The sequence below is a fragment of the Hyphomonas sp. genome (assembly GCF_046313735.1).
Taxonomy (GTDB): Bacteria; Pseudomonadota; Alphaproteobacteria; order Caulobacterales; family Hyphomonadaceae; genus Hyphomonas.
In genome coordinates, this window is sequence record NZ_JBKBXW010000005.1 from 1 (window position 1) to 112271 (window position 112271).

General features: G+C 63.9%; 107 protein-coding genes and 1 tRNA gene (1 of these 108 running past the window's edge). 64 read left to right on the plus strand and 44 right to left on the minus strand.

Annotated elements, in window-relative coordinates; translation table 11 throughout:
* Positions 1 to 293: 293 nt before the first annotated feature.
* Positions 294 to 1718 (plus strand): pyruvate kinase, encoded by a 1425-nt coding sequence (gene pyk, locus ACK4SV_RS03730; protein WP_409916458.1) that lies wholly within the window; start codon positions 294 to 296, stop codon positions 1716 to 1718.
* Here the strand turns inward: pyk and ACK4SV_RS03735 are convergent.
* On the minus strand, positions 1705 to 2253 hold the full coding sequence (locus ACK4SV_RS03735) for a TIGR02281 family clan AA aspartic protease (protein WP_409916459.1): 549 nt from the start codon (positions 2251 to 2253) through the stop codon (positions 1705 to 1707). The genes pyk and ACK4SV_RS03735 overlap by 14 nt on opposite strands.
* A gap of 9 nt (positions 2254 to 2262) precedes the next feature.
* The gene (locus ACK4SV_RS03740; RefSeq protein ID WP_409916460.1) at positions 2263 to 2460 is read right to left on the minus strand and encodes a DUF1289 domain-containing protein; all 198 of its coding nucleotides are present in this window, start codon (positions 2458 to 2460) and stop codon (positions 2263 to 2265) included.
* A 134-nt stretch (positions 2461 to 2594) separates the two neighbouring features.
* Here ACK4SV_RS03740 and ACK4SV_RS03745 point away from each other — a divergent pair, with 134 nt between their 5' ends.
* The 3 genes from ACK4SV_RS03745 to ACK4SV_RS03755 all read left to right on the plus strand — a co-directional run bounded on the left by ACK4SV_RS03745 (position 2595) and on the right by ACK4SV_RS03755 (position 6106).
* Positions 2595 to 3593: a nicotinate-nucleotide--dimethylbenzimidazole phosphoribosyltransferase gene (locus ACK4SV_RS03745; RefSeq protein ID WP_409916461.1), complete on the plus strand. Its 999-nt coding sequence runs from the start codon at positions 2595 to 2597 to the stop codon at positions 3591 to 3593.
* Between the two features lie 135 nt (positions 3594 to 3728).
* Positions 3729 to 4922, plus strand: a complete 1194-nt coding sequence (locus ACK4SV_RS03750; RefSeq protein WP_409916462.1) for an acyl-CoA dehydrogenase family protein — start codon at positions 3729 to 3731, stop codon at positions 4920 to 4922.
* Between the two features lie 29 nt (positions 4923 to 4951).
* Positions 4952 to 6106, plus strand: a complete 1155-nt coding sequence (locus ACK4SV_RS03755) for an acyl-CoA dehydrogenase family protein (RefSeq protein ID WP_409916463.1) — start codon at positions 4952 to 4954, stop codon at positions 6104 to 6106.
* A gap of 66 nt (positions 6107 to 6172) precedes the next feature.
* Here ACK4SV_RS03755 and ACK4SV_RS03760 read toward each other — a convergent pair whose 3' ends face one another.
* The 3 genes from ACK4SV_RS03760 to ACK4SV_RS03770 form a co-directional block, all read right to left on the minus strand.
* The gene (locus ACK4SV_RS03760) at positions 6173 to 7432 is read right to left on the minus strand and encodes a glycosyltransferase (RefSeq protein ID WP_409916464.1); all 1260 of its coding nucleotides are present in this window, start codon (positions 7430 to 7432) and stop codon (positions 6173 to 6175) included.
* 84 nt (positions 7433 to 7516) lie between these two features.
* Entirely contained in the window at positions 7517 to 8305 is a 789-nt protein-coding gene (rlmJ, locus tag ACK4SV_RS03765) for a 23S rRNA (adenine(2030)-N(6))-methyltransferase RlmJ (protein WP_409916465.1), read from the minus strand.
* Between the two features lie 41 nt (positions 8306 to 8346).
* On the minus strand, positions 8347 to 10086 hold the full coding sequence (locus ACK4SV_RS03770) for a M28 family metallopeptidase (RefSeq protein ID WP_409916466.1): 1740 nt from the start codon (positions 10084 to 10086) through the stop codon (positions 8347 to 8349).
* 165 nt (positions 10087 to 10251) lie between these two features.
* Here ACK4SV_RS03770 and ACK4SV_RS03775 point away from each other — a divergent pair, with 165 nt between their 5' ends.
* From ACK4SV_RS03775 to clpX, 4 genes are all read left to right on the plus strand, one after another.
* Positions 10252 to 11289, plus strand: a complete 1038-nt coding sequence (locus ACK4SV_RS03775) for an alpha/beta fold hydrolase (RefSeq protein WP_409916467.1) — start codon at positions 10252 to 10254, stop codon at positions 11287 to 11289.
* Positions 11274 to 12287, plus strand: a complete 1014-nt coding sequence (locus tag ACK4SV_RS03780; protein ID WP_409916468.1) for an alpha/beta fold hydrolase — start codon at positions 11274 to 11276, stop codon at positions 12285 to 12287. The genes ACK4SV_RS03775 and ACK4SV_RS03780 overlap by 16 nt, the downstream gene beginning before the upstream one ends.
* A gap of 111 nt (positions 12288 to 12398) precedes the next feature.
* Positions 12399 to 13022, plus strand: coding sequence for an ATP-dependent Clp protease proteolytic subunit (locus tag ACK4SV_RS03785; RefSeq protein ID WP_409916469.1), 624 nt, complete (start codon positions 12399 to 12401; stop codon positions 13020 to 13022).
* 126 nt (positions 13023 to 13148) lie between these two features.
* Positions 13149 to 14411 (plus strand): ATP-dependent Clp protease ATP-binding subunit ClpX, encoded by a 1263-nt coding sequence (gene clpX, locus ACK4SV_RS03790; protein ID WP_409916470.1) that lies wholly within the window; start codon positions 13149 to 13151, stop codon positions 14409 to 14411.
* Between the two features lie 130 nt (positions 14412 to 14541).
* Here the strand turns inward: clpX and glnA are convergent, their stop codons facing one another.
* Together glnA and ACK4SV_RS03800 are read right to left on the minus strand one after the other, a co-directional pair.
* The gene (glnA, locus tag ACK4SV_RS03795; protein ID WP_409916471.1) at positions 14542 to 15945 is read right to left on the minus strand and encodes a type I glutamate--ammonia ligase; all 1404 of its coding nucleotides are present in this window, start codon (positions 15943 to 15945) and stop codon (positions 14542 to 14544) included.
* Positions 15946 to 16034: 89 nt separating this feature from the next.
* Positions 16035 to 16373 carry a P-II family nitrogen regulator gene (locus ACK4SV_RS03800; RefSeq protein ID WP_291044186.1) on the minus strand — a complete coding sequence of 113 codons (339 nt, stop codon included), beginning with the start codon at positions 16371 to 16373 and terminating at the stop codon, positions 16035 to 16037.
* A 248-nt stretch (positions 16374 to 16621) separates the two neighbouring features.
* On the opposite strand from ACK4SV_RS03800, the gene ACK4SV_RS03805 reads away from it, so the two are divergent.
* Genes ACK4SV_RS03805 through ACK4SV_RS03815 form a run of 3 tightly spaced genes read left to right on the plus strand, consistent with a single transcriptional unit; the run spans position 16622 to position 19414 of the window.
* A complete protein-coding gene (locus ACK4SV_RS03805) occupies positions 16622 to 17431 on the plus strand; it encodes a Coq4 family protein (protein WP_409916472.1) in 810 nt (269 codons plus the stop codon).
* Positions 17428 to 17967: a histidine phosphatase family protein gene (locus ACK4SV_RS03810; protein ID WP_409916473.1), complete on the plus strand. Its 540-nt coding sequence runs from the start codon at positions 17428 to 17430 to the stop codon at positions 17965 to 17967. The genes ACK4SV_RS03805 and ACK4SV_RS03810 overlap by 4 nt, the downstream gene beginning before the upstream one ends.
* Before the next feature lie 7 nt (positions 17968 to 17974).
* The gene (locus tag ACK4SV_RS03815) at positions 17975 to 19414 is read left to right on the plus strand and encodes an NAD(P)H-hydrate dehydratase (protein ID WP_409916474.1); all 1440 of its coding nucleotides are present in this window, start codon (positions 17975 to 17977) and stop codon (positions 19412 to 19414) included.
* Between the two features lie 31 nt (positions 19415 to 19445).
* Here the strand turns inward: ACK4SV_RS03815 and ACK4SV_RS03820 are convergent, their stop codons facing one another.
* Positions 19446 to 21176 carry a hypothetical protein gene (locus ACK4SV_RS03820; protein ID WP_409916475.1) on the minus strand — a complete coding sequence of 577 codons (1731 nt, stop codon included), beginning with the start codon at positions 21174 to 21176 and terminating at the stop codon, positions 19446 to 19448.
* 278 nt (positions 21177 to 21454) lie between these two features.
* Between ACK4SV_RS03820 and ACK4SV_RS03825 the strand changes: the two genes are divergently transcribed.
* Together ACK4SV_RS03825 and ACK4SV_RS03830 are read left to right on the plus strand one after the other, a co-directional pair.
* A complete protein-coding gene (locus tag ACK4SV_RS03825; protein ID WP_409916476.1) occupies positions 21455 to 22828 on the plus strand; it encodes a glycosyltransferase family 87 protein in 1374 nt (457 codons plus the stop codon).
* Between the two features lie 87 nt (positions 22829 to 22915).
* Complete coding sequence (locus ACK4SV_RS03830) at positions 22916 to 24208, plus strand: glycosyltransferase family 87 protein (RefSeq protein ID WP_409916477.1); 1293 nt, start codon at positions 22916 to 22918, stop codon at positions 24206 to 24208.
* 7 nt (positions 24209 to 24215) lie between these two features.
* Here the strand turns inward: ACK4SV_RS03830 and ACK4SV_RS03835 are convergent, their stop codons facing one another.
* A complete protein-coding gene (locus tag ACK4SV_RS03835) occupies positions 24216 to 25196 on the minus strand; it encodes an aldo/keto reductase (RefSeq protein WP_409916478.1) in 981 nt (326 codons plus the stop codon).
* 111 nt (positions 25197 to 25307) lie between these two features.
* On the opposite strand from ACK4SV_RS03835, the gene ACK4SV_RS03840 reads away from it, so the two are divergent.
* Positions 25308 to 26846, plus strand: coding sequence for a GMC oxidoreductase (locus ACK4SV_RS03840; protein WP_409916479.1), 1539 nt, complete (start codon positions 25308 to 25310; stop codon positions 26844 to 26846).
* A 36-nt stretch (positions 26847 to 26882) separates the two neighbouring features.
* On the opposite strand, the gene ACK4SV_RS03845 is transcribed toward ACK4SV_RS03840, so the two are convergent.
* From ACK4SV_RS03845 to ACK4SV_RS03875, 7 genes are all read right to left on the minus strand, one after another.
* Positions 26883 to 27647, minus strand: a complete 765-nt coding sequence (locus ACK4SV_RS03845) for an SDR family NAD(P)-dependent oxidoreductase (protein WP_409916480.1) — start codon at positions 27645 to 27647, stop codon at positions 26883 to 26885.
* A 5-nt stretch (positions 27648 to 27652) separates the two neighbouring features.
* Positions 27653 to 28951, minus strand: coding sequence for a class I adenylate-forming enzyme family protein (locus ACK4SV_RS03850; RefSeq protein ID WP_409916481.1), 1299 nt, complete (start codon positions 28949 to 28951; stop codon positions 27653 to 27655).
* Positions 28948 to 29193, minus strand: a complete 246-nt coding sequence (locus tag ACK4SV_RS03855; protein ID WP_409916482.1) for an acyl carrier protein — start codon at positions 29191 to 29193, stop codon at positions 28948 to 28950. Before ACK4SV_RS03855 ends, ACK4SV_RS03850 begins: the two co-directional genes overlap by 4 nt.
* Positions 29190 to 30281, minus strand: coding sequence for a hypothetical protein (locus ACK4SV_RS03860; protein WP_409916483.1), 1092 nt, complete (start codon positions 30279 to 30281; stop codon positions 29190 to 29192). Before ACK4SV_RS03860 ends, ACK4SV_RS03855 begins: the two co-directional genes overlap by 4 nt.
* A gap of 1 nt (position 30282) precedes the next feature.
* Positions 30283 to 31752 (minus strand): MBOAT family O-acyltransferase, encoded by a 1470-nt coding sequence (locus tag ACK4SV_RS03865; protein ID WP_409916484.1) that lies wholly within the window; start codon positions 31750 to 31752, stop codon positions 30283 to 30285.
* Between the two features lie 120 nt (positions 31753 to 31872).
* Positions 31873 to 32271, minus strand: coding sequence for a GtrA family protein (locus ACK4SV_RS03870; protein ID WP_409916485.1), 399 nt, complete (start codon positions 32269 to 32271; stop codon positions 31873 to 31875).
* Positions 32268 to 33749, minus strand: a complete 1482-nt coding sequence (locus ACK4SV_RS03875) for a UbiA family prenyltransferase (RefSeq protein WP_409916486.1) — start codon at positions 33747 to 33749, stop codon at positions 32268 to 32270. The genes ACK4SV_RS03870 and ACK4SV_RS03875 overlap by 4 nt, the downstream gene beginning before the upstream one ends.
* A 399-nt stretch (positions 33750 to 34148) precedes the next feature.
* On the opposite strand from ACK4SV_RS03875, the gene ACK4SV_RS03880 reads away from it, so the two are divergent.
* The 3 genes from ACK4SV_RS03880 to ACK4SV_RS03890 all read left to right on the plus strand — a co-directional run bounded on the left by ACK4SV_RS03880 (position 34149) and on the right by ACK4SV_RS03890 (position 37058).
* Positions 34149 to 34233, plus strand: a tRNA-Leu gene (locus tag ACK4SV_RS03880).
* 174 nt (positions 34234 to 34407) lie between these two features.
* Positions 34408 to 35745: a trigger factor gene (gene tig, locus ACK4SV_RS03885; RefSeq protein WP_409916487.1), complete on the plus strand. Its 1338-nt coding sequence runs from the start codon at positions 34408 to 34410 to the stop codon at positions 35743 to 35745.
* A gap of 155 nt (positions 35746 to 35900) precedes the next feature.
* Positions 35901 to 37058, plus strand: a complete 1158-nt coding sequence (locus ACK4SV_RS03890; protein WP_409916488.1) for a DUF2336 domain-containing protein — start codon at positions 35901 to 35903, stop codon at positions 37056 to 37058.
* Between the two features lie 2 nt (positions 37059 to 37060).
* On the opposite strand, the gene ACK4SV_RS03895 is transcribed toward ACK4SV_RS03890, so the two are convergent.
* Positions 37061 to 37738 (minus strand): EAL domain-containing protein, encoded by a 678-nt coding sequence (locus ACK4SV_RS03895; RefSeq protein WP_409916489.1) that lies wholly within the window; start codon positions 37736 to 37738, stop codon positions 37061 to 37063.
* Between the two features lie 113 nt (positions 37739 to 37851).
* Here ACK4SV_RS03895 and ACK4SV_RS03900 point away from each other — a divergent pair, with 113 nt between their 5' ends.
* Positions 37852 to 38658, plus strand: a complete 807-nt coding sequence (locus tag ACK4SV_RS03900; protein ID WP_409916490.1) for an NUDIX hydrolase — start codon at positions 37852 to 37854, stop codon at positions 38656 to 38658.
* Positions 38659 to 38664: 6 nt separating this feature from the next.
* Here the strand turns inward: ACK4SV_RS03900 and ACK4SV_RS03905 are convergent, their stop codons facing one another.
* A complete protein-coding gene (locus ACK4SV_RS03905) occupies positions 38665 to 39303 on the minus strand; it encodes an Hpt domain-containing protein (protein ID WP_409916491.1) in 639 nt (212 codons plus the stop codon).
* Positions 39304 to 39380: 77 nt separating this feature from the next.
* Positions 39381 to 40148, minus strand: coding sequence for an NAD kinase (locus ACK4SV_RS03910; RefSeq protein WP_409916492.1), 768 nt, complete (start codon positions 40146 to 40148; stop codon positions 39381 to 39383).
* Positions 40149 to 40323: 175 nt separating this feature from the next.
* Between ACK4SV_RS03910 and ACK4SV_RS03915 the strand changes: the two genes are divergently transcribed.
* Both ACK4SV_RS03915 and hemA read left to right on the plus strand, forming a co-directional pair.
* Positions 40324 to 41100 (plus strand): class II aldolase/adducin family protein, encoded by a 777-nt coding sequence (locus ACK4SV_RS03915; RefSeq protein WP_409916493.1) that lies wholly within the window; start codon positions 40324 to 40326, stop codon positions 41098 to 41100.
* A gap of 93 nt (positions 41101 to 41193) precedes the next feature.
* On the plus strand, positions 41194 to 42411 hold the full coding sequence (hemA, locus tag ACK4SV_RS03920) for a 5-aminolevulinate synthase (RefSeq protein ID WP_409916494.1): 1218 nt from the start codon (positions 41194 to 41196) through the stop codon (positions 42409 to 42411).
* Between the two features lie 123 nt (positions 42412 to 42534).
* On the opposite strand, the gene ACK4SV_RS03925 is transcribed toward hemA, so the two are convergent.
* Positions 42535 to 42933, minus strand: a complete 399-nt coding sequence (locus ACK4SV_RS03925) for a MucR family transcriptional regulator (protein WP_409916495.1) — start codon at positions 42931 to 42933, stop codon at positions 42535 to 42537.
* A 218-nt stretch (positions 42934 to 43151) separates the two neighbouring features.
* Between ACK4SV_RS03925 and glyA the strand changes: the two genes are divergently transcribed.
* Genes glyA through nusB form a run of 7 tightly spaced genes read left to right on the plus strand, consistent with a single transcriptional unit; the run spans position 43152 to position 48260 of the window.
* On the plus strand, positions 43152 to 44459 hold the full coding sequence (gene glyA / locus ACK4SV_RS03930; protein ID WP_409916496.1) for a serine hydroxymethyltransferase: 1308 nt from the start codon (positions 43152 to 43154) through the stop codon (positions 44457 to 44459).
* Positions 44460 to 44465: 6 nt separating this feature from the next.
* Positions 44466 to 44942 (plus strand): transcriptional regulator NrdR, encoded by a 477-nt coding sequence (nrdR, locus tag ACK4SV_RS03935; protein WP_409916497.1) that lies wholly within the window; start codon positions 44466 to 44468, stop codon positions 44940 to 44942.
* Entirely contained in the window at positions 44939 to 45595 is a 657-nt protein-coding gene (locus ACK4SV_RS03940; RefSeq protein WP_409916498.1) for a RibD family protein, read from the plus strand. Before nrdR ends, ACK4SV_RS03940 begins: the two co-directional genes overlap by 4 nt.
* 22 nt (positions 45596 to 45617) lie before the next feature.
* The gene (locus ACK4SV_RS03945; protein WP_409916499.1) at positions 45618 to 46247 is read left to right on the plus strand and encodes a riboflavin synthase; all 630 of its coding nucleotides are present in this window, start codon (positions 45618 to 45620) and stop codon (positions 46245 to 46247) included.
* Positions 46244 to 47368, plus strand: coding sequence for a 3,4-dihydroxy-2-butanone-4-phosphate synthase (ribB, locus tag ACK4SV_RS03950; protein ID WP_409916500.1), 1125 nt, complete (start codon positions 46244 to 46246; stop codon positions 47366 to 47368). The genes ACK4SV_RS03945 and ribB overlap by 4 nt, the downstream gene beginning before the upstream one ends.
* Positions 47368 to 47796: a 6,7-dimethyl-8-ribityllumazine synthase gene (gene ribH, locus ACK4SV_RS03955; protein WP_409916501.1), complete on the plus strand. Its 429-nt coding sequence runs from the start codon at positions 47368 to 47370 to the stop codon at positions 47794 to 47796. Before ribB ends, ribH begins: the two co-directional genes overlap by 1 nt.
* Positions 47796 to 48260: a transcription antitermination factor NusB gene (nusB, locus tag ACK4SV_RS03960; protein ID WP_409916502.1), complete on the plus strand. Its 465-nt coding sequence runs from the start codon at positions 47796 to 47798 to the stop codon at positions 48258 to 48260. The genes ribH and nusB overlap by 1 nt, the downstream gene beginning before the upstream one ends.
* A gap of 7 nt (positions 48261 to 48267) precedes the next feature.
* Here nusB and ACK4SV_RS03965 read toward each other — a convergent pair whose 3' ends face one another.
* Together ACK4SV_RS03965 and erpA are read right to left on the minus strand one after the other, a co-directional pair.
* Positions 48268 to 49437 (minus strand): epoxide hydrolase family protein, encoded by a 1170-nt coding sequence (locus ACK4SV_RS03965; protein ID WP_409916503.1) that lies wholly within the window; start codon positions 49435 to 49437, stop codon positions 48268 to 48270.
* A 452-nt stretch (positions 49438 to 49889) separates the two neighbouring features.
* Positions 49890 to 50231 carry an iron-sulfur cluster insertion protein ErpA gene (gene erpA / locus ACK4SV_RS03970; RefSeq protein ID WP_409916504.1) on the minus strand — a complete coding sequence of 114 codons (342 nt, stop codon included), beginning with the start codon at positions 50229 to 50231 and terminating at the stop codon, positions 49890 to 49892.
* Between the two features lie 27 nt (positions 50232 to 50258).
* Between erpA and ACK4SV_RS03975 the strand changes: the two genes are divergently transcribed.
* The 5 genes from ACK4SV_RS03975 to scpB all read left to right on the plus strand — a co-directional run bounded on the left by ACK4SV_RS03975 (position 50259) and on the right by scpB (position 55234).
* Positions 50259 to 51431: a deoxyguanosinetriphosphate triphosphohydrolase gene (locus ACK4SV_RS03975; protein ID WP_409916505.1), complete on the plus strand. Its 1173-nt coding sequence runs from the start codon at positions 50259 to 50261 to the stop codon at positions 51429 to 51431.
* A 102-nt stretch (positions 51432 to 51533) separates the two neighbouring features.
* Positions 51534 to 52361: an SPOR domain-containing protein gene (locus tag ACK4SV_RS03980; RefSeq protein ID WP_409916506.1), complete on the plus strand. Its 828-nt coding sequence runs from the start codon at positions 51534 to 51536 to the stop codon at positions 52359 to 52361.
* Between the two features lie 2 nt (positions 52362 to 52363).
* Entirely contained in the window at positions 52364 to 53398 is a 1035-nt protein-coding gene (gene nagZ / locus ACK4SV_RS03985) for a beta-N-acetylhexosaminidase (RefSeq protein WP_409916507.1), read from the plus strand.
* Positions 53395 to 54228: a segregation and condensation protein A gene (locus tag ACK4SV_RS03990; RefSeq protein WP_409916508.1), complete on the plus strand. Its 834-nt coding sequence runs from the start codon at positions 53395 to 53397 to the stop codon at positions 54226 to 54228. The genes nagZ and ACK4SV_RS03990 overlap by 4 nt, the downstream gene beginning before the upstream one ends.
* 10 nt (positions 54229 to 54238) lie before the next feature.
* Entirely contained in the window at positions 54239 to 55234 is a 996-nt protein-coding gene (gene scpB / locus ACK4SV_RS03995) for an SMC-Scp complex subunit ScpB (RefSeq protein ID WP_409916509.1), read from the plus strand.
* An 8-nt stretch (positions 55235 to 55242) separates the two neighbouring features.
* Here scpB and ACK4SV_RS04000 read toward each other — a convergent pair whose 3' ends face one another.
* Positions 55243 to 55854: a DUF1287 domain-containing protein gene (locus tag ACK4SV_RS04000; protein ID WP_409916510.1), complete on the minus strand. Its 612-nt coding sequence runs from the start codon at positions 55852 to 55854 to the stop codon at positions 55243 to 55245.
* 44 nt (positions 55855 to 55898) lie between these two features.
* Entirely contained in the window at positions 55899 to 56570 is a 672-nt protein-coding gene (locus tag ACK4SV_RS04005) for a nitroreductase (protein WP_409916511.1), read from the minus strand.
* A 215-nt stretch (positions 56571 to 56785) separates the two neighbouring features.
* On the opposite strand from ACK4SV_RS04005, the gene ACK4SV_RS04010 reads away from it, so the two are divergent.
* Both ACK4SV_RS04010 and ACK4SV_RS04015 read left to right on the plus strand, forming a co-directional pair.
* Positions 56786 to 57769: a hypothetical protein gene (locus ACK4SV_RS04010; protein ID WP_409916512.1), complete on the plus strand. Its 984-nt coding sequence runs from the start codon at positions 56786 to 56788 to the stop codon at positions 57767 to 57769.
* A 6-nt stretch (positions 57770 to 57775) separates the two neighbouring features.
* Positions 57776 to 59326, plus strand: coding sequence for an MBOAT family O-acyltransferase (locus ACK4SV_RS04015; RefSeq protein WP_409916513.1), 1551 nt, complete (start codon positions 57776 to 57778; stop codon positions 59324 to 59326).
* A 73-nt stretch (positions 59327 to 59399) separates the two neighbouring features.
* On the opposite strand, the gene ACK4SV_RS04020 is transcribed toward ACK4SV_RS04015, so the two are convergent.
* Both ACK4SV_RS04020 and ACK4SV_RS04025 read right to left on the minus strand, forming a co-directional pair.
* Positions 59400 to 60731, minus strand: a complete 1332-nt coding sequence (locus ACK4SV_RS04020) for a cytochrome P450 (RefSeq protein ID WP_409916514.1) — start codon at positions 60729 to 60731, stop codon at positions 59400 to 59402.
* A gap of 129 nt (positions 60732 to 60860) precedes the next feature.
* Positions 60861 to 61349, minus strand: a complete 489-nt coding sequence (locus tag ACK4SV_RS04025) for a DUF2244 domain-containing protein (RefSeq protein ID WP_409916515.1) — start codon at positions 61347 to 61349, stop codon at positions 60861 to 60863.
* An 81-nt stretch (positions 61350 to 61430) separates the two neighbouring features.
* Here ACK4SV_RS04025 and nth point away from each other — a divergent pair, with 81 nt between their 5' ends.
* The 3 genes from nth (at position 61431) to ACK4SV_RS04040 (ending at position 64280) form a co-directional block, all read left to right on the plus strand.
* Positions 61431 to 62192 carry an endonuclease III gene (nth, locus tag ACK4SV_RS04030; RefSeq protein ID WP_409916516.1) on the plus strand — a complete coding sequence of 254 codons (762 nt, stop codon included), beginning with the start codon at positions 61431 to 61433 and terminating at the stop codon, positions 62190 to 62192.
* A 242-nt stretch (positions 62193 to 62434) separates the two neighbouring features.
* Positions 62435 to 63916, plus strand: a complete 1482-nt coding sequence (locus tag ACK4SV_RS04035) for a S41 family peptidase (RefSeq protein WP_409916517.1) — start codon at positions 62435 to 62437, stop codon at positions 63914 to 63916.
* Between the two features lie 13 nt (positions 63917 to 63929).
* A complete protein-coding gene (locus ACK4SV_RS04040) occupies positions 63930 to 64280 on the plus strand; it encodes a hypothetical protein (RefSeq protein ID WP_409916518.1) in 351 nt (116 codons plus the stop codon).
* Between the two features lie 3 nt (positions 64281 to 64283).
* Here ACK4SV_RS04040 and ACK4SV_RS04045 read toward each other — a convergent pair whose 3' ends face one another.
* Entirely contained in the window at positions 64284 to 65159 is an 876-nt protein-coding gene (locus tag ACK4SV_RS04045; protein WP_409916519.1) for a RimK family alpha-L-glutamate ligase, read from the minus strand.
* Between the two features lie 132 nt (positions 65160 to 65291).
* On the opposite strand from ACK4SV_RS04045, the gene ACK4SV_RS04050 reads away from it, so the two are divergent.
* A complete protein-coding gene (locus ACK4SV_RS04050) occupies positions 65292 to 66290 on the plus strand; it encodes an adenosine kinase (RefSeq protein ID WP_409916520.1) in 999 nt (332 codons plus the stop codon).
* A 58-nt stretch (positions 66291 to 66348) separates the two neighbouring features.
* Positions 66349 to 66693, plus strand: a complete 345-nt coding sequence (locus ACK4SV_RS04055; RefSeq protein ID WP_409916521.1) for a winged helix-turn-helix transcriptional regulator — start codon at positions 66349 to 66351, stop codon at positions 66691 to 66693.
* Here ACK4SV_RS04055 and ACK4SV_RS04060 read toward each other — a convergent pair.
* The 3 genes from ACK4SV_RS04060 to hslV all read right to left on the minus strand — a co-directional run bounded on the left by ACK4SV_RS04060 (position 66681) and on the right by hslV (position 69804).
* Positions 66681 to 67799 carry a hypothetical protein gene (locus ACK4SV_RS04060; protein WP_409916522.1) on the minus strand — a complete coding sequence of 373 codons (1119 nt, stop codon included), beginning with the start codon at positions 67797 to 67799 and terminating at the stop codon, positions 66681 to 66683. The two genes, ACK4SV_RS04055 and ACK4SV_RS04060, sit on opposite strands and share 13 nt — an antisense overlap.
* Positions 67800 to 67894: 95 nt before the next feature.
* On the minus strand, positions 67895 to 69199 hold the full coding sequence (gene hslU, locus ACK4SV_RS04065) for an ATP-dependent protease ATPase subunit HslU (RefSeq protein WP_409916523.1): 1305 nt from the start codon (positions 69197 to 69199) through the stop codon (positions 67895 to 67897).
* Positions 69200 to 69246: 47 nt separating this feature from the next.
* Positions 69247 to 69804, minus strand: coding sequence for an ATP-dependent protease subunit HslV (hslV, locus tag ACK4SV_RS04070; RefSeq protein WP_409916524.1), 558 nt, complete (start codon positions 69802 to 69804; stop codon positions 69247 to 69249).
* 128 nt (positions 69805 to 69932) lie between these two features.
* Here hslV and pstC point away from each other — a divergent pair, with 128 nt between their 5' ends.
* From pstC to phoB, 5 genes are read left to right on the plus strand one after another with little or no spacing between them, the layout of a single operon-like run.
* Complete coding sequence (gene pstC, locus ACK4SV_RS04075; RefSeq protein ID WP_409916525.1) at positions 69933 to 71345, plus strand: phosphate ABC transporter permease subunit PstC; 1413 nt, start codon at positions 69933 to 69935, stop codon at positions 71343 to 71345.
* The gene (gene pstA, locus ACK4SV_RS04080; protein WP_409916526.1) at positions 71338 to 72918 is read left to right on the plus strand and encodes a phosphate ABC transporter permease PstA; all 1581 of its coding nucleotides are present in this window, start codon (positions 71338 to 71340) and stop codon (positions 72916 to 72918) included. Before pstC ends, pstA begins: the two co-directional genes overlap by 8 nt.
* Positions 72918 to 73730 carry a phosphate ABC transporter ATP-binding protein PstB gene (gene pstB, locus ACK4SV_RS04085; protein WP_409916527.1) on the plus strand — a complete coding sequence of 271 codons (813 nt, stop codon included), beginning with the start codon at positions 72918 to 72920 and terminating at the stop codon, positions 73728 to 73730. The genes pstA and pstB overlap by 1 nt, the downstream gene beginning before the upstream one ends.
* An 11-nt stretch (positions 73731 to 73741) precedes the next feature.
* Positions 73742 to 74428: a phosphate signaling complex protein PhoU gene (phoU, locus tag ACK4SV_RS04090; protein ID WP_409916528.1), complete on the plus strand. Its 687-nt coding sequence runs from the start codon at positions 73742 to 73744 to the stop codon at positions 74426 to 74428.
* A 36-nt stretch (positions 74429 to 74464) separates the two neighbouring features.
* Positions 74465 to 75151, plus strand: coding sequence for a phosphate regulon transcriptional regulator PhoB (gene phoB / locus ACK4SV_RS04095; protein ID WP_409916529.1), 687 nt, complete (start codon positions 74465 to 74467; stop codon positions 75149 to 75151).
* Positions 75152 to 75293: 142 nt separating this feature from the next.
* Here the strand turns inward: phoB and ACK4SV_RS04100 are convergent, their stop codons facing one another.
* Positions 75294 to 75995 carry a dienelactone hydrolase family protein gene (locus ACK4SV_RS04100; RefSeq protein ID WP_409916530.1) on the minus strand — a complete coding sequence of 234 codons (702 nt, stop codon included), beginning with the start codon at positions 75993 to 75995 and terminating at the stop codon, positions 75294 to 75296.
* Between the two features lie 141 nt (positions 75996 to 76136).
* Between ACK4SV_RS04100 and ACK4SV_RS04105 the strand changes: the two genes are divergently transcribed.
* A complete protein-coding gene (locus ACK4SV_RS04105; protein WP_409916531.1) occupies positions 76137 to 76952 on the plus strand; it encodes a phasin family protein in 816 nt (271 codons plus the stop codon).
* 54 nt (positions 76953 to 77006) lie between these two features.
* Here ACK4SV_RS04105 and ACK4SV_RS04110 read toward each other — a convergent pair whose 3' ends face one another.
* Positions 77007 to 77639, minus strand: coding sequence for a TetR/AcrR family transcriptional regulator (locus ACK4SV_RS04110; protein ID WP_409916532.1), 633 nt, complete (start codon positions 77637 to 77639; stop codon positions 77007 to 77009).
* 159 nt (positions 77640 to 77798) lie between these two features.
* Between ACK4SV_RS04110 and ACK4SV_RS04115 the strand changes: the two genes are divergently transcribed.
* A complete protein-coding gene (locus ACK4SV_RS04115; protein WP_409916533.1) occupies positions 77799 to 79487 on the plus strand; it encodes an alpha/beta fold hydrolase in 1689 nt (562 codons plus the stop codon).
* A 25-nt stretch (positions 79488 to 79512) separates the two neighbouring features.
* The gene (locus tag ACK4SV_RS04120; protein ID WP_409916534.1) at positions 79513 to 80352 is read left to right on the plus strand and encodes an alpha/beta fold hydrolase; all 840 of its coding nucleotides are present in this window, start codon (positions 79513 to 79515) and stop codon (positions 80350 to 80352) included.
* A 173-nt stretch (positions 80353 to 80525) separates the two neighbouring features.
* Here the strand turns inward: ACK4SV_RS04120 and ACK4SV_RS04125 are convergent, their stop codons facing one another.
* Positions 80526 to 82112: an AMP-binding protein gene (locus ACK4SV_RS04125; protein ID WP_409916535.1), complete on the minus strand. Its 1587-nt coding sequence runs from the start codon at positions 82110 to 82112 to the stop codon at positions 80526 to 80528.
* A 176-nt stretch (positions 82113 to 82288) separates the two neighbouring features.
* Here ACK4SV_RS04125 and lipA point away from each other — a divergent pair, with 176 nt between their 5' ends.
* Together lipA and ACK4SV_RS04135 are read left to right on the plus strand one after the other, a co-directional pair.
* A complete protein-coding gene (gene lipA / locus ACK4SV_RS04130; protein WP_409916536.1) occupies positions 82289 to 83260 on the plus strand; it encodes a lipoyl synthase in 972 nt (323 codons plus the stop codon).
* Positions 83261 to 83263: 3 nt separating this feature from the next.
* Entirely contained in the window at positions 83264 to 83722 is a 459-nt protein-coding gene (locus ACK4SV_RS04135) for a type II toxin-antitoxin system RatA family toxin (protein WP_409916537.1), read from the plus strand.
* Between the two features lie 22 nt (positions 83723 to 83744).
* Here ACK4SV_RS04135 and pelA read toward each other — a convergent pair whose 3' ends face one another.
* Positions 83745 to 84785 carry a pectate lyase gene (pelA, locus tag ACK4SV_RS04140; RefSeq protein ID WP_409916538.1) on the minus strand — a complete coding sequence of 347 codons (1041 nt, stop codon included), beginning with the start codon at positions 84783 to 84785 and terminating at the stop codon, positions 83745 to 83747.
* A 408-nt stretch (positions 84786 to 85193) separates the two neighbouring features.
* Here pelA and ACK4SV_RS04145 point away from each other — a divergent pair, with 408 nt between their 5' ends.
* The gene (locus ACK4SV_RS04145) at positions 85194 to 85532 is read left to right on the plus strand and encodes a hypothetical protein (RefSeq protein ID WP_409916539.1); all 339 of its coding nucleotides are present in this window, start codon (positions 85194 to 85196) and stop codon (positions 85530 to 85532) included.
* A gap of 135 nt (positions 85533 to 85667) precedes the next feature.
* Here the strand turns inward: ACK4SV_RS04145 and ACK4SV_RS04150 are convergent, their stop codons facing one another.
* Complete coding sequence (locus ACK4SV_RS04150; protein WP_409916540.1) at positions 85668 to 86432, minus strand: crotonase/enoyl-CoA hydratase family protein; 765 nt, start codon at positions 86430 to 86432, stop codon at positions 85668 to 85670.
* 109 nt (positions 86433 to 86541) lie between these two features.
* On the opposite strand from ACK4SV_RS04150, the gene ACK4SV_RS04155 reads away from it, so the two are divergent.
* The 12 genes from ACK4SV_RS04155 (at position 86542) to ACK4SV_RS04210 (ending at position 100090) form a co-directional block, all read left to right on the plus strand.
* Positions 86542 to 87735, plus strand: a complete 1194-nt coding sequence (locus tag ACK4SV_RS04155; protein ID WP_409916541.1) for an acyl-CoA dehydrogenase family protein — start codon at positions 86542 to 86544, stop codon at positions 87733 to 87735.
* Positions 87736 to 87740: 5 nt separating this feature from the next.
* Positions 87741 to 88787 carry an acyl-CoA dehydrogenase family protein gene (locus tag ACK4SV_RS04160; protein ID WP_409916542.1) on the plus strand — a complete coding sequence of 349 codons (1047 nt, stop codon included), beginning with the start codon at positions 87741 to 87743 and terminating at the stop codon, positions 88785 to 88787.
* A gap of 106 nt (positions 88788 to 88893) precedes the next feature.
* On the plus strand, positions 88894 to 89466 hold the full coding sequence (locus tag ACK4SV_RS04165) for a hypothetical protein (RefSeq protein ID WP_409916543.1): 573 nt from the start codon (positions 88894 to 88896) through the stop codon (positions 89464 to 89466).
* Complete coding sequence (locus ACK4SV_RS04170) at positions 89463 to 90092, plus strand: GNAT family N-acetyltransferase (protein WP_409916544.1); 630 nt, start codon at positions 89463 to 89465, stop codon at positions 90090 to 90092. The genes ACK4SV_RS04165 and ACK4SV_RS04170 overlap by 4 nt, the downstream gene beginning before the upstream one ends.
* Positions 90093 to 90274: 182 nt before the next feature.
* Positions 90275 to 90910, plus strand: a complete 636-nt coding sequence (eda, locus tag ACK4SV_RS04175) for a bifunctional 4-hydroxy-2-oxoglutarate aldolase/2-dehydro-3-deoxy-phosphogluconate aldolase (protein ID WP_409916545.1) — start codon at positions 90275 to 90277, stop codon at positions 90908 to 90910.
* Positions 90911 to 91244: 334 nt separating this feature from the next.
* On the plus strand, positions 91245 to 92531 hold the full coding sequence (locus tag ACK4SV_RS04180; protein ID WP_409916546.1) for an outer membrane beta-barrel protein: 1287 nt from the start codon (positions 91245 to 91247) through the stop codon (positions 92529 to 92531).
* A gap of 72 nt (positions 92532 to 92603) precedes the next feature.
* Positions 92604 to 95009 carry a GumC family protein gene (locus tag ACK4SV_RS04185; RefSeq protein ID WP_409916547.1) on the plus strand — a complete coding sequence of 802 codons (2406 nt, stop codon included), beginning with the start codon at positions 92604 to 92606 and terminating at the stop codon, positions 95007 to 95009.
* Between the two features lie 47 nt (positions 95010 to 95056).
* Entirely contained in the window at positions 95057 to 96220 is a 1164-nt protein-coding gene (locus ACK4SV_RS04190; RefSeq protein ID WP_409916548.1) for a glycosyl transferase, read from the plus strand.
* Positions 96217 to 97491, plus strand: a complete 1275-nt coding sequence (locus ACK4SV_RS04195; protein ID WP_409916549.1) for an O-antigen ligase family protein — start codon at positions 96217 to 96219, stop codon at positions 97489 to 97491. The genes ACK4SV_RS04190 and ACK4SV_RS04195 overlap by 4 nt, the downstream gene beginning before the upstream one ends.
* 203 nt (positions 97492 to 97694) lie before the next feature.
* Entirely contained in the window at positions 97695 to 97877 is a 183-nt protein-coding gene (locus ACK4SV_RS04200; protein ID WP_409916550.1) for a hypothetical protein, read from the plus strand.
* A 97-nt stretch (positions 97878 to 97974) separates the two neighbouring features.
* Positions 97975 to 99078 carry a glycosyltransferase family 2 protein gene (locus ACK4SV_RS04205; protein WP_409916551.1) on the plus strand — a complete coding sequence of 368 codons (1104 nt, stop codon included), beginning with the start codon at positions 97975 to 97977 and terminating at the stop codon, positions 99076 to 99078.
* Between the two features lie 13 nt (positions 99079 to 99091).
* Positions 99092 to 100090 (plus strand): glycosyltransferase family 2 protein, encoded by a 999-nt coding sequence (locus tag ACK4SV_RS04210; protein ID WP_409916552.1) that lies wholly within the window; start codon positions 99092 to 99094, stop codon positions 100088 to 100090.
* Here ACK4SV_RS04210 and ACK4SV_RS04215 read toward each other — a convergent pair.
* From ACK4SV_RS04215 to ACK4SV_RS04245, 7 genes are all read right to left on the minus strand, one after another.
* A complete protein-coding gene (locus ACK4SV_RS04215; protein WP_409916553.1) occupies positions 100083 to 101030 on the minus strand; it encodes an RDD family protein in 948 nt (315 codons plus the stop codon). The genes ACK4SV_RS04210 and ACK4SV_RS04215 overlap by 8 nt on opposite strands.
* A complete protein-coding gene (locus ACK4SV_RS04220) occupies positions 101027 to 102025 on the minus strand; it encodes a stage II sporulation protein M (RefSeq protein ID WP_409916554.1) in 999 nt (332 codons plus the stop codon). The genes ACK4SV_RS04215 and ACK4SV_RS04220 overlap by 4 nt, the downstream gene beginning before the upstream one ends.
* A complete protein-coding gene (locus ACK4SV_RS04225; RefSeq protein WP_409916555.1) occupies positions 102022 to 103335 on the minus strand; it encodes a DUF58 domain-containing protein in 1314 nt (437 codons plus the stop codon). Before ACK4SV_RS04225 ends, ACK4SV_RS04220 begins: the two co-directional genes overlap by 4 nt.
* The gene (locus ACK4SV_RS04230; protein ID WP_409916556.1) at positions 103332 to 104288 is read right to left on the minus strand and encodes an AAA family ATPase; all 957 of its coding nucleotides are present in this window, start codon (positions 104286 to 104288) and stop codon (positions 103332 to 103334) included. The genes ACK4SV_RS04225 and ACK4SV_RS04230 overlap by 4 nt, the downstream gene beginning before the upstream one ends.
* Positions 104275 to 105501 carry a DUF4350 domain-containing protein gene (locus tag ACK4SV_RS04235; RefSeq protein ID WP_409916557.1) on the minus strand — a complete coding sequence of 409 codons (1227 nt, stop codon included), beginning with the start codon at positions 105499 to 105501 and terminating at the stop codon, positions 104275 to 104277. The genes ACK4SV_RS04230 and ACK4SV_RS04235 overlap by 14 nt, the downstream gene beginning before the upstream one ends.
* A complete protein-coding gene (locus ACK4SV_RS04240) occupies positions 105498 to 106214 on the minus strand; it encodes a DUF4129 domain-containing protein (protein ID WP_409916558.1) in 717 nt (238 codons plus the stop codon). The genes ACK4SV_RS04235 and ACK4SV_RS04240 overlap by 4 nt, the downstream gene beginning before the upstream one ends.
* A gap of 108 nt (positions 106215 to 106322) precedes the next feature.
* Positions 106323 to 107927: a lipopolysaccharide biosynthesis protein gene (locus ACK4SV_RS04245; protein WP_409916559.1), complete on the minus strand. Its 1605-nt coding sequence runs from the start codon at positions 107925 to 107927 to the stop codon at positions 106323 to 106325.
* A 211-nt stretch (positions 107928 to 108138) separates the two neighbouring features.
* Between ACK4SV_RS04245 and ACK4SV_RS04250 the strand changes: the two genes are divergently transcribed.
* Positions 108139 to 108606 (plus strand): GAF domain-containing protein, encoded by a 468-nt coding sequence (locus ACK4SV_RS04250; RefSeq protein ID WP_409916560.1) that lies wholly within the window; start codon positions 108139 to 108141, stop codon positions 108604 to 108606.
* Here ACK4SV_RS04250 and ACK4SV_RS04255 read toward each other — a convergent pair.
* Positions 108592 to 110520: a carboxylesterase/lipase family protein gene (locus tag ACK4SV_RS04255; RefSeq protein WP_409916561.1), complete on the minus strand. Its 1929-nt coding sequence runs from the start codon at positions 110518 to 110520 to the stop codon at positions 108592 to 108594. The two genes, ACK4SV_RS04250 and ACK4SV_RS04255, sit on opposite strands and share 15 nt — an antisense overlap.
* A gap of 74 nt (positions 110521 to 110594) precedes the next feature.
* A complete protein-coding gene (locus tag ACK4SV_RS04260; protein WP_409916562.1) occupies positions 110595 to 111710 on the minus strand; it encodes a cystathionine gamma-lyase in 1116 nt (371 codons plus the stop codon).
* A gap of 204 nt (positions 111711 to 111914) precedes the next feature.
* On the opposite strand from ACK4SV_RS04260, the gene ACK4SV_RS04265 reads away from it, so the two are divergent.
* A protein-coding gene (locus ACK4SV_RS04265; RefSeq protein ID WP_409916563.1) for an AbgT family transporter crosses the window boundary here: on the plus strand, positions 111915 to 112271 show its 5' end (the start). The gene runs 1245 nt beyond the window's last position; 357 of the gene's 1602 nt are visible here — the first part of the coding sequence; the start codon lies at positions 111915 to 111917; the stop codon falls past the right edge of the window.

The window sequence follows — 112271 nt, forward strand, 5'->3', positions numbered from 1 at the left end:
TATTTCGCCGTCGGCCGCATCGGGCGGGACCAGGTGGAGGATTATGCCGCGCGCAAGGGCTGGGACCTTCGCACGGCAGAGCGCTGGCTGGCGCCGATCCTCTCCTATGATCCGTTCGCGGTGGCCGAGGCGGTCGCCTGACCTGTGCAGTATGGTGCACGCCGGGCGGGCTCGGACAGGCTGGCGATATGGGAATTCTCGTGCTGGAATAACTGGCAGCAAGGCGCCGAGTCGCTATAAGTCGGGCCTGTGACATCCTTGTCATTACGACTGGTCATTCCGGGGAGCATACCATGTCCACCACCCGTCTTCGCGGCGAGAACGCCAAGATCGTCGCCACGCTCGGGCCGGGCAGCCGCTCCCCCAAGGAAGTGCGCGCGCTGGCGCAGGCCGGTGTCGATGTCTTCCGGCTGAATTTCAGCCATGGGGAACATGCCGCCCACAGGGAGGCGCTGGAGGCTGTGCGCGCGGCAGAGGTGGCCGTCGGCTGGCCGCTCGCGACACTGGCCGACCTGCAGGGCCCAAAAGTGCGCGTCGGCAAGTTTGAGGGCGGTTCGATGCGCCTTGGCTTCCGGAAGGAATACCGCATCGTTGCTGGCGAGACCGCGCCGGATGACGACACGATCCCTGTGCCGCATGCAGAGATCGTGGCGATCCTGGAAGAGGGCGATACGATCCTCGCCGATGACGGCAAGCTGATCTTCACGGTGCTCAACGGCGGGCCAGAGCCACGCGTACGCGCCGATGTGCCGGGCAAGTTGGGCGACAAGAAAGGCTTTACGGTGCGCGGCAAGGCCTTGCCGGTGCGCGCGCTGACGGAGAAAGACCGGGCTGACCTCCTCTTCGCGCTCGAGATCGGCGTGGATATTGTCGCGCTCTCCTTCGTCCAGACGGTGGAGGACATCAACGAAGTCAAGGAGATCATCGCCGGGCGCGCGCCGCTGGTGGCGAAACTCGAAAAGCCCGCGGCGATCACAAATCTGGATCAGATTGTCGATGCGGCGGATGCGGTCATGGTCGCGCGCGGCGACCTCGGGGTCGAGTTTGCGCCTGAGGAGGTTCCTGTCATCCAGCGGCAAATCATCCGCTCGGCCCGGGCTCGTGGCCGGCCGGTGATCGTGGCGACCCAGATGCTGGAGTCCATGATCGAGAATTCCGCGCCGACACGCGCGGAAGCCTCTGATGTCGCTTCGGCGATCTATCAGGGCGCAGACGCCGTGATGCTGTCTGCAGAGACCGCCGTGGGACGCCATCCGGCGACGGCAGTGGCGATCATGGCGCGGATTATCCGGGCCGCAGAGGCAGCCGAGGACTACCGCGCGTCGGTTGCGCACTTCGCCGGCGACCAGCAGCCGATCGGCGCCATTGATGTGGTCGCCGAAACAGCGCAGTCGATGGCCGAAGCAGAAGGCGCGGTCGCACTTGCCTTGCGGACGGGGGCGTTCGAGCGGCTTGCCCGGTTTGCGCGGGTGCGCGGGCCGGTGCCGATTCTCTATGGGTCGCTGGATGACCAGCGCCTGCGCCAGGCGTGCCTGCTCTGGGGCGTGCATCCGCAGCGGCTGAATGCCGGGGTGGAGAACTGGTACAGGGACCTGATGAAGGCGGCGGGGCTCGACGGGCGGGTCGCCTATGCCCGCTGGGCGGGCGATGACGCGCGCTTTGCCTGGGAGATTGGCGTGGGCAAGGGCCTCGATGGCAAGCCGATTACTGGCGTATGATCAGCTGGCCCCGGCGGAACTCATAGGAGTTGAGCTCCCCCAGGAAGCTCATGCCAAGAAGCGACTGGTCGAGATTGGAGCGAAGGACAACCGCCGCGACGTTCTCGACCTGCACCCGGCCGACCCGGATGCTGCGCAGGGTCAGCGGCGCGCCATAAGTAATGCCGCCGGCCGTCCGGATCTCGGAATCATAGACCATGTCTTCAGGTTTGAGGCCGAGCCGCTGGGCATCCCGGAAGGTGAGGGCGACGATGCTCGCCCCGGTATCGATCATGAATTTGACTTCCGTGCCCTGCACATCGGCGCGCGTCCAGTAATGTCCATCGGGTTCGCGCTCGATGAAGGCGATCCGCGAGCCACTGCCGGGCGCCTCGCCGGAGGCCGCGAGATTGACGGTCCGCTCACGCTCGAGTTGCTGGTTACGGAGCGCTTGCTGATACTCCGCCTCGCGCAGCTGGGGCGCCACATAGAGCATGATGACGAGGGCAATCGACACGGCGGTCAGTATCAGGGCGAGGAGTTTTCCGGCGCTCATGGGGTCACCTTACCGCTTTCCGAGTGCAACAAGTTGGCTGATCCGCTCCGGCAGCCGGTCGATGACCTCATCCCGCCCCTCGGGCGTCAGACGGGTCCACTGCCCGATCTCGGGCAGGGTCCGTCCACAGCCAAGGCAATAGCCCGTCTCCCCATCGACGGCACACACCTTGATACACGGGCTCTTTATCGAGTCGGTCACGTTCATTATACGATCAGCAATAACGGCGGCGGGCAGAGGGGCAAGTCTACAGTCAAGGATGAAATAATTCCTTGCCGAAGCACCGTTATGTTAAAACCCAATGGTAAATGCGCCTGTGTGCGCGTGCAGGAGACAAGCGCTTGAACGAGACAGCCCGCAGCCCCTCGCCGCTGGACGATGTGCGCGACCTTGTCCTGAAGCCTGCTTCGCCGGATGCAGACGCATCGCGCGCGGTGCATGAAGCGCTGCTCGGCATGGGCCGGGAGGGCGATTTCGGGCGCCTCGGTGAGGCAGCAGAGTGGCTTGCCGGCTGGCAGCGGCGCTTTCCGCCGCGGATAGAGAAGCCGACGCTGGCCGTCTTCGCGGGCGCCCACGGGCTGGTCGGGCAGGGCGTGTCACTGTCGAGTGATGCGGATACCCGCGCGCATATCGAAGCGCTGAAGCAGGGGCGTGCGCCGCTTTCAGCGATTTCAGCTCAGGTCGGCGCCAATGTCAGGGTCTTTGAACTGGCCCTCGAAGCGCCAACCCCGAACATCGCCGAGACGGCGGCGATGAGCGAGCGGGAATGCGCCGCGACCATCGCCTTTGGTTTCGAGGCTGTAGAAGACAATCCGGACCTGCTGGCGATCGCAGTTTCCGGGGCCGGCGTCGGCACTGTGGCGGCTGCCGTTGCGTGCGCGCTCTATGGTGGCTCGCCGGAATACTGGGTGCGTCCGAGCGCGCAGACGCCGCCGACGCTCTCCAAACGCCGGGTGGAACTGGTCAGCGCCGCGCTGAAAGTGCATAGGGGCCACCTGTCCGACCCGCTGGAAGCGCTGCGTTGCCTCGGCGGCCGGGAGCTCGCCGCAAGCGTCGGGGCCATCATCGCCGCGCGCCATCAGGGTATTCCGGTGCTGCTGGACGGTTTTGCGACGACAATCGCGGCTGGCGTTGTTCATGCGATTGCACCCGGCGCGGTCAGCCATTGCCTCGCCTCCCACATCACCCAGCGCCCGGCGCATGAGGCCGCGCTGGAGCGGATTGGCCTCAAGCCGCTCGTCCAGCTGGAGTTCCAGACCGGCAGCGGGCTCGGCTCGGCAACGGCGATTGGCCTGCTGAAGACCGCCTGCGCCCCCTTCATCGCCAAGCCGGCCGGCTGAAGCGGTCCTTTCCCCAAAGGAACGTGCGTCATTGTTTACGTTGACGTTCGCGTCACCTTGCCAGCAAAGCGGAATGGCTGACATACAGAAACGAATGGCCGGGCCATAACCGGCAACCTGCAGGAGCGAACGTCCATGAACCTCGAATTCTCCCCCGAAGAGATCGCCTTCCGCGAGGAAGTCCGCGCCTTCATCCGCGAAAACTATCCGAAGGAGCTGGTCGGCCTCGGCAACCGGGAGGACCTGACGCGCGAGCAATTCCTCGCCTGGCACAAGATCCTCGGCAAGAAAGGCTGGTCTGCCCCGGCCTGGCCAAAGAAGTATGGCGGCACGGGCTGGACCTCCACCCAGCGCTATATCTGGTCAGAAGAGAATGCCCGCGTCGACGCGCTTATGCCGCTGCCCTTCGGCATCTCGATGGTTGGCCCGGTGATCTACACCTTCGGCAATGAAGAGCAGAAGGCGAAGCACCTGCCTGGCATCCTCGCGGGCGATGTATGGTGGGCGCAAGGCTATTCGGAGCCCGGCGCCGGTTCTGACCTCGCCAGCCTGAAGACGACCGCCGTTCGCGACGGCGACCATTACGTGATCAATGGCCAGAAGACCTGGACGACGCTGGCCCAGCATGCAGACTGGGGTTTCTTCCTCTGCCGCACCGATCCCTCGGCCAAGGCGCAGGAAGGCATCTCCTTCATCCTCGTCGACATGAAGACGCCCGGTATCGAAGTGCGCCCGATCAAGCTGATCGACGGCACGCATGAAGTGAACGAGACCTGGCTTACGGATGTTCGCGTGCCGGTCGAGAACCTCGTCGGCAAGGAAAATGAGGGCTGGACCTATGCGAAATTCCTGCTGGCGCATGAGCGCTCCGGCATCGCCGGCGTCGCCCGTTCAAAGCGCGGGATCGAGCGTCTGCGCTCCATCGCGTCGCAGGAAACGCTTGATGGCACGCCGCTGATCCGGACCGATGATTTTGCCCGCAAGATCAGCCAGCTGGAGATCGACCTGACGGCGCTGGAGTTCACAGAACTGCGCACCCTTGCCTCCGAAGCCGCGGGCCATGGCCCGGGCCCGGAAAGCTCGATCCTCAAGATCAAGGGCACCGAAATCCAGCAACGTCTGACCGAACTGACGCTCGAAGCCGTCGGCAATTACGGCGCGCCCTATGCGCGCGGGATGACCCCGAACGGATCCAACGAATTCGGCGTCGGCCCCGACTATTCGAACCATGTCGCGGACGCCTATTTCAACATGCGCAAGACCTCGATCTATGGCGGATCGAACGAGATCCAGCGCAACATCATCAGCAAAATGATCCTGGGCCTCTGAGGCGACGGGGCAGGGAGGAGTAACTACCCATGGATTTCAATTTCACCGAAGAACAGACGATGATCCGCGACAGCCTCGCGAGGCTGATCAAGGACCAGTATGATTTCGACACGCGCCGCAAGGTCGTCGCCTCTAAAGAGGGCTGGCGCCCCGAAATGTGGGCGCAGTTCGCCGAGCTTGGCCTTCTGGCCGCGCCGTTCAGCGAAGAAGATGGCGGCCTCGGCGGCGGCCCTATTGATGCGATGGTCGTGATGGAGGAATTCGGCAAGGGCCTCGTGGTCGAGCCGTTCCTGCAGACGGTTGTCCTCGGCGGCGGCTTCCTGAAAGCCGGCAGCACGGCGCAGAAGGAAGACCATCTCGCCGCGATCATTTCCGGCGAACGCGTCTTTGCTTTCGCCTATGCCGAGCCCAAGGGCCGCTACAATCTCGCAGACCTCGAGACGACCGCCACGAAAGACGGTGCCGGCTGGAAGATAAGCGGCCACAAGGCAGTCGTTGTAGGCGCGCCCTGGGCGAGCCATCTGATTGTCACGGCACGGACTTCCGGCGCCCGCCGCGACGCGAAAGGCGTCGGCGTGTTCATCGTACCGAAGGATGCCAAAGGCGTCACCACGCGCGACTATCCGACCGTGGACGGACGGCGTGCTTCTGAGGTCTATTTCGACGGTGTGGTGGTTGGTGCAGAAGCCGCCATCGGCGATCCGTCGGACAGCCTTGGCCTGGTCGAACGGGTCACGGATGAAGCTATCGCGGCGCTCTGCGCAGAGGCCTGCGGCGCCATGAAGGTCGCCAACGCCCAGACGGTGGATTACTCCAAGACGCGCAAACAGTTCGGCACGCCCATCGGCAAGTTCCAGGTGCTGCAGCACCGGATGGCCGACATGTTCATTGAGGCCGAGCAATCCGTTTCGATGACCTATATGGCGACGCTGAAACTTGGCGAGGATGAAGTCACCCGCAAGAAGGCGGCTTCAGCGGCCAAGGTGCGCATCGGTCAGGGCGGCCGTTTCATCGGCCAGAGCGCCATCCAGATCCATGGCGGCATGGGGATGACGGACGAGCTGGCCATCGGCCACTATTTCAAGCGCCTGACAATGATCGATTCCGAGTTCGGCAATGTTGATCATCATCTGAAGCGGTATACGGAGCTTTCGGCGGCGGACCTTCCGGTCGCGGCTGAGTGAGCTCACAAACCAGGGGCTGATATTCAGTTGAAAACAGCGCATCGCCTGAAAGGGCGGTGCGCTTTCTTATTTCCGTCCGCTGAGCATCTCGTGGATCGCGCGGATCGGCTCGGCATGAGAGAGGCGGGACCGGGCTTCGGCCTTGGCCTTGGCGGAGAGCGCCGCGCGCCGTGCGGGATCGCGGGCGAGGGCGAGGATTTCGGCTTTCAGTGCGTCTGGCCCGTCCGCCACCACGACGAGATCGTCGAGCACCGGGCCGAAACCTTCCAGCGCCAGCGGATAGGCGGCACAGGGCATGCCGAGCAGGAGGTATTCGGCGACCTTGATCGAGACGCCGGTGGCAAACCGCGTGGGCGCGATGCCGATGGCGTTCGCTCCGCCAAGGCTTTCGAGGTGCTCGACACGGCCGAGGACCTTCACGCCCGGCAGGCCCGCGCGTTGCGGCGTCAGTGTCTTGCCAATGGAGCCAGCAATGTGAAGCTCGAGGCCGGGTTCTTCAGCCGCGATGCCCGGCCAGACGTCATCAAGGAAATGGTTCAGCGCCTCGGTATTGCCGCCATGGACCGTGCCGATGAAGACGACGCGCGGCGCCGGGCTGTCTTCGATGGGGCCATACTCCGGCGCGTCCGGCGCGACCCAGGCCATGCGGGCAGCTGGCAGGTGAGGTCGCAGGGTTTCAAGTTCGTTGACCGAAGCGAAGAAGATGAGCTCGCAGGACGATAGCCAGCCGAGTTCTGTCTCAAGGCTCGTCTCGTCGAAATCGATGAGCTGGCCACCGGCGCGGAAGCGGGCGGCGCGGTCGGACAAGAGGTCATGCATGAGGCAGGCATGGATCGTCCGTGCCCGCATCAGTTTCAGCGCCGGGCCCATCGAGCTGTATTCGGCGAGCGTGATGTCCGCCGGGCGCCGGTCGCAGAGGGCGGCGAGCCTGCGGGCTTCGCCGGGCGCAATCTCGCGGCCGAGATAGCTCGCAATCGTCAGCTTTCCGCCAGCGCGCCGCCAGACTTCCTTCAGGATACGGAGGGCAAATCGCATCCACACGCGAGGCGAGACAGACCAGTACCGCTTTCCGATCCGCACCGAAGCGGGCCATTCAATCTCCCTCACCAGCGCTTCAAGGCGGGGATGGATCTCGGCCCAGGGCCGGTTGCCGAAAGACTGGAACGGCGCAAAGACAAGGCGCACATCCATGCCGGCGGCCGTCACCATCCGCAGAAAGGTTTCCAGATAGGCGCAATTGCCGGTGGCCATGTTGTCGAGCTGGCGCTGGACAAGAATGTCCATCACCGGGCGCGGCATGTCGGTGGGGCGGGTGGTATCAGTCATGGTCCGGTCTGGAAGCTGGCGTTGCGGCGGTCATGCAAGTCCCCGGCCATCCGATTTTCCCCTGACGCGCGAATGGATGCCGGGTCAGCCCGCCTTTGACCAGAGCTTTTCCAGCGTCGCGGCAATCGCCTCACAGGGCGCGCGGGCCGCTTCCGGCGCGCCGAAGGCGACCATGGCCGAGCCTTCGAGCGAGCTGCGCTCGTCCGGCTTCACGGGCCAGCGCGCGCCGGCGATGATGGGATTGCCGAGCGTGGCAAGGTATTCGCCGAACTCTGTCTCCCGCCCGTCGCGGAACAGCGGCAGCCACAAGATCAGCTGAACCTTGGGCCAGCGTTTCAGGGCTTTAGGTGTCCACAGGGCGAGGGCCTCGATATCCCTGCGGGTCTCATAGCTCGGATCGACGAGGACGATGATCCGCTCGCCGCCGCGGGGGGCGAGCTTCAGGGCGCCGGAATAGCCGTCCGCCTCGCGCAGCTGGATCCGGTCATCGCCCGCCATGGATTTCGACAGGGCGGCGAATTCCTGCGGGTGGCGCTCAAACAGCACCATCCGGGCGCTCGCAGGCAGGCGCGCGGCTGCCAGTGAGGGCGAGCCCGGATAGTCATGCTTGCCGCGTGCGCGGATCAGCGCCAGCCAGTCGGCCAGTGGCGGGGGGGCCGGGCCGTCCATCAGGGCGAGGACACCGGCGTCGGATTCGGCGCCCTTGCGTGCCTGCTCTCCCATCAGGTCATAGCGCCCCCGGCCGGAATGGGTCTCGACATAAAGGACCGGTCCCGGCTGGGCGGCAGCGGCGCGCAGCAGCACATCGAGCACGGCGTGCTTCAGCACATCGGCGCGGTTGCCGGCATGAAAGCCGTGCTGGTAGGAAAGCATGTGCGGGCCTCCGAAGGGATCAGGCCGGTCGCCTGCCGGGATCAGTTCCCGGCGAGGCTTTCCTGGCGGATAGCTTCAAATTCGTTGCCGGGATACCAGGTCGGCCAGTCAGACGAATTCCCGATCCGGCGGCCGACTTCGAGCAGCACACCCATGTCTTCCTCCATGCCGGAAAGGTCCCAGCTGTCGGAATATTCGTCCATCGGCTTGTGGTAGCGCTCGATTGTATAGACAGCCGCAGCTGCCCGGCCAGCGGCGACGCCGCCTTCGAGCGCATCTTCGCCGCCATCAGCGTACAGCATCGGCACACCGACTTTCGCGAGCGAGATATGGTCCGAGCGATAGAAGAAACCTGCCTCGGGCCGGGCATCCGGCGAGACGACTCGGCCGCTTTCGGCGAGTACCGATTTGAGGATGTCCTCAAGCTCCGAAGCGCCATAGCCGATCACGATCATGTCGCGCGTCCGGCCGATGGGCAGCACCCCGTCGATGTTCATGCCCGCGACGATGCGGTTCAGCGGAACAGTGGGGTTCTCGGCGAAGTAAGCCGAGCCGAGAAGACCCGATTCTTCGAGTGTCACGGCAACGAACATGACTGAGCGCTGCATTGGGTCAGCGACAACAGCTTCGGCGATTTCAAGGATGGCGGCCGTACCCGTCGCGTTGTCGACCGCGCCATTGAAGATCTGGTCTTCGTAGAAATCCTCGCCCGGCGCGCCGGTTTTCATGCCCAGATGGTCCCAGTGCGCCATGTAGAGGATATATTCGTCCGGCGTCACAGTGCCTTCCACGACGCCGATAACATTGCGGCTTTCAAGCTGCTCGATCGTCTGGTGAATCTCCCCGCGCACACTGACGCCGGTCAGCGGCACAGGGCGGAAGCTGCGCTGGCTCGCTGACTGCTTCACCGCGTCGAAATCGAGGCCGGCGCGCTGGAACATCTGCACGGCCATGTCCCGTGTGATCCAGCCTTCCAGCATGGCGCGGCTGGCGCCGCCATCGGGGCGGACGAGATCGGACTGCGCGCCGCTCCAGGAGCCGGCCACAACATCCCAGCCATAGGAGGCAGGCTCGGTCTCATGGATGACGAGCGCGGCGGTTGCGCCCTGGCGGGCGGCTTCCTCGAACTTGTAGGTCCAGCGGCCATAATAGGTCATCGCGCGGCCGTTGAAGAGCTCCGGATCGCGGGTCGCGAAGCCCGGATCGTTGACGAGCATGATGACCGTCTTGCCCGTGTAGTCCATTTCTGCGCCGAGATAGTCGTCCCAGCCATACTCCGGGGCGACGGCGCCATAGCCGACGAAGATCACCTCTGCGGGATCAAAGGCGATGTGGTCGGTGTGCTGGTGCTTGGTCCAGATTACGGTGTCCTGCGAGAGCCCGAGAGAGAGGTCCTCGCCATCCGGCCAGGTGACGATCAGGCTGGAAGCGGATTCGTCGATCGTCTGGTTCACCATCTTCACCGGCTGGAACCAGCTGCCGCCCGGTCCGCCGGGTTTCAGGCCGATGCGTGCCATCTCTGCGGCGATCCAGTCTGCGGACGCTTCGCCAGCCGGGGTGCCAGGGCCGCGGCCCTCAAAAGCATCATCGGCAAGCGTCTTGATGCGGATGGCGAGGTCTGCGGCCCGGATTTCGGGGACGGTCGCGTCCGGCAGGGGCAGCAGCAGGCTTTCGGCCGGGGGCGTGTCAGCAGTTGTTGCGGCAGGGGCGGGCGGGGCATCGCCGCCGCAGGCGGCCAGCAGCAGGCCGGCCAGGGCGGCTGGTAAGGCAAGATGTTTCATCGAAGGTCTGGCTCCGTGTGGAGATTTTGTCATGAACGGGGTCTCGCACGGTGCTGCCTGCTCGGCAAGCAAGCCGGCATGACCCGTGGCAGGCGCTAAGCTTTCGTTCAGGTGCGTTCGGCCCTATTTCATGGAAGGTAACCGACCAGCAGCAAGGCTACATCCATGTTCCTCCGCCGATTGATGTCGATGATCGAAAACTCCGGCCTGCGCCTTATGATGGCGGCGGCAGCGCTTGCGGCCGTGCCCGTTGCGGCCTGCGCGACCCCAGTCACGCAAGGCGCCCTGCAGATAAATGCACCGGTCCAGCCGGGTTTCCGGCCCGAACAGAAAGTGTTCATCGCGCAGGATGGCGCCCGGCTCGGCCTGACGGTCTGGCCCGCCGAAGGCGTCGAGGAACCGGAATATGTGGTCGTCGGCGTGCACGGTATGAGCGACTATGCCAATGCCTTCCACATGGCGGCCCCCTATTGGGCCCGGCACAGGGTGACGACCTATGCCTATGACCAGCGCGGGTTCGGCCGCTCGCCCAACAAGGGCATCTGGCCGGAAGAGGAGTTGCTGCGCGAAGACCTGCGCACGGCAGTGGCCGCCGCTCGCGCGCATCATCCCGACGCTGTGATCACCGTCGTCGGCATCTCCATGGGCGCGGCGGTCGCGATGACGGCGTTCGGGTCTGACAATCCGCCGGACGCCGACCGGCTGATCCTGTCCGGACCGGCCCTACGCGGCTGGGGGGCGATCAACCCGCTCTACCGGGTCAGTCTGTTTGCGTCCGCCTACAGCAATCCGGGCTGGCTGGTCGTGCCGCCGCCCGGCATCGTGAAGATCGAGCCGTCGGACAACAACGCCATGCTGCGCCGGACCTGGTCTGACCCGCACATGACCTATCGCACGCGCATCGACCAGGTGTACGGGCTGGTCACACTGATGGAGAATGCGCACCGGGCTGCGCCGGCTCTGCCGGCCTCCCTGCCGGTGCTCGCCGGCTATGGCGCGCGCGACATTGTGGTGCCTGAAGCCGGCGCGCGGCGCACAGCCCGGGTGCTGCCGGAACATGTGCGCACCGTCTACTATCCCAACGGCTATCACATGCTGCTGCGTGACCTGCAGGCCGAGACCGTCCATGCCGACTATCTCGCCTTCATGAAGGATCCATCTGCGCCAATGCCGAGCGGGCTCGGCGAATGGCCGTTTCGCTGAGGGGCTGGGCGTTACACGGCGCATTGGCAGCGCTTGCGATCCTGGCGGCCTGTGCCACACCTGTGCGTCAGGGCTCGGTGCCCTTCGATCCTGCGGAGAGGCCGACGCCCGCATTTCTGGATGCAGACGAGGTGATGATCGCCGATGATGGCGCAAGTCTGGGCCTGACCGTCTGGGCGCCCGAGGCTGGCACCCCCGTGCGCCATGTCATCGTCGGCATCCATGGCATGAACAATTATGCCGGCGAGTTCCGCCTTGCGGCGCCGGTCTGGGCGGGTGAAGGGCGGATCGTCTACGCCTATGACCAGCGCGGCTTCGGCCGCTCGCCCGGGCGCGGCTACTGGCCGGAGGAGGACCTGATGCGCGCCGACCTGCACACAGCGGTCCGCCTCGCCCGGGAGCGCCATCCAGGTCTGCCCCTGACGGTCGTTGCCATTTCGATGGGCTCTGCAGTGGCGATCACGGCGTTTGCTTCGGATGATCCACCTGATGCTGACCGGCTGATCCTGTCGGGGCCGGGCCTGCGCGGCTGGGGCGTGATGAACCCGGCCTATGCCGGCGCCCTGAGAACTGCGACCCGGCTCAACCCCGGCTGGATCGTGCAGACGCCGGGCTTTGCCGCACCGAAAATGACGGACAATGACGCCTTCCTCGCCCTGCAGGAGGCGGACCCGCTGCATACCCGCGTCAACCGGGTGGATCAGCTCCACGGGGTCGTGACGCTGATGGAAAATGCGCACCGTGTGGCCGGTGCCTTGCCGGCAGGCGTGCCCGTGCTCGCCTCCTATGGCGCGCGGGACGAGGTGATCCCGCCGGCCGGCCCGCAGCGCACCGGGCGCGTCTTCCCGGCACACGTCCGCACGGTGTTCTATCCGGAGGGCTACCACGTCCTGCTCAGCGACCTGCAACGCGGCCGCGTGATCGCGGATTATTCGGCCTTCATGGATGATCCGGACGGGGGCCTGCCGAGCGGGCTCGGGCCATGGCCGCTGCGCTGAGGCATTTCCACAGCAGCGGCCACCTTGCGAGCCTGCGCGCATGGACAAATATACAGCCATCTGCCAATCCTGCAGACGGCGATTCAGCCCTGAATTTCAAAGGCCTGCCTTATGTCACATTTCCAGGAAACCGCGCTCAACCTTGTGCCGATGGTCGTCGAACAGACGAGCCGCGGCGAGCGCGCGTTCGACATCTTCTCGCGCCTCCTGAAGGAGCGCATCATTTTCGTGACGGGCGGCATTGATGACGGTGTGGCAGCGCTGATCACCTCGCAGCTCCTGTTCCTCGAATCCGAGAACCCGAAGCGCGAAATCGCCATGTATATCAACAGCCCCGGCGGCTATGTCTCGTCCGGCCTCGCGATCTATGACACGATGCAGTATGTGCGCTGCCCGATCTCAACCGTGTGTATCGGCCAGGCCGCCTCGATGGGCTCGCTCCTGCTTGCCGCAGGGGAAAAGGGCATGCGGATCGCGCTGCCGAATGCGCGCGTGATGCTGCACCAGCCCTCGGGCGGCTATTCGGGCGTGGCGACGGACATAGAGCGCCATGCCGAGGAAATCATCGAGCTGAAGCGCCGGCTCAACAACATTTATGTCCGGCATACAGGCCAGCCCTATGAAGTTATCGAGCGGACGCTGGACCGCGACACCTTCCTGACGGCCGAGCAGGCCATGGAATTTGGGATCGTTGACAAGGTTTATGAGCGCCGCGCAGCTGAAGACGAGAAATAACACCTCTTGTTTCAAGGTGCGGCCCGGCCCTTGCAGGTCGGGCGAACGGCTATATTGTCTAGGAAAGGACCGTATCCGGCTGGGCCCTAAAGCCCATGTTAAGCCTTATGCGGCAATGAGGACGGCATGACCAAGCAAACCGGCTCCGGCGACTCCAAGAACACGCTGTATTGTTCTTTCTGCGGGAAGAGCCAGCATGAGGTCAAAAAGCTGATTGCGGGCCCGACTGTGTTCATCTGCGATGAATGCGTCGAGCTCTGCATGGACATCATCCGCGAGGAGAACAAGACCTCCGCGATCAAGTCGCGTGACGGCGTTCCGACACCGCAGGAAATCTGTGATGTGCTCGACGATTATGTCATCGGCCAGCGCTATGCGAAGCGCATCCTGTCGGTGGCCGTCCACAACCATTACAAGCGGCTGTCCCATGCCGGGAAAGCCGATGGGGTCGAACTCTCGAAATCGAACATTCTGCTCGTCGGCCCCACGGGCTGCGGCAAGACCCTTCTGGCCCAGACACTGGCGCGCATCCTTGATGTGCCGTTCACCATGGCGGACGCCACGACGCTCACCGAAGCCGGCTATGTCGGCGAGGATGTCGAGAACATCGTCCTGAAACTGCTCCAGGCGGCGGACTACAACGTCGAGCGCGCACAGCGCGGCATCGTCTATATCGACGAGATCGACAAGATTTCCCGCAAGTCTGATAACCCCTCCATCACGCGCGACGTGTCGGGCGAGGGTGTGCAGCAGGCGCTCCTGAAGATCATGGAAGGCACGGTCGCCGCGGTTCCGCCGCAGGGCGGGCGCAAGCATCCGCAGCAGGAATTCCTGCAGGTCGATACGACCAACATCCTCTTTATCTGTGGCGGCGCGTTTGCGGGCCTGGAGAAGATCATTGCCGCGCGCGGCGAGAGTGCCTCGATCGGCTTCGGCGCAACGATCAAGAGCGGCGAAGAGCGCGGTGTCGGCGCGACGCTGCGTGATGTCGAGCCGGAGGACCTTCAGAAGTTCGGCCTGATACCGGAATTCATCGGCCGCCTGCCGGTCATCGCGACGCTTGAAGACCTTGATGAGAAAGCTCTCATCCAGATCCTGACCCAGCCGAAGAACGCGCTCCTGAAACAGTACCAAAAGCTGTTCGACATGGAGAGCATCCAGCTGACCTTCACGCCGGAAGCGCTCACAGCTGTGGCCCGCAAGGCCATCGGCCGCAAGACCGGCGCACGGGGCCTGCGCTCGATCATGGAAGCGATCCTGCTGGATACGATGTTCGAGTTGCCCAACCTCCGGGGTGTCGAAGAAGTCGTCATCAATGCCGAAGTGGTCGAAGGCAATGCCGAGCCGCTCTATGTGCACACCAACAAGACGCAGACCGAAGCGGGGTGATTGCCCCTTGTCACAGAATTCCAAACCCCGGCAGCGATGCCGGGGTTTTTTCGTGCCGCCGATCCAATATAAAGGCCGGCATCCAAAGATGCCGGCCTCTCAGTCCAAGGTGCAAGGCGCCCCTCGTGCCTTACATCTTGTAGTACATGTCGAACTCGACCGGGTGCGGATGGAGTTCGTACTTCATGTTCTCTTCCATCTTCAGGTCGATGTATGCGTCGATCTGGTCGTCATCGAACACGCCGCCTTTCTTGAGGAAGGCGCGGTCGGCGTCGAGCGCTGCCAGGGCTTCGCGCAGCGAGCCGCAGACTTGCGGGATCGCCTTGGCTTCGGCCGGCGGCAGGTCGTAGAGGTCCTTGTCCATCGCGTCGCCCGGATGGATCTTGTTCTCGATGCCGTCGAGGCCGGCCATCAGCAGCGCAGCGAAGGCGAGGTAGGGGTTCGCCATCGGATCGGGGAAGCGGGTCTCGATGCGCTTGGCTTTCGGGTTCGATCCGAACGGAATGCGGATCGAGGCCGAGCGGTTGCGCGACGAGTAAGCCAGCATGACCGGCGCTTCATAACCCGGCACGAGACGCTTGTAGGAGTTCGTCGACGGGTTGGTGATCGCGTTCAGGGCGCGGGCGTGCTTGATGATGCCGCCGATATAGTAGAGGCACATCTCGGAGAGGTCGGCATATTTGTCGCCGGCGAAGAGCGGCTTGCCGCCTTTCCAGATCGACTGGTGAACGTGCATCCCCGAGCCATTGTCCTTGTACATAGGCTTCGGCATAAAGGTGGCGGTCTTGCCATAGGACGCGGCCACATTGTGGATCACGTACTTGTAGAGCTGCATCCGGTCAGCCATCGTCGTCAGCGTCGAGAATTTCAGGCCAAGCTCATGCTGGGCCGGGGCCACTTCGTGGTGGTGCTTTTCGGGAGCAAGACCGATTTCGCCCATGATGGTGAGCATTTCTGCGCGCATGTCCTGCTCGGAATCGATCGGCGGGACGGGGAAGTAACCGCCCTTCGGGCCCGGCCGGTGGCCGAGATTGCCCATCGGGTATTCCTTGCCGGTATTTGCCGGAAGTTCGGTCGAGTCGAAGCTGTAGCCGGTGTTGTGCGGATCGGTGGACCAGCGGACATCGTCAAAGATGAAGAATTCGGCTTCCGGGCCGAAGAAGGCGGTGTCGCCCACACCGGAGGCCTGCAGGTAGGCCTCGGCCTTCTTCGCGGTCGTACGCGGATCGCGGTTGTAGGCTTGGCCGGAGACCGGGTCGAGCACGTCGCAGAACACAACCAGTGTCGTCTGCTGGAAGAAGGGGTCGATGAATGCGTTGTCCGCATCCGGCTTCAGCAGCATGTCGGACTCGTTGATCGCCTTCCAGCCGGAGATCGAGGAGCCGTCGAACATCTGTCCGTCCTCGAAGAAGCTCTCGTCCACCATGTCCTTGTGGAAGGAGACGTGCTGCATCTTTCCGCGCGGGTCGGTAAAGCGCAGGTCCACATACTGGACGTCCTGATCCTTCATGATCTTATAGAGTGAGTCTGCCATATTTTCTTGCCTTCTGGTGAGCGTTCTTCGGTTCAGGCGGGCCGGTCCTGTTGGTCAGGGCCGGCCCGATTGACGGAGTGTCTGGTAGTCTACAGGGCTGCGTCGCCGGTCTCGCCGGTGCGGATACGAACGGCATCGATCACGTCGGACACAAAGATCTTGCCGTCGCCGATCTTGTCGGTGTGTGCTGCCTTCTTGATCGCTTCCACGGCGCCTTCCACGGCGCTGTCCGCCAGCACGACTTCTATTTTGAGCTTGGGCAGGAAGTCCACGACATATTCGGCGCCGCGATAAAGTTCCGTATGACCGCGCTGGCGGCCGAAGCCTTTTGCCTCGATGACGGTCATGCCCTGCAGGCCGATTTCCTGCAGCGCTTCCTTAACATCGTCGAGCTTGAACGGTTTGATGATTGCTTCGATTTTTTTCATTGCCTGGTTCTCCCCAGCCGCCGGGTTTAGAGTTCATCCGTGCCTAGGAGCAGTTATGGCCTGAGGCGATAGGGCGGGAGGCGCAATCGGACAGCCTGCGAGAGAGTGGTTAATCCTTGGGCAGGCTTGCGCAGATTCAGGGCGCTCGAGTTTGGGGGCAATTTTTCAAGAAAATGACGCCAGCGTCACTTTCGGTAAACGCTTCTGTGTGATAACACATATCAGGAATGACATGGAGTATTGATCCGATGAGCCAAGCCACTGCCGAGGTTTACATTCATCCCGGCCGCCGCCCGGTTCGTGTGCAACCGCTTAAAGCCTGGCGGCACATGCAGAAGCTGATCGCCAACAAGGAAGATACCGAACAGGTCTTCCACATCATCGAGGCCCTGAACGGGCGCTCTTTCGAGAAGAATTTCAAGACGTTCATTGAAAGCCCCGAAGGCCCGAGGCTGCTCAAGGAGCGCCAATACCTGCCGCCTCTCCTGGACGACCATTCCTGGATCGAGAAGCTGCCCGAGGGCACCGTTGGCAGGGCCTATATCGAGTTCATGCGCCGCGAAGGTCTCTCTGCGCAGGGGCTGGTCGAGGAGAGCGAGAAGTTCCGCTCCAAGGCGCGCGAGTTCGACGATGATTACCTCTGGTATGCGAATCGCCTTCGCGACACGCACGACCTGTTTCATGTGCTTTCCGGCTACAACCGCGATGCGCTTGGCGAGGCTTCGCTGCTCGCGTTCACCTACAGCCAGAACCCGGGTCCGGGCGTGCTGTTCATCGCCTTCATGGGCTGCCGGACGATTGCGAAACATGCCCCGAAAGAGGCGCGGATCATGGACTGTTTCAGGGAAGGCAAGCGCAACGGCGCCAAGGCACAGAAAATCATGCGGCAGGACATCATCGCCCTGATGCATGAGCCTCTGGAAGCCGCCCGTGCCCGTCTCGGTATCGAAAAGCCCGTGGCCTATCACCATGCGCTGAAAATCCTGACGGCGAGCGGCTACACGGCAACGACACAGCTCAACGATGCCGTCGAGGCGCATGACCCGGTCGCCGCGTGATCTTCCTGATCCGTCATGGTGAGGCGGCGGCGGGATGGGGCGACCATCCGGATCCGGGCCTCAGCCCGCTCGGCCTGAAACAGGCCGAGGCGGCTGCAGCGCACCTTGCCATGCTGGGCGCACAATTCGCTGTGACGAGCCCGATGCAGCGCTGCCGCGAAACGGCTGGTGCCTTTGAACTGCGCAGCGCCCTGACCGCGCGCGTTGAGCCGCTGGTTTCTGAGATCGAGACGCCGGCCGGGGCCGGGGACCGGGTCAGCTGGCTGCGCGGGCTGATGGCCGGTACCTGGGCTGAGGCGGGACCCCGCTTCCAGTCATGGCGCTCTGATATGGCGCAGGCGGTCGCAGCGCTTCCCGATGGCACGGCTGTGTTCTCGCACTTCGTGGCGATCAATGCGCTTGCAGGGTTCCTGGAAGGGGACGATCGGGTGACGGTGTTCCGGCCCGGGCATTGTTCCATCACGCGGCTTGAGCGGCGGGGCGGATCCTTGCGCGTTGCAGAATACGGAAGCGAAGCGGCAACTCGCGTGCTATGAGCCCGGAATGGGCCGGCCAATCCTCACTCCCAGAGAAATGATCGCAGCCGAAGAGGCCGTGATCCATGCGGGCACGGCGCGCTTCACCCTCATGCAACGCGCGGGCGAAGCGGCGGCTGAATTCCTGCACACCCACTGGCCGGATGGCCGTATCCAGGTCCTGTGCGGCCCAGGCGGCAATGGCGGGGACGGCTTCATCGCGGCGGCGCAGCTCGCAAGGTTCTGGCGGCAGGTCGACGTGTTCTGCACTCATCCTTTGTCTGCCCTGGAAGGGGATACGGCAAAGGCCGCAGCCCATTGGGGCGGGCCCGTGCGCAGGTTGGAAGACGCGCTCGCGCAGCCGGCAGACCTCGTGCTCGATGCGCTGTACGGGGCGGGCCTCTCCCGGCCGCTTGAGGGCGCGCCCGCTGAGCTTGCGCTGCGGGGCGGTCGGGTCATCTCGATCGATGTGCCCTCGGGCATTGACGGCTACACCGCCCGTCCGCTCGGGCCTTGCTTCCGGGCCGAAGGGACGATCACATTTGCGGCGCTCCGCCCGGCGCATGTGCTGCTGCCAGCAGCTGCGTTCTGCGGCGGGGTGATGGTCGCAGATATCGGCGTGCCGGTGGAAACCCGCCTGATCGAGAACAGCCCCGGCCTTTGGGGCATGCACCTGCCACAACCCGGCTTCGGCGTTCACAAGCATCAGCGCGGCCACCTGCAGGTGGTCAGCGGCGGGCCGTGGAATACCGGCGCCGCGCGCCTCGCTGCTCGTTCGGGCCTGCGCGCCGGGGCAGGCCTCGTGACGGTGCTAACCCCGCCGGAGGCAGCGGCCGTCAATGCCGCGCAACTGACCGCCATCATGCTGGCGCCGTTCGCGGGCCCGGAAGAGCTCCTTGCCCAGGCGCGCAAGGCGACCGCCCTGATCATTGGTCCTGCCGCCGGCGTCACTCCGGCGACGCGCGCCAATGTTGCCGCGCTGCTCGGCGGTGAGGCCCGCGTGCTGCTGGATGCCGACGCGCTGACAGTCTTCGCTGATGCGCCGGATGACCTTTTCACCCGGCTTCGGCCCGGCGACCTTCTGACACCGCATACCGGTGAATTCGAGCGGCTGTTCCCCGGCCTTCTTGCGAGCAGCGACAACAAGGTCGAAGCGGTCCGCATCGCTGCGGCAAAAGCCGGCTGCGTGATCCTGCTGAAGGGCGCTGACACGGTTATTGCAGACCCGGACGGCCGCGCCATCGTCAACACTCATGCAACGCGCTGGCTGGCAACGGCGGGATCAGGCGATGCGCTGGCAGGCATTATCGCGGGTTTCATGGCTCAGGGCGTCGATACCGTCCTTGCGGCGGCCATCGGCGCCTGGCTGCATGGCGAGGCGGGCCGGCGGGTCGGGGCCGGGCTGATCGCAGAGGACATCGAAGCAGAGCTGCCGGACATTCTCAGCACCCTGCATGGTGAGCGCTGATCCGCGCGACGGGTCTGTGCAGTGCCGCGCCTCAGCGGTCACACGGACAGATCACACCGCCGAACCGGTCCGGGCCGTAAGCCTCGATCTCGGCAGCATCCTCGCACTGCAACTCCTCGGATGGCACGTAATGCGCGTCCACTCCGGCCCGCCCCATCAGATACAGGCGCGCCTTCACCATGTCGGGGTCCACGCAATAGGTGTGCCCCGTGCTGGCCAGCGCGGAAATCTGCGCACCTGACTGCACATGGCGCTTGGCGGCCTGGACGGAGGCGGATGCGCCGACGATTGCGCTGTCCAGCAGCATCACAAGGATCATCATAGCCCCAAGGAACTGCGCGGCCCGCTGCCCGGATGCCATCGCCGCAGCCGCGACAAAGGCGGGCACGAACCAGAATTGCGGGACATAACGTGCCCACCAGTTCTGGGGCATGATCAGGACGGAGAGAAGCGCAATTGCTGCAGCGATCAGGAAAGCGAGGCTGATCCGGTTGAGGCGCCCGGCGCGCGCCAGCATCACGCCGGCGCCTGCGACCGCAAGCACGAGCGCGCCTGAAAAGAATGGGCCGAAGCCGCCGAGCCGGACATCAACCCCGCCTGCAGCCCGCAATTCCTGAGGCATCATCAGGAAGGGCCACCGGACCTTCGCCTCGGTCTCGAAGCCTGCATGAGACTCTGAAAACACGGAGAAAAAGAATCTCTCGAACGCCGACAAGCCGATCAGATTATGCGGCGTGTTGTCGAGCGCAGGGCCTTCACCGGTCATGATGTCGAGCGCATGAGCGCCCATGATCGGGTGGAAAATGTGCCCGTGTTCGAGCCAGTTGCGCATATAGGGCGACCAGCCGAGCACGGTGATCGAGAAGAGTGCTGCCCCGAGCAACACTGCCCCCAGCGAGACGGCTGGCCGGAAACCGCGGACTGCGAAGACGGCGAGGCAGGCTGCGGCACAGGGAAAGACAAAGACCGGGATCGCCGAGAATTTCAGGTTCAGCGCGAAGCACATCACGGCCAGCCCGGTCAAAGCAGCGAACCGGTCCTCATGAAGCAGCCAGGTCGTCAGCGCGGCCGCAAACATCAGCAGGCAAAGCCCCAGCAGGCCGTCATTCATCGAGGTGAAGAATTGCGCCAGCAGGACGGGGTTGAGCAGGATCACAGCCGCAAGCAGCAGTGCCGCAATGCGGGAGAACCCCAATCTCAGGAGCAGCGCCGGAATGATGGCCGCCGCCGACAGGAGCGCCAGACAATTCAGCACCTTGGTCGCGGTAAAGGGAATGCCAGCCGCCAGCAGGTTTGCAGAGAACACCCAGGCGCCGCGCGGATAGTGGATGGACCAGGGCGTGACGGGATCACCGATGAACGGCAAATCGGGGGGGCCGTGGACCGGGTTCCAGCCCTTCGCGAGCGCATAAATGGCTTCGAAGTGATAGTGTTGCCCATCCATGGACGTGTCCCGGATCAGCGACGCGGACAGGAAGGCGATAGTGACCAGCGCAACCGATCCGGCAGGGATGAAGCGCGGCAGGGCGGGCATGAACAAACGCGGCAGAGCCAGGGCCCCAGCTGCTGACAGTGTCAGCACGGCCCATGCAAACAGAGGGCCAATCGCCCCGCCGATCGTGAACCAGGTGGTTGTCAGTATGAACACAAGTGCCGGAAAGAGCATCAGGGGCGCGCCCAGCGCCCACAGCATCTGTGCTTCGGCCGAACGGCCCGCGCCCGTTTCGGGCAGGTATGCAGTCGTCAGGTATCGATCAATCATCGCAGCTCGGCGGCGACGCCCCAGACAATCCGGTCCGCCTTCGCCATGTCCCCTTAAGATCGCCGGTTGGCACAGACCTTTCTGTGCCGTCAACGCTGTGTTTCCCTCAGGCTCAGTTGGTGTTCGCTTATGCAATATTCTCGCCAGAGTGGCTGGCGTGCGCCTGCAAACTGTCCAGCTGCGGTGCTCGCTCAGGTGCATCGGTTGGCCGGGTTGTAACCGCTCCTGCAATGGTACAAGGCTTGCTAGGGACGGGATGACACTGCCGGGGAAGCACAATGATCGACAGCCCGTCTGCACGGCGCCCGTTGGCGCAGCTACGCACCGCGATGGACCAGTCGCCGGCGACGGTTGCCGCAATGGCGATCCTTGCGGTGCTTGCTGCCGTGCTCGCGGCGCATCTCGTTCTGGCGCTTACGGGGCAGCAATCCGCGCTGTGGCCGCTGCGAGACCTGCTGCGCGGTGAGGTGACGGACACGAAGGATTCCTGGAGCGTGATGCTGATGGCGCATGAATGGTTGCGCCTGAACCCCGGTAATGACGGGGAGCTCTATCAGGAGATCTTCTTCACTGGCGGACACAAATTCCAGTATGCGCCGACGAGCCTCCTGCCGGTTGACCTGCTGGCCGCGTTTGGCCTCGAGCCGTCCATTCAGCTCATGAATCAAGTGAACCGGGGGGTGTTCCTGGCCTCGCTCGCAGGTCTCTCGGCACTGGTGTGGCTGGCCGTCCCGCGGCTTTCAGGCGGGGGCAGCGGAGCAGATATCACGCGCGCGCGGCTGGTGCTGACGCTGGCGGCGCCGGTGGCCGGTGTCGTCTTCTTTCCGCTGATCTTTGCCTATGATGTTGGCCAGCTTCAGGCCTGGATCAACGGCCTGTTCATCGCCGCCGCGATAGCCTGGCTGCTGGACCGGCCCGTAGCGGCAGGTGTCCTGATCGGACTTGTTTGCCTGCTGAAGCCGCAGTTCGGGCTGTTCCTCTTCTGGGGGCTCCTGCGCCGGGAATGGCGCTTTGCTGCCGCGCTGGCGATCACCGGTACAGTCGGCCTGGCGCTGTCTGTTGCGCTGTACGGGTTCAACAGCCATCTGGCTTACCTGGAGGTTCTCTCCTTCCTGTCGCGCCATGGCGAATCCTACATCGCCAACCAGTCGGCCAATGGCATGCTGCACCGCCTGTTTGGCAATGGCGAAGTGGCCGAGTTTGAGTCGCTGGGCTTCCCGCCTTTCCATGCAGGGGTCTATGCAGGCACTCTGATCGTCACGCTCGGGCTGCTCGCGCTGCTCGGTTTCCTGCGGCGGCGAGAGGGCTGCGGGCGGCTCATGGATTTCCTGCTCGCGGCCCTCGTCTTCACGGCGGCCTCGCCGATTGCCTGGGAACATCATTACGGCGTGCTGATGCCGATGTTTGCGCTGCTGGCGGCGGGCTGGGTCGGGGCTGCACCGGGCCGGGCCTATTGGCGCGCGGGCGCGGTTGCGGGCGCAATCTTCTTCACGGCGTGCCTGCCGCTATGGGCAGCGCTGGCGCACCACCCCGCCCTGTTCCTGCTCCAGTCAAACCTCTACATCGCGGCCCTCGCATTGGCCGCGCTGATCTGGCGGCTCGCACAGGGACAGTGGCGCATCGTCAGACCCAAATTCGTGCGGGCGGCCTGATTCTGTGCGCGCGGCGGCTGGCATACTGTTTGCGAGCCTTGAGTTTCGGACGAAAGAACCGCTGCGGTTCGTACCGGTGGGGCACACATGCATTCTCTGACCGTCAATGGGATCCACATTCTGGGAGCCCTCATCGGCTTCCTGCTCATTTATCGGCTGTCGGTTCCGGGGCGCTTCTCGCAGCTGCTCTGGCCGGTGACTGCGCTGTGGGGCGCGGTGATGGCGCTGTTCATCTTCTTCAACACCCATCCGCTGCTGTTTGCAGACTTCCGCGATTGCTACTGGCTTGCCGGCCATCTCATCTGGCAAGGCCCGCAGGCGCTGATGGGCGCCTATGATGCGGAAAACCCGATCTTCGTGAATATTCCGATCGTCGCTTACCTGTTCGCCCCCTTCGGCCTGATGCCGGACCTGACTGCGGCGCTGGTTTTCACCGGCATCGGCGTCATCGCCGTGCTCTACACTTGGCGGAAACTGACCGAACTCTATTCACTCGATCGCCGGGAAAGCGCCTTGCTTTTCCTGGCGCTCTGCATCTTCGGGCCGATGCTTTACTCCTTCCGGGAAGCGAACACGTCCCACATGATCCTCGCGGCCCTTGTTGCCGGCATCGCCCTGACGCGGGAGCGCAAGGACCTGACGGCGGGGATCGTGTTCGGCGTCTGCGCCGTGATCAAACCGGCGCTGCTTCTGATCGGCGTGTTTTATTTCCTGCGCGGGCGATGGAATGTCGTGATTGGCGGGGCCGCTGTGGTGGTCACCTCGGCGCTGTTGTCACTCCTGATCTTTGGCTGGGACATGCACGTCTTCTGGTACGAATCCTCAATCGCACCGTTCACACAGCATCCGGTGCCGGCCTATTCGAACCAGACGCTTCAGGCGATGCTCGCCCGTTTCGAGATCGGCGGACCGGCTGGCCACAACTACAGCATCCATGAGCTCTCAGCGCTCAGCAACATGATCGACAAGCTGCTTACCGTCCTGCTGGTCGGCGGCGCACTCTTTGCCGTTTGGCGCTCGGGCCGGATGCTGCGCGCAACCGACCGCGACATCGAGATCGAGCTGATGATGATCGTGACGCTGGGCCTGATGGTCTCGGCGCTGTCCTGGGCGCACTATTATGTATGGCTGTTCCCGGGCGCGGTGTTCCTCTGGGCGCAGAGCCGTCCGGGGCAGGCGCTGGAGCGTTTGCGCTGGCCGATGCTGGCAGGCTTCGCACTTGCCTCCGGCATTGCGTTCATCAGCCACTCGATGACGCTGGGACGCTTCGGCCCATTCGCCAATATTGTGGCGTCGCACTGGCTGTGGGGCGCGATGATCATCCTCGGTCTGCCGGCCATCGCCCGCGCGCAGAAATCTGCACCGGCAACGGCCGCCTGAGGCGCGTTCAGCCGGGCAGGATGCCTGGCAGCGCAGCCATCCGGTCGGGCATGTCCAGCCAGCTGGCAGCTTCAAGGTTGCGGCGCAGCCGGTCGTCGCGCGTCGTGGAGAACAGCACGATGCCGCCCGGGTTTTGTTGCATTGCGCGCGCGAGGAAGGCTTGCGCCACGACGCCCGGATCGCCGGCATCAAGGCCGAGCGCCGCAGACCAGCGGGCTTTCAATACCTCGTCCTGTTGCAGGCGAGCCGCCATTTCGCGGAACCCTTCGCCGAGGCAGGAATGGGTGATGATGAGCGCCGGGCTCGGTGCGCCTTCCGGCGGAAACCCTGAGCGGATCGCGCCGTCAAACTGCGCCACCTCGCCATAGGCAACACCAGAGTGCGCAATGCCCAGCATCGCTTCCGGGGTTGGTGCGACGCCCCAGGCCTTCGCCTTGCCGTCACGTACCATCTGGCCAAGGAAATGCTGCACCTCATCGCGCTGAACATCTTCAAGCGTGCATTCGTGCAGCAGCAGCAGGTCGACATGATCGGTCTTCAGCGCCTTCAGGCTCGCCTCGAAGCTCGCCTGCATCCGGGGCCGGTCGAACACGCCGAAGACGGGATGGCGGTCTTCGGGTTCGGCCACTACCGCGCGCAGCGGCGGTGCCTTGCGCATGATATGCGCAGCCTTGGCGCTGATCCGCGCGCCGAGGGTCCATTGCGGCGGCAGGATGCCGACCTTGGTGGCCAGGAACACTTCGCTACGCTTGCCGGCGAAGGCCTCCGCCAGCATCGTTTCGCACGCGCCTTCGCCATAAAGCCGTGCGGTATCGTAGTAGGTGACTCCGGCATCGAAGGCTTCGCGCAGCAGGCGAACGCACACTGCCCTGTCGCCTGCATGATGAAGAAAGCCCGTGCCGAAGCCGAGGGGCCCGCCTGCCGCAAACATCCGGACAGCCGATAGACCTGCTCCAGCAGCCGGATGTGTCTCGGCGCCGTCTGTCATCGCGTCTTCCTGTATTTTAGTCCCACCAACGTAGGGGAGTATCGTGCCTTGCGGCATCCCCTATGCATAGCCCATACAGTTTTAGACGCTGCCGGGGGACTCTTTTTTCGGATGATGGGCCGTTTTGACGCGATTGTGGTTGGCGCGGGTGCAACCGGCGGCCTTGCGGCTGCGCTGTTGTGCGAGAAGGGTCTGTCGGTCCTCCTGCTGGACGCAGGCACACGCTATCCCTTCTGGCAGAAGCCTCTCAGCAAGACGCTGGCAGCGGCCATCGGAACGATCTCCGATCCGCGCCTCGCCAAGGTGCTGCCGCCCCGCCTGATCCATGCTGGCACGAAAGTGCTGCGCCAGGCCGGGCGTGTGCGCCAGCCTGTGCAAACCGAATGTTATGCCTGGGTGCAGAAGCCCGACAGCCTGCTGGATGACCGGGACCACCCTTATGAAACCCCGGCGGACAAGCCCTTCACCTGGATTCGCGCGCTCGGGGTCGGCGGGCGCCTCGCCGTGCCGGGTCATGGGCGGCAATATTACCGTTTCGGGGAAGCCGACCTTGCGCCGAAGCCGGGCGCCGACAGCTCCTGGCCGTTCGGCATTGAAGAGTTGGAGCCCTGGTACAGCCTTGTCGAGCAACGCCTTGCGCTGACTGGCGCGCAGGAGGGTATTGCGCACATCCCGGATAGTGTGGTGGCCCGCCCTGCGAAGCCGGATGCGGCTGAGAGCGCATTGATGGAGATGATCCGCGCGGCCTGGCCGGAGGCCGCCGCGATGCTGAGCCGCTATGCGCCGCCCACGGATTTTACCGGCGCCGCGAAGGCCACCGGCCGGCTGACGCTGCGCTCCGGCGCGCTCGTGCGGCGGATCTTGGCCGGGCCGGATGGCCGGGCGGCCGGGGCCGAATGGGTCAACACCCTCAGTGGGCAGACGGAACAGGCGGGGGCGCCGCTGGTGTTCCTCTGCGCGTCATCGCTGGAATCGACGCGCATCTTGCTGAATTCCTCCACGCCTGGCGGCGCGCTCGGCGACCAGTTGCCGGCGCTGGGCGGGTATCTCACGGATCATATCATGCTGAAGGCAGAAGGGGTCATGCCCTCGCTGCCAACCGGCGGCAGCGGAGAACCCGGACGGTGTGTCTACCTACCTCGCTTTGATCTGCGCGAGGGCGGCGCCCGCCCGCGCGGATTTGGTATCCAGCTTTATGCTTCCGGAAATCCCTCCGGCAGCTGGGTCACCGCTGTCGGATTCGGCGAATGTGTTCCGAGGGCGGAGAACCGCGTTTCGCTGGCGCCCGGAAAGACCGATCGCTGGGGCATTCCGCAGCTGCGTATCGAGATGGACTGGAGCGCAAAGGACCTAAGCCTCGCAAAAGATATGGACGGCGCGCTGGCGGGTCTTCTGGATGTGCTGAAAGCAAAGATCCTGGTCCAGCCAGACGGGCCGGCGACCCCCGGAACGTCCGTCCACGAATGTGGCGGGGCGCGGCTCGGCACGGATGCCGGCGCGTCAGTTCTCAATCCGCATAATGAATGCTGGGCGATGCCGGGGCTTTATGTGACGGACGGCGCGTCGTTCCCCTCGCAGGGCATCCAGAATCCGACGTTGACAATGATGGCGCTGACAGCGCGGGCTTGCGATCATGCCGTAGGCGGATGATAGCTGGCCCCGCCTTTCGGCAGGGCCGCTGAGCGCTTAGCAGGAAATGCCGCCATCCACCAGGATCGTCTGTCCCGTGATCATTCGGGCAGCATCCGAAAGGAGGTAACGGACAAGGTTTGTGATGTCGGAATCTTCCGCGAGCATACCGAGCGGCGTGCGGTTGACGATCTGATTGAGCTGCACAGGTGTCAGCACCGCCGACATTTCCGTCAGCACATAGCCGGGCGCAACCGAGTTCACGGTGATCTTCCGGCGGCCAAGCTCGCGCGCGAGGGCGCGGCTGAGGCCGTCCATGCCGGCCTTCGAGGCCGAATAGGCGCTCATGCCGTTATAGCCGCGGCTGCCGATGATCGAGGAGATGTTGATGATCCGTCCACCCTTGCCGCCGCGCAGCATGTGTTCGGAAGCCGCCCGGGCGGCCTGGATGGCACCGAACAGGTTCACCTTGAGGATTTTTTCGGTTTCGCGGTTCGGGAAGGAGGCAAGGATGCCTGTCTGCGCGACGCCGGCATTGTTGACGAGGCCCCAAAGGCCGTCTTCACCTGCCCATTCGACCGCGGCGTTTACGAACTCATCAACCTGGCTGCCTTCGCCGACCTCGCAGCGCTTCCAGAAAAAGCGGCTGCCAAATTCAGGATGGGATTCCAGTGCCTCGATATTCGCCGAGCGCGAACGCGAACAGGTCGAGACGCGGTAGCCATCAGCCAGCAGGCCTTCGATCATGGCGGCGCCGAGACCCCGGCTGCCACCAGTGACGATGATGTGCCGCTCGCTGGCGGGTGTAGGGGAGGGGGGCATACGGATTATCCCTTCTTGCCGGATTCCCGCACGGCGATCGCGTCGACGACCTTTACCACACGGGGGACCTGATATTGAGCGAGGTGTTCACGGGCCGCCGCCAGCACGGCGCTGCGAGTTGCGGCCGGATCAACGGCCGGATCGAGGACGAGGTCTGCCGCGACGAGTTGACCGCTGATCGGATTCGTAACGCCGTAAACGCGCGCTTCCAGAACGCCGGGCTGGCTGAGCAGGAACTGTTCGATCATCAGCGGGTAGACCTTGGAGCCGGCCACATTGATCGTGCTGTCATCGCGGCCGAGGATATAGGCCCGGTTGCCACGGATCTCGACGCGGTCAGCGGTCGAGAGCCAGCCATCATCGAGCAGGGGCTGGGCGGTGTTCGACACATAGCCCTTCATGGCATTGGGCGTGCGGATCTGCAAAAGGCCGTCGCGCACACGCAGGCTTACGCCGCGGTTGTCCGTATCCAGCCATTCGGCGGGAAAGCCTTCGAGCCCATCGTGGACGGAGAAAACAACGCCGGCTTCTGTTGAGGCGTAGATGTGGGTGACGCGCGCGTCCGGGAAGGCCTTGCGGATCCGGTCCAGTGTCGCCTGATCGGCTGCTTCGCCGCCAAGGGTCACCTGGCGCAGGGCAAGGTCACCCGGGCGCACAACCATCAGGAAGGCGCGCCAGAAGGTGGGTGTTGCGGAGATCTGGTTGACGCCGTTTGCCTTGGCGGCCTCAAGGAAGCCTGCGGGCGTGCGTGCCTCCGGCGCGACGATCAATCCCCGCCCGGCCACCGCCGTGAGTTGTACCTGGATGCCCGCAAAGCCAGTCGGCTGATAGGTCAGCAGCCATTTGGCGCCTTTGCTGCCCGGGCCCATCGCGGCGCGCGCGCGGCTCATCAGGGCGTCGAGGCTGTGGGCGGCAATCTTCGGCGCACCGGTGGTGCCCGACGTCATCATGAAGACGCGGCCCCGGCCTTCTTCCGTTGGCGGAAGGCCAGTGACCCGGTCTTCGGCCGATATGATCATCTGTACCCCGAAAGAGGCGATGACGGTATCGATGTGGGCTGCCGGCAGGTTTGTATGGGCGATGATGAGGTCAGCGCCAGTGCGGCTGGCCGCATCAACAGCGCGCAGGATGTGGAGCGGGTCGTCGGAATGAACCATGATCCGCGAGATACCGGCGGCGGCAATCCCGGCAGCAAGCGTCTCTGACGCCTGTGCGAGATCGCCGCGCGTCAGTATCCTGTCGGCGGAGGCAATGACGGGATCAGTGTCGTCCCGGCTCAGTCCGAAGGCACCCGGCATTTTCATTTTGCGTAGAGCTTCGCGAGTTCGCCGACAGTGCGGAATTCAATGAATCCTTCCGCAAACGGATCGAAGCCGACAACATCTTCCAGCTCGCGCACCAGCATCGCAAGGTCGAGCGAGTCGATATTGATTGCGCCGCCGAGCAGCTCCGTGTTCTTGTCAATGGTCGCAACCTTGGCGCCTTTGTCTTCCAGCATACGCTGGACGATGGCGGTGATCTGCTCGAAAGCCTGGTCTTCGGTCATGGGGTGTCTCCTTCTGTCGGGGTGAGCGCTGTGTCCGCAAGGCAGAATGCCTCCCGGCCAAACTGGGTGATGAGGTCTTCCGCGACCATTGCCGAGCGGATCGGCCGGCCATGCATGTTGAGATGGTAGACCGTGTCGAAATGCTGGCTCTTGTCGAACTTGAATTCGCGGGCCGGGCGGGGGATCAGGAATTCCGGCACGGTATCCATCTGAGCGTTGAGGCGCTCGATCTCCGCTTCATGGCGCGCGAAAAATGTGTCGAGCAGCGGGGTCCAGGAAATCATCACATTGATGCCGCGCGCGTTCTGCTCACGGATGAACTCCTGCATCAGCGGGATAATCTCCTGATCCATCGGCAGGTTCGACAGGTCGACGGCGTCGACGGGATCATGCGGCCAGTCAATGCCGATATGGCCGACGAGATCCCCGTTGCGGGAGAAGTTTGCAGCGCCTTCGATGTCGACGATGTTGACCGGTGCCCATGGCTCATCCGGTTCGGCGCCGAGCATCTGGGTGAAGTTGTCGTAGGCCTGACCCATCAGGCGGATGATCTTCTGCTGCGCCACGAACGGAAACCGGCTGATGGCAGACAGGCGCTGCTCGGTCGTCAGGAAGCGGATGACCCGCGGATTGGCTTTCGACACCATAAGGAGGTCCGTATTCGTTCCGTCAACGGACTTGTAGAAGCTGTCATATTCCCAGGCGATCACGACCGTGTCGCCGGGGTTCAGGTGCGGCCTGACCTCATTCATCATGAAGCGGACACCGAAATAGCCGTTCATGCCCATATTGACGACCGGGCATCCGGTGGCAGCCTCAATCACGGTGCTGTCCGTGCCGTAGGAAACGTTCGAGCCGCCGACGAGCACGATCTTGCGCGGCACGTCCTGCGCCAGCAGGTCATGTTTCAGGATCGACGCTTTCGCATAGTCGCCATCATCGGGCACCAGCACGGCGATGGCCACGGTGGTCGCAAAGACAGCGGCCAATAGCGCGGTCACGGGCAGTGCAACGCCGAGGATGCCCATGCCCTTGCGTTTCGCTTCGCCGGCGCCGGCCTGCTCAGAGGAGAGTTCAGCGGTATCCATATCAGAACCTGAAGTAGATGAAGTCGATTTGCGAACCGTAGAACGCGCCGAGCATGACGACGGCGAGCGTGCCGGTATAGTAGAGGCTCCAGCGCATCCAGGCCGGGCGGCTCTCGATCGTGCGGCGCATGTCGATGCGGCCCTGGAGGATCTCGGCGCCCATCACGATGGCAATGCCGATCAGCACAAGGAAGAATTCGTTGCGCAGCTCGCCGATCACCGACAGCACGCTGTCCTTGGCGCTGCCCCAGCCGGTGCCGAGGGTGGCGACCATGTGAAGGGCATCGTCCATGCTGTTCGCCCGGAAAAAGATGTAGGCAAAGCAGACGAGCGAGAAGGTCACGGTGATCTTCAGGCCGCGATAGATGTTCGGCCGCTCGGTCAGCTTGATGTTGCGGGCGAACGTGTTCCAGCGCTTCTGCAGCAGCAGCGACACCACGATATAGCTGCCGTGCAGAGCGCCCCAGACCACGAAGGTCCATGCCGCGCCGTGCCAGAGCCCGCTCACCACGAAGGTGATGAACATGGCATACAGCATCAGGTCGAACAGCTTGATCTTGAAGGTCTTCTGGCGGGTCAGCGGCGTGTAGATGTAATCGGTCAGCCACGAGGTGAGCGAGATGTGCCAGCGCTTCCAGAAATCCTGGATCGAAGTGGCAAAGTAGGGCCGGTTGAAGTTCTGCGTCAGCCGGTAGCCGAAGACGAGCGCAATGCCGAGCGCCATGTCGGTATAGCCGGAGAAGTCGCAGTAAAGCTGGAAGGCATAGAGCCAGGTCGCAAACGCGATCTGCACGCCGTTGGCGGCTTCCGGATTGTCATAGATCGAGTTGACGAACGGGGCGATCCGGTCGGCCACGAAGACCTTCTTGAACGCGCCCCAGAGGATGAGCTGCAGGCCCAGCATGACGTCCACGCGGTTGAAGGCGGGGCTTGCATGGATCTGCGGCAGCAGGTTCTTCGCGCGCTCGATCGGACCGGCCACCAGCTTGGGGAAGAAGGTGACGTAGAGCGTGAACGCGCCGAGATTGCGCTCGGCCTTCTGCTGGCCCCGGAAGACATCGACGAGGTAGGAGATGAGCTGGAATGTGTAGAAGGAAATCCCGATGGGCAGCAGCCATTGAAGCTCCGGCACGGGATAGGGAACAGAGGCGAGCCCGAGAACCGAGCGCAGCGTCTCGTTCAAGAACGGGGTGTATTTGAAGACGACGAGGTTCAGCGTTAGCAGAACGACGCCGAGCGCCATGATCGGCTGTTTTGCTTTCTTGTCAGGCGCCGCCTCGATCCGCTGTCCGAGCCAGAATGAAACGCCGGTCGCCGCCAGGATCTGCACGAGGTAGATCGGTTCGGCAAAGCCATAGAACAAAAGGCTGGCGGCGAGCAGCCAGATCCAGCGGGCGCGGGCGGGAAGGGCGAAATGCACTACCACCACGGCCAGGAAGAAGATCACGAACTGCGCTGATACGAACGCCACGGAGGCCCCACCCGAATTAGTAACCTGTAGAAGGTGCGACGCGCACCGTGTCCCGATTTGCAAGTCCAATGCCGGATATTGCGGCACTGCACAACAATTTCGCCGGGGCTGTCTGTTGCATCATCGGAAGGTGAACAACTTGTGCCCGAAGAAGTTGATCACTGCCCCGATGCCGATGCCGGCGAGGTGAGATATGCCGGGGGCAAACTCGCGGTAAGCCTCCGGCCACCAGGGCCCGTTCAGCAGGATCACCGCGCTGATCACCGTGATGATGCCGGCAATGATATTGACGCCGATAAAGTCCCGAATCTGCAGCCAGAGCGGCCGCGTCGAGCCCCGGAAGACGAGGCTGCGATACAGGACAAATCCTGCCGCCATACCGATCAGCGTGGCGACGGTCACAGCTGCCGCATAGGGCATCACCATCGACAGCGGGAACCGGACCAGCCAGTTCAGCAGCGAGGCTGAGCCTCCGGCCAGCAGGAACCGGAAACGCTCATCGGCGAGCAGGGCTTTCAAAGCGGCACCCCGAACCATGCCAGAAGGAAGCAGACGCCGGTGAGCGCGGAGTAGACCATGCAGACACGGTCTTTCACCGCAAAGATCACAGGGTCATCGTCGAGTTCGCCGCGCTGGCAGAACACCCAGATGCGCGAGGCAATCAGGAACACGAGCGGCGGCAGCCCCCAGAGCCAGACCCCGTTCTGGATGAAGCTCTGCTGGTAGGCGTCCTCGATGATGTAGAGCACCATGATGACAACCGCCCCGATCGAGCAGGCAACACCCGATGCCAGCACAAGCGGCAAGTCAGAGGCGCGGTAGCCCCGGCCATTGACCCAGAAGCCGCCCTTCTCGATCACGCGGGCGATCTCGGTGTGGCGCTTCGCGAAGGCCAGCGAGGTGAAGATGAACATCGCGAACACGAACAGCCAGGGCGACGGCTCGGCTGCAACCGCGACCATGCCGACAAGCAGCCGCAGGGTGAACAGGACGCCGAGCGTCAGCGCATCATGGATGACCTTGCGCTTCAGCCAGAGCGAATAGGTGAGGGTGACGGCCACATAGACGAGCACCCATTGCAGCACCTGCCAGCCAGCCGCGAAGGCAAGGCCAAGGCCGATCAGGAAGCAGACCAGCGCGCCCATAATGCCGGCGGGCACGGATAGAGTACCGCTTGCGAAGGGCCGTTTGCGCTTGGTCCAGTGCTGGCGGTCGTCCTGCAGGTCCCAGAGATCGTTGAAGACATAGGTGGCCGAAGCCGTCAGCGAGAGCGCAAAGAAGGCGAGCACCAGCGGCAGGTAGGTCGAAGGATCAATGATCTTACCGGAGAGCACGGCCGGCACAACGACCAGCACGTTCTTGGCCCATTGGTGCGGGCGCAGGCATTTGATGAACGCTTTCAGGCCGCTCGGCTTCGAAAAGACGTGTTCGACATTGGTAACCTTCCGCGCTTTCGCGACCGTGGACTTGGACGCCCCGGCGAGCACGCCACGGCGCGCGACCTTCCAGACAGCGAGGTCGGCCCGGCTGTCGCCGGCATAATCGAAGCCTTCGGGGAAGCGTTTGGAGAGGGCAGCGGCCTTGTGCCGGCCCTTGAGGTTCACGCCGTCCCCGGTCGCCAGGAATTCCGTGATGAACGGGAAGCGCTTCAGGAACAGCTTCGCAGTATCGGTGTGCGCGGCGGTGGCCAGGACGATCTTGCGGCCATTGCCGGCTTCCTGCTCTGCGAAAGAGATCAGTTCCTCATTCACGGGCAGGTGATCAGGGTCCAGCGTCACGGCGTCTGCCAGCCTTGCCTTGAGCTTGACGCGGCCCCCGAGGACCCAACCGGCGAGCCGTAGAAGGTTCAGGGGGTTCCTGCGCACAAAGACCATCGCCTGTTCATGCAGGGAATCGGTCCGGATCAGCGTGCCATCGAGGTCGAGGACCAGCGGAACTTGCGCCAGCGTATCGGATCCGGACTTTTCAATCGGGGGGGAAGGGGATGCGAAGGTCATGGGTAGGCCCGTCTGTCAGTCATCGCCGCGTCCGCCCGGAAGGGGCGGGTGGCGCAGTTTGGAGGCCAGCTGCCGGCAGGCATTGCTGGGTTCGATTGTTCGAAGTGTCCCACCTGCGCGCTCGCAGCACGCCCGGCGGTGATGAGCCTCACTTGCCGATAAATCAAGCCCGGCAGCAAAGCTGTGGCGCTTGGCGCCGTGCGTGTGGGCAGTCTTCGGGCGGGATACGGGAGAGGCCGCCGCCTTTCGGTCAGGTTGTCTCGCCTTTGCATGTCCACCGCCTGCTGTGCGCCCGTTCGCACTCGCACAAAGCAAGCTGTGTGCCACCGGGGGGCGAGCGCCTGAGGCGGTTTTGCCCGCTGGGCAAAGCCCGCCGCCTCGCCTATACCGGCCATAACTGCGGGTATGGCGGAATTGGTAGACGCGCGAGATTTAGGTTCTCGTGTCGCAAGGCGTGGGGGTTCGAGTCCCTCTACCCGCACCAGGGCCCTTCGGAGCCTGCTCCCGGCGCGGGATTCCGGCCCACTGCACATGGCGTTCCGGCAGCGTGGACAGCCCATCCGGGCTGTGACATAAGCCGCGCCTTCAGGCAGCTATGGAAGGCCACGGGCGCGCGAACTGGCGTGTGCCGCGCCCCGCAAGAGTGAAAGATCGTCCCATGGAAGTGACCCAGACCCAGGCAGAAGGGCTCCGCCGCACCTTCGAGATCAAGGTGACGGCAAGCGAGCTCCAGACCCGCCTCGATCAGCGGATCGAGGAAATCCGCCCGCAGATGCGCCTCAAGGGCTTCCGGCCCGGCAAGGTTCCGGCGGCCCATGTGCGCCGGATGTTCGGCCGCGACCTGATGGGCGAGCTGATCGACAAGCTGGTGAACGACACCAACCAGAAGACCCTCGAAGACAATTCGCTGCGCCCGGCTGGCCAGCCGAATGTCCAGCTTGAGGGTGACCTCGAGAAGGTCGTGCAGGGCCAGGCAGATCTCGCCTACAGCATGCAGGTCGACATCATGCCGGAATTCACCCCGGTCGATGTCACGACGCTGACAATAACCCGCCCGGTGGCCGAAGTGCCCGAAGAGTCGATCGAGGAAGCGCTGAAGCGCATCGCCGACCAGAACATGAAGTATGAGGCCCGCGCCGAAGGCGAAGCCTCCCAGGACGGCGACGCCGTGATCGTGGACTTTGTCGGCAAGATCGACGGCGAAGCCTTCGAAGGCGGCTCGGCCGAGCAGCAGGCCGTCGTGATCGGCGCCAACCGCTTCATCCCCGGCTTCGAGGAGCAACTCCTCGGCGTGAAGGCCGGCGACGAGAAAGAGCTGAACGTCACCTTCCCGGAAGACTATCCGGCCGAGAATCTCGCCGGCAAGGCTGCCGTGTTCGAGACGAAAGTCCACGAAGTGCGCGCCCCGCAGGTGCCGGAGCTGGACGATGAGTTCGCCAAGGGCCTTGGCCTTGAGGGGATCGAGCAGCTGCGCGGCCTCGTGAAGGACCAGCTGCAGGGTGAGCACAATGTTGCGTCCCGCTCGAAAGCCAAGCGCGACCTGCTCGACAAGCTCGACGCCGCGCATGATTTCGAGCTGCCGCCCGGCATGGTCGATCAGGAGTTCGAACAGATCTGGCAACAACTCCAGCGCGAAATGGATGCTGGCCGCGTCTCTGACGCCGAGAAGACGAAGCCGGAAGAAGAGCTGCGCGACGAGTACCGCAAGATCGCCGAACGCCGGGTTCGCCTTGGGCTCGTGCTGGCCGAGATCGGCCGCATCGCGGATGTGCGCATTTCGGAAGCCGAAGTGAATCAGGCCCTGATTCGCGAAGCCCGCCAGTATCCGGGGCAGGAGCGGGAAGTGGTCCAGTTCTTCCAGAAGAACCCCGGTGCCATGGCCCAGCTGCGCGCCCCGATCTATGAAGACAAGGTCGTCGACCACATTCTCTCGGTCGCGACAATCGAGGACGCCACGGTCAGCCGCGAGGAACTGTTCAAGGAAGACGAGGACTGATTTCTCGTTCTGATATAAAGGTTATGAGGCCGGTTCCCTGTGGAGCCGGCCTTTTTTCTGCCCGCAAACCTCGCCAAAACGGCCGAAGGTAAATCCGTTGTTAACCTCGCCGTAACACGGTACCGCAGCGTCGAAACGGGGGTTTCCAGAGCGCAATGAGTCTACACGCCATCCGCCCGACGCTGACCGAGCAGGACATACACCGGCTCATGAAAGGCGACTCGCCCGAGCAGCGTGCCTCGGTGGCGCACCGGCTGTGCCGCCGCATTGCGCTGGACGTTCTGAGCGATGAGGAGAAGCGCTACGCCCGGGAAATCATTGGAATTCTGGCAAAAGATGCCGCGGACCTTGTGCGCCGGACGCTTGCCGTCACGCTGCGCTATTCGCCAATCCTGCCGCGCGATGTCGCGCTGAACCTTGCCCGCGATATCGAAGCGGTTGCGATCCCAGTCCTCCTCGAATCACCGGTGCTGACGGATGAGGATCTCGTCGAGCTTGTCCTTTCCGTAACTGCAGCGAAGCAGGCCGCCATTGCCGCCCGCGAAGACCTGTCGATCACCGTTTCCGAGGTCGTGGCCGAGCATGGCGCGGTGGAGGCTGTCCGGGCGCTCGCCGCCAACCAGACGGCCGAGTGGAGCGGCAAGGCGTTCGAGGATGCCGTTGGCCGCTTTGGCGCTGACGAAATCGTCCAGTCGGGCCTCATCAAGCGCGACTTCATACCCGTCCATATCGCCGAAAAGCTCGTTTCGCTCGTGTCTGGCCAATTATTCGATGTGCTGGTGAACCGCCATGAACTGCCCGCCCAGCTGGCCGTCGATCTCGCCAGCGGCGCGCGCGAGCGGGCGACCATTGACCTGGTGGAACAGGCCGGAAGGTCGCACGACCTGCCGCGGTTTGTCTCCCAGCTGAACCTCAATGGCCGGCTCAGCCATTCGCTGATCATGCGTGCGCTCTGCTGCGGCCAGATGCCATTTGTGGAACATGCACTCGCCGAACTCTCAGGCGTGGCGCACCAGCGCGTCTGGCTGATGATCCATGATGCCGGCCCCCTTGGGCTGCAGGCGGTGTTTGACCATGCGGGCCTGCCGCGAAAGCTGCTTCCGGCCTTCAAGGCCGCAGTAAATGTCTATCACGAGACGCTGTATGATGGCGGGCCGAACGACAAGGCGCGTTTCCGGGCGCGGATGATCGAACGGGTGCTGACGCAGTTCCAGGCGATCCCGAAGGACGACCTCGACTACCTCCTCGACAAGCTGGATCACTATTCTGAAATGGCCGCCGCCGAACCTGCCGGCGAGGGCGACGCGGCCTGAGGTCAGGCGTCTCCGCGCGGATTGATGGCCGCGCTGATACCGGACTCTGCCAGCACCGGCCCATCCCGCCAGCTTGCGCCATCGGCCACGACAAGGATGCCGGAGGCGGCTGCTGCTATGGCTGCCTCGTGAAGGTCGTCGCTGACATGTACCGCTGACGCGTCAACGCGCAGCGTGTCGATCATGATGCGCAGGCTCTCGCTGAGCCCTGTCTGCCAGGACCGGCGCATGTCGATCCCCACCCGGAAACCGCAGCGGCGCAGGCGCGCGATCCGTGAGGTGGCGTCCGCCGGGTCCGCTGCAAAGGCGGCGTCCGGGAACATCAGGCAGAACTCCTGCTGGCACATCGTGGTGCGCCGGATGGCAGCATCGCAGGCAAGCGCCGTATTTGGATGCGCAAGGGCAGGGATGGGCGCGTTGACAAGGATCGGGCGGCCGGTCGCGTCCTGGTCATAGGCCGCACAGGCGGTGCGCGTCAGCCGGTCAGCCAGCCATGTCGCGGGATCTGCAGGTTCCAGCCGCTTTGATGCCGGACCGAAACGCGCCCGTTCCTCGAACTCGGCCATTTCCTCGGTTGCCATGCCGAGAATGTCGCCGGAATCGAGATCCATGACAGGATGAAAACGAACCTGTTCGCTGATTGGGCGTTTCCCCAAAGGCAGGGCGATCTGTGCGCGCATCTGCTGCTTTTCCCCGGATGTTTGAGCCACTTGCCTTCCCTAGCGGAGCAAGCTGAACATCACGCGCAAGCGACCGGCGCAATTTCCGGCAAATTTGATCAAAGGGGCCTTCCATGAGCGCGCAGACACCACCGGAGCCGAGGCTGTCGGCCACGATCTTGCTGCTGCGCGAGGCGGCGCCGGCGCCGCAGGTGCTGATGGTGAAGCGGCATTACGAGATCGATTTTGCCGCCGGCGCGCTCGTCTTTCCGGGCGGCAAGGCAGCTGCTGGCGACACCGATCCCGGCTGGGATGACTGGACGGATGGCGATTACGGCCCTGTCCAGCAGGACGCGCGGATTGCCGCGATCCGTGAGGCCTTCGAGGAGTCCGGCATCCTGCTGGCCCGCCACAGCAAGGCGCGCGGGCCCGGGGCGCCGCTGGTCGGTGCCGATCTGGCGCTTGAACTGGCGCCTCACCGCGCGGCGGTCGACCGGGGTGAGCAGCCCTTTCTGGATCTGATGCGGGAACATGGCCTCGTGCTTGCGCTCGACAGCCTGATCCATTTCGGCCACTGGATCACGCCGGTAATGATGCCCAAGCGGTTCGACACGCATTTCTATGTCGCGCCGGCGCCGTCCGGCCAGGTCGCGGCACATGACGGGCGCGAGACGACAGATGCCGTCTGGCTCTCTGCGAGCGATGCGCTGGCCCAGGAGAAATCAGGGCAGGCGACAATCATCTTCCCGACGCGGATGAACCTTGTGAAGCTCGCGCGCGCCAATTCGCTGGCAGATGCGCAGGCCCGCTTCGCCGCGGAGCCCGTTATTACCGTGCTGCCGGAACCCGGGCGCACCGAGGCGCAGGAGCCATGCCTGTTCATCCCGGCCGAGGCTGGGTACGGCCAGACGGTCGAGCTTCTGTCGAATGTGAAGGTGTAGCCGGGCTCAGCCCGTGGCCGCGACTTTTACGGCGACGCGGGTTTCCAGCGCGTCGCAAAGTTGATCGGCCACGGATTGAGAGCCTTCGCCTTGCGGACCGGCCGCAACGGCGGCGCGGCAGGCTTCGACATGCATGTTGATCAGCGCGCTGTCCTCGCCGGGCCGGGTATTGCCCAGCAGGGTGCAGAGCGAACCGCACAGGCGCGAAACGGCCGGATAGCCATAGGAGGCGGCAGCACCGCGAATATTGTGCGCGCAGGTGTAAAGCTCGCGGAAGGCTTCTGCGTTAGAGGCATCTGCGCTCGCTTCCGCCCAAGCGGCGCGGAGTTTTGCCATGTCATCGCGCATCCAAGCATCGAAGGAGTCGTTCATCGCATCCACGGCTTCCTCTGCCTTCTCGGCAAGGATTGCCGTATCTGCGGCGGTCTCGATTTCCGGGGCGTCTTCGACAGAGAATTCCGGAGCCTGCGCAACCGTAGCCTCGAAGTCCGCCACATCGGTGTCCGGGGCAAGGTGAGATTGCGAAGCAACGGGTTGCGCAGCCGGTTTGATCACCCGCGAAATATCCGGCGTCACGGGGGCGGCGGCCGGCTTGCGGCCTCTATGGGCAAGTTCCGACGCTTTCGCCAGCAGCTTGGTGAACATGGCTCGAACCTCATTCTCGAGCCGGCAGGTTAACCAAGAAGGTTTAACATACCGCTGACGCAAGCCTTTGAATCGGTTCAGAAAGCGAATTGTTCCCGCAAGATCCGCTCATCCAGCGCATGGCCGGGGTCGAACAGGATGTTCAGTGTCCGGGCCGGGTCGCTCTCGACCTCTACCCGCACGATGTCGCGCACTTCCTGATTGTCCGCCGAGGCTGAAACGGGCCGCCGGTCGGGATGGATCACCTCGATATCGACCTTTGCCTCGGCCTTCAGCAAGGCGCCGCGCCAGCGCCGGGGCCGGAAGGCAGACACCGGCGTCAGGGCCAGCAGCCGTGCCCCGATTGGCAGGATTGGTCCATGAGCGGAAAGGTTGTAGGCCGTCGAGCCGGCCGGCGTCGCGACCATCAGCCCATCACAGACGAGCTCCTCAATCCGCAACCGGCCATCGACAGCTACCCGCAGCCGGGCCGACTGGGCCGTCTGGCGCAGCAGGGACACCTCATTGATCGCCATGGCGGTGTGGACATTCCCGGCTATGTCGGTCGCTGCCATTCGCAGCGGCGTCAGGGTCGCGCGCTCGGCCGCATCGATCCGCTTGATCAGCCCGTCCGGGCTGTAATCATTCATTAGGAAGCCGACTGTGCCGAGATGCATTCCGTAAACGGGCTTCCCATCGGCAAACCGGCGCCGCAGCGTGTCCAGCATCGCCCCGTCGCCGCCGAGGGCGACGACAACATCCGCGTCTTCTTCTGAAAAATGGCCGTACCGGCCCCGCAGCTGCGGAAGAACCTCCTGCGCTTCAGGCCGTTTCGACGCGTAGAAAGCAAGACGCAGCTGGCTCATGCGGCGGCATCTGCGAATGTTTTGCCGGAGGCGTCAAGGCAGGCGGCATCGGCCAGCGCTGTTTCCCTTGCGGTATGAAGTTGACGCCCGCGTCATCTGAACTGGCGAAGCGGCGGGACATGCGCTAATCTGATGAGTTAGTGACAGCAAGGATCACGTTTCCGGGAGAAGATCGATGGCAGACGGCGCAGGCAAGGTGGATATCCGCAATTCGGTGTCCGAGGCAGAATGGAAGGCGCGGGTCGATCTCGCGGCGCTCTACCGTCTGGTCGCGCTGCACAAATGGGATGACCTGATCTTTACTCACATCTCCCACCGGGTGCCTGGCCCGGAGCATCATTTCCTCATCAACCCCTACGGCCTGCTGTTCGAGGAGATCACGGCCTCCTCGCTCGTGAAAGTCGATTTGGACGGCAATATCGTTCAGGAAACCGAGCATATGATCAATCCGGCGGGGTTCACCATCCACTCCGCCGTTCACGCCGCGCGCGAGGATGCGCATGTCGTCATGCACCTGCACACCGATGACGGGGTCGCGGTCTCCTGCATGAAGGAAGGCCTGATGCCGCTCAGCCAGACCGGCATGATTGTGCGCCATGACCTTGCCTATCACGATTATGAAGGCATCGCCCTGGATCTTGGTGAGCGCGAGCGCCTCGTGGCCGACCTCGGCACGAAAAACTCCATGCTGCTCTACAACCATGGCACGCTGACCTGTGGCGGCACCGCGGCTGAGGCCTTCACCCGCATGTTCTTTCTGGAGCGCGCCTGCACCATGCAGGTCCGCACGCTTTCGGCTGGCCGGGACGGGGTGATCGTGGCGCCCGAGGCGGTCCAGGATGTCGTGCGCGGCCAGTCCAACCCGGCGGGCACCAATGTCCTCGCCAACCGGCTGATCTGGCCGGCCCTGCTGCGCAAGCTGGACCGGGACCTGCCCGGTTATGCCGCATAGGTATTTTCACGGGTTCGACTAAATAACAGCCCGGAATATTCGTTCCGGGTGGCCAGACCTGCAGCGGGTCAGCAATAAAGTCAGAGTAGCGCGATGAAGCACCTCAAAGCCTTTGAAGACGCCCTGGGCGCCATCCACAGCGAAGGCCGTTACCGCGTCTTCGTCGACCTGCACCGCCACAAGGGCCGTTTTCCGAAGGCCACCGCACGGTTCGAGGATGGCGAGCGGGAAGTCACCATCTGGTGCTCCAACGACTATCTCGGCATGGGCCAGGATGATGATGTCATCAACGCCATGCACGAAGCCATCGACAGTTTCGGTGCCGGCTCGGGCGGGACACGCAACATTTCCGGCACAACCCGGTTCCATGTCGATCTGGAGCGCGAGCTGGCCGACCTGCACGGCAAGCAGGCCGCGCTCCTGTTCACGTCAGGCTATGTGTCGAATGACGCGACCCTGTCGACGCTCGGCAAGATCATGAAAGACCTGATCATCTATTCCGATCAGCTCAATCACGCCTCGATGATCGAGGGGATCCGCCGGTCCGGCGCCGACTACCGCGTCTTTCGCCATAATGATGTGGAGCATCTGCGCGCGCTGCTGGAGAATGACGACCCGGCTCGCCCCAAGCTGATCGCATTCGAGAGCGTCTATTCGATGGACGGCGATTTCGGCCGGATGCAGGAAATCTGCGACCTGGCCGAGGAATTCAACGCGCTGACCTATCTCGACGAAGTCCACGCCGTCGGCCTTTATGGGGACGAGGGCGCTGGCGTCGCCCAGATGCTGGGCCTCGGCGACCGCATCGACATCATCGAAGGCACCCTTGCGAAGGGCTTTGGCATCATGGGCGGCTATATCGCCAGCCATGCGACGGTAATCGACGCCATCCGCTCGATGGCTTCCGGCTTTATCTTCTCCACCTCGACCTGCCCGGTCATGGCGGCTGGGGCGCTTTCCAGCATCCGCAAGCTGCGCACCGATGAGGGCCGCCGCCTGCGGTCCATCCATCAGGCAAAGGCATTGGAACTGAAGCAGAAATTCATCGAGGCCGGCCTGCCGGTGATGGAATCGCCCTCGCACATCGTGCCGCTGCTGGTGGGTGATCCGGAGCGTTGCAAGGCGCTGTCCGACACGCTGCTGTTCGACTTCGGCATCTATGTGCAGCCGATCAACTATCCGACCGTGCCGCGCGGCACCGAGCGCCTGCGCTTCACGCCCAGCCCCGTCCATGACGAAGTGATGATGGATGAGCTGGTCGCCGCAATCCTCGCCGTGTGGAAGCAGCTGGGCCTCGATCAGGCCGCCTGAGACCGGGCTAGCGCAAAAGCCATCAGCGGGCCGGGCGTTTGCGCCGTCCTGTCTTTGCTGGCGAGGCAACGGAAGCCGTCTTGCCACGTGCTGGCCGCGCAGGGCGGCCTGTGACAGCTTCCGTTACTTCTTTTTTCCGAGGCCGATCTGCTTGGCGTGCCGCGAGCGCAGGCGGGCATAATTGGGCGCGACCATCGGATAATCTGCCGGCAGGTTCCATTTCGCCCGGTAATCCTCCGGCGACATGTCATACCGCGTGCGCAGGTAGCGCTTCAGCATTTTCAGCTTCCGGCCATCCTCGAGGCAGATGATGTATTCCGGCGTTACGGACTTCGAGATTGCCACAGCCGGGTCAGGCGTCTTTTCCGGCGCCGGCGCCTCGCCTGAAAGTGTGGAGATCGCGCTGTGAACCGAACGGATCAGGTCCGGCAGCGCAGCAGACTCCAGCGTGTTGTTTGCCACATAGGAAGCGACGATCTTGACCGTCATCTCCATCATGCGGCCATCGGAACCGTCTTCCATACCCCACCCATTTCTTTGTATTCGCAATTCTGAAACCAGAATTTATTCGCGCCAATAATTATAAATGCAGCTGCCCGTAAAGTATCGGGGGGTAATTTTTGCCGGAAATATATCAAATCGACTGATCTGCTGGAACTGCAGCAGGACAATCACGGGCAGTTGCCCAGTTCCGCGCCACCGCGTAGACAGCGGATGAACCCGCTGAGAGGAGTCTTCGCATGGCAGATTCGGCGCATGTATCCGGAACACTGGCCGGAAATTTCTTCTCGGCGCCGCTGAGCGAGCGCGATCCTGAACTGGCCGCAGCGATTGGCAAGGAAGCCTCGCGCCAGCAGCATGAGATCGAATTGATCGCCTCTGAAAACATCGTCTCGCGCGCCGTGCTGGAAGCGCAAGGCTCTGTGCTGACCAACAAGTATGCAGAAGGTTATCCCGGCAAGCGCTATTATGGCGGCTGCGAGTATGTGGACATTGCCGAAAACCTCGCCATCGAGCGCGCCAAGGCGCTGTTCGGCTGCGCCTTCGCCAACGTCCAGCCGAATTCCGGCAGCCAGGCGAATCAGGGCGTCTTCCAGGCGGTCCTGAAACCCGGTGACACGATCCTGGGCATGAGCCTCGATGCAGGCGGCCACCTGACGCACGGCGCGCGTGCCAATCAGTCCGGCAAATGGTTCAATGCAGTGCAATACGGTGTGCGCCGCGAAGACCATCTGGTCGATTTCGAGGAAGTCCATCGCCTTGCCCGGGCACACCGGCCGCAGATGATCATTGCTGGCGGTTCCGCTTATCCTCGGGTCATCGATTTCAAGCGTTTCCGCGAGATTGCCGATGAAGTCGGCGCGGTCTTCCTGGTGGATATGGCGCACTTTGCAGGCCTGGTGGCCGGCGGAGTGCACCCGAACCCGCTGGACCATGCGCACATTGCGACGACCACGACGCACAAGACGCTGCGCGGCCCGCGCGGCGGCATGATCCTGACGAATGACGAGGCGATCGCCAAGAAGATCAATTCGGCGATCTTCCCCGGCATCCAGGGCGGCCCGCTGATGCATGTGATCGCCGCGAAGGCTGTTGCATTTGGTGAGGCGCTGACGCCGGATTTCCGCGACTATGCCGCGCAGGTGGTGGCGAACGCCCGGGCGATGGCAGCAGCCTGCCGGGCGGCGGGCCTCGATGTCGTCTCTGGCGGCACGGATACGCACCTCGCGCTGATCGACCTGCGCCCGAAAGGCGTCACCGGCAAGGATGCCGAAGCCGCCCTCGGCCGCGCCTTCATCACCTGCAACAAGAATGGCGTGCCGTTTGATCCGGCCCCGCCGACTGTCACTTCCGGCATTCGTGTCGGCTCGCCAGCCGGTACCACGCGCGGCTTCGGCGAAGACGAATTCACCCAGATCGGCACTTGGATTGGCGAGATCGTCGATGCGCTCGCCGCTGGCGACAATGGCGCGACCGAAGAGCGTGTGCGCGGCGAAGTGCAGGCGCTGACCGCGCGCTTCCCGATCTATGAAGGGCTGGGGGCCTGATCCGGTTTGCGCTGTCCTTTCTGCGGCTCTGACAACACGTCCGTAAAGGACAGCCGCTCCGCGGAGGACGATACGGCGGTGCGCCGCCGGCGCGTGTGCGAAAGCTGCGGCGCGCGGTTCACGACCTTCGAGCGCGTGCAGCTGCGCGAGATCATGGTCATCAAGCGTGATGGCAAACGTGTACCCTTTGACCGGGAGCGGCTGGCCCGGTCCATCACCATCGCCCTGCGCAAACGCCCGGTGGACCGCGAACAGATCGACCAGATGGTTTCCGGCATCCTGCGCAAGCTGGAGAGCACCGGCGAGCAGGAAGTCACCTCCAACGATGTCGGCGAACTGGCCATGGAAGCGCTCAAGCGCGTTGATCCGGTCGGCTATGTCCGCTTCGCCTCGGTTTACCGCGACTTCAAGGATCCCAGCGACTTCGCTCAGTTCATCGACAAGGCCGCCCTTGAGGACGAAGACGAGCCGGGCCCGGCATGAAGCAGCTGCGCGTCACCCTGAAGATTGCGTCCTCGCTGGATGGCCGCATTGCGCTCGCCGATGGCACCAGCCAGTGGATCACCTCGGCCGACTCGCGCGCCCGCGGACACCGGATGCGCGCCGAGCATGATGCCATCATGGTCGGCATCGGCACCGTGCTGGCCGATGATCCTCTGCTGACCGCGCGCACCGTTCCGCTGCCCGCGCGCCAGCCTATGCGCATCGTTGCGGACTCGCAGGCGCGCCTGCCGCCCGCCTCGCGCCTCGCCCGGTCGGCCGATCTCGGGCGGGTCATCGCAGTCACGGCCGGCGGACCCGGCGGCGGCGCGCTGGAAGCGGCGGGTGTGGAAATCTGGCGCTGCGGCAATGGCGTGCGCATGAGCGTTACGGATTTTGTCCGCCGCGCCGAAGCCGAGGGACTGCGCACGCTGCTGCTGGAAGGCGGCAGCACGCTGGCAGCGAGTTTCCTGCGCGCCGGCCTTGTTGATGAGATCGCCTGGTTCCGCGCCCCGATCCTGATCGGGGGCGACGGGTTGCCGGCGGCCGGGTCGCTCGGCCTCATGGATCTGAAGTCTGCGGCGCGCTGGCGCCCTGTCGCGACGGAACGGATTGGGGATGATGTCCTCGATACTTATGTTCGGTCTGAGCATTAGTCCCGCGATTGGAAAAACCCCAATGTTTACAGGCCTCGTTACCGATGTCGGGACTGTCCGCCGCGCCGAGCACAGGAATGGCCTGACGCGGTTCGAGGTCGAAAGCGGCTATCCGCTGAGCGAAATCGCCATGGGCGCCTCAGTGCTGCATTCCGGCGTGTGTCTCACAGTTGTGGAAATGGGCCCCGGGGAGCGGGGTGCCTGGATCGCTGTGGAAGCCGTGCCGGAAACGCTGTCGAAGACCGTGCTTGGCAGCTGGCAGGAGGGCACGCGCGTCAATCTCGAGCAGAGCCTCAAGCTCGGCGATGAGCTCGGCGGGCATTTCGTGTTCGGCCATGTGGACGGTGTCGGCGAGGTCGTCTCGGTCGAGCCCGAGGGCCAGAGCTTCCGCGTCACCATCCGCCCGCCTGCCGCCATCGCGCGCTATTTCGCCACCAAAGGGTCTGCGGCCATTGATGGGGTCTCGCTGACGGTCGCCGCTGCGCTGGCCAATGGCGACTTCCAGGTCGCCATCATCCCGCACACATGGGAAGTGACCACTCTTGGCGCGCTGCAGCCCGGCGCGAAGGTCAATCTCGAAATTGATATGCTGGCGCGCTATGTGGCGCGCATGATCGGCGCCGATGCGCCCGAAGGACAAGACGGCCCATGAGCGAATTCCACGCCGCCATTTCCTCCATCGAGGAAATCATCGAAGACGCCCGCAATGGGCGCATGTTCATCCTCGTCGATGCCGAGGACCGCGAGAATGAGGGCGACCTCGTCATCCCGGCGAACTTTGCCACGCCCGAAGCCGTGAACTTCATGGCCCGGTATGGCCGCGGCCTCATCTGCCTCGCCATGACGCAGGAGCGCGCCCACACGCTCGAACTCGACATGATGACCCGCAACAACCGCGAAAGCATGGGCACGGCCTTCACCGTCTCGATCGAGGCGAAAGAGGGCGTCACCACCGGCATTTCCGCACATGACCGTGCCCGGACGATTGCCGTCGCGATTGATCCGACGAAGGACCATGATGACATCGTTACACCCGGCCATGTCTTTCCGCTGATCGCCAAGGAAGGCGGCACGCTGGTCCGCGCCGGCCATACCGAAGCGGCCGTCGATATCTCCCGCATGGCGGGCCTCTATCCGGCCGGTGTCATCTGCGAGATCATGAATGATGACGGCACGATGGCCCGCCTGCCGGAGCTGGTCGCTTTTGCCCAGCTTCACAACCTGAAGATCGGCACCATTGCCGACCTGATCCACTGGCGCCGCCAGAACGACCGTTTCCTGGAGCGCCGCATCGATGCTCCGCTGGATTCAGACTATGGCACCGGATTCCGTACGGTCTGCTTCCGCAATACGCTGGATAATTCCGAACACATCGCCATCGTGCATGGCGACATCACCCCGGACGCGACCACGCTGGTGCGTGTTCACCGCACCGATGTCCTCGCCGATATCCTGGGCGAGAAGGGGCCGCGCTCCGGCCTTGTCGAGCGGGCGATGCGCATCATTGCCAAGGCGCCGGAGCCGGGCGTCGTCGTGTTCGTCAACACGATGCATCCCGGCGCCATTGCCGAGCGCCTCGGCCTGAAATCGGCCACCCCGCGCGACCCCCATGCCCCCTTGCGCGAGTATGGTATCGGGGCGCAGATCCTGCGCGAACTCGGTGTCCGCCGCATGATCTACATGTCCGATACGCAGCCGACCCGCGTTGCGGGTCTTGACGGATACGGCCTGACCATAGAGGGCTGGCGCCGCCTGAACGAGGAGAACACCTGATGGCCGACCGCGTGCTTGTCGCGATTTCGCGCTATTACAAACATATCAGCGATGAGCTGGAGGCTGGCGCGCTCGAGGCGCTGGAGGCCGCTGGCGCGAAGGTCACCGTCATGGAAGTGCCCGGCGCTTTCGAAATCCCCGGCCTGATCGCGATGGCCGCCGATTCCGGCCGGTTCGACGGCTCGGTCGCGCTCGGCTGCGTAATCCGGGGCGAAACCTCGCATTACGACTATGTCTGCGGCGAGAGCGCGCGCGGGCTGATGGACCTGATCGTCCAGCGCCGCCAGGCCATCGGCTATGGCATCCTCACGGTCGAGAATGAGGCCCAGGCCCTCGTCCGGGCGGACCGCAAACAGGGGAACAAGGGCGCCGATGCGGCGAACGCCTGCCTCGCCATGATCAAATTCCGGAAAGAGCTGATCCGCTGATGAGCCCCAAGCTGCCCTTTGAGGTCACGCGCGCGCGCCGGGCCGGGGCGCGCCTTGCGGCTGTGCAGGCGCTTTACGAGATGGACCAGACGGAAAAATCCGCCCGCGCCACGATCCGCGACTTCATGGAAGACCGTCTCGGCCTTGGCCCTGACGGAAACCCCATTGAAGAGGCAGACCCAGACCTTTTCAAATCCATCGTCAATGCCGTCGTCGAGCATCAGGCGCGGATCGACAATGCGATCCTCGCCCGCCTTGCCGAAGGCTGGAAACTCACCCGCCTCGACACCACCATGCGCGCCCTGCTGCGCGCCGGCGCGGCGGAATTCATTCAGCATCAGGAGCTTTCTGACGCTGTGATCCTGGATGAGTATGTGTCCCTCGCATACGACTTCTTCGAAGAAAGCGACGCGAAGTTCGCGAACGCCGTGCTTCAGAATGTTGGCAAGGATTTGCGGGCTTAGCTTCAGCTCACCCCGCCTCCCGCGCCCACGCCCGCACATCCGCCACATACACCTCCGGGAATTCCATCGCGGCGAAGTGCCCGCCGCGGGGCATCTCGCGCCAGCGCGTCACATTGTAGGCGCGCTCCGCCCAACTGCGCGGCGGGGCGAGCATGTAGCGCTCGCCGGGATAGTTTGCGAACGCCATCGGCGTCTCACAGCGCTCGCCCTCGGGCAGGCCATTGCCGCCCTCCTGGAAGAGGGCGTTGTAATACCAGACACTCGTGGCAATCGAGTCCGTGACGAGATAGATCATCACATTCGTCAGGAGCTGGTCGCGGGTATACACCTCGAATAGTCCGCGTTCGGACAGATCACTCCAGCCATGGAACTTCTCCAGAATCCACGCCGCCGTGCCCATCGGCGAATCCATCAGCGCCATCGCCAGCGTCTGCGGCTTGGTCGCCTGCTGCATCAAATAGGCACCTTCCATCTGCATCATCATTTGTGATTGCTGCAGCCATTTCGTTTCCTCCGGCGTCTGAGGAACAGGCGGCGTGGGCCTGAGCCCCATCATGTTCAGATGGATCGCGCGACAGCCGCCCTTGCCGTCATGTGCGCCATGGTTCCTGCCAAGCCATGAGGTAACAAGGCTGCCCCAGTCGCCGCCTTGTGCCAGATAGGTGTCATAGCCCAGCACGCCCCGCATCAGCCTGTCCCACAGCGCGGCTGTTGCCCGCTGGCCGATCGGGGAGGCAGGCTTACCGGAAAATCCATAGCCGGGCAGGGACGGGATGACGAGATCGAAGGCGTCTTCTGCCTTTCCTCCGTGCTCGGAAGGATAAGCCAGCGGGCCGATTGCCTGCCAGAATTCATACACGCTGCCCGGCCAGCCATGCGTGATCAGCAGCGGACGCCTGCCGCCTGCCTCGCCGACGACATGCACGAAATGGATGGTCTGCCCGTCCACATCCGCCGTGAACTGCGGCCAGCGGTTCAGCTCTGCTTCCGCCGCGCGCCAGTCATACCGCTCCAGCCAGTAGCGCTGGAGGTCCTGCATCACCGGCGTCGACATGCCATAGGCAAAGCCCTGCTCATTCGCCGGCGCGGGGAACCATCGATACGCCTCCACCCGCGCGCGGATGGCTGCGAGTTTCTCGTCCGGGATGTGGAGGGTGAAGGGGCTTGGCTGGGTCATGGCGTTCTCTCGTTTTGAGGAACTCTAGTCAGCCTGTCATCCCGAGCAAGGCGCGAAGGGCCCGCCTCCGCGCTGCTGATTGCGTCGAACAAATTTTTGAAATGCCTCAATAGTTGCGCCGACCCTTCAAACAACAAGAGGAGAAAATTGATTGCCCAAGCCAACAAGACCAACTGTCCGAATCCGAAGAAAATGAGGATCGCAGAAAGCACCACGCTCGACATCGCGAAGGCTCCCAAGGCAAACTTCGAGGTGTTGGGATTCTTCTGGGCCACTGCAATTGAGTGGATAATAGCCATTAGTCCCGAGGCCCAGATTGCCAAGGACGTCACAACCAACACCGCATATTCGATGCCTTCAAGGTATGCCAAGCCTACAGTAGGCAAGAGTACCACAGCCGAAGTTGAGAGGGTTTTTAGGGAGAAAGACCACGCCAACGCCCGCGACCTTGCTCAGACCGAAAAACTCGTCCCGCAGCCACACGCTGCCGTCGCGTTCGGATTGCGGATCCTGAACGCCGCGCCGATCAGTTCGCTCGAGAAATCAATCTCCGAGCCGAGCAGGAATTCGAGGCTCATCTCGTCGATGAGCACACGGGCACCGTCACGTTCGATCACCACATCATCGGCATTGGCCGCGCCGGCAAAGTCGAACTTGTAGGAGAAGCCCGAACACCCGCCCCCTTCCACCGACACGCGCAGGAAGGCCGCGCCGTCCTGTTTGGCGAGAATCGCATTAATCCGCTTGGCAGCAGAGGCGGTCAGGGTCACATCCGGGGCGGTCGTTTCGGTCATAGAGGCAAGATAAGGACGATTTTCCAAATGGAAAAGAGAGCGCCCTACGCAACGCGCCATGAAGATACCCGCGGACGCTTCCATCAGGAGGCAGATTCGGCCACGCGTACGCCCTTCCAGCGCGACCGCGACCGGATCATCCATTCCACCGCGTTCCGGCGTCTGAAACAGAAAACCCAGGTTTTCGTGGCCCATGAGGGCGATCATTTCCGCACGCGCCTGACGCACTCGCTTGAAGTTGCGCAGATTTCCCGGACGATCGCACGAATCCTCGGCCTCGATGAGGACCTCGCTGAAACCCTCGCCCTAAGCCATGATCTCGGCCACCCGCCCTTCGGCCATGCGGGCGAGGACCAGCTGGACGCCTGCATGGCGCCCTATCAGGGCTTTGACCACAATGCGCAGTCGCTGCGCATCGTCACGCGGCTGGAGCGGCGCTATCCGCAGTTTCCGGGCCTGAACCTTACCTGGGAGTCCCTGGAAGGCTTGGTGAAGCACAACGGCCCGCTCACCGGCCCCGATACGCCGGTGACCTCCCTGCCGGCGGCGTTCCGGGACTTCCCGCAGCTCGAAACCCTCGAGCTCGACCAGTTTGCCGGGCCTGAAGCGCAGGTCGCCGCGCTCTCCGACGACATTGCCTACAACAATCACGACATCGATGACGGCATCGCCGCAGGACTGTTCACGGTCGCCGACCTGATGGAGCTGCCGCTGGTCGGCGATGTGTTCCGGGGTGTGCGGGTCGAGTATCCCGAAATCGATGACCGAATGGTCAGTTATGAGGCCGTCCGGCGGCTTATCGGCCTGTGGATAAACGACCTGGTCGAGGAAACCCGCCGCCGCATCGCGCGCGTGAAGCCCGGCTCTGCTGCCGAAGTGCGCGCGCTGGGGGAGCCGCTGATTGCCTTTTCAGACGCCATGGAGGCGCCGCAGCGGGCGCTGCGCGTGTTCCTGTACGCGCGGATGTACAAGCATTACCGGGTCAACCGGATGCGGTCGAAGGCAAAACGTGTGCTCGCGTACCTGTTCGAGGTGTTCCTGAACGAGCCTGAGACGCTGCCCCCGCCCTGGAGCGGCATGGCCATGCCGCTGGAAACGCCCCAGCGGGCCCGGATCGTGTGCGATTATGTGGCCGGCATGACCGATTCCTTCGCCCTGGAGGAGCATCGCCGCCTGTTTGACACGCGCGCGCTGACCTGACGCAACCGCAACAGGACGCCAGTTTATCCGCTGCTTTCAAGCATCGTTAAGGAAGCCGTCCTATTTTTTAACTTTGATGACTGATTCCAAAGGAGTTCTCCCATGAGCCGACGGGACATGGCAGACCAGGAAAGCCCGTTCGAGGACGATTATCGCGGCTTTGACGTGCGCGAGGACGACACCGCGCGCGGCCCGCTGATCCTGGCCATTGCGGCGGGCGTGCTGATCATCTTCGTCGGTGTGATCTGGAACACCTACCGGCAGGGCGTGCGGCCTGCTGCCGGGGACATTCCGAAGATTTACTCCGATGTTCAGCCCTTCAAGCATCCGCCGGAAGATCCGGGCGGCCAACCTGTGCCCCACCGCGAGATGACGTTCTATAACGCCATGGAATCCGGCCGGGCTGGCGCCGCCGCTGAGGAGCCGCCAGCGCCGCTTGCTGGTGGCGACATGCAGCTTCTGGAGGCCAATGCGCCGCGTGATCTTCGCCCGGCGCCGCTCGCCATTCCCGGAGATCGCCCTGCAGCATCGGTCCAAGACGAGCCCCCTGCAGCGCAGCAACCCGCTGCGGCTGTAGCAGACGCGCCGGTAGCCGAGCCGCCGCGCCTGGCCGTTACCCTGCGCCCGCCGGAGCCGGTGGAGCCGCTGGCCGCAAAGGCGCGGTTCACCTTCACGGAAAACGGCCAGTTCCTTGTCCAGCTTGCGGCGCACCGCAGTGAAGAGGCGGCTGAAACCGCCTGGAAGCGGCTCACCGCGTCTTCGCCAGAATTGTACCACGGTGCGACCAAGCGGATCCAGCGCGCAGACCTTGGCGCAGAAGGTGTGTTCTACCGGCTTCGCGTTGGCGCCTTCGCTGAACGCGCTGAGGCGGTTGCCTTCTGCGATGCGGTGAAGCAATCCGGTGCAACGTGCATCGTGGTGACGGGTTAGTGGTGAAAGCCTGCATTCTCAGCGTCGCCGGGCCGGAACTGACGGCGCCGGAAGCTGCGCTCCTCGCGGCGGAGAACCCGTGGGGCATCATCCTCATGGGCCGCTCCTGCGTGTCGCGCCAGCAGGTGCGGCGGCTGGTTGCCGATATCTGGACGGCCACCGGGCGCCAGACGCTGATCTTCATAGACCAGGAAGGCGGCCGTGTTGCGCGCCTTAAGGCGCCGGAATGGCCGCTCTTTCCGCGAGGAGCGGACTATGCAGCGCTCTATGAGCAGGACCCCGCCCTCGGCCGGGAAGCGACATGGCTCGGCCATCGTCTGATCGCTGCCGAGCTCGCCGCCCTGTCGATCCATGCCGATTGCGCGCCTGTGGTCGACCTGCCGGTGCCCGGCGCGCATGATGTGATCGGCGACCGCGCCTTCGGCACCGAGCCAGCCCAGGCCGCAGACCTTGCCCGTGCCGCACTCGATGGTCTCGCCGCCGGCGGCGTTGCGGGTGTCATCAAGCATATTCCCGGCCATGGCCGCTCGGTCGCGGACAGCCATCTGGAACTGCCGCGCGTCACGGCCGGCCAGAATGAGCTTGCCACCGATTTCGACGCTTTTGCACGCGTCGCCGATGCGCCGATGGCGATGACGGCGCACATTGCCTATGAGGCCTATGATGCGGGCCGGGCCGCCACGGTCTCGAAGATCATGGTGCAGGACATCATCCGGGGGCGGATCGGTTTTGACGGCCTCCTGATGACCGACGACCTTGGTATGAAGGCGCTCGGCGGCAGCCTCACCGAACGCGCGGAGGCATCCATCGCGGCGGGCTGCGACGTGCTGCTGCACTGTTCCGGCTTCCTCAAGGATTCTGCCGCGATCCTCGCCGAGATGACCGAAGTCGCCCGCGCCGCGCCGCATCTCTCCGGCAAGGCAGAGGCGCGCGCTGCGGCCGCCGAAGCAATCGGCAAGCGCCTGGAACCGCTCGAGCCCGCACCCGCCTGGCGCCGTTTCCATGAACTGTTCCCCGGGCGGGAGGCGATGGCATGAGCACAGACGCAATCACCATTGATGCCCTCTCGGCGGGCGCGGAGGACGCCGAAGGCGCAGACCTCTTCACCATCGAGATCGGCGGCTATGAAGGCCCGCTGCACCTGCTCCTGGAGCTCGCCCGCCGCCAGAAGGTCGACCTGCTGAAACTGTCGATGCTGGCGCTCGCCGAACAATACCTCGCCTTCATCGAGACGGCGCGCGAGAAGCGGATCGACATCGCGGCAGATTACCTGCTGATGGCGTCCTGGCTCGCCTTCATGAAGTCGCGCCTCCTGCTGCCCAAGCCCGAAGCGCTTGAGGATGATGCGCCGGACGGCGAGGAAATGGCCGCGCGCCTCTCTTTCCGCCTGAAGCGCCTCGATGCCATGCGCCAGGCCGTGCGCGAACTCGAAGCCGGACCGATCCTCGGCGAAGTCGTGCACCTGCGCGGCGCGCCGATACAGCCGAAAGTCATCCGCCACGCCGAATACACCGGCACGCTCTATGATCTCACCGCCGCATTCGGCGCCATCCGCGATCGGCGCGAGAAGGAACGCCCGCACCGCATCGAGGTGCAGCCCGTGCTGCCGCTGGAAGTTGCCCGCACCACGCTGCGGGCCCTGCGCGAGCGGCTCGACCAATGGGCGAGCCTCGACGATATCCGCACCGCCATGACCGAAATCGGCCCCGAAGTGCCCGGCCGGTCAGTCACCGCGAGCGTCTTTTCCGCCGCCCTCGAACTCACCCGCGACGGCGAGGTGGATCTGCGGCAGGACAGGCACTTCGCCCCGATCTATCTTCGCCGGGCCGCCGCCGGCGCGCCGGAGTTGACCGATGCAACCGCTTGAGGCCCCGCCCATGACGCAAGACAAGGCCGCAGAACGCAGCCCCATCGACCAGCTGGCAGAGGCCCGCAAGCGCGCCGAGGACGACCTGCTTGGCGGGCGCGATGCAGCGCTGGCCGAAGGTGTGCGCCGCGCCGAAGCCATCCTGTTTGCCGCCGGCGAGGCGCTGTCGGCCGACCAGATCGCGCAGGTCCTGCCGCAGGGCATCGAGGCGGGCGAGGTGCTGATGGCGCTGCGCGCGGTCTATGGCAAGCGCGGCGTGAACCTCGTCGAAGTCGCCGGCAAGTGGCGCTTCCAGACCGCGGAGGACCTCTCCTGGCTGTTCGTCGAAGAGCGTCAGGTCCAGAAGAAACTCGGCCAGGCCGCCATGGAAACGCTCGCCATCATAGCCTATGGCCAGCCCGTCACGCGCGCGGAGATCGAGGCTGTGCGCGGGGTCGCCGTCTCGAAGACGGTGATCGACACGCTGCTCGAAACCGGCTGGGTGCGCCCGCGCGGCCGCCGCCGCACGCCGGGCCTGCCGGTCACTTTCGGCACAACCGACAAATTCCTCGAACATTTCGGCCTCGAAAGCCTCGACACGCTGCCCGGCAAGGCAGACCTCGAAGCCGAAGGCCTGTTGTCTGACGTGATCCCCGCAGGCTTCCAGATGCCGGATGAGGAAGCCCTGACCGAAGACGACCTCCTCGTGAATGATCTTGCGGATCTCGAGGATGTCGAATCCTTCGTCACCGATTTCGTCGGCGCTGAGGCAGCGCCCGCCCCGGCGGAAGAAGATGATCCGCAGGCCGGCGTTATCGAATCTGCCGGCGAAACTGCCAATTCCGAAGAGCCCGAATTCGAAGAGGATGACGGCGTCAGCGTCTTCAACTTCACCCGCGCGCCGGAACGCTCTGACGAAGAGCGCGACGAGTTCGACGGTGCAGACATCAAGGCCGCCGTGATGCGCCTGCGCAAGGAAACGCGTGTGCCCCAGCAGCCGATGGACAGCTGGACCGACGGGGAATAGCGGCCGGTTCAATAACCGGGCGGAACCAGCCTGAAGCGCATCGGCGAGTCATAATCCGTGCGGATTTCCTCCTCGCGCGTGCCTGTGCCGATATTGTGGATGTAGCGCGCGCGGCCGCTCGGACGGTCATGGCCGGAAAAGATCGCAATATGCGGCAGGCGCCCGTGCAGGCGCATGGTGACTAGGTCGCCCGGCTGCCAGTCCTCCCGCCGTCCGGGCATGTCTCGTTTCAGGCCGCTGCGTTCGAAATAGCGCTCGAGGTTCGGCACGCGGCGGTGGTCGATGTTCCGGTCGGTACGCGTAAGTCCCCACAGGGCGGGGTAGCTCGAGAAGTTTGCCCGCATGTCGTCGTGCACAAGCTGCTGCAGGTCCAGCCCGAAAGCGTCGCGATAGGCCCGGATCACAACATCCGTACACACACCGGTTTCGCGGGGGACGTCGCCGCCCGGATAGCTCATTGAGGAATAGGCTGGATCATAGCCCAGAGTGACACCGATCTGCGCGCGCGCCGCAGCCAGCAGTTGCGCCGTCCAGCCCGGCACGCGGTCTGCCGCAGCAGGCAGGGCCGGCAGCGTAGCCAGGGCAAGGCCCGTCGCAAGAAAGGCACGGCGTGTCACCATGCCGCCATCAAACCCCGCCATTCCGGCAGCAATGCGGCAGGGGCTCAGAACCCCCGGAACTCCGCGACCTCTTCCAGCGGGGCACGCTCGGCATAGAGGCGGTTGGCCTTCTCATTGGGGTCCGGTTTGCCGACAGCGACGCCGCACCAGACCATCTCCGTCTCGCCGAGGCCGAAATGCGTCTTCAGGCTCGGGCGGAGGATTCCCCAGCATTCCTGGAAACAGGTGCCCCAGCCGCGCTCCTCGGCCAGCAGGGCGAGGGTCTGCAGGTACATCCCCGCATGGCCCCACTGGCCATGCCCCATCCGCTCGTCGATCACCAGGAACACCGCCACCGGCGCGCCGAAGAAGCGGAAATTGTTGGCAAACCAGGCCATCCGCCCGGCACGGTCCTCCCGCGGGATTTCGAGCGCTTCATAAAGCATCTCGCCGACCCGGCGGCGGCGCGCCTCATGCGGCTCCCACAATCCCTTGGGATAAATCGGCCGGTCGGTCGGCTCACCGGCCGGGTTCTGCGCCAGCTTTGTCTGGGCGAGGCTGATCACCTTGTCTTTCTCTTCACCCGTCACCACGATCACGCGCCAGGGCTGGGTATTCCCGCCAGAGGGCGCGCGCTGGGCTGCTGTGAGCCAGGCTTTGACCTCCTCCAATGGCAGGGCATCGGGCAGGAAGCCCCGCGTCGAAATCCGTTTTGCCACAACGGTCGATACATCCATGAGAGCGGCTCCTTGATTTGTTTGCCCCTCGCTAGCCGGGCTTTCGCAGCGGCAGCCAAGCGTTTGATCGTGGCTGCATCCAGCGAAATCAGTGCCGTTGCCTTCGTTGTCTGAACGCGCCGCTTGTCTTGTGGTCTGCCGCAAAAGGCATAGGAGTTGCACGGGGGGCGTTCCGTACCGTCGCGACAGGCGCCTAACTGCGGAGCGGAGCGATCATGGCAGAGAGCCTGAAATCCAGCGGAAGTGCGCGCATCTTCCTGCTCGCTTTTGCGCTCTGCAGCCTTGCCGGGCTTCTGGCAGCGGCAGCGGCACATGCCGGCCTTGCGCGGGCCGGGCTGCTCGCGCCGCCGCCCTACGTGGCTACCTGGTGCATCGACGGAAAGCTGGACTTCCTATCCAAGACGGATCTGGAGACGGTGGAGGTTGCCAGTGTTGGTTCGTCGGCGACCTGGCGCAATCTCGACATGTCGGTCGTTCAGGAAAGCCTGGGAAAACCATCCCTGAATGCCGCCCCGTGTTTCCTGAATGTAGACCAGACAGCCTATCTGACAGAATTCCTGCTGCCGCGTATGCCGCAACTGGACACGCTCGTGACCTCCTTTATACCGCAGGATTTTGAGGGCTGCCGTCCGGGGGACGCCGCCTTTTTTGATCGGCAACTTGCCGGCGCGGTGTTTGACCGGCGCGTGCCGGAATGGGCGCCTTACATCACCGGCTTCCGGCCGATGCATCTATTCACCTACGCCTTCCAGAAGTCGCGGGGCACCGGTGGGTTCGGCGTCGCGCTGCACGAAGATGGACTTGGCTCGGCGGTTTTTGCGGAGCCGTTCGACTGGTGGCCGGACCTCAATATTTCAGAAGCCTGTTACAGTGAACTCACACGCCTTGAGGCGCTCACGCGCGCCCGGGGCGTCCGGCTGGTTGTGGCCATTGCGCCGATCGATCCCGGCTGGCAGGCGGACCGGGATCCGGATGGGAAATTGCTCTCCGACTGGCGGGCGCGCATGCGCGCCGCTTTGCCGGACGACGTCCTGCTGGTCGATGGCGGGTCCCTGAACCTCTCATCAGATCAATTCGCAGACGCGATGCACCTGCTGCACCCGAATGAAGCTGCTTTCAGCCGGCTCATTGCGCAGGCGATCCTTGAGGCAGAGGCGCCAGCTCCATGCGCGCCCGGCGATCCGGACGGGGAGTGCTGACGCGCCATGCTGTTCAATTCGCAGGTCTTCATCTTCCTGTTCCTGCCGGTCGTGCTGCTCGGCTTCTTCCTGCTGGCGCGCGCGAGCGGGCCGAGGTCTGCGCGCATCTGGCTGCTGGCCGCCTCGCTCGTCTTCTATGGATGGTGGAGCGTGCCCTTCCTTGGGCTGCTCATCGGCTGGATCGTCACGAACTACTTTATCGGCCAGCAGATCATAAAGGTGCGCCGGGAGCGGGGGGCAGCCACCTCGCGTTTGTGGGCGGCGGGCGGCATCGCGGCAAACCTCGCCGGGCTCGGCTATTTCAAATACGCGACCTTCCTGACAGGAACCGTCACGGCGCTGACCGGCATCGACTTTGCCATCGGCGCTGTCATCCTGCCGCTCGCGATCTCGTTCCATACCTTCCAGCAGATCGCCTACATCGCCGACCTGCAGAGCGGCCACGACCCGAAATACACGCTGTTCGAATACATGCTGTTCGTGTCGTTCTTCCCGCAGCTGATCGCCGGGCCGATCGTGCACCATTACGAACTGCTGCCGCAGATGAAGGACGACCGCACCTTCGGCTTCCAGCCGGACCGGTTCGCTGAAGGCGTTGCCTTCTTCGTCATCGGCCTCGTCAAGAAACTTGCCCTCGCTGATCCGCTCAGCAGCCTCGCCACGCCGGTCTTCGCAACGGCCACCGCATCACCGCCGGGCTTCGGAGAGGCCTGGCTCGCCGTAACTGCGTTCGGGCTCGGTCTCTATTTCGACTTTTCCGCCTATTCCGACATGGCCATCGGCCTTGCCCGGATGTTCGGCATCCGGCTGCCCTATAATTTCAACTCGCCTTACAAGGCGAACTCGATCATCGACTTCTGGCGGCGCTGGCACATGACGCTGTCACGTTTCCTGCGCGACTATCTCTACATCCCGCTCGGCGGTAACCGGCGCGGCGGCACGCGAAGGTCGGTGAACCTGTTCATCACCATGCTGCTCGGCGGGCTCTGGCACGGCGCGGCCTGGACTTTCGTGGTCTGGGGCGGGCTGCACGGGGCCTACCTGCTGGTCAACCATGCCTGGAACGGTTTCTGCGAGCGTCAGGCCAAGGCTGGCCGCGCCATTGAACTCGGTGTCGTGCCGTCGCGCATCCTGACGCTGATCGCCGTGATGATCGCCTGGTGCTTCTTCGCCGCGCCGAGCTTCGGCTCAGCCATGTCGGTCATGGGCGGCATGTTCGGCTTCAACGGGCTGATCGGGCCGGAGGCTGCCGACGCGCTCGCCCAGTCGATCCTCGTCGCCGGGCCGCTGGGTGTGCTGCGCAGCGGCGGGCTGACGGAGCTTGTGAACCAGGTTTTCCAGCTGCTGCCCTACCTGCTGGCCGTCTTTACCGTCTTCTGCCTGCCGAACTCCCAGGAAATCATCGACCGGCAGAATTCCGCAACGGACACCTCGCCAGTCACCACGCGCCTGCGCTTCACCCCCGGCATTGCAACAGGTGTTGCCGCTGCCGCAGCCTTCATCTTCGCACTGTCGCTGATGTCGGACGTGAAGGAATTCGTCTACTTCCAGTTCTGACGAGGCCCCGAAAGAGAACGCCCGCCCTGCGGTGGCAGGACGGGCGAAGGGTGTCTGGAGATATCAGACAGGATTATTTCGGGTGCAGGATTACCGGCATCCAGGTGTAGCCCTTCACGAAGGCGTTGGAGTTCAGCGAGGGCTCGGCCAGCACTTCGATATGCTCGAACCGCTCCATGATCTCTTCCCAGAGGATGCGCAGCTGCAGCTCGGCGAGGCGGTTGCCCACGCAGCGGTGGATGCCGAAGCCGAAGGACAGGTGACGGCGCGCATCCGCCCGATCGATGATGTAGTCGTTCGGGCGATCCCAGAAGCGCTCATCACGGTTGCCGGAAGCATACCACATGGCGATCTGGTCGCCCTTGCGGATCGTCTGGCCGTGCATTTCGACATCTTCCAGCGCCGTGCGGCGCATATAGGCGAGCGGCGTCTGCCAGCGGATCGTCTCGGACACCATGTTCGGAATCAGCGAGGGATCGGCCTTCAGCTTGGCATACTCGCCGGGGAATTTGTTCAGGGCATAGACCGAAGCCGTCATCGAGTTGCGGGTCGTGTCATTGCCGCCGACGATGAGCAGGATCACATTGCCGAGCAGTTCCATCGGCGTCAGGTTCTTGGTCTTCTCGCCATGCGCGAGCAGGCTCATTAGGTCCGGCTTCTGCGGCTGTTGCTGACGCTCTTGATAGATGCCCATGAAGGTCATCAGGCACTGCATCAGCTCGGCTTTCCACTGCTCCTCGCCGCCCGGGCAGATGTCCGGGTTGTGCAGGCCGGTCGCTGTGTCCGACCAGTGCGTGAGGTCGCGGCGGCGCTCGAAGGGATAGTCGAACAGCGTCGCAAGCATCATCGTCGTCAGCTCGACGGAGACGGTGTCTACCCAGTCGAAGGGTTCGTTCACCGGCAGGCTGTCCAGAAGGCCCTGCGTGCGGGAGCGGATCAGCGGTTCATAGACCTTCAGCATGTCCGGCGCGACGGCTGGCTGCACGGTCTTGCGCTGTTCAGAATGGCGCGGCTCATCCATGGCGATGAACATCGGCATTTCGAAGTCATTGATCGGCGGCCCGAGCGTGATGCCGCCATACTCCCAGCTGGAGGAGAAGCGCTTGTGGTCGGTGTCGATCGCCATGACGTCGTCGTAGCGGGTGACGGACCAATAGGGACCAGCCGGGGAGTCCGGGCAGTAGTGCAGGGGGGCTTCGTTGCGCATCCGCTCGAACCGGTCCCAGTAGCCGCCGCGGCGCCACAGTTCCGGGTCAATAAGGTTCAGCGTCGAAAGATCGATTTCGGAGGCCGGCGGGATCGGCGCGTTGAAGTGCAGGTTCGTCGCGTGCATCGGCTCGCGCTCGGTCACCTTCGGGCGCTGCAGCGCGGGATGATCGATGAAAGAAACGGTGTCGGCAGCCATGCCTGCTCCTCCTTGGTTCCGGCCCTCTTGATCGGGGCAAATCGCCTGATGAGGAGTATTTAGCATAGCCTGTTTGAAAAAACCATGACGCTTGCGTCATTTTTTTGCGCGGCGCGCGATGGCCGGTGATCAGCCCGGATGGCGCTCGGCTCGTGCAGCCGCGATGGCCCGTCGCAGGGCGCCTGCGAAGGCGGTCCGCTCGTCCGGCGTCAGGAAGCGTCCGATCACCCAGGCGGTGTTGCCATGCTCGATCCGCAGCCAGCTTTGCGGCCCTGCGGGCTCCTCGATTTCGACCCGGGCGAAGGCGGAGGGCACCTCGGCGCGCTTCTCCCGGCCCTTCGCGTCGCGGTGGTGCAGGCGCACGGCCCGCGCAGTGACCTGTACCCGCGTCTCTTCCCGCTGCTGGCGGAACGACCAGCGCAGCGCCAGCCAGATCGCCAGCAGGTCCAGCCCGAAAAAGCCCAGGACCGGCAGCGCGCCCATCGACCAGAACAACAGGCTAAGCAGGGCAAACCCCGTGCCCATCGCCACGATGAATACCCGAAACCCCTGCGGGCTGAGCGACCGGTTGGGCGTCAGCACAGCGTCCATGTAGATCGTTTCGGCCGGGTCGGTCATGCCTGCGCCAGTATCCTCCACCGGCAGGGGCCGGACAGGCTAAAAACCTAGCACGCCCTTGCACGCCGGGAAGGGCGCTCTATGCCTCACCCTATGCCTGATACGCCCAGACCCGCCGCCCGCCGCAAGCGCGGCCCCCCCCGCGCAAAGCTCACCCGCGCGCAGGCCGGCGAACTTTTCGCCGCCCTCGCCGCCGACCGGCCTGACCCGCGCACGGAACTCGACTTCGTCAACCCCTTCACGCTGCTGGTCGCTGTCGCGCTCTCTGCGCAGGCCACCGATGTCGGCGTCAACAAGGCGACCGCTAAACTGTTCGCCATTGCTGACACACCGGAAAAGATGCTCGCCCTGGGTGAGGAAGGCGTCGCCGCTCACATCCGCACAATCGGCCTGTGGCGGAACAAGACGCGCAACGTCATAGCCCTCAGCCGCCAGCTGATCGAGGAGTTCGGCGGCGAAGTCCCCCGCACGCGCGAAGCGCTGATGACGCTTCCGGGTGTTGGCCGCAAGACGGCGAATGTTGTCCTCAATGAAGCCTTCGGCGAGCCGACCATTGCGGTCGACACGCACATCTTCCGCGTCTCCAACCGCACCGGTCTTGCCCCGGGCCGCAACCCGGACGAGGTCGAGGCGGGCCTCGAGCGCATCACCCCGCCGGACTTCAAGAAGGGCGCGCATCACTGGCTGATCCTGCACGGGCGCTATGTCTGCAAGGCGCGCAGCCCGGCCTGCTGGCAATGCGCCATCGCCCATCTCTGCGCGCACAAACCGAAGACACCGGATCCCGCCCAATCTGCAGGCCTTGGCCCGAAGCGTCCGAGAAGGGCGGCAGATACAACTTGACCCGTCCGCCTCGCTTCCCGAAAGTCTGCCGAAGTAAGCCAGAACCAGAGGATGAAGACGCAATGCATCAAGGGTTGTGGAAAGCGGCTCCCCGGCAACCGCGCCGGCTTGTTGCGGCCCTTGCCGGGCTGCTTGTCATGGCGGCCTGTTCCGGCGGCGGTGGCGGCAGCAGCGCGCCGCCCGGATCTCCGCCACCTCCACCCCCGCCGCCGGGCGGCTCCGGGCCCACCTGGCAGCAGGGCGTGTTTGCAGCGGCAAGCACGTTCAAGGATCGCTGTGCAGCCCCGCGCACGGGCGTCGACATGGAGGGCCGCCCATTCCCGGACCGGGCAGGCACGGCTCTGGAGGAGCGGTTCTGGCTGCGCTCCTGGACGCATGAGACCTATCTCTGGAACACCGAAGTGCAGGACCGCAACCCGGCTGACTTCGCGGACCGGCGCAGCTATTTCAACATCCTGCGCACCTTCGCCCTGACCCCCTCCGGCAAGGAGAAGGACGACTTCCATTTCAGCGAACCGACGACCGAGTTCCTTGCTCGCCGCAATGCCGCGCCGAGTGCAACCTACGGCGCGAGCCTTCTGATCTTTTCCAATACACCGCCGCGAGATGTCCGCATCCGATATACCGAACCGAATTCACCGGCTTCGACAGTGGTTTCGGGGCAGGCAAACCTCGTGCGCGGTGCGCGGATCCTGCGCGTCAATGGCATCGATCTTGTGAATGCCAATTCTCAGTCGGATGTGAATGCGCTGAATGCCGCCCTGTTCCCGTCCCAGCCTGGCGTGACCACGACATTTGAAGTGCAGAACCCCGGCGGGGCAGCCCGTTCGATCACGATGACATCGGTGAACCTTTCGCCAAAGCCTGTGAACCGCACGTCCGTTATCAATACGCCGACCGGCCCTGTCGGCTATGTGCTGTTCAACACATTCAGCCCCTTCGTCAGTGAGCGGGAAATTTATGACGCGATGCTGGCGATGAGTTCCGCCGGCGTGAATGATCTTGTGCTCGACCTGCGCTACAATGGCGGCGGCCTTCTCGCGGTTGCCTCGCAGCTGAGCTACATGATCGCCGGCCAGGCCCGCACACAGGGCCGGGCATTCGAGCGGCTCCGCTTCAATGCCGCAGCGGGCAACCGCAATCCGGTTACGGGGCAGATCAACAATCCCATTCCGTTTTCCAGCACCGGGCAGGGCTTCACCCTCGCCAGCGGCACGCCCCTTCCGGCACTGAATCTGCCCCGTGTCTTCGTCCTCTCCACCGCCAGCACCTGCAGCGCGAGCGAAGCGGTCATCAACGGCCTGCGCGGCATCGGGGTCGAAGTTGTCCTCATCGGCAACACCACCTGCGGCAAGCCCTTCGGCTTCTACCCGCAGGACAATTGCGGCGAGACCTACTACACCATCCAGTTCCAGGGCACGAATGATGTGGGCTTTGGCGACTATGCCGATGGCTTCATCCCGAACAATTCTTCGGCGCCATTCGGCATTCGCCTGCCGGGATGCCAGGTGTCAGATGATTTCAGCAGGGAACTCGGCGATCCTGAGGAACGCCTTCTCTCCGCCGCGCTCGGCTACCGGGCCACGCTCAGCTGCCCATCCCCTGCTGCCGGAGAACTCACGCCCTCGCAGACGGTTGTGGAGCGGCTCCCCGGTGGCCTGCCGCTTGAAGCGCCGCGACCCTCGATCTTCGAGACCAACCGCGATATGACGTTGCCGCAATGACGAGGCGCCCGCGATGATCCTCCGCCTGCTGATGGCTGTTTCTGCCGCCGCCGTGCTTGGCGCGTGCCAGACGGCGGCGCGCCCTGCAACACTGGAAACGGAAGGCGCCGAAGAGGTCGAAACCCTCCGGCGCGTGCTGGCCGAAGCGCTCGGCCGCGGCCGGGTTGAGCTTGGTGCAGGCGACCTGACACGCGACTCCGTCATCTCCGTCCTGCCGCCGCCGCCAACCCCGCTTGAAGGCAACAGCCCCGCCATGCCGGAACTGTTCGACCTGTTGCTGACGCCTGAGGGATGCTTCGTTCGCCGTCAGAGCACGGACGAGATGTTCGCCCTGCCGGGCGTCAGCTGCCGGGCCGTGCAATAGCGGTCAGCGGCCCAGCCGCCGCGCAATCGCCGCCGCCATCCGCTCGCCGAGCTCCGGGCCTTCCTTCGGATAGAGATACGGCTCGATCACTTCGAGCTCCATCAGCTGGAGCCCGCCATCGGCGCCGCGCAGCATGTCCACCCGACCATAGAGCGGGGCCGCGTCCAGCGTGCCGATCACTGCCTTTGCAGCGTCAAGGTCTTCCGCCGATGGCTGGATTGCCTCTTCCCGCCCGCCATAGCTCGACTGGATGCGGTAATCGCCCGGCTGCGCCCGCTTCACCAGCGCGTGGCAGAATTCCCCATCGATGAAGATGAAGGACAGCTCCCCTTCCTCTTTGATCATCGGCAGGAAGGGCTGCACCATCATCGGGTGGGGCATTTCGGGCACGGCCTCGCCGCGCGCCAGAAGATGCTGCCCCTTCGCGCCCGCGCCGACCTGCCGCTTGAACACCAGCCGCTCCGCGCCCAGCGTGTCGAAGGCCGCCCGCGCCTCGGCTTCGCCGCACCTGTCGATCCAGAGCGTCGGGATCAGCTTCGCACCCTTCGCCTCAAGGTCCTTGAGGTATGTCTTGCGCGCATTCCAGCGCACCAGCGAGACAGGATTGAACAGCCGCGTCACGGCCTCGATCCGCTCCAGCGCCGCCAGAAAGTCCTCCAGCCGGTCCCAATAATCCCAGGTCGTCCCGATGATCACCGCCTCATAGCCGGCCCAGTCTGCCTTCGGGTCGTCCCAGGACACGTCCTCAATGCTGATCCCCCGGGCGGCAAAAGCCGGGCGCAGCGCATCCATGGTGAAATCATGCTCGAACGCATCTGTCCGGCGGATGGCTGAGCCGGGCAGGGTCACGCGGCTGGCAAGGTAGGCAATCTTTGTCATCTGGCGGCCTTCCGGGCTGGCAGTTTCGCAAGGCGTGCGCTCTAGCCAGCCTCGGGCCTTGTGTCCACGGCCTGCCTCTGGCAAGCGCCGGTAAAGTCAGATCTGTCCCAGCCACTTCCGGAGGCCGCTTCCTTGTCCCAGCCGAAATATGATGTCGCCGGTCTCGGCAATGCCATCGTGGATGTCCTCGCCCGCGCCGATGATGCTTTCCTTGCCGAGCACGGCATCATGAAGGATGTGATGCAGCTGGTGGACGAGCCGCGCGCGCTGGAGCTGACGGAGCTCGCGAAAGACGCGGTGATTACTTCCGGCGGTTCCGGCGCCAACACGATCGCGGGCATCTCCAGCTTCGGCGGTAAGGCTGCCTATATCGGCAAGATCTCCAACGACACGCTGGGCCACCAGTTCATGCGCGAGATGATGAAGGCCGGCGTGCCCTTCCATACCCGCCCGCTGGAGGAAGGCCCGGCAACGGCCCGATCGGTCATCTTCGTCACCGAGGATGGTCACCGCAGCATGAACACCTATCTCGGCGCCTCCGTCCTGTTCACCCGCGACGATGTCGACCCCGGCCTCATCCGCGACAGCGCCATCCTGTATCTCGAAGGCTATCTGTTTGACCGCGACGAAGCGAAGGAAGCCTTCGTCTATGCCGCTGAAGTTGCGCGGGCAGCCGGACGCAAGGTCGCCATCACCCTGTCGGACATGTTCTGTGTAGATCGCCACCGGGCGAGCTTCCGGCACCTTGTGAAAGGCTTCTCGGATATCGTCTTCGCCAATGAAGCCGAACTTCTCTCGCTCTACGAGACAGACAATTTCGACGAAGCGCTGCGGGCGCTGCAGTCGGAGAGCGCGATTGCCGCCGTCACCCGCAGCGCCAAGGGCTCCGTTGTCATCGGCGAGGGCACCCCGATTATCGTGCCCGCAGAGCCTGTCAGCGAAGTGGTCGATACAACCGGGGCCGGGGACCAGTACGCCGCCGGCTTCCTGTTCGGCATGGCCCGGGGGCTGCCTCTCGCCACCTGCGCGCGGCTCGGCCACATTGCCGCCGGCGAGGTCATCAGCCATATCGGCCCGCGTCCCGCCACTTCCTACAAGTCGCTGGCCGAGGCGGCGGGCATTTCGGCCTGAACCTCCGGAAAAAGCGTTTCTTTCTGGAACTTTGGCGATTCTGCGCTAGAATGCGCGCATGAAATGGTCAGACCTCAACGATAACTGGTGCCCGGTTGCCCGCACATTGTCCGTGGTCGGCGACCGCTGGACGCTGCTGATCCTGCGCGACTGTTTCCTTGGCAAGTCGAAGTTCGAGGAGTTTGCCGCCTCGGGCGGCATGACCCGGCACATCCTCGCCGACCGGCTGAAACGCCTCGTCGAGGCTGGCATCCTGGAGCGCCGCCTCTATTCCTCCGCCCCGAAACGGTATGATTACGTCCTGACCGAGCGGGGCGAGGAACTCGGCCCCGCCCTGCGTATCATGAAGGAATGGGGCAAGAAGCACCTGCCCGTCAGGCGACCGGCAGATCAGACCGGATAGCGCAGCACCGCGCCGACCGAGCGGCCGCCCGGCACTTCGCCCTTGCGTACCGCCATCACGCGCCCACCGTTGAGGAGCACGCGGCGGGCCACCTCGTCTACCAGTGCATAGGTCTCCGCTGTTTCAGCCTCGGCGAAACTGACCCGGCCTGCATCGTCGATGCTGCCGGGGCGGGCGTCATCGAGATCGGCAAACAGCATATCGACCGCGCCCAACGTTGCGGCCCGCGCCACATCGGTCAGGTCCGTTGCCGTCCGCCCGCTGGCCGCGCGCGCCTCAAAGGTCCCTGCCGCCACTTTCAGTTCGTCCGCATACACTGCATCCAGAACCGGAATGGCAAGACGCGCCAGTTCTGCGTCCTTGGTATTGTCCGGGCTCACATCGATCTGCTGCGCCGCCAGCCGGTGATAGGTGTTCACATGGGGATAGAGGTGCGAGAGCGGGTTCACCGCTGCCACGATCAGCGGCGTGTCGCGCCCGCTCAGCACGGGCCGCAGCGCGCTGTCGATGGCGCGCAAGTAAGATAGGTGGCGGAAGCGCTGGCCTTCCTCGCCGTGGATGCGGGTGAAGGCAGATTTGTCATTGATGGTCGACTTGCCGGCATGGCTCGCGGCGTCCTTGGGCAGGCCGGGCACCTTCACCTTCTTCGGCGGCATGTCGGAGAACATCTGGATCAGCCGCACGCCATTCTCTGCGACCGCCAGGATGAAGGCCTCATGCGGAAACGTCACCGCGCGCAGCAGCGGCAACAGGTGGAACCGGTCAGACACTTCGACATTCGCGTTCAGCTTGTTGGCAAGCCGGAACGTCGTCACGCCCTCGGGCGTTGCGAACACGGCCAGGCTGTTGGCCTGCACGCGCCAGAAGCTGTCATCATCGGCGAGATGCATCAGATTGATCTCGATCACCCCCACTATGCGTTTGTCATGGCCGGCCGCCTGCATCTGTTGCACCGCCTCGCTGACGAGGTGCCGGAACTCGATCCGCGCCTTGCCGATCTTCTGCGTCAGCGGCGTCGTCGGCAGGTAGATCGAGACACAAAGGCCGCCCTCAAGCGTGTTCAGGCGGGCAATGTCCCGTTCCGTGGGCGTATCGACGTAAAGCATGGCGTGGCTCCTTTTTTCCGGGGTCTGGGCGCTGGTATCCTGTCAGCTAGGGAAAGTCAGAAATGGTTGGAATACGGAGGTTTACGAGGCGCAACTCAAAGAATGAACTTCGAAAGGTCCGCGTTCCCCACAAGGCTGCCGACCTTCTCGTCCACCATGGCGGCGGTAACGGTGAAGGTCTCGCCGCCCTTGTCGGGCGCGTCGAAGCTGATCTCGTCCAGCAGGCGCTCAAGCACGGTCTGCAGGCGCCGCGCGCCGATGTTCTCGACCGATTTGTTCACCGCCTCGGCAAGGTCGGCAATCCGGTCGATGGCCGCATCCTCGAACACCAGCGTCACATTCTCCGCCGCCATCAGCGCCTCATACTGGCGGATCAGGCTGGCCTGCGGTTCCACCAGGATGCGGCGAAGGTCTTCGCGCGTCAGCGCCTCCAGTTCTACCCGGATCGGCAGGCGCCCCTGAAGCTCCGGCAGCAGGTCGGACGGCTTCGACACATGGAACGCGCCTGAGGCAATGAACAGGATATGGTCGGTCTTCACCGACCCGCGCTTGGTCGAAACGGTCGTGCCTTCGATCAGGGGCAACAGGTCGCGCTGCACGCCCTCGCGGCTCACATCCGCCCCGCCGCGATCCTTGCGCGCGGCGATCTTGTCGATCTCGTCGAGGAAGACGATGCCATCCTCCTCCACCGCCGAGACCGCCTCGCGCACGATCTGGTCTTCATCCACCAGCTTGTCGGCTTCCTCGTTCAGCAACGGCTTTGCCGCCTCGGCCACGGTCGTGCGCACGCGCTTGGTGCGCCCGCCCATCGCCTTGCCGAGCATCTCGCCCAGATTGATCATGCCCATCGACCCGCCTTGCCCCGGCAGGTCGAACATCTGCATCGGCCCGCCGGTCTCGGCAAAGTCGATATCCACTTCCTTGTCGTCGAGTTCGCCCGCGCGCAGCTTCCGGCGGAACACTTCGCGGGTCGAGCTTTGCGCTTCGGCGCCGACGAGCGCGTCCAGCAGGCGTTCCTCCGCCCGGTCGCGCGCCTGCGGCTCGACGCCTGCGCGCTTCTGCTCGCGGATCATCGCGATGGCCGCCTCCACCAGGTCGCGCACGATCTGTTCCACATCCCGGCCAACATAGCCGACCTCTGTGAACTTCGTCGCCTCCACCTTCAGGAATGGCGCATTGGCCAGCCGCGCGAGGCGGCGGGAAACTTCTGTCTTGCCCACGCCGGTCGGGCCGATCATCAGGATGTTCTTCGGCGTGATCTCGCCGCGCAAAGCCTCGGGCGCCTGCTTGCGCCGCCACCGGTTGCGCAGCGCGATGGCAACGGCGCGCTTGGCGGCGGCCTGTCCGACGATGTGACGGTCGAGTTCCGCGACAATTTCGCGAGGGGTCAGGTGTTTCATCAGGGAATCCCGCATCAGGGCCTTCAGGAAGGGCAGGGGGCCGGCGGTCAGCCCTCCAGCACTTCCAGGCTGAAATGGTCATTGGTGTAGACGCAGATGTCCGCGGCGATCTGCATCGCCTTGCGCCCGATCAGCTCGGCGTCCTGCTCATAGTCGAAGAGCCCGCGTGCTGCGGCGAGGGCATAATTGCCGCCCGATCCGATCGCGACGACCGGATATTCGGGCTCCAGCACATCGCCAGCGCCGGTGATCACCAGCGTCGAGGCGGTGTCCGCCACGATTAGCAGCGCCTCCAGCTTCTGAAGGTAGCGCTCGGTGCGCCAGTCCTTGGCCAGTTCCACAGCGGCCCGCTGCAGCTGGCCGGGAAAGCGCTCCAGCTTGGTCTCAAGCCGTTCGAACAGGGTGAACGCATCGGCCGTTGCCCCGGCAAAGCCCGCCAGAATCGCCCCTCCGGCAATCCGGCGCACCTTGCGCGCGTTCCCCTTCATTATGGTCTGGCCCATCGAAACCTGGCCATCGCTCAGCATGACCAGCTTGCCGTTCTTGCGCACCGCCAGCACCGTTGTGCCGTGCCAGAGCGTTGTTTCTGCCTGAGTGTCTGTCATCCGGCACACATGGCGGTTTTGGGGCCCCTGCGCAATACGGCAGCACCGGCTGCGAAATACAGAAGATTGTCACATAACTGTCGCGCGGCGCTACTATGGGAGGGCTCGCTCCACCCGGAAGGACTGTCATGTTTCAGACGCTCGGCCATTTGCCGATGGGCTGGCTCCTGATTGCCCTGCTCGCTGTCATCGCGTCCATTGCGTTCTTTCTCGGCCGCGTCCGGGCAGAAGCGCTGATTGCGGCAGGCGGCGGGCTGCATTCACGCCCGAACTATCATGGTTACTATGTGGCGATGTTCGCGGCCCTTCCGGCGCTGCTGGCCGCGTTGTTTTACCTTTTCGGCGCCGAATCGCTGGTACGGGAGCATCTTTCCGGCGAGCTTCCGGCGGCCTTCGGCCTGCTGTCCGAACCTGAGCTGAAAGTCTATCTGGACGCGGTGTCGCTGGCGGCGTTCTCGCGCAGCACCGGGACGACCGATCCGGTCTTCGCGGCGGTCACCAACCGTTACCTCGAAATCCGCGGGACTCTGAACCTCGTCCTGCTCATTCTTGTTGTCCTGGCGGCCGCCGCGGCCGCGTTCTGGGCGCGCCGGCGCCTGGCCGCCCAGTTCCGGGCCCGGGCCGTGGTGGAGCGGGGCATGGAGGGCGTGCTGCTCCTCTGCGCGGGTGTCGCCATCGCGACCACCGTCGGCATCATCGCGTCGCTGCTGTATGAAAGCATCCAGTTCTTCCGCGCGGTGCCGATCTGGGAATTCCTGTTCGGCACCCGCTGGAACGCCCAGACAGAAGCTGAGTTCGGCGCCCTGCCGCTCTTCTTCGGCACATTCATGATCGCGCTGATCGCGATGATTGTCGCCGCGCCCATCGGCCTGTTCTCGGCGATTTACCTTTCGGAATATGCGGGCCCGAAGACCCGCGCCTGGGTGAAGCCGATCCTCGAAATCCTCGCCGGTATCCCGACCGTGGTCTATGGCTTCTTCGCGCTGCTGGTCGTCGCCCCGGCTGTGCGCGCGGGCGCCGTCTGGATCAACGAGACGCTGATGGCCGCCGGAATCGCCAGCGAGCCGCTGCTGGCCGCCCAGCCGACCAGCGCGCTCGCCGCCGGTATCGTCATGGGCATCATGGTGATACCATTCGTCTCATCCCTCTCTGATGATGTGATCAATGCCGTGCCGCAGACCCTGCGCGATGGCTCCTACGCCCTCGGGGGCACCAAGTCAGAAACCGTCCGCCAGGTTGTGATCCCGGCAGCGCTGCCCGGCATCATTGCCGCGCTCCTGCTCGCTGTATCCCGCGCGATTGGCGAGACGATGATCGTCGTGATGGCCGCCGGCAAGAGTGCCCGCATCTCGATGGACCCGACCACGGACCTCACCACCATCACCGTCCAGATCGTCTCGCTGATGACCGGCGAGACCGGCTTCGACGATCCGAAAACCCTCTCCGCCTTCGCGCTCGGCCTTGTGCTCTTTGCGGTCACGCTTGTGTTCAACGTCATCGCTTTGCGCGTCGTGCAGAAATACCGGGAAAAGTATGACTGATCCGGCCATCCCCACCTTCAGCACCGAGGCCGCCGTCCGGCGCCTCAAGCGCCGCCGCGCCGCCGATCTGCGCTTTCGCTATTACGGGCTCGGCGCGATCGTGCTGGCGCTCAGCGCGCTCGTTCTGCTCGCGGTCTCGATTGGCGCGCAGGCGGTGTCCGCGGCGACCTACCATGTCGTCACCTATAGCGTCACGCTGGACCGCGACCTGATCGCCCCGCCCGGGGAGGACCAGCCGGACGACATCGCCCGCAATGTCGATGGCTTCTACTATATCGCCAGAGACAACCTGATCGCCACTTTCCCGGAATCCGATTCCGACCGTGCCTCGCGCCGCGAGATCTCGGACTTCCTGACCCGGCTTGCAGTCCTGCCCACCGCCCGAAAGGTCGCCCGCCAGCCCGAACTGATCGGCAGTGACATCACCTTCCGGGCACCGCTGAATGACGATCTCGACCTCTACCTGAAACGCCAGGGCATCGGCGAACGCCGCTATCGCTCCGGCGCAATTACCGGGCTCGAAGCACTGGATGATGTGTCGGCCCGCCTCTCCGGCCCGGATGCCTTCGCCTCCCTCACCGCGCCGATCACACTCAAACTTTCCGAAGGCGCCCTGGAGGAGGACATCTCCGTCCTCATCACCTCGGGCCGCTCGACCGGTCGCCTCTCGGACATCACCGCAGGCAGTGCCCGCCTCGAATTGTTGACCGGATCGCTGGATGATTTCCGCGCGGCCAGCGGCCTCGTCCTGCGCCTGCTGGACCTGCCGGAGGCCCGCCGGCCAATCACGGACCGTCAGATCGCCTGGACCCTGGCGCTGCAGGACATAGGCCGCATTGACCGCGTGCCGCGCTGGTCGCTGCTGACCAACACGGACTCCACCTATCCGGAACTCGCCGGCGGCCTTGCGGCCATTGTCGGCTCCTTCCTGACGCTGATCATCACCGCCCTTGTTGCCATCCCCATCGGTATCCTCGCGGCGGTCTACCTTGAGGAATTCGCGTCCAAGAACCGGGTTACGGATTTCATCGAGGTCAACATCAATAACCTCGCCGCTGTGCCATCAATCGTGTTTGGCCTGCTTGGCGCGGCGCTTTACCTGAACTTCCTTGGGATGCCCCGATCTGCGCCGATTGTCGGCGGCCTCGTGCTGGCGCTGATGACTTTTCCGGTGGTGATCATTGCCTCGCGCGCTGCGCTGAAGGCGGTGCCGCCCTCGGTGCGGGCCGGCGCCCTCGCAGTCGGCGCCTCGCCGATGCAGACGGTGTTCCACCACGTCCTGCCACTCGCCGCGCCCGGCATCTTCACCGGCGCCATCCTCGGCATGGCCCGCGCGCTGGGCGAAACCGCGCCGCTGCTGCTGATCGGCATGGTCGCTTTTGTCGGCGACGTGCCCTCCGGGCCGAGCGACGAGTCGACCGTGTTGCCCGTGCTGATCTTTAGCTGGTCGAATAATGCCGAACGTGCCTGGGAACCGATGACATCGGCCATGATTGTCATCCTGCTCATCTTCCTTCTGGCAATGAACGGTCTGGTGGTATTCCTGAGACGCAAGTATGAGCGGAGATGGTAATGGATACAGTTCAATCGCCTCAGGCCTCCGCCCCGGCTGAGCCAACCGCCAATGGCGCCCCGCGCATCGACTGCCGGGATATCCGTGTGTTCTATGGCGAGACCGAAGCCATCCATGGCGTTTCGTTGAGCTTCCCTGACCGGGCGGTCACCGCCCTGATTGGTCCGTCGGGCTGTGGCAAGTCCACCTTCCTGCGCTGTCTCAACCGCATGAACGACACGATTGAGAATTGCCGCGTAGAAGGCGAGATCCTGATGGAGGGGCAGGATATCAACGATCCGTCCGTCGACCCGGTCCTGTTGCGATCACGGGTGGGCATGGTGTTCCAGAAGCCGAACCCGTTTCCGAAATCGATTTATGACAACATCGCTTATGGCCCGCGCATTCACGGCCTCGCTTCCGGCCGGGAAGACCTTGACGCCATCGTCGAGAAATCCCTGCGCCGCGCCGGCCTCTGGGAAGAGGTGAAGGACCGCCTGCAGGCGCCTGGCACCAGCCTCTCCGGCGGCCAGCAGCAGCGGCTCTGCATCGCCCGCGCCATTGCCGTCAGCCCCGAAGTCATCCTGATGGACGAGCCCTGCTCGGCGCTCGACCCGGTCGCAACCGCGCGCATCGAGGAACTGATCGACGAGCTGCGCAAGCGCTACTGCATCATCATCGTCACCCACTCCATGCAGCAGGCGGCCCGAGTCAGCCAGCGCACGGCATTCTTCCATCTGGGCCATCTCGTGGAGCTCGGCGACACTGCCCAGATATTCACGAACCCGCGCGAAAAGCGCACCGAGGACTATATCACCGGCCGGTTTGGCTGACGGAGGCACACATGTCCGAACACATCGTCTCGGCTTATTCTGACGAACTTGAAAAGCTCTCTGCCGATCTGATGCGCATGGGCGGCATCGCCGAGACCATGATTACGGACTCCTGCCGGGCGCTCAGCGCGAACGACCTTGCCCTCGCGCAAGTGGTCATCCAGCGCGATCCTGAAGTGGACGCCATCGAGGCCGATGTCGAAAAGCAGATCGTCAGCCTCATTGCCCGCCGCCAGCCGATGGGCCATGATCTGCGGCTGATCCTTTCCGCCCTGAAGATTGCGGGCGAGCTGGAGCGGATTGCCGACCTCTCGAAGAACATCGGCAAGCGCGCGCTGAAGCTCGACGATTATGTCAGCGCCGAGATGCGTAATGCCATCCTGCGCATGTCGCGCCCCGTGTCTCGCCAGCTGAACCAGGTGCTCGATGCCTACGGGTCCGCCGATCCCAACCTCGCCCGTGATGTCTGGGCCAGTGATGACGATGTTGACCAGCATTACAACGCCGTCTTCCGCGAGATGCTCACCTATCTGATCGAGGATCCCCGCCGCATTTCCGCCGGCGCCCACATGTTGTTCATCGCCAAGAACCTGGAACGTATTGGTGATCATTGCACGAATATCGCCGAGTTCGTTTTTTATCAGGCGACCGGCGAATACCTCTCCGCCCTGGAACGGCCGAAGCTGGACCAGGTGTAGGGGAGGCGAGGCGTAACGCGTATCCGGAGTTGAACGATGAAACCCTATGTGCTGGTCGCAGAAGACGAAAGCGCAGTGTCTGAACTCCTGCTCTACAATCTCCGCAAGGAGGATTACGAGGTCAGCGTCGCCGCCGATGGTGAAGAAGCGCTGATGATGATTGAGGAGCGTGCGCCCGATCTCCTGCTGCTCGACTGGATGCTGCCTAAGGTTTCCGGCATCGAGATCTGCCGCCGCGTGCGCGCCACTGGCGTCAATCCGAACCTGCCGATCATCATGCTGACGGCGCGCGGCGAGGAAAGCGACCGGATCCGGGGGCTCGATACCGGCGCCGATGATTACGTCACCAAACCCTTCTCGACGATCGAGCTGATGGCCCGTGTCCGCGCGGTCCTGCGCCGCATCCGCCCGGGCCTCAAGGAAGACCGCATCACCGTCGGGGATATTGAGATCGACCGCGTCGCCCACCGCGTCACCCGCAACAGCGAGGACATCCATCTCGGCCCGACAGAGTTCCGCCTTCTCGACTATTTCATGCAGCATCCGGGCCGCGTCTTCTCGCGCGAACAGCTCCTCGACACGGTCTGGGGCTCGGATGTCTATGTCGAGGCGCGCACGGTGGACGTGCATGTCGGCCGCCTGCGCAAGGCGCTCCGCCAGGCCGGCGGCGACGACCCTATCCGCACTGTCCGCTCCGCCGGCTACGCCCTGCGGGCAGACTGAGCGATCAATTCGATCTGCTCGGTGTTCGTCACTCCCGACCAGCGTAGCTGGTCTGGGAGCCCATCTCCTGCCATCACCGGCCTAAAAAAGGGGCGGAACCGTGCGGCTCCGCCCCTCCGTACCCGGATTAAACCCCAAAAGTTCAGCCAAAAACCTCCGTCAGGAACGTCTTGAGGTAGGCGAAGCTGCGGCGGTCGGCATCGGCGTCATACACCGTGCCCATCTCCTTGTTGTTCGCGCCCTGCGTCGTGAACGAGTGATAAGCCCGGCCATGCGCGTGCAGCTGCCAGTCGGCGCCCTCGAACTCCTTCGCAATCGCCAGCACGTCCTGCGGCTGCGCCATCGGGTCCAGCCAGCCATGCTCGATCAGCACCTTCGCCGTGATCTTCGGCTGAGGGATATTCTCCGCCGGCCGGAACAGGCCATGGAAAGAAGCCACGCCCAGCACATCCTGGTTCGCGCGCGCCATGTCCAGCACGCAAAGTCCGCCAAAACAGAACCCGATGGCCGCCGCCTTTGAGCCATCTACGCCCGGCTGCGCCTTTGCCGCCATCAGCCCGCCGGCGAGGCGTTTCTGCAGTTCTGCCCGGTCGCCCACCAGAGGGTTCATCAGCGCCTGGTTCTCTTCCACCGTCGTGCCGCGCTTGCCCTTCCCATAAACGTCCACTGCGAACGCTGCATAGCCGAACTCTTTCGCGATGATCGCAGCCTTCTGCTTCTCGTTCTCGCCGAGGCCCGCCCATGCGTGCGCAATCACCACCACCGGCACATTCGACTTGCCGTCCGGCATTACCAGCCAGCCCTCATAGGTCTGGCCATCCACTGTATATTCAACAGCGCTCATCGGTCTCTCCTCTGGTTTCTGCTCCAGTTGGATAGAGGCCTTCCGCCGCGGGATTCAAGCGCTCAAGCCGCGATTAGTATGCGCTTTCTAGACTTTTTCCCTATCTCGGCTCGCATGGAACAAGCTGCCAGGGAGACCAACATGGCAAAGACCAAAGCAAAGACCGCAACCCGCGCCAAGGCGCAGGCCACCGGCAAGGCAGTCGAGGCCCAGTCGGCCGAACTCGCCTACAAGATCTGGCTCGCCGGCGTCGGTGCCTATGGCAAGGCCTACGACACGGCCCTCGCCAGCGCGACTGTCGTGAACAAGCAGTCTGCCGAGCTCTTCGAAGACCTCGTCAAGCGCGGCGCGGAAATCGAGAAGGACGTGCGGGGCCGCCTCTCGGCTGACGAGCGCCTGAACCGCGCTTCGGGCCGTATGTCGAAAGCCGTGGAGGCTGCCCGCGATGCCCAGGCGAAAGCCCGCGACCAGTTCGAGGCCCGTATGGAACGGATGCGCGGCCTGCTCGGCGTCAAGGGTCTCGACACCGCGCGCGAAGCGTTCGCCCGCCGCGTCGACAAACTTGAAGACGAAGTGGCCGGCGTCGCCGCCAAGGCCCGCACCGCAGCCGGTGACGTTCACCTGAAAGCCCGCCTCGCCCGCCTCACGGCGGAGATCGAAGCTGTCGCCGCCGAAACCGGCGCCGATGTCGCCAAAACCGCAAAGCGCGCCGCAAAGCGCGTCAGCAAGGTGGCCAAGGCCGTCACCGCACCGGTCGAAGGCCCGGACGACCTGACCCAGATCAAGGGTCTCGGCCCGGCCATGGCGAAAAAGCTGAACGAGAAGGGCATCACCCGTTTCGCTCAGATCGCCGCGCTGAAGAAGGCAGAGCTCGAAGCCCTCGACGCCGAAATCGGCGCTCGTGGCCGCGTGCTGAAAAACAACTGGGCCGGCCAGGCGAAAACACTCGCAGGCTAAGCCCGAACGACACTGAGCGGGCCGGACATGTTCCGGCCCGTCTTGCCCCTGGCTTCAGCTGCGGGCCGTTTCGAGGTGGCGGATCATCGCGCCCAGCGCCGCTGGCCCCGCCTCGCCCATGTAAGGAACGATCAGGCACATCACCTGGTACACTGTCTGGTGGATCAGGTCTGGCCCGTCATGCGTCTCGCGCGAGAGCGCGTCACCGGCGAGCCAGAAGGTCAGTGTCGTGAGGATCTGGTCTGTCAGAGGGCCTTTGAGGCGCGCATCAATCTCGATCAGGCCCAGCTTCTCAAGGTCGCCGACAATGCGCAGGATCGCCTGCCTCTGCTCGGCCACCAGCGCCCGGAACCGGGCCCCGAGATCGGGATACCGGCCGACAAGGCCGGCGAGATCCCGGTAGAAGAACCGGAAGTCGTAAATCTCCTCAAGGAGGATGTAGATATAGACCCAATTGTCCTCGATCGAGGCCACATGCCCGCTCGACCCCCGGAGGATGACCCGCATCTCTTCCTCGAACCGGTCGAACAGAGCCCGGATGATCGCGTCCTTGCCCTTGAAGTGATAGTAAAGATTACCGGGGCTTATCTCCAGCGCATTCGCAATATCGACCGAGGATAGCTGCGCCTCGCCCTCTTCATTGAAGAGAACAAGGCTCACATGCAGGATGCGGTCGCGCGTTTTCATGGCCAGAGCTTCAGTTTGACAGGAAAAACTGACTGTGAAACGAATTCTGGCACAGAAATTACCCATCAATCTTTGCTGAAACGCAAGATAAAAGGGTTAATAACCGGCGCCGTGCCCCCTCCGGGCTGGGACGGCCGGCGAGAGGGGAGGAGAGGAACCATGGCGTCACCCGAGGACGAAATCGCCCGCAATGCGGCTATGAACACGACGGCGCTGAACCCGCTGCTCGGCGGCATCAACCGTCAGGAACTGCTCGGCGCCGTCACGATGATGCTGCGCTCGACCATGACCAACCCGGTGACTACCGCCCGGGCCATGCGCAAGATCGCTGCGGAGAACACCGAGATCCTCCTCGGCAAGTCCGCCCGCTCGGCTGACCCCAAGGACCGCCGCTTCAAGGATCCCGCCTGGCAGCACAACCCGTTCTACAAGCGCGGGATGCAGGCCTATCTCGCCACCCAGGAACACCTCAATGACTGGGTCAGCGAAGTGAAGATGGGCGAGCTTGAGCACGCCCGCGCCAAATTCGTCATGGGCATGATCACCGACGCGCTGGCGCCCACCAACACGCTGATCGGCAATCCGGCTGCCACCAAGCGCATCGTCGATTCCGGCGGCCTGTCGCTGCTGAAAGGCATGAAGAACCTTTATGACGACCTGACCAAGAATGGCGGCCTGCCGGCCCAGGTCGACAAGCGCCCCTTCAAGGTTGGCGAGAACCTTGCGACCTCCAAAGGCGCGGTGATCTGGAAGAACGAGATGCTGGAGCTGATCCAGTATCAGCCGCTGACCGAAAAGGTCTACCGCACTCCGATCCTGATCATCCCCCCACAGATCAATAAATTCTACGCCATGGACCTCACCCCTATGGTGTCGATGGTTCAGTTCCTGCTCGCGATGGAGCAGCAGGTCTTCGTCATCTCCTGGCGCAATCCGACGAAGAAGCACGCTCATTGGGGAATGTCCGATTACATCGACAGCCTTCTGCAGGCGAGCGAAGTCATCCGCCAGGTGACGAAATCGGCGAAGATCAACGTCTCCGGCGCATGCTCTGGCGGCATCACAACTGCCACCTTCGCCAGCCTCCTCGCTGCCGCCGGCGACAAGCGCATCAATTCGCTGACCTTCATGGTCTGCGTCCTCAATCCGCAGCGGGAAGACAGCGATATTGGCCAGATCGCCTCCGATGGCAGCCTCGAGATTGCGCGCAAGATGTCAAAGATGCGGGGCATCCTGAAGGGCGACGACCTTGCCCGGATGTTTGCCTGGATGCGCCCGAACGACCTTGTCTGGAACTATGTCGTCAACAATTACCTGATGGGCGAAGATCCTCCGCCTTATGACGTTCTGTTCTGGAACAATGATACGACGAACCTGCCGGCGCAGCTGCATTCGGACTATCTCGACATTGCCCTGCATCAGCCCTTTGACCGTCCGGGCGAGGTTGAAGTGGCGGGCCACCTCGCTGACCTTACCAAGATCAAGGCCGATGCCTTCGTTGTGGCCGGCGTCACCGATCACATCACGCCCTGGAAGGCCTGCTACCGCACACCGGGCCTGCTCGGCTCGAAGAATGTGGAGTTCATCCTCTCTTCCAGCGGCCATCTGCGATCCCTCATCAACCCGCCGGGTAATCCGAAGGCGAAGTATTACCGCAACACGGAAATCAGGCCGACGCCGGATGAATGGGCTGCGACCGCAACTGAGCAGTCTGGCTCCTGGTGGCCGCTCTGGGGCGAATGGCTGAAGGCCCGCGCCGGAAAGCAGAAGCCCGCGCCCAAAGCCTTGGGCAATGAAGCCTTCCCGCCTATCTATGCGGCCCCCGGCCGATATGTCTTCAACGACTAGGCCCAGCACCGGACTCCGCCCGAACATGCCACAACTCCTCCGCACGCCCGATATCAAGGTGCAGGATATCGATGGGATCACCCTGCGCGCCGCACACTGGCCGGTCCGGGGCGCGCACGCAGGGCCGCCGCTGCTGTTCTTCAATGGCATCGGCGCCAACATGGAACTCGCTTTCGGCCTCGGTGACATGTTCCCGGACCGCGAGATACTCACCCTCGACGTGCCCGGTGTCGGCCTCAGCCCGGTCACACAGTGGCCCTACCGCCACTGGATGCTCGCCCGCTGGATCCGCAAGCTCGCTGATCTCTATGGCATCGGCGAGATGGATGTGATGGGCGTGTCCTGGGGCGGCGCGCTCGCCCAGCAATTTGCCTTCCAGTACCGCACCCGCGTGCGCCGGCTCATCCTGTGCGCAACCACCGCCGGCATGACGATGGTTCCCGGGCGCCCGGCTTCGCTGTCAAAAATGGCTGACACGCGCCGCTATACCGATCCGGATTTCATGCGCGAGAACTTCGCCCAACTCTATGGCGACATGGCTGATCCGTCCTCGGATGGTCATATCGAGCGCCTCCTGCCGCCCGATCCCAAAGGCTATCTCTATCAGCTGCTCGCCTTCGCGGGATGGTCCAGCCTGCCTTTCATCCGTTTCCTGAAGATGCCGTCGCTGGTCATCATGGGCGACGCTGACTCCATCGTTCCGCTGGCGAACGGCCACATCCTCAACTTCGCCCTGCCGGATGCCCGCCTTCATGTCATCGAAGGCGGCGGCCACCTTTTCCTCGTCACCCGCGCTGCCGAAACCGCTGGAATCATACAGGGCTTCTTCAACGAAACCGAATCCGCCGCCGCCCACGCGGCCTGAACTTCCTTTACTGCTTCAGGGTGTTTCGTCACGCCTGATGGCCGGCAGGCCATCTGGGCGCCCATCTCCTGCCGTATCCGTTGCGCGGAGCCGAGTTGTCTGGAGATAGGCACCCAGATGCGCGCGCGCGCATCGGGTGTGACGAACGCGGGGGTGCAGGAAGCCCCGCAACCCTACTCGTTCATCAGCCGCTCGGCTGCGGCCTGCACTGCACTGTAATCGACCTTGCCAGTGCCGAGTACCGGCACCTCCCCGATCCTGAATACCCGTCTCGGTACGGATATTTCCGGCACGCCGTGGCTCTGCGCCCAGCTGAGGATCGGATCGCGCGTTGCATTGGGCGCGTCGGTCAGCAGGATGACCTGTTCGCCCTTTTTCGGGTCGGGCAGGGTGACAGCCGCATGCATGTTGTCCGGCCACACGGCGGCTGCGCAATTCTCCACCACCGCCAGCGACACCATTTCCCCGCCGATTTTCGCAAACCGCTTCACGCGGCCCATGATGCGGATAAAGCCGTCCTGATCGATCGAAACGATATCACCTGTATCGTGCCAGCCGCCGGGCAGCTTCTCGATCACGCCGGGGTTCGATGCGCGCAGGTAGCCCAGCATCACATTCGGCCCGCGGATCAACAGCCGCCCACCCTCGGGAATCCCTTCCACCGGCACCAGTTTCGATTCCATATCCGACATCAAGAGGCCGACCGTCCCCGGACGGTTATTCTCCCACTTGTTCGCAGCCACGACCGGCGAAGCCTCCGTCGCGCCATAGCCCTCCAGGATTTCGATCTCGAACTTCCGGCGCACATAGGCGCGCGTCTCGTCCTTCACGCGCTCGGCGCCGCAGACTGCGAGGCGGATGGAGTTGAGGTCGCCACCGCTCGCCGTGCGCGCATATTGCGAAATGAACGTGTCCGTCGCCAGCAGGATCGTCGCCTTGCTCTCCTTGATGCGGCGGATGATTTCTTTCGGCTGCAGCGGGGAGGGGTGGAACAACACCTTGATGCCCGCAATCAGCGGCAACACCGCGCCCACCGTCAGCCCGAAGCAATGGAAGGTCGGCAGAGGGTTGAACAACACATCCGTATCCGGACCAAGCCCGATATGCGCGCGCACCTGCTCGACATTCGCCATCACATTCTCATGGCTCAGCACGACGCCCTTCGGCTCGCCTTCAGTGCCCGAAGTGAAGAGGATCACGCCCGGCTTCTTGTGTCCCGGCCGCGCCGCCACCATCCCCGGCAGCAGGCTGCCCGCCACCGCCGTCAGCTTGTTGCCGAGCGAGAGCCCCTCGCGCACATCCTCAAGATAGATGATCTCCGCCGCCTTGCTCAGGTCCGCGATCAACGTCTCCAGCCCGCCGAGCTCCACGAATTTGTGCGCCGTGATGATGCGTGTCACATTCGCCGCCTTCATCGCGGCTTTCAGGTTCTTGGAGCCTGCCGTGAAGTTCAGCATCGCTGGCACGCGCCCGAACGCACTCAGCGCAAAGAATGCGATCACCGCGCCCGCGCCCGTCGGCAGCATGACGCCGACCGCATCGCCCTTTTTCGTGCCCTTTTTCAGGGCCGAGCCGAGCGCAAAGCTCGCCCGGATGATTTCCTTGTAGGAGAGCTCCCGTTCGTCCCCATCGACGATGATCGTCCTACCGGGGCCAAATTCGCGCGAGGCGCGAATCAGGGCTGAAAACAGGTCCGTATGGGTTCGCTTCGGCCGATAGGCCAGCGGCGCCGGCACGAGTGGCTGGAGGGATTGCTGCATGGAGTTCCGCCCTGATTGTGTCTCGAGTCTGCGCATTTTTGTAATATTCTGTCATCTCGTGGCAATCCTGCAACACAAATTGCCAGTCCCGGCGCCCCGCCCGGCTCTCCCGCGCATGGCTCGTCTACGCCCCAGCCCGCTTGATGGAATCTCCGCGCCGGGCCATTTAGAGGGTCATGGCCAACCTCATCGACACCCGCTCCGGGCCCCAGCGCCCCCGCCACCCCGAAAAGCAGGGCCGGCCGGACACGCCCTTCCTGCGCAAGCCGGACTGGATCCGCGTCAAGGCGCCGACCTCCAGCGGCTATGCCGCTACCCGGGAGATCGTGAAGTCGAACGGCCTCGTAACCGTCTGCGAGGAGGCCGGCTGCCCGAATATCGGCGAGTGCTGGGACAAGAAGCACGCCACGATGATGATCCTCGGCGATGTCTGCACGCGGGCCTGCTCCTTCTGTAATGTCGCCACCGGCAAGCCCAAGCCCGGCGTTGATGCGGACGAGCCCCGCCGTGTCGGCGCGGCTGTCGCCCAGATGGGCCTCTCCCATGTCGTCATCACCTCGGTGGACCGTGACGACCTCGAAGACGGCGGTGCGATGCACTTCGTCCACACGATCGAGGCGATCCGCGCCGCCGCCCCCGGCACGACTATCGAGATCCTGACGCCCGATTTCCTGCGCAAGGATGGCTGGGAAAACCGCGTCATCGATGCACGGCCGGATGTGTTCAACCACAATCTCGAAACCGTCCCGCGCCTCTACCTCTCCATCCGCCCCGGCGCGCGCTACTTCCACTCCCTCCGCCTCCTGCAGAAGGTGAAGGAGCGCGACCCTTCCCAGTTCACCAAGTCCGGGCTGATGGTGGGCCTCGGCGAAACCAAGGAAGAGGTGATGCAGGTGATGGACGACATGCGCTCCGCCGGCGTCGATTTCATTACCATCGGCCAGTACCTGCAGCCGACCCGCAAGCACGCCGCCATCGACCGGTTCGTCACGCCCGACGAGTTCAAGGCCTATGAGGAAATCGCCCGCGCCAAGGGCTTCCTGATGGTCTCGGCCAGCCCGCTGACGCGATCTTCGCATCACGCGGGCGAGGATTTCGAGCGCCTGCGCGCCGCGCGTGAAGCCATGCTCGCCGCCGCTTCCCGCTGAGGTATGCCGCGCTTCACCAAGACCCTGCGCGTGCCCTACCGGCCGGACCAGTGCTTTGCGCTCGTCTCGGATATTGCAAGCTATCCGCGCTTCATCCGCTGGATCACGGCGCTGCGCGTCTCAGAGCAGCGCGAGATCAGCCCGGGTGTGAATGAATGCCTCGGCGATGTCCGCGTCGGCTTCAAGGGGTTCACCGAACGCTTCTCCACCCGCGTCGTTGCCGATGAGCCGGCCTCCCGGGTCACTGCCGCGCTGGTATCAGGCCCGTTCCGCAAGCTCTTTGCCGAATGGCGGATCACTGAAAGCGTTGCCGGGGCCTCGGACGTGTCCCTGACAATCGACTACGAATTCAAGAACCCCATCATCGGCTTCCTCGCCGCCGCCAATCACGACCTTGCGGTGGACCGCATCCTGAACGCTTTCCTCGAAGAAGCACGCCGCCGCTACACGGCCACGGCCTGACGTCCGGCGCCGGGGCAGGGGCTCATCCGCAGGGCTGGCCGTCCTCGCGCGCGCCGGAGACGCGGCAGTGCCACTCCGGATACTCGCTTTCGAGCAACTTTGCGGGCCAGTTCCCATACCAGCTGTAACCGGTGCGCCGTTCGGGATGAACCTGATCATACCGCTCGACCCGGATCCCGTCGCGATTGGCCAGAACCACTGAATTGTCCTCAAGATCATAGAACCTTGCCCAAAGGGGCGGGGCCTCCGGATCCGGCGTCAGCCGCCGGTCAGACCTTGTATTGTGGAATGTGTATTCCGCTTCAGCTTCGAGCGGGACGGTCTCAAGCCGGACACCTTCGATGGCTGAAGTCCGGAGCCACTCAGCCGCAGCCTCAATGCTGGCAATCATCTCCGGAGATGGTTCAGCAATCGACATCAGGTATCGCAGGATTTCGACTGTTTCCTCCGAGACGATCGCGGGCAGTTCAAAACTCCGCCCACCCACTGGCGCAAGGGTCTCAGGATCATACTGCCCGGCCCAGCCGGTCAGGCGGCCAGCCTTACGCACCTGCAGCCGCAGGAGGCAGTCTTCGCCGCGAGCAAGCGCCGCCTGGGAAGCGGCGCGCAGGTCAGCATCGATGATATCCAGCGGAGGGATGCCTTCGGCGATACTGCGGAGCAGGGTGAGCGGGCCCGAAAAAACCTCGTCTGCAACCGTGATCCGCCCCTGATAGGCCGAAGCTGCAGGCACTGAATGGGGCCAGCCGCCACAGTTTTCGAACTGGTGGTTCAGCAGGTAGCGCAGGCCCGCTTCCGCCCCGGCTTTGTAGCGCGCATCGCCTGTCAGGGCGAAGGCGCCGGCAAGGTATTCGATCTGCGGATAGACATTGCGATTATCGAAACTGCCACGCGCATCCTTCTTCTCACCAATGAATGCAGCTTCTGCCTCAGGCGACAACACTTTCAGGGGATCCAGATTCTCGATCCAGCCTCCATGATCGCGTTGCATGATCAGGAGGTTGTCAGCGATAGCCGTTACATCGTCCACCGCGTGCCGGGGATAGTCCGCGTCACGCTTCAACTGCCAGTGATGAATTGCATCTCTGAAACCGTCGAGCGCCGGTGCCTGGGCCTGAGCGCCCGCTGCGCCTGCAAGCAAAGGGCAAGTCGCAGCTACCATAACCCTCAGCCATCCTGCCATTTTGTTCATTGTCGCCAACCCTGCCTCGGCCAATTGCGGCCTGTCCGCTTCAAGGTAATGCTACCGGTGTCATTCGGTCAATCCCGCCTGTGGGAAGGGTCAGGGCAGTGGTCGCTGGCGTCGCCAAAGGGTTAGCGGGTTCTTAAGAAACTCATGGGATTTTTGCTTAATCACGGAGCAAGGAAGTTGCGGCAAACGGGCGGTCTGGCGGGCGCGTCGGGGTCTTTGCGTGTCGCGGAAGCGTTTCGTGGTGCCAGACATTCTTGCGAACAATGATGGAGAGAACCCGTGTCGCAAATTGCTTATGTGATGTCCTGCGAAATCCTGTGCGGCGAAGGCAGCGATGGCGACCTCGAAGGCATCGAGCGCGCTTACCTGCTGGTCGGTGTTCACGCGGCCAATGAAGACGAGGCGATGGCGAAGATCGAGGAGTCGTTCGAGGAAGAAGGCTATGCGCTGGTCGAGGCAGACTGGATCTCGCCGGCGGCGGAAGTCGAGTGGACCGATGCCGAGGGCGAAGCCGAAGGCAAGGACCTGATCGCGCGGATGGCGATGATCCCAGACGAGGTCGTCTACGGGCCGCTCTACGACGCTGACGATGTCGAGGAGATCGACGAGGCGGCCTGAGCGGGCCCTACCTTTACGGTTTTGCGAAGCGAAAAGAAAGCGGCCACTCCGGTTGGGGAGTGGCCGCTTTTTAGTTTGCACAAGACCCTCACCTCTCATTAGCGAAGCAATGGGAAGTGAGGGCAGCCATGCGGGTTACTTGCCCTTCCAGACCGGCGCGCGTTTTTCGATGAACGCTTTCGGGCCTTCCTTGAAGTCTTCGGTGCCGACGATGCTGGCGAAGGCGGTGCCGGAGTCCTTCCAGAGTTCGTCATCAGTCTTCGAGGTTGCGTTCATGGCGACCGCGCGGCTGGCTTTAACCGCGAGGGGCGCATTGGCGGTGATGCGGGCGGCGAGCTTTTCGGCCTCGGTCATCACGTCTGCTTCGGGCACGACCTTGTTGACCATGCCGAGCTCATAGGCGCGCTGCGAGGAGAGCGGGTCGCCCGTCAGGATCGCTTCGAGGGCGACGGCCCGGCCGATCTGGCGGGGCAGGCGGAAGAGGCCGCCGGCACCGGCGACGAGCGAGCGCTTGACTTCCGGCAGGCCGAAATTGGTGTCGTCGGCGGCAATGATCATGTCGCAGGACAGCGCGATTTCCGTGCCGCCGGCCAGCGCCGAACCGGTGATGGCGGCGATCAGCGGCTTGGTGCGCTCGCGCCGGGCGATGCCGGCGAAGCCGCCTTTTTTCGTGGAGAGCGCCCCGCCATTGCCGGCGGAGATTTCTTTCAGGTCCGCCCCCGCGCAGAAGGCCTTGCCGACCGCTGTGAGGATGCCGACCCAGACTTCGGGGTCGTCTTCCATCTGGTCGAGCGCAGCTTCCATCGTGGCGGCCATTTCGCCATTGATGGCGTTGCGCGCCTCGGGGCGGTTCATCGTGATGATGGCAACATTGCCTTTCTTGACGTATTCGACGGGCATGGCCGGGGTCTCCCTTTGACTGGTTTGACAGGAGCTAAGAGGGTTTCCGCAACGTCGCGCAAGAACCCCTCTTGCGCGACGTTGGGGCAGGGGCGCGAGCGTGCGCGCCATGAAACTGACGCTTGATCCCGAATACGAAACCTTTCGCGAAGAGGTCGCCTCGATCCTCGCGAAGAACGCCCACCTTGCGCCGACAGCCGATGACAAGGGGTACAAGAACCCCAGACGCATCGCCTGGCAGAAGCTGCTGATCGAGAACGGGCTCGCAGCCCGCACGATCCCGAAGGAATATGGCGGCTATGGCGCGGAGCCGGATATCCTGAAGGCGCGGATCATTGCCGAAGTGTTTGCGCAGCGCCGCATCCCCGGGCCGATGGCGGGGCAGGGCATTTCGATGTTCGTCCCGACGCTGCTGGAGCTTGGTACCGAGGCGCAGAAGCAGGCTTACATCCGCCCGACAATTCACGGCGAGATGATCTGGTGCCAGGGCTATTCGGAGCCGGGCGCGGGATCCGACCTTGCCGCGCTGCGCACCAGCGCGGTGGAGGATGGCGACGACTACATCATCAACGGTTCGAAGATCTGGACCTCGACCGCGAAACAGGCCGACATGATGTTCTGCCTTGTGCGGACGGACCCTGCCGCCAAGAAGCATGAGGGCATCACCTACATCACCTTCCCAATGAATACGCCGGGCATCGAGGTGCGCCCGCTGGTCGACATGACGGGGCAGGCGAATTTCAATGAAGTGTTCTTCACGGACGTCCGTGTACCGAAGAGCGGCGTGATCGCGAAGCCGAACATGGGCTGGTATGTCGCCAACGCCACGCTGACGCATGAGCGCGGGATGCTGGGCGACCCGAACGCGACGAAGGCTCGATTGGTGGAGCTCATCGAGTTGATGAAAGCTGAGACCGTGAACGGCCAGCGCCTGATCGACAATCCGCTGCTGCGCGACCGGCTGATGAAATTGCAGGCCGAAGTCTATGCGATGCAGGCCAATGGGCTACGGATCATGACGAGCCGGCTGAAGGGCGAAGGTGCAGGGCTGGCGGGGCTGGTCGTGAAGCTGCAGGGTTGTGATCTCAACCATGAGATTGCGCGGCTTGCGATTGATGCGCTCGGCGAACTCGGCATCCTCTATGAGGAGGGCGAGCACCTGCGATCCGGGGGCAGCTGGCAGTGGCGCTACATGTATGACCTCGGCCTGATCATCGGCGGCGGCACGGCGCAGATCCAGAAGAACATCATTGCGGAACGCGGGCTGGACATGCCGCGCGAGCCGAAACCGGCCAAAGGATAATCCAGATGGAATTTGCACTGTCTGAAGACCAGCGCATGCTGCAGGATGGCGTCAGGGGCGTCCTCGCCGGGGCCGCGCCTCTGGACCGTATACGGAAGATCGCGGCGGGCGATACGGGCGAAGCAGCTGCGCTTGCCTCGGCGCTGGAGGAATTTGGTCTCTCTGCGCTGAGTGTGTCCGAGGCGGCAGGCGGGCTGGGGCTCGGCGCGCTCGAGGCGTGCCTCGTTCAGGAAGCGCTGGGCTATCATGTGGCGCCGGCGCGGTTCCTTGCGGACGCTGTGGCGGCAAAGGTATTTGCAGCGCATACGGATGTTCCGGCTGCGATTGCGTCCGGCGAGGCAAGGTTCGGCCTTGCTTTGACAGAGTTGAGCGCGCGGCGTGACGGCGCAGGCGCGGCGGTGGCCAATGGAAAGATCTCGGGCGCGGCACTTCTGGTGCAGGCAGCCGAGGGGGCGACGCATCTCATCGCCGCGGATGCCGATGGCGCGCTGCATTCCGTGGCGGCGGAGGCAACCAAGCTCTCGCCCATGCAGACGATTGACCGGACACGGAGTTTCCACAAGGCAGAGTTCAAGGATGCGCCCGTACTGATGAGCGCTGCGCCCGACGACGGCGTGCTCGCCTTCGCGCGGCTGATGGTGGCGGCTGATACGCTGGGGGCCGCGCAGGCCATGCTCGAGAAGGCGGTCGCCTATGCCAAGGAGCGCCAGCAATTCGGCCGGGTGATCGGGTCCTTCCAGGCGGTGAAACATCTGTGTGCGGAGATGGCCGCAAAGCTGGAGCCGGCGCGCGCGCTTGTCTGGCATGCAGCCCACGCGCTCGACACAGGCGACGCCGAAAGCCTCGTCATGGCGAACCTCGCCAAGGCGCACCTCGCCGAAGTCGGCACCTTCATCGCGCGGACCTCCACCGAGGTGCATGGCGGCATGGGCTTCACAGACCTTGTCGGGCTTCACTACTGGTTCAAGCGGATCGGCGTGAACCGGCAATTGTTCGGCTCTCCCGAGGCCGCGCGGGAGACGGCGGCACAGCTGCAGGGGCTCGCCGCCTGAGTTGCTGCCGAAAATACAACCAGCCCTCGAATAAAATACTTGCAGTTGATATTTTCCTTGGTTAACACTGAGAAATACACGCTGTGGTGTTAATTCGGGGCTGGGGATGCAGGAAATCCGGATCGACTATACGAGGCTCGCGCTGAGGGCGGCGGAGGCCGGCTTCCGCCAGCCGGACTTTGCCGAGTTGTCCGAGGGGCTGCGACTCGCTGAACGCCTGACCGGGCAAGCAATGGCGACGCCGCACTCGATCACCTGGATCGACAGCCTAACGGGGATGAGTGCCTGGGTGACGGGTGAGCCGGTCAATGGCGTGTTCATCGCTGTGCCACTCACGGCTGAGGGCGTAACGGCGGTTCGGGGGGGCAGTTTCATGCCCGGCTGGCCGGCGCTGGCGCATGTCTGCGAAGCGGGGGCGCCCTGTGCGGGTGTTTACATCGGCGTTTATGCGGGGGCGACCAAGGAGACGCGGCGGCGCGTGATGGGGGCGGCTGCGATTGTGCGGGTAGATATCTTCGGGCCGGTGCCATGCTTTGCGCGCGGGGCAACGGAGGACGGCAAACGCTCGATGGCTTCGCTCGGTTTCGTACCGGTGCAGGGCGCCATGTCAGACCTCTGGGCGCAGGAGCCCTTGCCAGCAATGGACGGCGCAGATGCCGGCGCAGGGGACGCGGCATGAGACGCTATCCTTCATTCGGGGAGCTGGTACTGGCCAAGCCGCTGCCGCAGGGCGCGCTCGACATGTTCTCGGCCCGCCCGGCGCGGACGCTGGAGGAGTATCAGCAGGCGATGGCGATCCGCGCGGCGGTCTACATGGCGGAGCAGGCCTGTCCGTATGAGGAGGAATATGACGGCAATGATTTTACGGGCACCCACATGGTGCTGTATGCCGGGGCGCGGCCGATCGGGACGATCCGGGTGCGTTGGTTTGCAGATTTCGCGAAGGTGGAGCGTACCTCGATCCTGCCGGCCTTCCGGGGCACGCCGGCGCTGAAGGTGCTGCTGGCCGAAACCTTTGAGATCATTGCCCGCAAGGGCTATCGCCGGGCGCTGGCTCAGATCCAGTCGCGCCTGTGGCCAACCTGGAGCCGTGTGTTCCGCTGCCGGCTGGTAGAGGAGCGTCCGGGCTTTGCCTTTTCCGGCTACTCTTATGCCGAAATGGAAATCCCCGTGCCCCGTCATCCGGCGGCGCTGAGCGTGCGGACTGACCCGCTGCAGGTGATCCGGCCGGAGGGGAACTGGGACATGCCGGGCGTGCTGGACCGGTCGGCGGACCGGCCGGTAGGCGGAGCCGAGGCGGCGTAACGCAGGATCGCGCTCGCAAAAATTGGATGACACCGGTGGTCAGGAGATGGGCCGAGGCCGTTTGCGCGGCTTGTGTTTGCGGATGAGCCGGGCCAGAAGGGCGTATTGCCGTTGAGGCAAGTTCCTTCAGACAGGTCCGGCGCAGGTGCCGGGTCCAAGCCGCCAGATGAGCTCTCCTGCCGATGACCGATATGATTGCCCGCCTCGACGCCGCTGCCAACAAGGCACCGGTCGTGCCCGTCCTTGTTGTGGAGAGCGTGTCATCGGCGGCGCCGCTGGCCGCCGCGCTGGAACAGGCGGGCGTGACGATTGCCGAAGTGACGCTGCGCACGGCGGATGGGCTGAAAGTGATTGAGGCAATGGCGAAGGCCGCGCCGGGGCTGATCGTCGGGGCCGGCACGGTGCTGACCGGGGCAGACGCTGATGCGGCGCTGTCAGCGGGGGCGGAGTTCCTTGTCTCGCCGGGAATGCCGCCGGGCCTGCGCGCGGCGCTGGCGGGGCGGGAGCACCTGGTGATCCCCGGCGTCGCGACGGCGAGCGAGGCAATGGCGCGGCATGAAGAAGGCTTCCGGCGGCTGAAGCTGTTCCCGGCGGCGGTGGCGGGCGGGGTGCCGGCGCTCAAATCCCTGGCCGGGCCGCTCCCGCACCTGAAGTTCATGCCCACCGGCGGGATCACGGAAGCCGAGGTGCCCGCTTACCTGTCCCAGCCCAATGTTTTTGCGATTGGCGGCTCGTGGATTGCCAGCCCCGCTGACATCGCCGCCGGCAATTGGGGCCGGATCAGCGAGATTGCCGGCCGGATTCTGGCGACGGCCTGACATCCTCCAGACCGGCGCGCAGTTCCCTGCACGGGCCCGGGCGGCAGCAGGTTTCCCGAAAAACAAGAAAAATAAAGACTTTGGCTTCAATGCGCCTGTCAGGTGGTATACTGTAAAGCCAAAATAAACGCCCGTTACAGAACAGTTCCCGTGTGAGGCGAAATCTGCGTGGTCGCTGTGTTCGTTTATCATCCATTTGGGGATATTGGGTTTGAAGCGGTTGGCTGTGAGCAGGGCCGAGTATCGACGGAACTCATGGTACCGAACTTGCACAGAACCTCCGCGTTAACGAAGGCCGTGTCCGGCCCGACGCCAACTGGGAATGGTGAACGATATGTCTAAGTTGAAGCGTATGTGCCTCATGAGTGTCGCGGCGAGTGTTCTCGCGACGTCGATGGCGGTCGCGCAGGAGAACAATTTCTACAGCCGCAACAAGTATGAAGCGGTTCTGGACCGGGCTCAGCCTGAATTCGATCCCGAGCCTGTCCGGCTCGGCGCGTTCCTCGTGAATGCTCGCGGTGATCTGGGCCTGACAGCCACCGACAACGTCTTCGCGACGCCTTCCAACCGCCAGTCGGACGTGCTTGCACGCATCGGTGCGTCAGTTTCCGGGACAACGAACTGGGCCGTGCACGCCGTCGGGTTCGATGTTTCGGCGCACCGGAACGAATATCTCGATCAGAGCAATGAATCGAACAACGACCTGCGCGCCGGGCTGCGCGGCCGGCTCGATGTCACGCGGGAATTCTCCCTCGGCGGCGGCGTCTTCGCCGAGCAGCGCACCGAACCGCGTACCGACATCGTGAATGCGTTCGGCATTGATGCCCCGCTCGAATACACGGTTGTAGGCGCGCGCCTCAGCGCCGATTACGGCAATGACCGGGTACGCTGGAACAACAATGCTGTCGTCCTCCAGGAAGACTTCAAGAACAGCCGGCAGATCGGCACGGGCCTGCCGATCGACCAGAGCTACCGGGATCGCACCTTCACCGAGGCGACAACCCGCCTGTCCTACGCCCTCACGCCGGACTTCGCCGTCTATGGCCAGGGTAGCTACCGGATCAGTGACTATCGAACCACGCAGATCATTGGCGGCCAGGCCCGCAGCCGCGATTCCAAAGGCTACACGGCAGCTGCCGGTGTCGATTTCGAACTCCGCTCGCTGGTTCGCGGCGATATTGCCGTCGGCTATCTGAAGGAAGACAAAGACGATGCTTTCTTCGCCGATGTCAGTGGCCTTTCCATTGACGGGCGTCTGCAATGGTTCCCGACCCGGCTGACCACGGTCAGCCTGAACGCCGGCCGTAGCGTCGTCGATGTCGGCGCGTTTGACTCGCCGAGTGCCCTCGCCACACGGGGCGGCGCGCGGGTTGATCACGAACTGCGCCGGAATATCGTCGTCTCGGGCTTTGCGAACTTTGCCAATTACGAGTATCAGGAGATTGATCGCAAAGACGAGAATGTCGAACTCGGCCTCGTCGCGACCTACAAGATGAACAAGCGTGTTCATCTGGATGCATTCTACACCCGGCTCGACCGCGACGCGAGCGGGGCGGCAGTTTTCGGCAACCCGAATTATGATGTAAATCAGGTCGGGATTGCGCTTCGGGTCTTCCCGTAACGTACCCCAATCACCCGGCCTTCGCTCACACCGCGCAGGCCGGGTGCCAGAAAAGACAAAAAGGCAGGCATCTTGACCAAGTCCTACACAATCGAACTGCCCGGCAGCACCAACTCCGCGCTGGCGCAGGAGCCGGTGAACACGTTCCAGTTGTTCGACCTGAAGACGCTTGTGGGAATCGTCTATCGCCGCTTCTGGCTGATCCTGACCGGATTCCTCGTTACCTTCTCGATCATCGCCTACATGACGTTCAACCAGACACCGGTCTACCGCGCGCAGGCCGTTGTGCAGATCGACACGACCCAGAAGAACGTCATCGATCTCGGCGCGATCTTCACCGGCATGGGCGGGACGACCGCCGTGATCGACACTGAGGTGCAGGTCATCGGCTCGAAGACGCTCCTCGGCCGTGTGGCCGAGCGCCAGAAGCTGATTGAAGATCCGGAATTCAACTGGACGCTCCGGCCGCCGCGCGAGACGCTTGTCTCCAGCGCCAGCAAATTCGTCGCCGGCCTGATGGGCCGCGACACGACTCCGGTCGATCCCTTCCTCGGCATGACCGAGGAACAGCGCGAAGCGTCGATCATGGAGTCGGTCGTCCAGACGTTGATGGGCAAGGTCAAGGTCGGGCGCATCGGCGCGACTTACCTGATCACCATTGATGTGCTGAGTTATTCGCCGGAGACAGCCGCGCGCCTCGCTGACGAGGTGGCAGAACAATACCGGGTGCAGCAGCTCGAGGAGAAGTACGAAGCCACCCGCAAGGCTACCGAATGGCTGCAGGAGCGCGTATCGGGCCTGCGCGAAGAGGTCGAGGACAAGGAGCGCCGGGTCGAGACCTTCCGGGCCGAGACCGGCCTGCTCGCCGCCCAGGGCGCGACACTGACCGAGCAGCAGATTGCCTACATGACAGGCCAGCGCGGCACGCTCCAGGTCGAGCATGACCAGGCGCGTGCGCGGTTTGAAAGTATCCGCCGGCAGATCGACAGCGGCGTGCCGGTCGAGTCCATCTCGTCGACGGAAGTCAGCAGCTCTCCGCTGATCAGCACCCTGAAAGCCCAGCGTGCGGACATCATGCGCCGGGTGGCAGACCTCGAAACCCGCGTTGGTGAGCGCCACCCCGAAATGATGGCGGCGCGCAGCGAAGTGGCGGACATCGAACGGCAGATCAATAATGAGGTGAACCGCATCGCGGCGAACCTTGAAAGCGAATGGCGTGTCGCCCAGCAGCGCCTGAACAGCATCCAGAGCGAAATCGGCCGTTCGACCGCGCAGCTTCGCGGGAACAACATCAACCTGGTCCGCTTGCGCGAACTGGAACGCGACGCTGAAACCAGCCGTGTGTTGCTGGAAGAATTCCTGGCTCGCTCCAAGCAGACCCGCGAGCAGGATGCGCTGATCACCGCTGACGCAAACATTCTCTCGCGCGCTTCGGTTCCCTATGCGCCGGCGTCGCCGAAGAAGACCCTGAACCTGTTGATCGCGTGTTTGCTGGGTCTCGTAGTTGGCGCCGGGCTCGCGCTCTTCGCCGAGCTGTTTGACACGAAGCTGAGCTCGACAGCCGATATTGAGACGAAACTTGGCGCCCCGCCGATCGGGTCTGTCCCGTTGATCCGGACAGCCAGCTTCCTGGGGCTGGCCCAGACGAATCCAGCGGAGTTCCTCGTCGAGAATCCGCTATCGGCCTATGCGGAGAGTATCCGCTATCTGCGCGCGGCCATCGCCTTCTCGGATCTCGACAGCGAGACGAAGACCGTGGCAATCACTTCCTCACTCCCGGATGAAGGCAAGACCAGTCTTGTTCTGAGCCTCGGGCGGATGTCGGCCATGTCGGGATCGCGCACGCTGGTGATCGATGGCGACTTCCGCCGCCGGCAGCTGACGGAAACTGCGGGCCTGAAGCCGGAGATCGGCTTCGTCGAACACCTGTTCGGCAATGGCGCGCTGTCCGACGCGATCGTCAAGGATCGCAAGACGATGCTCGACATCCTGCCCTTGTCGCTGGATGGCCACACGCCGCATGACGTTTTCGGCACGCGTGCATTTGATGACCTGCTGGCGCGCCTGCGCTCCATGTATGACCTGATCCTGATCGATACCGGTCCGCTTCTGCTGATGGCCGAAGCCCGCGTTGTCGCCGGCAAGGTCGACAAGACGATCCTGATCGTGCGCTGGCGCGAGACGGCTCGCTCGGCCGCGCGCCAGTCGCTTGCCCTGCTGCGGAATTTCAAGGCTGATGTGCTGGGCGTGACGCTCAACATGGTCGATCTCAACCGGCCGCGCCATCACGGCGATCCGGGCGCGACCTACAAGGCCTATCGCAAGTACTACCAGATGGATTCCCGTCCGGGTCTGTTCGGCTGGTCACGGCCGCGGGGGAACAAGAGCAAAGGCCTCAAGTCAGGAGTGGCGTTGCAAGTCCCGCCTTCGCAGCCGGCCAATGAGTCCCAGCCTGCAGAACGGGTCTCGGCGGAATAGGAGCCGCCGGTGTCCGGCAGCAAGCATTCCGGAAAATGGAACGCGCAATGACTCGGATCGCTTTCTTTGGCCATGATGCAGGCGATGCAGCCGTGCGGCGCCGGGCAGTTGCACTCCGCGATGACGGGTTTGATGTCACTGGCTTCATGATGCGCCGGGGGGAGCCGGCCGCAACCGAGTGGCCCCTGATTGATCTGGGGCGAACCCGTGACGGTGCCTTTATCCAACGCATCCTGCAGGTGTTACGGGGCGCGCGAACAGCGGCCCGGGCGAAGGAAACGCTCGCATCGGCCGACCTCATCTATGCCCGCAACCTGGACATGCTGGCCTGCGCCTTCCTTGCAAAGCGCCTTGCCGGCCTGAATACGCCGGTTGTCTATGAAAGCCTTGATGTTCACCGGATGCTCTGCCGTAAGGATGTCATCGGCAGCGTGTTGCGCTGGCTCGAAGGCGCCTTGCTGGCGCGCTCCGCAGCGCTGGTCGTCTCGTCGCCCGGCTTCCTGCGAAATCATTTCGAGCGCCATTATCCGCCCCATCCCCGCACCATGCTGATCGAAAACCGGCTGGCCGGCGGGCAGGGTTATGGCGAGCGCAGGCCGTCGGACACATCAGAAGTGCCCGGCAAGCTGCGGATAGGCTGGGTCGGCAATCTCCGGTGCAAGCGCTCGCTGGACCTTCTCTGCGCCCTCGCTGATGAACTCGGCGACGCGGTGGAAATCCGGCTGCACGGCGTTCCGGCCCGCACGGAGATCCCTGTATTCGAACCGTTGATCGAAGCGCGGGCGAACATGTCCTATCATGGGCGCTACCGGTCTCCGGAGGACCTTGCCGCGATCTATGCCGGGCTGGATGCCGTCTGGGCGGGCGACTTCATGGAAGCGGGCTATAACTCCGTCTGGCTGTTGCCGAACCGCATTTATGAGGGCGGCTATTTCTGCACCCCCGCCATTGCGCCTGCAGACACCGAAACAGCTGCCTGGCTGGAACGCCATGACTGCGGCTTCACGCTGGCAGAACCGCTGGAGAAGTCGCTGCCAGACCTTGCGCGCCGCCTTCTGGCCGACCCTGCGCCGCTCCGCGGGAAAGCCGAAGTCCTTGCCCGCTTGCCTGAGGATGCCTTCGTCCAGCCGCGCGGCTATCTGCTTGCGCTCCTTGCCGGCGTTCCAGGTGTGCCGGCTGCACCGATGCCGGCGCAGGAGGTCTGCGCATGAGCGTCCTGCCGATCCGCTTCGCGCCGGCTCCGCCTGTTGAGGCGGTCCTGACAACCCGCGTCAAACCGGCTGCAGCGTGGGAGCAGGTGCTCGTGACGCTGTGGATATTCTGCGCCTTCATCCAGTTCCCCGGCAATTCGCTCGTGCTCTATCCCTGCGCGCTGCTGCTGGTCCTGATTTTTATACACTATTCCGAATTCACCATCCCGCTCGCGCTGAAATGTTCGATCCTTCTGCTCATCCCGGTCATGACGATCCTGTCTTTCGGCTGGTCTACGGTTCCGGGCGAAGCGATGCGTCTCGGCATCCTGATGGTCGTCAACTTTGTGGCCATGATCGCGATTGCCACAAGGCTGACGAGACGTCAGATCATTCGCTGCATCTTCTTTGCCGGGGCGCTGACCGTCATCTACCTGGCGCCCTATTCACAATATCTGGGGATCGACACGGCCCTCGGCAGCAAAAACTACCTGTCGATCCGCATGATGCTGACGGCGTTTGCAGCGCTGGCTGTCGCCTATGACTCCGAGGAGCCTTATCCCCTGCGGTTCGCCGCAGTCGGTATTGGGGCTGTCGCGATCTATTTTTGCTATCTCGGCAACTCTGCCACCTCTCTGGCGCTAACGCTCGGCGGGGCCCTGATCCTGACAGCCATGTGGGTGGTCTGGCAGCCTGCGAGCCGGATCCGCCACCTCAGATCCTTTGTCGTTTTCTCGGGCATCACAGCGCTCGTCGGACTGATCATGGCGCTGCTCTCGCTGCCGGACAATTCGATTGTCGACGACGTTCTGGGCGCCTTCGGCAAGGATGCGACACTGACCAACCGGACGATCATGTGGGAGGCCGGCAACCGCGTCGCCGATGAGAAGCCCCTGTTCGGGCATGGCATGAACAGTTTCTGGCAACCAAATGTCGGTGCCGCGCAAACGCTGAATGAAATTGACCACCGGGCGGCGGGTACGAAGCACTCCTTCCACAATGTCTACATCGAGACCCGTGTGGCACTCGGCTATGTGGGCCTGACCCTGTTCTGCATCCAGCTGGCCTGGTCCATGCTGTTCAACCTGCGGGCATGGTTTCAGTCACGCGGGATGCCGGCATCCTTCTTCCTGCTGACCGGAATGATGATCTTCGTCACCAGCTTCACCGAATCCTACCTTCTGGGGGCATTCGAAGCGATGGTGATGCTTTACTATCTGGGCGGGATCACGGCGCTTGCCTTGCCCTACCATAACGGGATCCGCCAGCGCGTGCTGTTGCGGCCAGCCTGATCCCGGCAGCCTTTCAGGAATGTCAGGCTTGTGTCCGGCAGGCGCAATCAGACCCCGTAATATTCCGGATGTTGCCGGATTTGTGCCTGATTCCGCTGTCAACTTCCCATAATCAAGCCAATTGGTTCAGCGGGCTTAAATGGCCGTTAAACCTTCAGGGTTTTAAGTCCTTCGCAAGGACAGTGTCGCGTATGAGTGAAGTCATGGCCATGAAAACAGGCGTAATGCATGATCCCGTTGCCGCGATGTTTGATGCGGACAGGTCCGTGATGTCCGACACGGCCGGAGAAAAATGGCCGGTCTGGCTGCGGGTGCTGACGATCATCAGCCTCAGCGCCGGCATGTGGGCGACCATCATCTGGGGTCTGGTCTCGATCTTCGGATGAGCCTTGCGCGGCCGCGCAATGGCATGGAATTTGCGACTTCGGCACTGATCCGGCCAATGTCCGGAACCTCCCTGTGCGCCTGAAGGAACATCCCCGGATGCAGCCGTCTCCTGAGACACCTCCCGCGCCCGGCGCCGGCGTTGCCTTGTCGGTGGTCATCAACAACTACAATTATGCCCGCTACCTGCCCGAAACGATCGGAAGCGTCCTGGCGCAGGGCGAAGAGGTTGCCGAGATCCTCGTCGTCGATGATTGTTCAACGGACAATTCGCGGGATGTGATCGATGAGTTTGCACAGCGATTTCCCGGCCGGGTGCGCGGCGTGTACCAGCCGGTGAATTCCGGGCAGGGGGCGGCATTCAATGCCGGTCATGCTGCTGCGCGCGGGGACATGGTGATGTTCCTCGACGCCGATGATTTCATGCTGCCGGGCGCTGCTGCGAAGATCCGCGCGAATTACGAGCCGGAAGTAACCCTTTATCACTACCGGATGCGCTATACGGATGAGACCAGCAAGCTCGGCGACGGCGTGTTCCCGCCGCTGAGCGAGCGGCTTGCCGATGGCCTTGAGGCATCAGAGAAACTCCGCAGTGTCGGGCGTTACCCCTCGACCATTACATCGGGCCTCGTGTTCAATCGCTGGGTTCTCGACCGGATGATGCCAGTGGATGCGGAAGCCTTTCGGTATGGCGGAGACGGCTACGTCGTGGCGGCAGGCCCGCTCTATGGCCCGGTCCGCAGTTTCGAGACCGAGACCTGCGCCTACCGGCTGCACGGGGGCCAGCACACCTCGCGCCGCGCCGCGCAGGCCAAGCTCGCCCGCTGGCGGATCGACCATGACCACCAGCGCTACCGGGTGATCCGCGAACATTCGGCCCGCCTCGGACTTCCCGTTGCAGTCGATCTCGGCACGCGGGATGACGGGCACCTGTTCGAGCGGATCGTGTCGCTTGTGTTCGAACCGGAGGCTCATCCGATAGAGGGTGACACATTGGGGCGGCTGATCCGCGATATAAAGCCGCTCGAAGCGGCAAACCGCCGGGGTTTGCGCCGGGCGTTCTCGGGTGTTTTCTGGACGGCGATGCAGGTTGCGCCCCGCCCGCTGAAGCTGCAGCTGATGAGGCTCAGGCTTGATCCCAACTCCCGGCCGGCCTGGGTGCGCAAGCTGGCACGGACCGTGCGCCGCCGGTTCAGGGTCTAGGAGGCTGCGCGCGATGGAAACAGCCACAGTCATCATCCCCTGCTACAATTCTGAAGCGACCATCGAGCGGGCGGTGCGCAGCGCACTTTCCCAGACGCTGCCGGTTCGCGTGATCGTGGCCGATGACTGCTCGACCGACCGCAGCTTCGAGATCCTGCAGCGCATGGCCGAAAGCGAGCCGCGCCTGACGGTGTTCCGGCTCGACCGGAATGGCGGCCCATCGGCGGCGCGCAATGCGGCGCTCGCAAGGGTCGAAACCGATTGGGTGGCCGGGCTCGATTCAGATGACTATCTCCTGCCGCGGCGGATGGAGCTGCTTGTGCATCATGCCGAGACGTCCGGTTGTGATCTTGTGGCAGATGACCTCGTCCGTGTCAGGCCGGGGGAGCGGCCCGAGCAGGGGCTGCGGGTCTGGCGGGATCAGCCGTTTGGTGTTGCAGAGCTCGACATGGCAGAATTCATTCGCCAGAACATGACGAAATATGCCGGTTTCCGGCAGGAGATTGGTTATCTCAAGCCGCTGATGCGCATGGCGTTCCTCCGCCGGACAGGGCTTCGTTATAACGAGACCCTGAGACTTTCCGAAGACTACGAAATCTATGTCCGCTCCTACATCGCGGGCGCGCGCTGGCAGGTGATTGATCCGTGTGGATACATTGCCATGGACCGGCCCGGTTCCCTGTCGAATGCCGTTGATACACGGGCGCTTGAAAGCCTGCGCGCTGCGGACAGGCTGTTGATGCAAACCCCTGGCATCTCTGCGGACGGGCGGCGGGCAATTGCCGAGCATCGCCATCATGTGACGGTCGATCTTGCCTGGATGCAGCTCATATCCGCCGTGAAATCCCGCAACCTTACAGGCGCGCTGCGTACTTTCGGCTATTCGCCGTCCGTTTCAGGCAAGCTGGCGCTGCGCATCGCCAAACACTTCCTCAAGATCCCGCTCTATCCCGAGGATCCGGAAGCAGGCCGGCCCCGGTTCGGGGAACAGGAAACACTCGCCCTCACCTGACATCGAACTTGTCGGCCTTGCGCTGGCCAAGCAGCATCCGTTGCTCCAGCCGGCGGCGCAGGGCGGCATAATAGGCTTCAAGGAAGGCAAGGTCGGTCTCGCCCGGCTGGCGTGTCCAGCCGATCTTGGTGCGGATGCGGGCGGCAACCTGTTCCTTGATTGAGGGCGCGGACTGGCGAAGCACGTCTTCCAGAACATGCAGCTCATGGATGCCATAGGCGTCAGCCTGCTCCGGGGTGAAGCTAAACCGGCCTGCGGCTTCGGCGGTGGTGGCTGCGGATGTGATGTCGTGCATCAGCTTGGTCTGCGGCGCCCGGATGACCCAGGTTCCGGCGATGAGGTCGCCGACGCGCATCTTGTCGCGGTTGAACAGCGGGAACAGCAGGAACACGCCGGACCAGACAAGCCCGAACAGCGCGAGCCAGCCATCACTTCCGCCGCTCATCATCAGGAACTGGAAGGGCAGGCCAATCTCGATCTCGCGGATGAAATTCCGGGCAAGGACGGAGTTTGCCGTAAGGCGTCCGCCATCGCGCGCGGCAACACGAAGGCCAAGCGCGCGCTTGCCCGGCGTCGCGGCGCGGCGGCTGATCTCGAAGAAGATGTAGTAGAAATTCCGGACAAAGAAAAAGAACACGAGCCAGAAGGCGAAGGCGATGTTGGCGCTGCCGGGGCTTGTTGCCGAGAAAAGGTAATTCAGCCCGAGGAACGTCGCGATGACGATGGCCCATTGGATCGCAATGTCGATCAGGAAGGCGCCCGCGCGTTCTCCGGCGGACGCAAGGCGTAGGCGGATCGCGGCGCCTTCCGGCGTGATCAGGCGGCGCACCTGTTTGGACTGGCGTTGTTCCTCCGCCATGCGTGCGCGCCGCTGGGTAGCGGCCTCGACGCTGACATGCACTTTCTTGCGCGGGGGGGCGGGGGCGGCGCGCTCGCTCATCCGGGGCCTCCGCGCCGGGGCAGGTAGAAATAGGCGAGCCAGAGGACCAGTGTTGTCCCGGCAACGATGTAACGGATCACATCGGAATTGATCAACTGCCGGCCGAAGCCTTCCAGCAGGGCGGCAAAGATCAGCATGATGACGCAGCCCATCGCGATGGTCGCGGCCTGCTGCCCCGCCGCGCGCGCAGAGGCAAGGCGCGTGCGCTCCCCGGGAAAGGCGACCGCGCCGCCGATGATGAAGCCTGCCGCGCCGGCCAGGATGATGGCGAACAGCTCCGTCACGCCATGGATCATCAGCCAGCCGGTGAACTCATAGCCTAGCCCCTTCTGCCAGAAGACAGCATAGAAAGCGCCCAGGATGACGCCGTTGTAGACCAGCAGCCAGGCCGTCGGGATGCCGAACGCAAAGCCGAGCGCGAAAGAGAAAAGCGCGATCTGGGCATTGTTGTTGAACAGGAAACTCGAGAAGGCCGAGAGCTGGCCATCGCCATGTCCGTCCGAATACAGCGTGCTGCGAAGGTATTCTGCCGTTGCATCCGGATTGCGCCCGTCTCGGAAGGCATCGCCCGCAAGGGTCCAGAACCAGTCCATATCTTGCAGGCAGAGGAAAAAGGCGAGCAGGCCGCCCCCAAAGAAGAACAGGGCCGACAGCAGGGTCGGCCAGGCTGCGGCGCGCACGGCGGCTGGCCAGTCACGGCGCAGGAAGGTCATCATCCGTTCGCCAAGGCTCGTGCGTGTGCCGTAAACAAAGAAATAGGCGCGTGTGCAGAGGCTCTCGAGATAGGCGATGACATTCTGGTCAAGCGAGATGGAGCGCGCCACCGAAAGCGACGAGACGGCTTGCCGGTACAGCCTTGGCAGCGCGAGCATGTCTTCGTCGGTCAGCGTCTTCACGCCGCCATTCTCCGCGCGGGTGAGAATGAGGTCCAGCTTCTGCCAGTCGCCTTCGCGTTCCTCGCGGAAGCGGTAGGATTTCAGCAGGTCGCCGCTCACAGCATGTCCCTCCGCTTGATCCGCAGATAGCGTGACACAAGCTCCGCGCCGAACTGTTCGGGCCGTGCCTCGATGATCTGGACCCCAAGGCGCTGCAGGCGCCGGAAGACAAGGTCGCGTTCCGATAGCAGCGTGTCGGCGATCACCGCGCGGGCGACATCTTCGGAGCTTGCGGGCAGGGTGTCTGTCATCGAGGCAAGGGCTTCATCCTCGAAGGTTGCGAAGATCACGAGGTGCCGGTCCGTCAGCCGGCGGACATTTTCGAGCATCAATTCAGCCGAGATCGTATCCACAAAATCTGAGAAGATGATGATCAGGCTGCGCCGCTCCAGCCGCCCGGCAAGATGGGTGAGAGCGAGGGTGAAGTTGGCTTCCTCCTCGGAGTAATCCATTTCCGAAACGATGGCCTGCGCCTTCGGAAAGCTGCTCGTGCCTGTCAGGAAGCCGCTGGTGACGCCGGGGCGCGCATCGAAGCCATAGAACATCGTCCGGTCGCCGGAGCGCAGCGAAACATAGGCAAGGAGCAACCCTGCGGTAACCGCGCGGTCAATCTTCGGCACGCCGCCGAGCGGCTCGCTCATCAGCCGTCCGGTATCGAAGGCAAAGACGATATTGTGGTTGCGCTCGGTCTTGAACTCCTTGGCGAGCAGGTGGCGGTGGCGGGCGGAGTGTTTCCAGTCGATAGCGCGCCGGTCCATGCCGGCCGCGAACTCGCGCAGCGCATCGAACTCGCTGCCATCGCCGCGTTCGGTCTGGGCCTTGATGCCGAATTCGGCGTCGCGCGCGTAAAGCCGGATCGCTTCATCGCGCACCCAGCGTATGTTCGGAATGACCGGGATGGCATGCCCGGCCTCATGCACATGACGGATCTGGACGAGACCGAGCGGACCCTGCCAGCGGCTCCAGAGGCGGATGAGGGTCGCTGTCCCGCGCCGGCTTGCGGTTACCGGCTGGTCGAAAGTCCGTACACGCGCATCCCATCCGCGCAGGCCCTGCGCAGGCAGCGGCGGAATGGTCTCGCTGGTCTCCAGCTGAACCTCGATCCGGCGCGGCAGGGGACCGGTTTCAAAAGCAAGGGTCAGCGTGACCGGAGCTTCCTCGCCAACATACAGGAATGTAGGTGCACTGACATCGGCCGTGTAGGCGGCAAGGCGCGGACCGATCAGGGCATCCATCAGGATGATGCCAAGAACAGCCGCAATCCAGCCCGCCGACAGGATCCACAGGCCCGGTGCAAACAAGGCAATAGCAATGAGGACGGGCACGCCCATCAGCATCAGGAAGATGGCCCGGGGGGTAGGCGAGATCACCGCGGCGCTGCCGTCTGCTCGACGATGCCGGCCAGCGTCTCGGCCGTCGTACGGCCCTCGATATCGGCAGCAGGGGAAAGGATCACGCGGTGGCGCAGGGCGGGCAGGGCGAGAGATTTCACATCATCCGGGATAACGAAATCCCGGCCATCAAGCGCAGCCCGCGCGCGCGCTGCCATGGCGAGGGCTGCTGCGGCCCGGGGGCTTGCGCCGGTCTCCAGCGCCGGTGTCGAGCGGGTCGCACGGACGATATCCACGATATACGCGATGATTTCGTCCTTGAGTTGAATGCTGGCAACCGTCTCAACCGCCTGATCCAGTTCTTCCCGGCTGACGACCGGGGCGATGCCAAACCCATCCGGTGTTTTCATGCCGGTGCGGTTTCCGTGGCTGGCGACGATGCGCAGCTCTTCATCCCGGCTCGGATAATCGAGAACGTGCTTGAACAGGAATCGGTCGAGCTGGGCCTCGGGCAGCGGATAGGTACCCTGCTGCTCGATCGGGTTCTGCGTCGCGATGACCATGAAGCGCGGATTGAGCGGATAGCTCTCTCCGTCGATGGTCACTTTCCGTTCCTGCATCGCTTCGAGCAGGGCGGCCTGCGTCTTGGGCGGGGTCCGGTTGATTTCATCGGCGAGCAGGATGTCGGTGAAGATCGGACCCTTGGTGAGGCTGAACTGGTTGGTCTGGAAATTGAACAGGTTCGTGCCGAGCACATCGCCGGGCATCAGATCGGGCGTGAACTGGATGCGCCCGAAGGCCAGAGAAATAGCGCGTGCAAAGCATTGCGCCAGCAGCGTCTTGGCGGTGCCGGGCGGGCCCTCCAGAAGGACGTGCCCGGATGAAAACAGCGCAGCGAGCAAGAGGTCCACCGTCTGGTCCTGGCCGATGATGGCCTTCTGCACCTCGCTGCGGATGCGGGCGGCGAGGGGGCGGATGTCAGCCACGCTCATGCAAAGTTCTCCTGAGTATTGCCTTGTGCCAATGGTAGAGGTTGCGCGCGCGCTCAACGAGGGCGTCGCGGCTGGTCGCCGGCTCGCGCAGGCCGGCTTCAAGGTCGCTGAAAGCCTGTTCGCTTCCGGGCGCCGGGCCAAACCGGTCAAACATTTCCGTGATCTGAGCATCCGTCAGGTTGCGCGGCAGCCCGAGGGCGGCAGACAGGCGCCGCCGGATCAGCGCGGCATAGCCGGGCGCCATGTTCGTCTCGCGCCGGGCCATCGTCACGAGGCCCGCAGAATTGTCTGCCAGGGCCTGTTTGCCGAGCGCGATGGCGCGCCCTTCGCGCGAGGGCGGCCCGAACCGCACTGCGCCGGCCCATCCAAGCAGCAGGGCGGCGGCTATGGCCGCCAGCGTTGCGCCCAGGAAAGGCGCGCTGAACAGCATCTTCAACAGGTTTTCCGAGCGCTCGAAGCCATGCAGGGACGCATCCAGAAGGATCGGCTGATGATCCTCACCCCTGAGAAGGGTCAGGAGTTCGGTGGCAAGGCGCGCATTGGCGAGGCGGGCAAGGCCGAAAGTGTTCAACAGGTCCGGATCGGTCAGGACATAGATCTGGCGGCTATGGTCATAGCCGACGAGCGTTCCGCCTCTGGCTTGTATGAAGGGCTGCAGTGAGGCCGAGCGAATGAGCTGCAGGCGGACATCCGGCTCCATGGTGCGCGGTCCGAACGGCGTGGCGAGCTCGGTATCCGGCGAGATGCGGACAATCTCGGCATCCGGCCAGATACGCGATAGCCGGTCATTGAGGAGGCTTGCTTCCAGGAAGCGTGTGTCGATCTGCCGGCTCGGGTCCATCGGGTCTGCGCGTCCCTCCCATTTCGGCAGCACCAGCAGGGTCGGGAACAGGAAGCCGCTTGCGTCAAGGTCCGGCAGCCTCCTGTTGGCCGGGGCGGTTACAATCATCAGCCCGCCGGGGCGCTGGGTCAGGTCCTTCTCAAGGCGCGAGATGCGCACGGGATAGCCCTGCGCCTCGAGCAGGCGGACGAGGCCGTTATACCCGATGGCGGATGTGGAATAGGGATGCTCGCCCGCTTCATTGCGCTGGCGCAGTTCGGGTGCCCATCCGGCCAGCACGAGGATGGCACCAAACGCAATCACGGCAATCGCAATCAGGATCGCGGCGGCGCGCGCCGAAATAGGCGCCTCGGTCGCGTTCGGTCCCGTCATGCCCAGCCCTCGCCGAAGGCAAAGTCTTCATAGCTGTCGCGCGCAGCTTGCCAGCCTGCGGCATCGACCGGGCGGCTGCCGAAGAAGCTCTGCTCGACAATCCCGATGATCGGTCGCAGCGCGCGTCTCGCGCGCTCCGGCAGGCGGCCAAGGGTGGCGATTTCGCGGGCGGTCAGTGAGGGGGCGACCCCGCCCTCAAGGCGCTCCTGGATGTCCTCGATCGAGCGGAAGAGCAGCAGGTGGACGGCTTCTGCAAAGCGCCCCTCGCGGGCCAGCGCGTCGGCCTCCTCGAGCAGCGAACGGGCGCGGCCTGCATCCGGGCGGATGTCGGGCAGGATGTCATCCTCGCGCTTGGCCTTCGGCTTCTTCTGCCAGCCAAGGCGCATCCGGATTGCCTCGCCGAACAGGAACCAGACGATCCCGGCCGCAACAAGGATCACGGCGATCCAGAAGATCGCCTGAAACAGCGGGCCGAGGGAGTCGAGGAACCGGCCGAGCGCCTGCAGCCAGTCGGGCGGCGGGGAAGGCTCAAGGCGGGTCTCTTCCAGTTCAGGCCGGGTCAGCTGCAGCGCGCTGTCGCGCAGATACGCACGGTGGGCGGTTTCGAGCGTTGCAGGATCGACCTGGTTTTCAGCTTGCTGCGCCCGGCCGGGCAGGGCGTGCCAGAAGCCGGTGGCCAGGGCGGCAAAGCTCGTCCGGACCGGTGTTGCCACGCGAGAGACCCTCCTGCCGGCATCCAGGGTGACGCCGCTTGCCGTGGGACTATTTCAGAGCTTGCCGCAGGCTTCAATCTCTCGCTGCGGCTGGGGCGGTCCGGGTGATCAGGCTTCGCCGGCTTCCTGCTTGCGCAGTTTCTTCAGGAAGCCGCCGGCGAACTCCAGCCCGTAGGTGCGGATGGAGGCGTAGACCGGCAGTGTCATGACCAGCAGCAGGGCAACACAGAGATAGGCGAGCCCGCCAAGGACGGTATAGGCCACGCCCATGATGGCGCTCGCTTCGTGCGTCATCATCCGCAGCACAATGCCCACGAGCACCGCCGCGACAGACATCGGCCAGATCACCTTGAGCACGTCCAGAACCGTCACTGAGGTCTGGCGGGTGGCCATCACGAAGCAGGGAATGAACAAGATCGCGACCGCCGTGCTGTAGGCGATGGCAACGCCGGTGCCGCCATACGGCAGGCCCACGACGAAGGCGAGCACATAGACCGGCGTCGACCAGAGGCCCCACTGGAACATGCGGCCTGTCCGGCCAAGCGAAATGTAGATCCAGTTCACGGCGTTCATTGGCGTGGCGAGTGCCATCGACAGCGCCAGCCAGCCGAAGATCGCCTGTGTCTGGTCCCAGCCCGGGCCATAGACGGTGCGGATCACCGGGCCAGCGCCGCCGAACAGGACAGCCGTGAACCCGCCGCTGAGGATCACCAGCGCGCCAAGACCCGCGAGGAACGCGGCCCGCCATTCTTCCGGCTTGTCCTGAAGGCGGCTGAGCGCCGGCTGCAGCGCCTTGGCGATGGGCACGTTGACGAAATTGATGGGCGCCTGCAGCAGCGCATAGGCGCGCGCATAGAAGCCGAGCTCAATCGTACCCCAGCGCCAGCCGATCAGCACCTGGTCCAGTGTGCGCTGGAAATAATTCATCACGGTAAAGCCCGTGAGATTGACGCCGAGCATGACCGAGCTTGCCGCCGCCCGCCAATGGGTGGGCCAGGAGGGGCGCCAGTCGCAGCGCCAGATAAGGAAGAGCGAATAGCTGAGCGAGCCGATCCAGGCCTGCGCAACGAGCGCCCAGTAACCGATTGGCGTGTAGATAGCGAGCAGGATCGCCGCGACCACGCAGAGCGCCTGCGAAGTCACCGCGCCGATTTCGAGATCGAGCCAGCGCATCGTTCGCGCAAGCAAGGCAAAATGCTGTGTCGCCAGCATGTTGACCGGGATCACCAGCGCCATCGCCGCGACAACAAGGGTCAGGCGCGGTTCGTTGAACAGCATGGCGGCGAGAGGCGCGAGCGCCATCAGGATCAGGCAGACGAGCGTTCCGACGCCCAGCCCCATGAAGAACAGGACCGACGTGGTGTTCTGGTCGATTTCCTGGCGCTGGATGGTCGCCGTCGACAAGCCAAGCTCTGCAAACATCGTCACGAAGCCGAGCACGGCCCAGGACATGGCCAGCAGGCCGAAATCATCCGGCAGAAGGATCCGGCCAAGAACCGCCAGCGAAGCGAGCTGGATCAGCAGGCGCAGCACGTTCGAGATTGCCATGAGCCCGCCGCCCTGCAGGGTGCGCCGGCCAAGCGTGTTCTCCAGGTGCGCAACCGACATGGCGCGGGCATTGCGCTCAGCCCGCGTCAGCCGGGCCGGTTTCACATCAGGTTCGCCGGAACTGGTCAGGGAAGTGGCCTCGGGCAGGGATTGCGGGTTTGTCATTGGTGACCGGTTCGGGCCGGGTTGTCATCCCGGCGGGGTGAGGCGGTTTGCCCCGTTACAGGGATCTGCCCAAGCAATCGGCATGCCATGGAGCGGTGCAGGGCCGCTGGAATTCGCGCCAGAGGCGAGCCTGAACAGATAGCCGGATGGACAGGGGCGAACGAGCGCCTATCTGTGCGGCCAGATGAGGCTGAGGCAGGAAATACCGGGCATGGACAAAGCAGAGACCTACAGGCAGCTGAAGGCTGAAATCGACAGCGTTGTTGAGGGCGAAACCTCAGAAACTGCGCGCTATGCGACCGCCGCCTGCCTGCTGGCGCAGGCTTTCAAGCCGCGCTTCTTCTGGACCGGATTCTATATCGTTGATCCGATGAAAGACGCAGAACTTGTCGTCGGCCCTTATCAAGGCACGCTGGGTTGCCTGCGCATTCCCTTCGGAAAGGGCGTCTGCGGCCATGTGGCAGCGACGCGCGAGGCGATCATCGTGCCGGATGTGCACGAATTTCCCGGTCATATTGCGTGTGATGCGGCGTCCAATTCCGAGATCGTTGTCCCGGTATTCCATGCAGATGGCCGGCTGGCTGCGGTGCTCGACGTCGATTCAACCGACTACGACGCCTTCGATACCGAGGACCTCACGGGCCTGACGGCGATCTGCGAGACGCTACTCACCGTCTGACGGCATATCAGCGGGCGGGGCCGGTTCGGACGCAGCTGGTTCTGGCGGCAGCGGTTGCGGGTCAGCTGCCGGGGCAGGCGGCGTGATTTCCGGTTCAGCCGTCGCTGGCGGTGCGCTCACCGGCTCGGACGCGCGCATCAGGACAGGTTCGGGTGTGGGTTGCGGCGCAGGCGCAGCAGGCTGCGAAGCTGGCACGGGTTCCGGCAGCGCCGGCATGACAGGCGGCCCAGCGAGAGTGGCGATGCGCTGCAGCAGCGTTTCTTCGAGGATGTCCAGCTTGCGGGCGCGCAGGCCCTCGATCACCCGGATGGAATGGTTGAGGTCGAGCCAGACATCGCGGTCGGGCGTGTGGGCCGGCCATTCCGGAACCCCGGGCCCGTTCGGATCGCCCGTGCGGGCAAAATTGGTCCAGTAGGCGATCATCGCCCGGGTCAGGTCGTCGTCTGCCGCCGTCGTGCGCAGGCCGCGCGGATGGCTGCCGAATACGAACGGGATCTCGGCCGCGTGGAAAGCGCCGATGGTCTGGCTTGGCGAGGGCGGGACGCGTGTGAAGTGGTACATGAATGTCGGCGCGCCTGCGGCCGCATTGCGCCGCCCGACAAAGCGCATGTGCACGCCAAACAGGTCATCGCCCAGCATGTCGACGGCGCCGCTGTCCCAGGTCTCCTCGGTATTCATCCCGTAAAGGGCCTGCAGCGCCTTGGCGGGATTGAGGCCGAACACCGAGGCCAGTGATTCTTCCCGCTCTGCAAGCGTGCCCGTCATGCCAGGACGCAGGATCGTCGGCGACTGGATCATGTCATAGAAGATCGTGCCTTCATCTGCATTGTACCCCGCAATCATCGGCACATGCGGCACCTGGCCATCGCGGAAGGCCGCACCAATCGGCCTCGGCAGCACGCGGCCATCGACCACCGGCAGGAAATAGCCGCTGAGATCGGCCCGGGCTTCGACACGCGAGAGAATGGCCTGCGCAGGGATGGCGCGCAGGTCGCTCGCCTTGGCAGCCGGCGGAGCCAGCGAAGACAGGAAATCGGCGCCGGCTTCCTCAGCGCTGCGGATGCCGGGGATAAGCGAGCGGCGCAGGTGCAGCGCGTTGTACGTGCTGGCCCCGCTTTGCAGGATCGCCTTGTGGAACAGCCCCTCCGATAGCGGGCTCGCCATCAACTCGGTGATGGATTGCGCGCCTGCGCTTTCGCCGAAGACGGTCACATTCGCCGGGTCGCCGCCAAACACGGCGATATTGTCCTGGATCCAGCCTAGGGCCGCGATCTGGTCCAGCAGGCCATAATTGCCCGAGGTGCCTGCCTCTTCTGTGAGTGCCGGGTGGGCGAGATAGCCGAACGGCCCGAGCCGGTAATTGATTGTCACCAGAAGCACGCCCTGCTCGACGAGGCCGTTCGCCTGATAGATGGCTTGCGAGCCAGAGCCATACTGATGCGCGCCGCCATGCAGCCATACCATGACGGGCTGCAGCTCCCGCCCGCCCAGATTGGCGGTGCGGATATTCAGGAACAGGCAGTCTTCGGCTTCCGGCGCCGCGGCCTGAAGCGACAGGACCGTGCGCGCCGCAAAGCGCTCGAACCAGGAATTGCCGCTGCCCTCCAGGATGCCGTCGATGAAGCGTGCGGCACGGCCCCGGTTCTGCAGGCATTCAGGCCCGAAATTGCGCGCATCGCGCGAAATCGCGCCCCATTGGGGCGGGGCGGCCGGCGGGCTCCAGCGGCGCGCAGACGCATAGGGCAGGCCATTGAATTGCAGGATATCGGGATTGTCGCGGTCGCGCCCGCCAATGACGACGCCCTGATGAATCCGCACCGGCTCCGACATCTCCATCGGCGGCGGCGGTTTGCGGAAACTGTACCAGCCCCAGGCGGCAACGCCAGCCAGCAGGAAGAAGAGAACTATACTCAATCGGCGCATGGCCGGACCCCGTTATTGCTGCAGCCAGCTCTACACAAGGCTTACTTCAAAGTCATGAAAAACCCCTACACAGCAGGCAATTTGAGCGCGTCGAGTGTCCTGAGGGTCGCGGACACGAACTCCGCAGTCGGCTCTATCCCGCATGACAGGCGGATAAAGCCCTCGGGAACGGGGTCGCCCCAGCGGATCCGGCACTCGGCGCTGGCATGAACCCCGCCGAAACTGGTGGCCGGAGTCAACTGCGGGTGGGTGCCGATGAATCGCTCGGCGAGGTCGCGGCTCGGCAGGCAGAAGCTGACAATCGGGCCATAGCCCGTCATCTGCTGCCGGGCGATCTTGTGGGCCGGATCAGAGGGAAGCCCGGGATAGCGAAGGCCCGTCACCCCCTGACAGGCCCAGAGCGCGTGCGCCAGCGCGAGAGCATTGGCGTTCGCCCGCGCAATCCGCAGTTCCACCGTCGCCAGCCCCCGGTGCAGCAGGAAGGCATCAAACGGGCTGACAATGGCGCCGGCCAGCCTGCGCCAGCTGACAATGGGCGCGATCAGGTCCGGATTGCGGCAGGCGACATGACCCGCCAGCACATCGGAATGGCCGGCCATCGCTTTGGTGTCGGCCATGACCGAGAAGTCCGCCCCGATATCCAGCGGGCGCTGGCAGAGCGGGGTTGCCGTCGTGTTGTCGACGGCGAGCAGGGCGCCTGCGGCCCGCGCATTCCGCGACAGCCGTTCCACATCACACACTTCAAGGCCGGGATTGGAGGGGGTCTCCGCCAGCACCATCTTGATGCCGGACAGGTTCGCCTCCGCCATCCTTGCCGTCGGGCAGGCGAGGATCTTGATGCCCAGCGGCGCAAAATGCGTCTCCAGCAGCGCGCGGGCATTATAATAGCCGTCGGCATGGACCAGCACCCGGTCGCCCGGGCGCAGATGGGCGTAGAAAAGCGCTGCGATGGCCGCCATGCCGGACGGGAAGAGCACCACCTGCGCATCCTCGAACAGGCCGATCCCGTCCTCGGTCTCCTCGACCGTCGGATTGCCATACCGCCCGTATACATGCGGCACATCCGGATCCCCCGGCAGCCGGAACGTGGTCGACGCCACGATCGGCAGGCTGACCGGATCCCCCTTCCGCCGCCGCGCTCCCCGCCGATGCAGAAAGCTCGTAATCCGCGACTGTACCATGGTGTGATCTCCGAAATGCGTTACTCGTGAGCGAAGCAGGTCCGGCGCGGTCGTTTGTCTGCAGGGGTGCGTCCTCTGCCGCTACTTAGCGTCCAAACCGGGCATCTGGCCAGATCGCGGCGCACGATCTGCCTGCATCTGGTTGATTTTACATGTTCCGGACCTTCTGTTAGCCGGGAGAGCTAAGACCAGACAGGAGCCATCATGCAGTCGAACCGGCAGGCCGGGGCGCCGGCGCGCCGCAGCGCATTCACACGTTTCCTCGACGGGGTCGAATGGCTGGGCAACCTGTTGCCCCATCCGGTGACGCTGTTTGCGATCCTGGCGGTGGGCATCGTGCTGCTCTCCGGGCTGTTCGGATGGATGGGGCTGGCGGTCGAAGACCCACGCCCGGCGGGCACGCGGGGTGTGGCCGAGGACGGCATGATCCGAGCAGTCAGCCTTCTGAACGGCGACGGCGTGCGGCGCATCTTCACGAGCCTGGTGACGAATTTCACGAGCTTTGCGCCGCTGGGCGTTGTGCTGGTGGCCATGATCGGTGTGGGCGTTGCAGAACGCTCG

Bases quoted from the DNA above. Each gene is read 5' to 3' on its own strand.
- pyk (WP_409916458.1), top strand. From the start codon at position 294: ATGTCCACCACCCGTCTTCGCGGCGAGAACGCCAAGATCGTCGCCACG.
- ACK4SV_RS03735 (WP_409916459.1), bottom strand. From the start codon at position 2,253: ATGAGCGCCGGAAAACTCCTCGCCCTGATACTGACCGCCGTGTCGATT.
- ACK4SV_RS03740 (WP_409916460.1), bottom strand. From the start codon at position 2,460: ATGAACGTGACCGACTCGATAAAGAGCCCGTGTATCAAGGTGTGTGCC.
- ACK4SV_RS03750 (WP_409916462.1), top strand. From the start codon at position 3,729: ATGAACCTCGAATTCTCCCCCGAAGAGATCGCCTTCCGCGAGGAAGTC.
- ACK4SV_RS03755 (WP_409916463.1), top strand. From the start codon at position 4,952: ATGGATTTCAATTTCACCGAAGAACAGACGATGATCCGCGACAGCCTC.
- ACK4SV_RS03760 (WP_409916464.1), bottom strand. From the start codon at position 7,432: ATGACTGATACCACCCGCCCCACCGACATGCCGCGCCCGGTGATGGAC.
- rlmJ (WP_409916465.1), bottom strand. From the start codon at position 8,305: ATGCTTTCCTACCAGCACGGCTTTCATGCCGGCAACCGCGCCGATGTG.
- ACK4SV_RS03770 (WP_409916466.1), bottom strand. From the start codon at position 10,086: ATGAAACATCTTGCCTTACCAGCCGCCCTGGCCGGCCTGCTGCTGGCC.
- ACK4SV_RS03775 (WP_409916467.1), top strand. From the start codon at position 10,252: ATGTTCCTCCGCCGATTGATGTCGATGATCGAAAACTCCGGCCTGCGC.
- ACK4SV_RS03780 (WP_409916468.1), top strand. From the start codon at position 11,274: ATGGCCGTTTCGCTGAGGGGCTGGGCGTTACACGGCGCATTGGCAGCG.
- ACK4SV_RS03785 (WP_409916469.1), top strand. From the start codon at position 12,399: ATGTCACATTTCCAGGAAACCGCGCTCAACCTTGTGCCGATGGTCGTC.
- clpX (WP_409916470.1), top strand. From the start codon at position 13,149: ATGACCAAGCAAACCGGCTCCGGCGACTCCAAGAACACGCTGTATTGT.
- glnA (WP_409916471.1), bottom strand. From the start codon at position 15,945: ATGGCAGACTCACTCTATAAGATCATGAAGGATCAGGACGTCCAGTAT.
- ACK4SV_RS03800 (WP_291044186.1), bottom strand. From the start codon at position 16,373: ATGAAAAAAATCGAAGCAATCATCAAACCGTTCAAGCTCGACGATGTT.
- ACK4SV_RS03805 (WP_409916472.1), top strand. From the start codon at position 16,622: ATGAGCCAAGCCACTGCCGAGGTTTACATTCATCCCGGCCGCCGCCCG.
- ACK4SV_RS03815 (WP_409916474.1), top strand. From the start codon at position 17,975: ATGGGCCGGCCAATCCTCACTCCCAGAGAAATGATCGCAGCCGAAGAG.
- ACK4SV_RS03820 (WP_409916475.1), bottom strand. From the start codon at position 21,176: ATGATTGATCGATACCTGACGACTGCATACCTGCCCGAAACGGGCGCG.
- ACK4SV_RS03825 (WP_409916476.1), top strand. From the start codon at position 21,455: ATGATCGACAGCCCGTCTGCACGGCGCCCGTTGGCGCAGCTACGCACC.
- ACK4SV_RS03830 (WP_409916477.1), top strand. From the start codon at position 22,916: ATGCATTCTCTGACCGTCAATGGGATCCACATTCTGGGAGCCCTCATC.
- ACK4SV_RS03835 (WP_409916478.1), bottom strand. From the start codon at position 25,196: ATGACAGACGGCGCCGAGACACATCCGGCTGCTGGAGCAGGTCTATCG.
- ACK4SV_RS03840 (WP_409916479.1), top strand. From the start codon at position 25,308: ATGATGGGCCGTTTTGACGCGATTGTGGTTGGCGCGGGTGCAACCGGC.
- ACK4SV_RS03845 (WP_409916480.1), bottom strand. From the start codon at position 27,647: ATGCCCCCCTCCCCTACACCCGCCAGCGAGCGGCACATCATCGTCACT.
- ACK4SV_RS03850 (WP_409916481.1), bottom strand. From the start codon at position 28,951: ATGAAAATGCCGGGTGCCTTCGGACTGAGCCGGGACGACACTGATCCC.
- ACK4SV_RS03855 (WP_409916482.1), bottom strand. From the start codon at position 29,193: ATGACCGAAGACCAGGCTTTCGAGCAGATCACCGCCATCGTCCAGCGT.
- ACK4SV_RS03860 (WP_409916483.1), bottom strand. From the start codon at position 30,281: ATGGATACCGCTGAACTCTCCTCTGAGCAGGCCGGCGCCGGCGAAGCG.
- ACK4SV_RS03875 (WP_409916486.1), bottom strand. From the start codon at position 33,749: ATGACCTTCGCATCCCCTTCCCCCCCGATTGAAAAGTCCGGATCCGAT.
- tig (WP_409916487.1), top strand. From the start codon at position 34,408: ATGGAAGTGACCCAGACCCAGGCAGAAGGGCTCCGCCGCACCTTCGAG.
- ACK4SV_RS03890 (WP_409916488.1), top strand. From the start codon at position 35,901: ATGAGTCTACACGCCATCCGCCCGACGCTGACCGAGCAGGACATACAC.
- ACK4SV_RS03895 (WP_409916489.1), bottom strand. From the start codon at position 37,738: ATGCGCGCACAGATCGCCCTGCCTTTGGGGAAACGCCCAATCAGCGAA.
- ACK4SV_RS03900 (WP_409916490.1), top strand. From the start codon at position 37,852: ATGAGCGCGCAGACACCACCGGAGCCGAGGCTGTCGGCCACGATCTTG.
- ACK4SV_RS03905 (WP_409916491.1), bottom strand. From the start codon at position 39,303: ATGTTCACCAAGCTGCTGGCGAAAGCGTCGGAACTTGCCCATAGAGGC.
- ACK4SV_RS03910 (WP_409916492.1), bottom strand. From the start codon at position 40,148: ATGAGCCAGCTGCGTCTTGCTTTCTACGCGTCGAAACGGCCTGAAGCG.
- ACK4SV_RS03915 (WP_409916493.1), top strand. From the start codon at position 40,324: ATGGCAGACGGCGCAGGCAAGGTGGATATCCGCAATTCGGTGTCCGAG.
- hemA (WP_409916494.1), top strand. From the start codon at position 41,194: ATGAAGCACCTCAAAGCCTTTGAAGACGCCCTGGGCGCCATCCACAGC.
- ACK4SV_RS03925 (WP_409916495.1), bottom strand. From the start codon at position 42,933: ATGGAAGACGGTTCCGATGGCCGCATGATGGAGATGACGGTCAAGATC.
- glyA (WP_409916496.1), top strand. From the start codon at position 43,152: ATGGCAGATTCGGCGCATGTATCCGGAACACTGGCCGGAAATTTCTTC.
- ACK4SV_RS03940 (WP_409916498.1), top strand. From the start codon at position 44,939: ATGAAGCAGCTGCGCGTCACCCTGAAGATTGCGTCCTCGCTGGATGGC.
- ACK4SV_RS03945 (WP_409916499.1), top strand. From the start codon at position 45,618: ATGTTTACAGGCCTCGTTACCGATGTCGGGACTGTCCGCCGCGCCGAG.
- ribB (WP_409916500.1), top strand. From the start codon at position 46,244: ATGAGCGAATTCCACGCCGCCATTTCCTCCATCGAGGAAATCATCGAA.
- ribH (WP_409916501.1), top strand. From the start codon at position 47,368: ATGGCCGACCGCGTGCTTGTCGCGATTTCGCGCTATTACAAACATATC.
- nusB (WP_409916502.1), top strand. From the start codon at position 47,796: ATGAGCCCCAAGCTGCCCTTTGAGGTCACGCGCGCGCGCCGGGCCGGG.
- ACK4SV_RS03965 (WP_409916503.1), bottom strand. From the start codon at position 49,437: ATGACCCAGCCAAGCCCCTTCACCCTCCACATCCCGGACGAGAAACTC.
- erpA (WP_409916504.1), bottom strand. From the start codon at position 50,231: ATGACCGAAACGACCGCCCCGGATGTGACCCTGACCGCCTCTGCTGCC.
- ACK4SV_RS03975 (WP_409916505.1), top strand. From the start codon at position 50,259: ATGGAAAAGAGAGCGCCCTACGCAACGCGCCATGAAGATACCCGCGGA.
- ACK4SV_RS03980 (WP_409916506.1), top strand. From the start codon at position 51,534: ATGAGCCGACGGGACATGGCAGACCAGGAAAGCCCGTTCGAGGACGAT.
- ACK4SV_RS03990 (WP_409916508.1), top strand. From the start codon at position 53,395: ATGAGCACAGACGCAATCACCATTGATGCCCTCTCGGCGGGCGCGGAG.
- scpB (WP_409916509.1), top strand. From the start codon at position 54,239: ATGACGCAAGACAAGGCCGCAGAACGCAGCCCCATCGACCAGCTGGCA.
- ACK4SV_RS04000 (WP_409916510.1), bottom strand. From the start codon at position 55,854: ATGGTGACACGCCGTGCCTTTCTTGCGACGGGCCTTGCCCTGGCTACG.
- ACK4SV_RS04005 (WP_409916511.1), bottom strand. From the start codon at position 56,570: ATGGATGTATCGACCGTTGTGGCAAAACGGATTTCGACGCGGGGCTTC.
- ACK4SV_RS04010 (WP_409916512.1), top strand. From the start codon at position 56,786: ATGGCAGAGAGCCTGAAATCCAGCGGAAGTGCGCGCATCTTCCTGCTC.
- ACK4SV_RS04015 (WP_409916513.1), top strand. From the start codon at position 57,776: ATGCTGTTCAATTCGCAGGTCTTCATCTTCCTGTTCCTGCCGGTCGTG.
- ACK4SV_RS04020 (WP_409916514.1), bottom strand. From the start codon at position 60,731: ATGGCTGCCGACACCGTTTCTTTCATCGATCATCCCGCGCTGCAGCGC.
- ACK4SV_RS04025 (WP_409916515.1), bottom strand. From the start codon at position 61,349: ATGACCGACCCGGCCGAAACGATCTACATGGACGCTGTGCTGACGCCC.
- nth (WP_409916516.1), top strand. From the start codon at position 61,431: ATGCCTCACCCTATGCCTGATACGCCCAGACCCGCCGCCCGCCGCAAG.
- ACK4SV_RS04040 (WP_409916518.1), top strand. From the start codon at position 63,930: ATGATCCTCCGCCTGCTGATGGCTGTTTCTGCCGCCGCCGTGCTTGGC.
- ACK4SV_RS04045 (WP_409916519.1), bottom strand. From the start codon at position 65,159: ATGACAAAGATTGCCTACCTTGCCAGCCGCGTGACCCTGCCCGGCTCA.
- ACK4SV_RS04055 (WP_409916521.1), top strand. From the start codon at position 66,349: ATGAAATGGTCAGACCTCAACGATAACTGGTGCCCGGTTGCCCGCACA.
- ACK4SV_RS04060 (WP_409916522.1), bottom strand. From the start codon at position 67,799: ATGCTTTACGTCGATACGCCCACGGAACGGGACATTGCCCGCCTGAAC.
- hslU (WP_409916523.1), bottom strand. From the start codon at position 69,199: ATGAAACACCTGACCCCTCGCGAAATTGTCGCGGAACTCGACCGTCAC.
- hslV (WP_409916524.1), bottom strand. From the start codon at position 69,804: ATGACAGACACTCAGGCAGAAACAACGCTCTGGCACGGCACAACGGTG.
- pstC (WP_409916525.1), top strand. From the start codon at position 69,933: ATGTTTCAGACGCTCGGCCATTTGCCGATGGGCTGGCTCCTGATTGCC.
- pstA (WP_409916526.1), top strand. From the start codon at position 71,338: ATGACTGATCCGGCCATCCCCACCTTCAGCACCGAGGCCGCCGTCCGG.
- pstB (WP_409916527.1), top strand. From the start codon at position 72,918: ATGGATACAGTTCAATCGCCTCAGGCCTCCGCCCCGGCTGAGCCAACC.
- phoU (WP_409916528.1), top strand. From the start codon at position 73,742: ATGTCCGAACACATCGTCTCGGCTTATTCTGACGAACTTGAAAAGCTC.
- phoB (WP_409916529.1), top strand. From the start codon at position 74,465: ATGAAACCCTATGTGCTGGTCGCAGAAGACGAAAGCGCAGTGTCTGAA.
- ACK4SV_RS04100 (WP_409916530.1), bottom strand. From the start codon at position 75,995: ATGAGCGCTGTTGAATATACAGTGGATGGCCAGACCTATGAGGGCTGG.
- ACK4SV_RS04105 (WP_409916531.1), top strand. From the start codon at position 76,137: ATGGCAAAGACCAAAGCAAAGACCGCAACCCGCGCCAAGGCGCAGGCC.
- ACK4SV_RS04110 (WP_409916532.1), bottom strand. From the start codon at position 77,639: ATGAAAACGCGCGACCGCATCCTGCATGTGAGCCTTGTTCTCTTCAAT.
- ACK4SV_RS04115 (WP_409916533.1), top strand. From the start codon at position 77,799: ATGGCGTCACCCGAGGACGAAATCGCCCGCAATGCGGCTATGAACACG.
- ACK4SV_RS04120 (WP_409916534.1), top strand. From the start codon at position 79,513: ATGCCACAACTCCTCCGCACGCCCGATATCAAGGTGCAGGATATCGAT.
- ACK4SV_RS04125 (WP_409916535.1), bottom strand. From the start codon at position 82,112: ATGCAGCAATCCCTCCAGCCACTCGTGCCGGCGCCGCTGGCCTATCGG.
- lipA (WP_409916536.1), top strand. From the start codon at position 82,289: ATGGCCAACCTCATCGACACCCGCTCCGGGCCCCAGCGCCCCCGCCAC.
- ACK4SV_RS04135 (WP_409916537.1), top strand. From the start codon at position 83,264: ATGCCGCGCTTCACCAAGACCCTGCGCGTGCCCTACCGGCCGGACCAG.
- ACK4SV_RS04150 (WP_409916540.1), bottom strand. From the start codon at position 86,432: ATGCCCGTCGAATACGTCAAGAAAGGCAATGTTGCCATCATCACGATG.
- ACK4SV_RS04155 (WP_409916541.1), top strand. From the start codon at position 86,542: ATGAAACTGACGCTTGATCCCGAATACGAAACCTTTCGCGAAGAGGTC.
- ACK4SV_RS04160 (WP_409916542.1), top strand. From the start codon at position 87,741: ATGGAATTTGCACTGTCTGAAGACCAGCGCATGCTGCAGGATGGCGTC.
- ACK4SV_RS04165 (WP_409916543.1), top strand. From the start codon at position 88,894: ATGCAGGAAATCCGGATCGACTATACGAGGCTCGCGCTGAGGGCGGCG.
- ACK4SV_RS04170 (WP_409916544.1), top strand. From the start codon at position 89,463: ATGAGACGCTATCCTTCATTCGGGGAGCTGGTACTGGCCAAGCCGCTG.
- eda (WP_409916545.1), top strand. From the start codon at position 90,275: ATGACCGATATGATTGCCCGCCTCGACGCCGCTGCCAACAAGGCACCG.
- ACK4SV_RS04180 (WP_409916546.1), top strand. From the start codon at position 91,245: ATGTCTAAGTTGAAGCGTATGTGCCTCATGAGTGTCGCGGCGAGTGTT.
- ACK4SV_RS04190 (WP_409916548.1), top strand. From the start codon at position 95,057: ATGACTCGGATCGCTTTCTTTGGCCATGATGCAGGCGATGCAGCCGTG.
- ACK4SV_RS04195 (WP_409916549.1), top strand. From the start codon at position 96,217: ATGAGCGTCCTGCCGATCCGCTTCGCGCCGGCTCCGCCTGTTGAGGCG.
- ACK4SV_RS04200 (WP_409916550.1), top strand. From the start codon at position 97,695: ATGGCCATGAAAACAGGCGTAATGCATGATCCCGTTGCCGCGATGTTT.
- ACK4SV_RS04205 (WP_409916551.1), top strand. From the start codon at position 97,975: ATGCAGCCGTCTCCTGAGACACCTCCCGCGCCCGGCGCCGGCGTTGCC.
- ACK4SV_RS04210 (WP_409916552.1), top strand. From the start codon at position 99,092: ATGGAAACAGCCACAGTCATCATCCCCTGCTACAATTCTGAAGCGACC.
- ACK4SV_RS04215 (WP_409916553.1), bottom strand. From the start codon at position 101,030: ATGAGCGAGCGCGCCGCCCCCGCCCCCCCGCGCAAGAAAGTGCATGTC.
- ACK4SV_RS04230 (WP_409916556.1), bottom strand. From the start codon at position 104,288: ATGAGCGTGGCTGACATCCGCCCCCTCGCCGCCCGCATCCGCAGCGAG.
- ACK4SV_RS04235 (WP_409916557.1), bottom strand. From the start codon at position 105,501: ATGACGGGACCGAACGCGACCGAGGCGCCTATTTCGGCGCGCGCCGCC.
- ACK4SV_RS04245 (WP_409916559.1), bottom strand. From the start codon at position 107,927: ATGACAAACCCGCAATCCCTGCCCGAGGCCACTTCCCTGACCAGTTCC.
- ACK4SV_RS04250 (WP_409916560.1), top strand. From the start codon at position 108,139: ATGGACAAAGCAGAGACCTACAGGCAGCTGAAGGCTGAAATCGACAGC.
- ACK4SV_RS04260 (WP_409916562.1), bottom strand. From the start codon at position 111,710: ATGGTACAGTCGCGGATTACGAGCTTTCTGCATCGGCGGGGAGCGCGG.